We start from the raw sequence: 115343 nt of genomic DNA on the forward strand, positions 1-115343 counted from the left end.
AAGCTGATTTAAAAACCTACTTAGATGAACTGGTGCAACAATACCCAGGTGTAAGCCATTCATTAGAAGGTGAAGCCAAAGAGCAGCGCGAATCGTTTGGTTCGTTACTGTGGGGAATGGTATTTGTATTTTTTGTAATTTATGGGTTGCTCGCAATTCCCTTTAAATCGTACTTACAGCCACTGGTGGTGATGAGCATTATTCCTTTTGGCATGATTGGCGCAGTAATTGGCCATTGGATCATGGCTATGGAGCTTACCATTATGAGTTTGCTGGGAATGCTCGCGTTAATTGGGGTCGTGGTGAACGACTCGTTAGTATTGGTTGATTTTATTAATAAAAAGCGCAGTGAAGGGCTCGATTTAATGGAAGCTGTTAAAACCGCCGGCGTAGCGCGTTTTCGCCCGGTTATGCTAACTAGTTTAACCACCTTTATAGGCTTAATGCCGCTGCTGTTTGAAAAGGCGACTCAGGCGCAGTTTTTAATTCCTATGGCAGTAAGCCTAGGTTTTGGGATTATATTTGCGACCTTTATAACCTTATTACTCGTTCCGGTTAACTATATGCTGATGGAGCGCTTTCAAGGCTGGTTTAAGTAAGTGCAGGCTACATAGATAAGTAGAGGTTTCAGGCACTAAGTTTCAGGTACTAGTAAGTAAAGCATCGGACTGTAAAAAATTCAGTTCGGTGTTTTTTATAATAACTAGGTGATTAATAAAATAAGGATATAAAAGTAATTGCTGGGGAATTAAAGTTATTGGAGGTGTTCCCCGAGAATGCGGTGCCGGGTGTCAGTCCTGAAACCTTGAGGTTTCAGGGCGGAAATCTGCGGTTTACCGTAGGCTTCTCGGTACATGCCGAGCTTGCACAATAGTAGACGAACAAAAATCCTGGTATAAAATTTATCGGCTCAGGGACTTAACCAAGCTCCTGCACCCCAGGGAACAAATTCAGTATATAAGACATATTCCAATCCTTAAACCCCAATCGTAAAAAATTAAACTGTTCGCTCAGTTTTCCTGCAAATTTAGGGTCTGTTGACCTTTGCGGATTAAAATTTGTTCAAACTAGGGGCGGTTTAATCGCGGCGCGAGGTTTGTAACCTAGTGGGCTAAGTAAAAACCGAGCAACAAAGAGTTAATCGCCCCTAGGCAGAACCCTTCGGGCAGCGCCTGTTTGGGATTAATGCTACGTTATCGCCTATTTATGGGGAATAACCACACCACATAGGCTCTGCCTTGCCTAAATACCAAACAGACTGCTGCAAATTTAACCTTGAAGGGTCAACAGACCCTAATCTTGTATTTACTTTTAAGATTGCTTTTTGAACTTAATCAGCTTTTCAATCGCTTGCTTTTGACCTCAGTCATAGAATTCATTGGAGTTGCTTTTTATCGAGTGGTAGCATTGCTTTAATTAGCAAAGCGAAGACGTCATTATGAATAACTTACCAGATTACGAAAAAGCCCAACTTCTTTTAGAGAAAAACGAAATATTTGTATCACCTGCTGAAGCGCATGGCGTTATTAGCGGCTTACTTGCTTGTGGGCTAAGCATTGACGATAAAGAATACTTAGGCTTACTGAGCGACGTATTTAATGATGGCGAGTCGTTTAGCAACGATTTAAAACAGTTTTTTGGTAAAGTTTATCAACAAGTTGTTGAAAGCTTTAACAATGAAGAGTTTCAATTTGATTTGTTTTTACCGAGTGATGACGAAACACTCATCGATCAAGCCAATGGGCTCGTATCATGGGTAGCTGGGTTTATGCTGGGCTTTGGCTTAAAGCAAAAAGACTATGGCAAGCTGTCGGCAGATGTAAAAGAAGTGATTAGCGACTTTAGCGAAATTACGCGCCTTGATACAACCTTTGAAGAAACCGAAGAAGATAGCCAAGCACTGCATGAAGTGATTGAGTACGTACGCGTATCGGCGTTACTGTGTTTTGCTGAACTTGGCAAAGAGCAAAACCCACAAAGCAACAAAAAAACACTGCATTAATTTAGTAATACAACAAAAGTAATGGGTTAGTTATTAATGGTTGAAATACAAAAGTCAGAGTTTAAAGCGCGCCGCGAACGTTTATTGGCGGCAATGGATAGCAACAGTATTGCGATAATTCCTGCTGCAACCGAGCTCACACGTAGCCGAGATACTCATTATCCGTTTAGACAAGACAGTGACTTTTTTTACTTAACTGGTTTTAACGAACCCGATGCGGTATTGGTGTTATGCAAAGACAGTGATACGCCTTCTATATTGTTTTGTTTAGATAAAGATAAACTTGCAGAGATATGGCACGGCAGGCGCATTGGTTTTGAAAAAGCGCAAAGTGAATACTTATTCGACAAAACTTATGCATTAAGTGAACTAAACGAACAATTATTGAATTTGGTGAACGGCCAACAGATTTTATTTTATGCACAAGGGACGTATCCTGCCTTTGACGGCAAAGTATTTTCAATGCTCAATACTTTGCGCAGTGCCCCCAAAAAAGGCGATACAGCACCGAGTACAATTAAAGATATTCGCCCTTTATTGCATGAAATGCGCTTATTTAAATCGCCAAGCGAAATTAACATTATGCGTGAAGGCTGCGAAATAAGTGCCCGAGCACACATGCGTGCCATGCGCTTTTCCCACGTTGGCGCAACCGAGTTTCAATTAGAAGCAGAACTTCATCATCACTATGCGATGAATGGGGCGCCACATCCAGCTTATGGCACCATTGTCGGTAGTGGCGATAACGCTAATATTTTGCACTACACCCAAAACAGCGATGTATTAAACAATGGCGACCTAGTGCTGATTGATTCAGGTTGTGAGCTACAAGGTTACGCAGCCGACATTACCCGTACTTTCCCCGTTAATGGTAAATTTAGCACCGAGCAAGCTGCGCTTTATAATATTGTACTCAAAGCGCAAGAAGTCGCATTTAGCGAAGTAAAGCCCGGTGGCTACTTATCGCAGGCTAATAAACTCGCTATGCAAGTGCTAACCCAAGGGTTACTCGATTTAGGTATTTTAACCGGCGATTTTGATGAGCTAATGGCGCAAGGTGCCTGTAAAGAATATTACATGCATGGTCTTGGCCATTGGTTAGGACTCGATGTTCACGATGTGGGCGATTACAAGGTTAATAACCAAGATCGTGCTTTTGAACCTGGTATGGTACTGACCATTGAACCAGGGCTTTATATTAGTAAAGATTCAAACGCACCCAAAAAATACCAAGGCATAGGTATTCGTATTGAAGATAACTTATTAGTAACTGAGTCTGGTCACGAAAACTTAACAATTACCGTGCCTAAAAAAATTAGCGAAATAGAAGCGTTAATGCAAAGCGCTAAAAACGCATAAGCTTGGAGATAAAAGTGGCTAAGCAGTTTGATATTGTAGTAATTGGTGGTGGTTTAGTCGGCGCAAGTTGTGCTCTAAGTATAAGTAAAAAAAATCCCAGCTTAAATATTGCTGTAATTGAAGCAAATCAAGTAACCACTGATTATCATCCAAGCTTTGATGACAGAAGTATCGCACTTGCCCAGCAGTCGGTAGAGTATTTACAAAGCCTCAATTTATTTGAAATGAACGCTCCCTATGCTGCGGCCATAAAAAAAGTCAGTGTGTCAGACAAAGGGCACTTTGGTAAAACCCATATACACAGTGATGAGTTTACAAAACCCTCATTAGGTTATGTGGTAGAGGTAAACCCATTTGGCAGAGCGCTGCATCAGCGTTTAATGCAATCAAACATATCGCTTTTTTGCCCAGATAGCGTAACAGCGATAAAACAAAACGCCGATAGTAATGAACTTACACTACAAAGTGGTGAAAAACTGAGTGCCAAGCTGTTGGTGATTGCCGACGGTGCACAGTCGGCAACTCGTAATTTATTGGGGCTCGGCTTCAATACCCAGCCTTATGACCAAGGTGCGATTATTGCCAATATAGAAGTCGCTGGTGGGCACCATCATCAGGCGTTTGAGCGGTTTACCCAAAATGGGCCAATGGCTTTATTACCCATGAGTAATAACCGCTATTCGTTAGTATGGTGTATGCGCCAAGAGCATATTGAGCAGTATATGTCGCTAAGTGAACCAGACTTTATAAGTGCGCTGCAAACTGCCTTTGGTTATCGTGCAGGACAGTTTATAAAAGTCGGTATGCGCGCTAGTTACCCTCTAGTTTATGGGCAAATAGAATCGTTAACGACGCACCGCACAGTGGTGATAGGCAACGCGGCACATGCCATTCATCCTATTGCAGGACAAGGCTTTAATTTAGGGCTGCGCGACGTACAAGTGCTGAGTAACTTAATGGCAAACAGTGAACATGATTTAGGTAGTTATGCTTTTACTCGTCAATATTCAATTAAGCGCAGTGATGATATAAACACTGTGATGACATTGACCGATGCCTTGGTTCGACTTTTTTCAAACTCATCACGGGTGTTAGCGCTTGGTCGAAGTATTGGGCTATTTTCAATGGATTTATTCCCTGCATTAAAAGCCCCATTAGCAAAACAATTAATGGGTCAAGTTAAACAAGGTACACGTTTATGAAACAAGTACAGGTTTGTATAGTGGGTGGTGGCTGCGTTGGGTTAACGCTGGCGCTCGGGCTTGCTAAAGCGAATATCAGCGTGGCTGTGTTAGATGCTGCGCCAACTCAATCTCCACCTAGCGATGATTATGGTTTACGAGTTAGTGCACTAAGTATTGCCAGTCAAACCTTGCTGGAGCAATTAAATGTATGGCCACACATAATAGCTGAGCGTGCTTGTGCTTATACGCACATGGATGTACGCGATGCCGACAGCTTTGGAAAAATAGCTTTTAATAACGAGCAACTTGAGCTTGAGCATTTAGGCCACATTGTTGAAAACGATATTATTCGCTTTGCACTAATAAAAGAGCTTGAGCAGCAAAGTAATGCCACACTCATGTTTAATACCGAGTATCAGCAAATACACCAAAGCGAGTCTGATGTATTTATTAATTTAAAAACAGGTGAGCCTATTATTGCTAAGTTGCTGGTGGCAGCTGATGGTGCAAATTCAGCGATTCGTAAACAGTTTAATATGGCGCTGAGCTTTAAAGATTACGATCACCATGCGTTAGTAGCGACAGTTAAAACCAAAGAGTTACATGCAAATACCGCACGCCAAGTGTTTTTACCTACAGGGCCGCTAGCGTTCTTGCCATTGAGCGATGGGCATACTCATTCAATTGTGTGGTCTACCAGCCCGAATCATTGTGATGAATTGTTAGCAATGGACGACACCACTTTTAATAAAGCAGTTATGGCTGCCATAGATGGCCAATGCGGTTTATGTGAAGTGCAAAGTAAGCGCGTCGCGTTCCCACTTAAAATGCGTTATGCCCAGCAATGGGTAAATGGCAACGTGGTGCTAATGGGCGATGCAGCGCATACCATTCATCCATTGGCAGGGCTGGGTATGAACCTAGGTCTAAAAGACGCGGCTTATTTAATCGAGCTACTAAGTCAAGACACCAAAGAATTTGCAAGTACGCGCACACTGCGTGATTACGAGCGCACCCGTAAGCTCGACGCACAAAAACACATTGCCATGATGCAAGGGCTAAAAGAGTTATTTGAAGGCGCAAACCCAGTTAAAAAGCTGATTCGTGGGGTAGGGCTTTCGTTAGTTGATAACTTGGGCCCAATCAAACACCTATTCGCCAAAGAAGCGATAGGGAAGTGATAAAGACAAGCGGTCAGTTTCTAGCTGTCAGCTTTCAGTAAAATAAAAACCGATGTTTAGTTTAAGCATCGGTTTTTTTATAGGCTAATGCTTTCTTTAGTGTATGCGTACAGCTTGCTGACACGACAAGCGAAGCTCGTAATGCTTTAAATTAATGAGCTACAAATTCTCTTTTGCTTCATTCACCATATCTTGTAGTGCATCAACTAACAATGGGTCACGCGAGTTCTGTTTAGCAAGTTCTAGTGCGTGTTTCATACTAGTGAATGCCTCTTTGAACTGTTTATTAGCCGTGTAGCCTTGCGATAATCGCATGTGAGAGTAAGCAGCATTAGGGTAATCGTTAGTAAAGTGTTTTAGTGTTGAAATAGCTTTTTTAGTGTTACCAAACTCTTGTTGGCTGTGGGCAAATTCTACGTACACATCTTGTGGAATTTTAAGCTCAAATCCGTACTTATCACTAAGTGCTTGGTAGTAACCGGTAATCAATGATACATCCGCAAATTTTCCGTGCTCGTCAGTCACTTTAAATATTAGGTCGCTAAATAAGTGAATTAGGCTATCGCTAAGTGCTGGAAGTATGGTGCCCATATGAGTAAAAGTGGGATAATGCTTATATTTCCATTTTAGCTGCGTGGGCATTTGTTGCTCTAAATTTACTAAAGTATTTAATACGCCGGTATAAAAGCGTGCGCCTTCACTTGCAACACTAATAAATAACGCTTGAGCGCCTTTGGGGTTTTTAGTGTATTTAATAATATTACTTTTTAACTCTTCATCACTCCACCAACTATTTGGGCTTATAGCGATGTAGTTGTTAAATAGTGCCGGTTGATTAACTAAAGTATAAAGCGCTAATGTACCAGCATTAGAATGACCAATTAAGGTGTTGTAACCATTAGTTGGGTAGTTGCTATTTATATAGGGCATGAGCTCATCAGACACAAACTTTAAAAAATTATCGGTTTGCCCTGCGTCAGGCCATTTATTTTTAACAAAGGTTTGAAACTCCGTTTTAGGCTCACCTTGTACTTTAGGTAAGTAATCACGAACGCGGTTGGTTGTATCAATAGCAACAAGCATTGCATTAGGTATCTGCTCGTAATCAATGAGGGATTTTATAACGCCAGACGCCGTATGAAAGTGCTCAATACCATCAAGTAAATAAATAACATAGAGCGGCTGATCGTCTTTTACATTGTCAGGTATGAATATTCTGATAGGTCTGTCTTCGTTAAGTATTTTTGATTGTAGAATGACCTTTTTACCCACGGTTATGTCGGTTGTAGCGGTGTCTGCATAGCTTAAAATAGGTGTACTAAAAGTAAGTATTAACACAAGCGATAGTAAAAGCTTCATAAATATCCTTATTAAATAATGTGTTGCTCAATAATTGCACGGCTTTAGGTTTGAGTAAATGTTTATATTTTAGAAGCAAATGTAGAGCTTAAATAATTTAAAGCTATGCTTTTCAAGCTCGGCGTCTACCTCGTAAATATTAAACACTTATCTTGATTTTACTTATTGATATAAAGGGAGCATCCAATAATCTCTTCCCGAACCCCGAACCCCGAACCCCGAACCCCGAACCCCGAACCCCGAACCTGATACGACTCTATAAAAGTGGACACTTATTTAAGGAATAAGTGTTATGAAAATCAAAACTAGGCGTAGTCATTCAATTGAATTTAAAACAAAAGCAGTTGAACAATCGTTAGACTCTCCAGATACTGTTAATGTAATAGCTCATCGGCTGGGCATTAACCCTGTCTTATTATCTAAATGGAGACGAAAAATGACGTCAAAAAGTACATCTAACCCAATTAAAAACCAAGGCCCTGATAAGTCATATAAAGATTTGGAGCGCCAAGTGCGTAAGCTTGAAAAGCAATTGGAAGATGCGCAGTTGGAGAACGATGTGTTAAAAAAGGCGAAGGCCTACTTGGACAGCCGAAAAGAATAAGATTTGAGTATATTCACCAAGCTGCGACAGCTAAGAAAACGATAAAAAAATTATGCACATGGTTGTCAGTATCAAAAGCTGGATATTATAAATGGCTAAAGCAATCATTAAGTCAACGTGCGTCAGAAAACGACTCATTGCTTGAGTTTTTGAAAAAAGTAAGTAGTGATGAGCACTGTATTCCGGGCTACAGAAAGTTGTGGAAAGCCGCTATAGATAATGGGTATGAGTGTAGTAAAGGCCGTGTGCAGCGATTACTGCAGAGTATGGGTTACCGCTCAGCCGCGGGTAAACGCCGATATACCGGTAGCGGAAAAAAGCAGGGGCATATCACTGCAGAAAACTTATTGGGTCGTGAGTTTAGTGTTGATGAACCCAATACGGTATGGGTGTCAGACATAACGCAAGTTCGTTGCAGAGAGGGTTGGCAGTATTTATGTGTAATTTTAGATTTATACTCACGCAAAGTCGTTGGTTGGGCAACAAGTCGAGTTAACAGCGCAGACTTGGTGATTAGAGCGTTAAAAAAAACATGGGATGCACGTAAACCTGATGGAAGTCGCTTATTATTTCACTCAGACCAAGGCAGCCAGTATCGTGCAAAAGAAACAATATCGTGGTTGAACAACCGACAGGTAACAATTAGCATGTCGAGAAAAGGGAATTGCTGGGATAATGCCTGCTCAGAAAGCTTTTTTGCCCAGTATAAAAAAGAATGGATGAACAATTTAAATGAACTGAGTCGTAGTGAAATGACAGTACAAAGTCGCTTTTATATCGAAAACTACTACAACTCAGTAAGAATGCATGGCACGCTAGGAAATGTGAGTCCCATGCAATACGAGTTAATGAATTAAAAACCCGTGTCTACTTTATCGGGGTCGTATCAACCCCGAACCCCGAACCCCGAACCCCGAACCCCGAACCCCGAACCCCGAACCCCGAACCCCGAACCCTTTAACGCTTATCTATTAAAGCTTAAAAACCTGCTTGCTTAATTATCCTACTAAGCGTAAAATGCGCGCTCATTTCGGCTTTTAAACTATTAATTCCTTGCCTTAAACCGACCGGCCGAAACGGTAGAAGGCTCTATTAACCGTAAGGAATATCCATGCGTCATTACGAAATCGTATTCATGGTTCACCCTGATCAGAGTGAGCAAGTATCTGGTATGATCGAACGTTATACTGGTTCTATCACTGAAGCAGGTGGTACTATCCACCGTCTTGAAGACTGGGGCCGTCGTCAACTGGCTTACCCAATCAACAAGCTTCATAAAGCTCATTATGTTCTTATGAACGTTGAAGCACCAACTGAAGTAATCAGCGAGCTAGAAACTACTTTCCGCTACAACGATGCAGTGCTTCGTAACTTAGTTATGCGTACTAAAAACGCTGTAACTGAAGCGTCTCCTCTTGTAAGAGAAGAGAAGAAAGAAGCACCAGCTGCTTAATTGTTTTGAGTCCTAGCATGGCACGTAGTCAGCAGTTACTATAATGGTTAGCCCATATACGAATCAGCTGGTTATATCGGGGGTTGTTTGTAAAACACCCAAGTTTAGCCAAAGCCCCGCGGGCATACCGCATTGTATTTTTGTTGTAGAACATAAATCAATGCAAGTTGAAGCAGATCTTAACCGTAATAGTTATGTGAGGCTTCAGGTAGTTGCCAGTGGTAAGCAAATGCAACAACAGACTCAACATTTGCACGTTGGGCAGGCATTGCAAGTGAGTGGTTTTTTAAATCGCCACGAAGGTCGTAACGGCCTTAGCCAATTGGTTTTGCATGCTCAGCATATAGAAAGAATTATTTGAGGAATTAATCTCATGGCACGTTATTTCAGACGTCGTAAGTTCTGCCGCTTTAAAGCGGAAGGCGTACAACAAATCGATTACAAAGATCTAGCTACTCTTAGAAACTATGTTACAGAAAGTGGCAAAATCGTACCTAGCCGTATCACAGGTACTAGCGCTAAATACCAGCGCCAGCTAGCAACTGCTATTAAGCGTGCTCGCTACTTAGCCCTTCTTCCATACACTGACTTACATAAGTAAGCAGCGGATTAACACGTTTTTAAAAGGTGTAGAAACATGCAAGTTATTCTACTAGATAAGATCGCTAACCTAGGTGGCCTAGGTGACCAGGTTGTTGTTAAATCTGGCTTCGCACGTAACTTCCTTTTCCCACAAGGTAAGGCAGTTCCTGCAACTAAAGCAAACATTGAAACGTTTGACGCACGTCGCGCAGAACTAGAAGCAAAAATCGCTGAACAGTTAACTGCAGCACAAGCACGCGCTGACAAACTTGAAGCATTAGCAGAAGTTACATTAGTATCTAAAGCTGGTGACGAAGGTAAATTATTCGGTTCAATCGGTACTCGTGACATCGCTGACGCTATCTCAGCTGTTGGTGTTGAAGTTGCTAAATCAGAAGTTCGTTTACCTCTAGGTACTATCCGTGAGACTGGCGAATTTGACGTTGCAATCGCAGTACACTCAGACGTAACAGCTACTATTAAAGTAATCGTTATTGCTGAAGCTTAATTTTTAAAATTAAGTTAAAAAAAACCGTGCTTTGCACGGTTTTTTTGTATCTAAAATTTATAACCCAAAGTAATAAATTGTTTGTTGTGGATTAAATCAAACACTTTTCTAAGTTAAACCTTTATTTTCAAAAAAAATTTTATTTCATTTAAACCTTTCTATTTCTCCTCGCGTCTAATAAGTTAAATTGCAATTACATAATTATAAACAGGAAAAATTTGCGATGTTAATGGACGCTAATCAGCCAATAACTGATCAAGTGCAGCAAATGCTTATTGATCAAGTTAAAAACGGCGACCAGTTAGCCTATAAAGCGCTCTATGACATGCATAAAGCAAAAGTTTATGGCTTATGCCTGAGGCTAATAGCCGATGAGGGGCATGCGCAAGATGCAACCCAAGAAGTATTTGTACAGGTATGGCACAAAATAGCGCAATTTGATGGGCGTTCGCAATTTTCTACCTGGCTTTACAGTGTCACCAGTAATATTGCTATTAGCTATGTGCGTAAGCAAAAACATTGGCTTAATAAAGTTATTAGCTTTGAACAAAGCGGTATGGATGAGCAATCTGCAAATGACTGCAATGGCTTAAATGGCTTAGATAAATTAATCGTTAGGCTGCCTGAGCGCGCAAGAATGGTATTTGTACTGTATGCCGTTGAAGGTTATAGGCATGAAGAAATAGCAACCTTGCTAGGCATGGCTGTAGGCTCAAGTAAGGCGCAATATCATCGTGCAAGGCAATTATTAAAACAGTGGTACGAAAATGAGTAAAACAAATTTTGATGACTACTTAAATGAGTCGCTAACACAATTAAATAAAAATATAACACCCGATAAAGAGCTCTGGGATGGGATTGAGCGCGCCATAATGACTAATAAGCAGGCAAGTACAGTTAAGAGTGTCGTTTGGCCGAAGCTAACTGCTATTGCGGCATGTTGTGTGGCTGCTTTGGTTAGCACTATGGTGTTTTTTACATCTCCAGAGACAAATACCGCTGTGGCGATGAGTGATTTTTTTACTAAGCAAAAACAAAGTTTACTTGTTCAATACCAAAGCCAAGCTGCACTAACAGATAACTGGCAAGTGCAGCTACAAGAACTTGAAGATGCTGAGCAGGCTATAAAGCAAACACTTGAAAATGAACCACAAAATAAGGCGCTACTGTCTATGTTAGCGCAAGTATATCAACAACAACTCGACTTAATTAACAAGGTGCATGCACCGCGTTGGCAACAAATCTAGGAGAAATAAATGAAAGCAATAATACTTGGAATCGCTTTATTACCAATGGCTGTATTTGCCGGTGAAAAAATAGAACAACAAATTGAAGTACCAAACGGTGGCGTTATTCATATAGAAAATCAGCGCGGCAATGTAAATATTATGGGCTGGGAGAAAAATCAATTTAAAGTGAGCGGCGAGCTTGATGATAAAGCACAAGGCTACACTCTTAAAACACAAGGTAATAAAACTCAGTTTATTGTAAAAATGCCTGATCTTTCAAACTGGGATAATAACAATAATGGCTCAACGCTAACTATTTTCATGCCGCAAAGCAGTGCGCTGGAGTATGTTGGGGTTAACGCTTCAGTAACTGCAAAAGAGTTAAAAAGAGGCACTGAAATTGATGTAGTCAATGGCGCCATTACAGTAAATGATCTTAACGGCGATATTAAGCTTACTAGTGTTAACGGTGACATCAACGCAAAAAACCTCAGTGGTAAAGTGCAATTTGAAACTGTAAATGGCGCAATTGATGATCAGCAATCTAACGGAGAAGTTCGTTTTAATGCGGTTAATGGGAATATAAAATCAAACTCGACTGCCAATGATATTCGCTTAGAAAACGTAAACGGTGATATCAATCTTACCTTCGATGCAATCAAAGAGTTACAAATAAGCACTGTAAATGGCGAAGTTGAAGTGCGTATTAATCGCCTTTTAAGTGATGCTGATGTAAGTTTTGAATCTGTAAGTGGCAATGCTGAGTTTTACTTTCCAGCTGATTTATCGGCACAATTTGAAGTGCAAGCCCATGCCGGCGGTAAAATTGACAACCAGCTAACGAGCGACCAAGTGCAAAAAGCCAAATATGGCCCAGCAAGTGGAATTAAGTTTAATACTAATGGCACCGATGCCAGTGTAGAAATGAATACCATAAGTGGGACGATTGGACTTAAGCGTCAATAATCATCCATTTTATTTTAAGTTACAAAAAGCAGGAAAGATTTCCTGCTTTGCTATTTGCACAGCCCCGCCAAGTCGATAGAATAGAGCCATTCAATTTTAGTACTGTGAAGTTATGGCCAAACCAGATAAGCAAGTCGACACTCTTAAAGTTCCTCCCCATTCAATAGAAGCTGAACAATCTGTTTTAGGTGGTTTAATGCTTGATAATCAAGCATTTGATCGCGTAGCTGAACTTGTTGTGTCACAGGACTTTTATACCCGTACCCATAAGCTTATTTTTGAGGCAATGACAGCACTGGCTGAAATTGGCGATCCGATTGATTTAATTACTATTTCTGAAAGTTTAGAAAAAAATAATCAGCTTTCAGGGATTGGTGGCTTTGCGTATTTAGCCGAAATAGCTAAAAACACCCCAAGTGCTGCTAATATTGATGCTTACGCTAGCATTGTACGCGAACGTGCAGTTGTGCGTGAAATGATTGGTGTTGCCAATGAAATTGCTGAGGCAGGCTTTAACCCAGAAGGGCGCACAAGTCACGATTTACTCGACTTTGCTGAGAGCAAAGTATTTAAAATTGCTGAGCAACGTACAAAAAGTAGTGATGGCCCGCAAAGCATTCACAACATACTTGAAAAAACCGTTGATAAAATAGAAGAGCTTTATCAGTCACCACAAGATGGTGTTACCGGTGTAAGCACAGGTTACGCTGATTTAGATAAAATGACGACTGGTCTGCAGCCCTCAGATTTAATTATTGTGGCAGCACGTCCATCGATGGGTAAAACTACCTTTGCAATGAACCTTGCTGAGCATGCAGCAATGACCCAAGACAAGCCTGTACTTATCTACTCACTAGAGATGCCCTCTGAACAAATTATGATGAGGATGCTGGCGTCCCTTGGCCGAATTAACCAAACCAAAGTACGTACTGGTCAGCTAGATGACGATGACTGGGCGCGCCTTTCATCAACCATGGGGTTACTCATGGAAAAAGGCAAAATGTATGTTGATGACGCCTCAGGCTTAACACCCACTGATGTACGTTCACGTGCACGTCGTATTGCCCGCGATCATGGTGGTATTAGTATGATCATGGTCGATTACCTACAATTAATGCGCGTACCTAGCTTGTCAGATAATCGTACCTTAGAAATTGCCGAAATTTCACGTTCACTTAAAGCATTAGCAAAAGAATTACAGTGTCCGGTTGTTGCACTATCGCAGCTTAACCGTACCCTAGAGCAACGTGCTGATAAACGCCCAATTAACTCAGATTTGCGTGAGTCGGGCTCTATTGAGCAAGATGCCGATTTAATCATGTTTATTTATCGTGACGAAGTATACAACGAAGACAGTACTGATAAAGGTGTTGCAGAAATTATCATCGGTAAACAGCGTAACGGTCCGATTGGTAAAGTGCGCCTAACCTTCCAAGGTCAATTCTCTCGCTTTGATAATTACGCGGGGCCTGCTGTAGATGATGATTACTAATGCGCTTAGCTATTGCCGAAATTAACTTACAAGCACTTGCTCATAATTTAGCGCAAGTGCGACAGTTTGCGCCTAACAGTAAAGTTATGGCGGTATTAAAAGCCAATGCTTATGGCCATGGTTTAGTAAAAATAGCGCAGCACCTTAATGATGCCGACGCATTTGCAGTGGCACGAATAGATGAAGCGCTCGCACTGCGAGCAGGCGGGCTGACCAAGCCTATTGTGTTGTTGGAAGGTTTTTTCCATCAAGATGACTTGCCGATTTTATTAGCCAATAACTTTCAAACCATAATCCATGATGAAAACCAGCTCAGAGCACTTGAAAATGCAAAGCTCGATGCACCAATCAGTTGCTGGTTAAAAATCAATACGGGTATGCATCGTTTAGGGGTTGCACCGACGCAATTGAATGATTTTTATCAGCGCTTGCAAGCAACTAATAACGCTAAAGATACAATCAATTTAATGACGCACTTTTCTAGTGCCGATGATGTTAATGATCCCAAAACAGCTGAGCAAATTGCTTTGTTTGATTCATTAGTGCAAGGCAAACAACAAGCACATTGTTTAGCAAATTCGGCCGGTATTATTGCTTGGCCTGCCGGTCATGGCGAGTGGGTGCGTCCAGGCTTGATGATGTATGGTGTATCACCAATGCTTAACACTTCAGGCAAAGATCATCAGCTTAAGCCGGTGATGCGTTTAACCACTAAGGTCATTGCAATTCGCGATGTTGATGCTGCGCAAGGTGTTGGTTATGGTGGTAGTTGGCAAAGTGCTCAGCCAACTAAGCTTGCAGTGGTTGCTATGGGCTATGGTGATGGTTATCCGCGTCATGCTAAACATGGTACCCCAGTAGTGATTGCTGGCAAACGTTATGGTATTGCTGGCAACATCTCTATGGATATGATCAGTGTTGATATTGGTGAAAATGCTGATGGCATCAAAGTCGGCGATGAGGTAGTAATGTGGGGCCCTGAGTTGCCGGTAGAAGAAATTGCACAATGTGCTGATACTATATCTTACGAGTTATTGTGTAATATTACACCGCGCGTAAGTTATGAGTACCAGCGCTAATATTTATTTTAAAAATACCCATTAAGTTTGCATTGCTAGAATGATCGTGATGCTCACTTAATCGGTATCGTTACTCTTTTATAAAGTAAATATCGCTAAAGCCCATGCGAGCAAATTCTTGATCACGAAAGTTACGCACAGCCGATGACCCTTTAGAGGTCATTTCAATTTGGCGTACCATGTTTAAGTAGTTAGTTAAATCGATACCTTCGGCAGCCGCAATAGCCTGATACATATCGTGGTATTTATCTTTGGCGAAGTTAATTTCGCGCGGTTGATTTTTAAAAGTGTAGGTAATTCTGCGTGCCATAATGAGCTCATTTAAGTTGAGTGTTAGTGTAATTTTACACTGTATTTAAGTTGCGTTGAATGATTAGTTGAAATCAAATAATTAAAAAGGTGAGTTTGAAATGAAGTTATCAGTAGAGATCAGTAAATACCCGCTCCACCAAGATTACATTCCTTTTATTAAAGGCTTTATCGACAGAGTTAATGCCTACGAAGAACTCAAAGTGATCACTAATACGATGTCGACCCAAATATTTGGTGATTATGATCTAGTTATGCAAGTGATCAGCACAGAAATTAAACATTCATATGAGCAATTTGGTAAAGCTATATTTGTGTGTAAATTTATTTCGGGCGATTTATCTCCCGAATAACCTCTTAACAAACACGGTCGTTTTATAATGATGGATTTTGTAACGCAAATACTCAGTGGTTTTACTGCTATGTCGCATTGGGAATATATTGCGGTTGCTTTGTCGATGGCGTATTTATTACTGGCCATTAAAGAGAACTTATGGTGCTGGCCTGCGGCTTTTTTTAGTACGCTTATTTATACCATTATGTATTGGAATGGCGCGCTGCTAATGGAGTCGTTACTAAACTTTTATTATATGTATATGGCGGTGTTTGGTTGGGTCGTGTGGCGCAAAGGCAAGGCTAATCAAGCGCAGCGACTAATTACATCCTGGCCGGTAAACCGACATATTATTTTAATTGTACTGACTACATTAGTGTCATTAGCAATTGGCTATGTAATGCAAAACTATACGCATGCAGATTTTGCGTATCTTGATAGTTTCACAACTTGCTTTGCTGTGGTTACTACGTATCTGGTAGCTAAAAAAGTACTAGAAAATTGGCTCTATTGGATAGTCATTGATGCGGCCTCTATGTATTTGTACTATGAAAAAGGCTATTACCCAACCCTTGTTTTATTTGTATTTTATACCGTTATGGCAGCATGGGGATTTAAAACGTGGTACGAAGAATATGAGCAAAGCCAAGCCAAGCCCATGGCGCAACTTTAATCTATGAATCAGCATTCTCAGTTAGTTAATATTTGTAGCGCGTTTTTAGTACCGAGCACAATAACCTCAACAGAGTATTTGGTTAACGGTTTAAGCAACGATAACTTTTTGATCCGTACTGACAGCCAAGCTTATTTATTAAAGTGTTATAAATCGTATTGGCCACAAGTAGGGTTACATGCCCAGTATGAGCTCAGTAAACAACAAGTTTGCTCTGCTCCCATCTGGCTTGATAAGCAAAATAAGCGCGCAGCTTTTAACTATATTGATGGCGACGTCGCGCAGTCTTATTTGGCGATGCCGCTACTGACTAAACTTGTTAAGCTTCATGCGTATACAACTAATAATGAGGCAATGAATATAGCTTTGGAATTGCAAGCCTATCAGCATTTATTAGTGTTTAAACAGTATGAAAAGCTCATAAACAAGACATTAAAAAGCATAGCCAACATGCCCGTAGATAGCGGCTTTTGCCATAACGACTTAGTCAAAGAAAATATCGTGGTAAACCCGCAAGGCGTTTATTTAATCGATTTTGAGTATGCTCAAACAAATGATGTGTATTTTGATCTTGCTGCGTTAGCGGTTAGTTTTAAATTAGATGCTTCAGGCAAGCAGGCTCTGCTTAACAATTACAAAACGCACACCCTATCAGAACAATTTTATTTATCTATGCATAAACTCAATTGCTATCAGTTAGTTTACTTACTGTTATGTATAGGTTGGTATGAGCAACGCGCTATAAACAATCAGGTTGTTGTATTGCGCGCGCAACTGGATGAGCTTATTGCTTTAATGGAGGGTTAAAGTCCGCCAAAGCGTTCCGCAAGCTCTTTGTATTTTGCTACTTCATCAGCGTCAAATTGCATTTCGCCGTTATCATCTTCTGATTTAGCGATTAATAGGCTTTCTCGAGCAAGGCGTTTAACGCGCTCTGCTTTTACACCTAAAAATTCAGCAACTTGCTCTGTTGACATTAACTTCATAATTACTTCCTCGTGTTTAATCTTTCCGTTCAGTGACAATAATAGATAATATGTGTCTAAAGCGTTACTGTTTTTTTATAGAATATAAACAAATAGCGCTTTTTTTACCTTTTGTGAAGTGATTAGTTTAAATTATAGACATGTAAACGAATCATGCTGGCATTTATACAAAGATGCCTTTATTATTGCGCATGCTAAAGCATTGATATCGCGAGTTGATGTGGCGGCAACAAATGTGCTCTCGTGGTGAAATGGATATCACGTGGCCCTCCGGAGGCTAAGTTGCAGGTTCGATCCCTGCCGAGAGCGCCATTTGGTCCCTTTCCTTTATTGATAGTATCTACTAACATATCAAAAATGGTGACCTGAGTGTGACCAACTTAGAACTATTTTAATTTTTAGAGCTGTTAATTTCGTTACTTTTACATTATACAAGTTTATCTTTAGTTTAGGGTGTATTTACATTTACGCATATCTACAGCTTTGTCCTTTCTAGACATACTTCTCATCCTAAATATTTAATGACTTTGTTTTCTTGGTTGAAACATAGATTAACTTCAGACCTTATTTCTTTCGTCAAACCATCAACAGGATCTACTTGGATGTAAAGTTGATAAATAAACATTCAATTGTACTTACGTTGGAAAAGTGTCGATAAAGCTGACAACTTCAATATTGATGAGTGTATTGAAAGGTAATTAAATTAGGGCATAGGTGGCTGAGTATGAAGAGAAAGGAAGCAACTCAGTTAACGCTGGACTAAATAATGGTTATCTAAAGAGAAGATTAAAGCCACTTTCTTGCGAAAGTGGCGTTTGTCCTATTGTTAAGCTTAGGACAAAGTTAGCTCTTGAATAAGGCGAATAGGCTCACCATCAACATTTAAAATGGCCTTTACAGAAATCTGTTGTGGTTTGTCAGTTTTTGTTACTTTGAAGGTGTATGTTTTTTGTTCATAAGGTGCTAAATCAACACTTTTCTGTTGAGATTTTGAGGGAGTGGCTTGCTCGAATGATGTCGAGGTTAGAATAATGTCCCCAGTTGTTTCTCCAGAATAAGGACCAGATAAATTAAACGCTACTAACCAATGGTCTCCATGCTCTTTCGTTTTTACTACATTAAACTCAACGCCATTAAACGGGGTTACTCGCTTTGAGAGCGTAGTTTGGTGCGTTAACGACTTCCATTTGAGAGTTTGCGCAATAGTAATCTTATCAGCATTTATTTCTGTTGGCAGTGAGATATTATGTGTTCCTGAAGTCAAGTTGCGTTTTAGCTGATGAGTTTTGCTTGGCTTATCAGCGCTATCTATGAGTGATACTTGTGCAGTAATTTCTAAAGGGGAATCAGTTGGATTGACCACTCTTAAAAAAGGCTTCTGTTGGTGATAATAAATATCAGATTTAACCCCGGAAAGTGTACTAAAACCAGCATTATTTAATGTGGCTATATATTGACTTTCTAAGGCCTCTAGTTCAGAACTGGCTTCATCATGCAGCTCTATAGAGGGTAATTTTGCTAAAATATTACTCAACTCAAGATCGCATTGTGGTATAAACCCCTCGTGTTGCTGACAGGTTTTAAAAACTCGGTTTAGTAGATCATAATTTTTAAAAAGCCAAGGGTTTGTAAGCGCATTCTCTGCTGTGATAGGCAACAAGCGAGAAGGGGTAGGGTTAAATAAGTACGGGGTGATTTTATGATTGTTATTTTGACCTAACAAGCTGATCTTTTCGCTGTTAAGTGTTGCAATCATTTGCTTATTCAGGGGAATAGAAAACTGCTGGGTTACTTTCTTACTACCACGTTGAGCGTGTAAGTTAACGCGTAACTGTGCTTGCTCGAGCGTTAGGTTTATTGCAAGTTTCTTATCTGCAATTAATGCATCTTTTATCTCAGGTGTCAGGGCTATTTGCTTTGTTTTAAAGTTATCGTAGTTTTGTACATTTATAATTAAGTGACTGCTATCTTCAACAACCAGCATCAGCAATTGATCATCACTAGCCTGCTCTTCACCAACAAAAGTACGGCGATATTTTTGGTTTTTTTGGTTACGCTTTCCTTGTAATGCTATGCCAATTTTTCCTCGATGTAATTGAGCAGCTTCGAACTCGATTAGCGCGGCCACTTGGTTTTTATTTGCTACATCAATGAGTGAACTAGGTTTTGGCGCTGGAAAGTCCATGACTGGGTGGTTGGCAGCAGAGGGGGGATTAATATCTAATCGTGATAACGCCGTTGATTGAGTATTACGCAGCCAGTAAGCGTTGCCGTCTTGCTCCCAAGGCCCTGATACAATATGGAAACTAGGTTGGATATTTTCTACAAAATCAGCAAAACCTTGTTCTATTTCCGACCAATTTTTAAAAGTACTTTTAAGCAGTGAGTTAGCTGTTGAAAGTGTGGCTTCGCTGTGTGGGTTCGCCAGTCTTAGCTCTTCAATAAAGTGAGCAAAGTACTGTGCCCGTTCAGGAGAGCTTAAAAGGTAATGAATTATAAAAAAATTAAGTCCACGTTTTAGTGCTGGATCGTCATTTATTTCTTCAATTGTAGGTTTATTTGCGCTGTAATATTGTTTTAAACCGGTTTCAATGTAATTCATTGGGGCGCGATCAAATACCATGACGGTGAGTTGTTTTTGCTTAGGATCATAAACATGGTGAGCAATCGAATCAGCTAAACCTTCGGTGATCCAATTAGGTGCCCACGTTGAATGGCCGTTTAATGCCATATGAAAAGCATGCATGGTTTCGTGAATAACTATATAACGCTGATGGTGCTCACGGTGGCTGGGGAAATTATATCCGGCACGGTTATAAAACATAGTTTCACCACCGGCCGTTTTATGTACTCCACGTAAAAAACCATCATCAAGCATGGCTTCTCGTACACGGGAGCGACTACTACCATAAACAACTGCAATGCGTTGGCGCTCAATATTTGGGGGAGCCATGCCAAATAAAGCAACATAATGTGGATATGCCATTTCAAGTAGCTCTAAGTATAGCGTGACCTTCTCTTTGGGTAGATCACTTTTTAGCGCAAAGTGCTTACTTACCCACCAGTTGTAGCCCCGACTATTTCCTATTTTGCCATCGCTGTATGTATATGGAATTGTTTTTCCTAAAAACTCAATATCGATATTATTGAGTGTGCTGGTATAGCCCTGGACGGTAATGTTTGCTTGCATTTTACTTGGGCCGCTTTTTATGTTGCCGATATCAGGTTTATTATTCGCACTAGTATTAGGCGTGGGCTGACAGGCAGTGAGTAGTAAAGTTAATAATGTGAGAGATATAATTTTTGTCATTTTAGTTGCTTTGTTTGTATATTGTATGCAATATAAAATACTGCGTTTAATTGAAAAAGTAAACTATGAATAATAACCAGCAATTACAATCAGCAGCACAGCAGGAAACTGGTAAAAATAAACAAACTTGGCGTAGCTTTGGGTTAGGTTTCTACTTGGCTAATACCATGGAAATTTTTGAGCGTTTAGCTTGGTATGGCTTTTTTGCAGTATCGTCGGTGTATATGACCACACCCATTGAGCAAGGGGGGGTCGGATTTAGTGATGCAGAGCGAGGCGCCGTACAGGGGATAATTCCGTTTTTTTTATACTTATTACCTGTGATCACTGGGGCTTTTGCCGATCGCTATGGCTATAAAAAAATGTTTACATGCTCATTTGTTGTGATGGCGCCAAGCTATTACTTCTTAGGTCAAGTGACTGATTTTAATTCGTTCTTTATGATTTTAATGTTAGTCGCTTTTGGTGCATCCTGCTTTAAACCTGTGGTAGTAGGCACTATTAGTCAAAATACTAACGACAGTAACCGAGGATTAGGCTTTGGTATTTTTTACACTATGGTTAATTTGGGGGGCTTCATTGGCCCGTTAGTGGCTGGGTATTTAAGGACTATTAGTTGGGATGCGGTATTTATTATGTCGGCATCTTGGATTGTTATTAATTTTATTCCATTGCTTTTTTACCGTGAGTCAAGCAGTAAACTACGTAGCAGCATAGGTGCGGCAGCGGTTTTACAGCAAGCTCAACATGTTTTGGGTAACAGCCGTTTCGCATTATTACTGTTTACCAGTGTAATTATTTTAATGACGGGGGGAGTTAGCTGGTTAACATACACTCAAGCTTTTTCACTAATTACGATTTGGTTAGCTGCGAACTGGTTATGGGATAAGTGCGTAAGCGTGCAAAAAGCGTCTAAATGGTATCTACAACCGGTGAGGGTTAGCAATCGTAGTTTTGCACTATATTTAGCAATATTAACGGGGTTTTGGACGGTATATAACCAACTTTTTTATACTCTACCTCTGTTTATACGTGACTATATTGATACTCAAGATTTAGTTGCACTCTTGAGTTACTTTGGTCAATCAGCAGTGGATTTTTTTGCTTATGTTGATATTCAAGCTTTAAGTAACAAACTGCAAACACTGGCTGCTACTCAAAGTCTAACACCAGTCAAAGAGGTAAATTTAGAGGCAGTGCGTCTAGAGTTAGTCCACCTAAAAGTCAATGTTCCTGTTGCTGAAATAGCGTTATTTTTTAAACAAGCTAGTGCTTCTAACTTTTCAGCTGAGCAAAGTATGCAAGTGGCGCAGCAGTGGCTTAAATACCGACAGGTAAACCCTGAATACCTGATTAATTTAGATTTTGCAGCTATTGTTCTGTTACAAATAATAGTAAGTGTTAAATGCCAGCATTTTAAAGTTATATCTGTCCTAATAAGCGGTTTAATTGTCACTGCAGGTGCTTTTTTAGTGTTGTTATTAATGAGCGCGGGGGTATTACTAAGCCAATTGGGCGGTTTAGTAGTGGTAACGGTTATATTATTAATTGCTTTTGGTGAAATGCTCACCTCTCCAAAAAGCCAAGAGTATGTAGCGAGCATAGCTCCAACAGGCAGTGCTGCTATGTTTATGGGTTATTACTTTGTATCTATGGCATTAGGCTTTTTATTTGCTGGATTTTTGTCTGGGTGGAGTTATGGTTACCTAGTCAAAGAGATAAAATCCCCCGAAATCATGTGGCTATTATTTGCAGGCATTGCACTAGTTACCGGATTTGGTTTTTATTTATTAGCGCGATACAAAAGGGTTAAATAAATGATTTTTAAAAATCTGTTTATTTTAATCACCGTGCTTTTAATCAGTCATTGTGAGGCTGCTGCTAGTGAGGTGGTTGATTATAAAAACTTAATAGATAGAACCGGAAGCCCATATTATATGCAGGACTTTGAGCAAGGCGGCCACCAACGTTTTAGCCCTCTTTTTGATCTAGGCGCGTGGCATGGACATTTGCTACCAACAGATGAAAACGTCGGTGCGTTCACCGGGCCTGCTATTGTTACTGAGGAGTATTTAAATTTTATAGCGCCTTATCTAGAAAAGCTGACTGTTTATAAAGGCCAGAAAATTGACGAGGCCAATAAAGTGAAGCTAGCAATGCGGGCTTACAGTGAACCCGGCGCGTTAGTGCAAGAGCTAAGCGGTGATGGGGTAAACATAACGCTTACTTTGCGCTTTGTGACAAATCGCACTTCATTAGTTAAAACACAGATTAAAACCACAGAGCCTGTTACATTACATTTCACAGGAAAGCTTATAAACCATTTACGTGCTAACAATGGCACCGAAAAAGCGGGGCGTTCGCCATTTGTGGTTTATCCGAAATTAAACCCCCGATGGCAAGTCACCAGCAATAGTATTGCGATTAGTTTTGGCAAAGTAAGGGCGCATGGACACATACTCACTTCGGGGAGCTCACAGTTATTGCTTAAAAAAACGTTAGCGGTTAGAACACGTCATGACGACCTAAGTTACTCAAGCACAACGCACATAAAAAACAATCGTACATTCTACACAAGCTATTCATATTTATTAAATAATCAAGAAGCGGTACGTGAAAAAGAGGTTATTGATAAAATTTTAAAGCAACCCGAACATCATTTATCACTTAGTAAATTACGGTGGCAAGAGTATATAAATAAAGCCACACAGCCAATTAGTAACAAGCAACCAGCTCTACAAAAACTTGCAGTAAAAAGTGTTGAAACGTTAATTGGAAATTGGCGTAGTAAAGCTGGTGCAGTAGGTTTTGATACCGTTAGTCCAGCCGTGACCGGTCGCTGGTTTTCAGGTAATCAAACTTGGCCTTGGGATAGCTACAAGCAGGCATATGCACTGGTAACATTTAATCCAGAGCTTGCTAAACAAAATTTAAATGCTGTGTTTGAGCATCAAATAACGCCAAACGATGCTGTCAGGCCATGGGATGCTGGATTTATACCTGACTTAGTGGCCTATAATTTTAGTGCAAAACGCGGTGGGGACGGCACAAATTGGAATGAGCGTAATACTAAGCCAAGCTTGGCAGCTTGGGCTGTGTGGCAGGTGTTTGAAAATACAGGCGATACTCAGTGGCTCGCGCACATATACCCTAAACTAGTTGCTTATCGTGAATGGTGGCTACGCAATCGTGATCATAATAAAAACGGTGTGCCAGAGTATGGTGCCACTGTTGATAAAGCTCATAATACTCGTGACGGCAAGTTATTATTTAATGTAAAAACCTCGGCAGGTTGGCGAACAAGAAGTGGCTTAAAAAACTATAGGACTTACCTAAGCGATGAAGCAACCTTAGAAATTAAAGTTCCGGCACAAACAGCCGCATCTTGGGAATCTGGTCGTGATGATGCTGCTGTGTTTGGTTTTATAAATAATCAACAGTTAAATCGTTATATAAAAAACGGCGGGATTCGTGGTGACTGGCACGTTGGTTTTGCAGAAAATCGCAATGATACAGGTATATTAGTTGGGTATTCATTATTGCAAGAATCTGTGGATCAAGCCTCTTATATGGCTGCTGATAACCGTTATTTAAGTAAAATAGCGAAGCAGCTTAAGTTACCGCACCAAGCAAGTTACTTTTTAAGGCAAGCCGCTCGGTTAAGGGATTATATCAATCGGTGCATGTTTGATAAAAATACAGGCTTCTACTACGACATTGAAATAGCAGATACCCCCTTAGCGAATGATTGCGCTGGGAGGTCTTTAGTAAAAAGAGGCAAAGGTCCTGAAGGGTGGTCACCGTTGTTTAATCAAGTAGCGAGTATGGAACAGGCCAGTGATGTGGTAAAAACAATGCTTGATAACAATGAGTTTAATACTTACGTTCCGCTTGGCAGTGCTGCGCTGACTAATCCGGCTTTCGGTGCGGATATCTATTGGCGTGGACGAGTATGGATTGATCAAGCTTACTTTGGGTTAGTAGGTATGAGTCATTACGGTTATTGCAAACAAGCTCAACAATTAAGTGAAAAGCTATTAAATCATGCCAATGGTTTGCTTTCTAATGCGCCAATACGTGAGAATTATAATCCGCTTAATGGTGAGCAACAAGGAGCGCCTAACTTTTCATGGAGCGCAGCACATTTATTACTAATTGCTCAAAAGCAAGGTAAATGGTGCCAATAATTGGCACTATTTAATTCAGTTCACCAGACTAATCACACTAAGGGATAAATTAATCACCACTGCTTAAGCTTCACAAATTACAAGAGAACTAACACAAATAGAATATTGTATACAATATTCTATTTGTGTTAGTATTTATAGGAGTTACCTTTAAGCAACAGGAAATATGATGAAAACAACGAACACAGATTGGCGCTTTTCAGTTATGCCGGCCGTATTCACATGGCTAAAAGAGTCTGAATCAGGATCATTTGAAATAGACTTTGATACAACAAAGAAATACGCTGCAGAAATTTTAAAAGTGCAAGGGAAAGGCGGTAGTAGAATGGGGGGGCTTGTTGGCTCAGGCACATTAGGTGAAAATAGTTATCTAAGTGTTGATCAGCGTCTTTCTTTACTTGAAGCTCTTTCTGATGTTGCAAAAGAATATGGTGTCCCACTGATCAGTGGCGCAGCGGCAGAAACGAAAGAAGAAATCGCTGAAATTGTAAAGCAACTAGCATCTGTTGGCGTAGATACCGTTATGGTTATGCCGCCAAAAACCAAAGAAGCACCTAGTGATGAAGACATGTATGCGTATTATGCGCTTTGTGCAACAGCCGCAAAAGAGGCGGGGATCACTATTATGCCTTATAATAACCCTGATGCAGCGGGCTATCATGCACTGTCAACAGAGCTTCTTAAAAAACTTGCTGCGCTTCCAGAAGTTACTGCACTAAAAATATCAACGTCAGACGTTTCAATCATTGAGACGATAATGTTAGAAAACAAAGATGCTAAAATTTTGGCAGGTGTAGACACAGTCACTGTGCATGCCGGACTAGCAGGAGCATGTGGCGGGATCACAGGTGTAGGTTGTATCTTTCCAAAAGCGAGTGTGACGATGCAGGAGTATGTAAATAAAGGGGAATGGGCTGAGGCTAACAAAATTTCTCAGGCTATGAATTCCATCTCTTACTTGGATGCTCAACCGCTACTTATGGAGTACCTTAAGTGCGCATTTGGAATTCATCATGACGATAAGGATGGTGGACTTCGTACCTTCGGTAATAAATTAACTCAACAGCAAATTGATGACGTTTGTGCAAGATATCTTTTAGCTAAAGAGAGACTCAAAGCTTTGGACTTGTTAAACTAATTCGTTTTCTAGTTCTTTCAAGTACTAATTAGCTGCACGGTAAGCATTCGCCGTGCAGCAATGAGTATATTTATCTTATAACCCAAATGGGTTTTCGAGGCTATGAGCGGGTTCAGTGAACCACTTTGGACCATTTTCAGTAATATAAAAGTGATCCTCTAAACGCACACCAAATTCACCAGGTACAACGAGCATTGGCTCATTACTAAAGCACATACCAGCGGCTAGAGGTGTTTTGTCACCGCCGACCAAATAAGGCCATTCATGGATGTCTAAGCCTATGCCATGCCCGGTACGGTGTGGGCAGCCAGGAGTTTGATACTTAGGTCCAAGGCCTTGCTCAGCTAAGTAAGAGCGGGCAGCGTGGTCGACACTTTCACAGCTTTGACCTATTTGAGCTGCATCAAAAGCGGCCATTTGTGCGGCTTTTTCATAATTCCAAAACTGTCGTTGGCGGTCCGTAGCTTCACCAAATACGTAAGTGCGTGTAATATCTGATAAGTAGTCGTGTACTTTACAGCCAGTATCAATTAAAACCATATCTCCTTTTTTAAGAATCTGTGGTTCTTTGACACCATGAGGAAATGATGTCGCGAGGCCAAACAAAACTATGCAAAAGTAGTTACCTGGCGCGCCAACTTTTTGGTGGGCTTGTTTAATAAATTCTTCTACCTCAGTCGTGCTTATACCCTCATATAGCATACTGGCAGTGGCCTGATGAACTTTTAAGGTCATATCCATCGCGCGTTGTATTAGCTTTAGTTCGTTTGCTGATTTATGCATGCGACAATGAGCAGTAACAGGCTGTGCATTAACGAGGTTTAAGCCTGTTTGCGCTTTATTTATGCCATCGAAAATGAAAAACTGCGCGCTTTCGTCAATCCCGATAGTACCATTAAAGGAAATACCTAACTCGGTTAGTATTTTTAAAAATAATAGGTATGGATTTTCATGCTCAAGCCAGCCGTGAATAGGGCCATCTATTACTTTAAATCCATTTAGTGAGCCTATCTCAAAGTCGGGTGCTATGTAATGCACTTCGCCCTTAGCGGGTAAAATAGCACCGACCATGCGCTCACTTGCGTACCAGCGCATACCCGTAAAGTAAGTAAGGTTAGTCCCTGCATTTAAGTAAATGGCATCAATATTATTGGCTTGCATATACTCTTGAGCACGGGCAATACGGGCTAGATGCTCATCAGCTTGAATGGGAATTAAATCGCGAGTCATATTGGAAAGACTAGCAAGTGCTTGTTCTTTCGTTTGAGTACTAATACCTTTGGTCATCATTAGGTTCTCCTATGTATTTGTTTAATTATAATTTTTAAAGAATTAGCGCATAAACCGGTTTATAGAATATGGCTCTAAATTTATGGAGGGGGCTTTATTGAGACACAAATCTGTAATTAACTCGGCAGTTATGGCTCCTTGTGTCAACCCTAAATGCTGATGACCAAAGGCAAAGTACAGGTTATTGTGATTGGGGGCTTGGCCTATTATAGGTAATGAGTCAGGCAATGATGGCCTACAGCCCATCCATGTAGTCGTGGCACTAAGAGGCTGGCTAGCTAATAACGCTTGTGCATGGGGCAGTAAAGCTAATGCACGTTTATTGTTAGCCTTTCTATTTATACCCGCAAACTCCACTGTGCCTGCCACTCTTAACCCTTGACTCATCGGGGTCATGATAAGACTCCGTTCAGCAGAAGCTACGGGCCGTGTTAGGCCATGGTTAATATTAACCATACAGTGGTAACCACGCTCGGTATCTAAAGGTGCTGTGTATCCAAGCGGCTCGATGAGAGAGGCACTCCAAGCACCCGCTGCGATCACGACTTTATCGAAATTGAGACTATCTTGTTCATCACTCACCATAAAACCTTCACTTTTAGGCGTGATAGCAACTACTTTCTGTTGACGAAATTGCCCTTTTAATAAACTGAACTTTTGCGCTAATTGGATACAAAAAAAATGTGGTTCAATACTATGAGCGACGTCTTCAAATAATAAAGCGTGATTTATTTTGTCGGATAAACTGGGCTCTAGAGCATGTACTTGCTTTGTATCAAGTAGCTTTACTTTAATTCCTTGCGCTTGATACATAGCCAAGGTGCGCAGCACATCAACCAATGGGGTTTTTTCAAAGGTAAGTAAACTACCTTGTTTAGTAAGCAGGTGGCCCAGTTGATAGTTTGCTAATAATCTTTCATAAGCATGAATTGCATGTTCATTTAAGGCTTTGAGAGCGTGTGTATGTGCGATAAATCTGGCAGTAGGCATATTTTTAATAAACTGCCAAAACCAAGGGAGAGCTTTTATTGCATAGCGCCAATCAATGCGCAATGGTCCTAATGGGTTAAAAAGCATAGCAGGTAATTTTTTTAATAATGCTACCTGCGCTAGAGGAAATACCTGTTCGGTGGCAAAGTGCCCAGCATTACCTTTTGAACAGCCTTGCGCTAGGCCATTTTCATCGTATAGCGTCACTGCAAAGCCAGCTTGTTGTAACTGTAAAGCTGTGCAAATACCAATTACACCGGCACCGATCACGGCGACTCTTTGAGTTCTTGTATTGGTCAAAATTACCTTCCCCTGATGATAAAAGTAAAACGCTATACGTTTTTTAAAAAATAAATCGATATTGTATTTACTGACAAGTAGTAAGAAAAAACTCTACAAGCTCTTTCTAACTCATTTTTAGTTATAACTTTCAATTGGTTATGTGTAATTAGTTATTTGTAATCTTTTAAGGGTGTGTACCTATAAATTTAATATCAAAATAGGATATTGATTATTGTATACAATATACTTATCATATCAAGCATAAATTCAGTTCGGAATAGGCAAATGAAAACCAATTGGCATGGTATAAACCCAGCAATGGCCGCTCAGTTTAATAGTGATGAGTTAGTTAGCTCTACATGGCAACTAGTTGGCAGCGCTATAGTAAAAGCTATAGCAGATTTTAAACTACTGGTTGTAAATGAAAAAACTTCTTCATCAACGCTTAACGATACTGCGAAAGCGTATTGTGTTGATGTAAATAAACCTAAATTGGATTAAGTGATGCGCAAAGGAACATTTTTTTGTATAGATGGCCATACTTGCGGTAACCCTGTGCGGCTTATAACAAGTGGCCACCCTCTGTTACAGGGAAATACCATGAGCGAAAAGCGCCAGGACTTTTTAGCTAACCATGACTGGATCCGTCAAGCGCTCATGTTTGAGCCCAGAGGTCACGATATGATGTCGGGCGGTTTTTTATACCCACCTACTAGCGAAGATGGTGATGCAGCCATTTTATTTGTAGAAACTTCCGGCTGCTTACCTATGTGTGGTCATGGTACAATGGGTATTGTTACCTTCGCCTTAGAGCATGGTTTGCTACATGCTAAAACCCCCGGTACTTTAAAACTGGATACGCCAGCAGGACGAGTTCAGGTCAATTATGAAATGACTGGTGGTAAAGTGCAGTGGGTTAAAATTTACAATGTGCCTGCTTATTTAGCGCATCAGTCTATATGTATCAATATTCCAGAGTTGGGCGAATTAAAGGTTGATATCGCCTTTGGTGGTAACTTTTATATTATTGTTGAACCACAGGGCAACTTTAAAGGTATTGAACATTTTAGTGCAGGGCAATTACTCAAATACAGCCCATTAGTGCGTGATGCTATTAATACCAAAATACAATGTATCCATCCGCTCGACTCTACCGTTCAAGGTGCTAGCCATGTGTTATGGACTGGCTCACCCAAAAATTCCAACTCAGATGCGGCTAATGCGGTTTTTTATGGAGATAAAGCCATTGACCGCTCACCATGCGGAACAGGCACTAGCGCCCGCATGGCTCAGTTGTTTAGTAAAGGCTTATTGCAGCAAGGCGATGCATTTATTCATGAAAGTTATATTGGCAGCCAGTTTATTGGCTGTATAGAGCAGGTGTCTGAAGTGGCAGGTCAAACTGCTATTTTACCTAGCATTCGCGGCTGGTCTCGGGTAACCGGAACGAGCACCATTACAGTAGATGACGACGACCCATATGCCTATGGGTTTCAAGTAATTTAACGAGGAGAAAAGCATGACATTAACAGGACAAAGCCTAATTGCCGGACAATGGCAAGGTCGCGCTGAGCAAGGTGAATTTCAAGCCTTTTCACCGGCTAAAAATCAATCATTATCGACACGCTACTTTAATGTAACGAGTACTCAGTTAAATACGGCAGTTGATGCTGCTGATAATGCTTTTATCGAGTACAGAAAAACGAGTTTTAGTCAGCGTGCAGATTTTTTAGAGTGTATTGCAGAGCAAATTTTAGCACTTGGCGATGATTTACTAACGCAAACCGCGCAAGAAACCAATTTACCTATGGCACGCTTACAAGGTGAGCGAATGCGTACGGTTAATCAGTTAAAAGCATTTGCCAGTGCACTGCGTGAAAACCCAGATTCACCACTAGGTTTAAAGCTGCTTGATGAAGCTGATAGTAATCGCTCGCCACTACCTAAACCTCGTACAGAGCTTAATTACTTACCGCTTGGGCCTGTAGCTGTATTTGGTGCGTCTAATTTTCCGTATGCATTTTCAACACTCGGAGGGGATACCGCCGCCGCACTTGCAGCAGGCTGCCCAGTGGTTGTTAAAAATCATACTGCGCATCCAGGCACAGGGGAGCTAATGGCTCGTGCAGCGCTTGCTGCGATTAAAGAATGTGATATGCCGCTAGGTGTATTTTCAGTGCTGCAAAGTGATGTTTACGATATTTCGCATCAATTAGTCGCAGCTCCGGCCATTAAAGCAGTCGGTTTTACTGGGTCGTTTAATGTGGCTAACTTACTGCAAGCTACTATAGCGAAACGCCAAGAACCAATTCCATTTTATGGTGAGCTAGGTAGCATAAACCCACAAATAGTTTTACCCAATAAAGCGCAAAATGAAGGTAAAGCTATGGGTGAAGCTCTTTGCCAATCAATGCTAATGGGTAATGGCCAATTTTGTACCAGTCCTGGCTTATGGCTGGTACCAACGGGCTGTGATGAATTAGAAGCCGAGGTAGCCAACTGCATTAGTGCAGCCGCCTCAGATACTTTATTAACCCCAGGTATTGTGAAGACGTTTAAAAAGCAAGTTAGCCAGCGCAGTGAGCTCGAAAACGTAGAGCTTATTGCTAAAGGGGAACTCACAGAAGACTTTCATGGTAATGCCCACGTATTTGCATGTAATGTTGATACTTATTTAGCAACTCCAATGTTACGTGAAGAAGTATTTGGCCCAGCCGCTTTATTGGTTCGTTATGAAAGCATGGAGCAGTTAAGCTTACTAGTAGCAGCGCTTGAAGGGCAGCTTACGGCAAGTGTGCATGACAGCGCTGATGATTTAGCTAAAGCTGAACACGTTATAGAAGAGCTGAAATACAAAGTAGGGCGTTTAATACACAATCAAATGCCAACCGGCGTAGAAGTATGTGGCTCAATGAACCATGGTGGACCTTTTCCAAGCTCCACAGATGTTCGCAGCACTTCTGTTGGGTTAAATGCAATGTTGAGATTTTTGCGACCAATTTGCTATCAGTCTTAGTTAATTGTAGCGGGAGTGGAAATTGCATTTCCCGCTATCTCTTTATTATGAAGGATTCTAACTTGGCATGCGTGTTTTCATAGGTATAATGCATATTAAATGCAATTTATAGAAATTACTATGGCCATAGAACATAAAACTCGAACTCAGCTTGTTGCAGAAGCTATCCGCGAAAAAATTCTTTCAGGTGAAATCAAAGCGGGTGATCCGCTACGTCAAGCAGCATTAGCCACTGAGCTAAACGTAAGTCGGATTCCAGTACGTGAAGCTTTGCTTCAACTCGAAGCTGAAGGGTTAGTCAACTTTGAAGCTCATAAAGGTGCGACTGCTACACAGCTTTCGGCATCTCAAATTGATGAGATTTTTGATTTAAGAGCATTGCTCGAAGCGGAACTACTAAAACATTCGATAAATAATTTAACTGATCAGGATTTAATTGATGCAGAATTAATTTTAGCTGAGCTTGAAAGCGCTATGGACGCTGGCGATACTCATTTAGCTACTGGAGATTTAAACAGTCAGTTTCATGCTAAATTATACAGCCGCGCCGCGCGCCCACAAACCCGTGAGCTGGTTGATATGTATAGTAAAAACTCTGAGCGCTATGTACGTATGCATATTTTATTGGCAGGCGGTTTAACAAAAGCTCCTGAAGAGCACCGTACTTTACTCGAGTTATGCAGAAAAAAAGACTGTCAAAATGCCTGTGAATTTCTAAAAAATCATATTGTTAAAGCTAAAAACGATATAAAAAAATTACTTATAAAATTAGAAGGTGAAAAAAGTAATTAAAAATATATCTGGCAATTAGTACAGGCTACTAAACTCTAATTTATAACTTTAGGCATCGCTTTAGCTTTCCAGCAGCAATAAGACAGTAGCGATGTCTTCCTCCCTTTTTATTATTCCAATTAACACCATAAATAGCTCCTTTCTGTTGGGTCGAAAGTTCATAAATTTTTTTACTATTAAGATCAGTTGGTTATTTTTGAATGTGAATTTTATGTATATTTAATATTGTATACAATATGTAATAAGTGTATATTTTTTGTCGTCTAAGTTAAATAGGCAATAAAACCAACAGGAACAAGGGAACATTCACATGTTTACAAATAATAAAAAGCAAACTCGGGGAATAGGCATTAAATCGCTGTTAGCAACGGCGGTAACAGCTGCATTAATAATGACTCCTACAGCAAAAGCAGTTGATGGTAGTAGCATTGTTAAAGGTCATGTAGTGGCACAAGCTGGCAACGATTTAACCGGGGCTACAATAACTTTAAAACATAAAAGTAAAGGCTTAGTGTATACCATTACTAGTAATAATGATGGTGACTATTTACTGCGCAATGTGCCAGTTGGTACATATGATGTCACTATAAGTAAAGAAGGGTTTGAGCCGTTAGTTGAAGAAAATGTTGCAGTGACGATTGGTCAATCAATTATTCTCGATGCACAATTATATAAAGCCGGTAGTGATATTGAGCGAATTGCTGTTACTGGATCCGCTATTCGCCGTGTAGATATGGCTTCGTCTACTTCAGGTCTAACATTCAGTGATGCTGAATTAAAAGCTATGCCAGTAAACACCGGTTTTGAAAGTATTGCGTTATTAGCTCCAGGTACAGCTGCACCGGGTGGCGCAAGTTTTAATGGTGCTTCAAGCTTTGGTGGTTCATCAGCAGCTGAAAATGGTTATTACTTTAATGGCTTAAACGTAACCAGTATCCGTACAGGTTTAGGCTCAATTCGCTTGCCATGGGAAGCTATTTCACAAACGCAAGTGAAAACGGGTGGTGTTAGCCCTGAGTTTGGTGGAGCACTTGGCGGTATTGTTAATGCGGTGTCTAAGTCTGGTGATAATGACTTTAACTTCGGTGCAGAAGTACGTTGGGATCCTGATAGCTTACGTAGCCAGCACGACTCTATTTATCAAGAAAATGGGACTATTAGCACTAATACGAAGCAAAGTAGTTACGATTTTAAAGAGCTTCAGCTATGGGCTAGTGGTGCAATCATCGAAGATACCTTGTTTTTTTATGGTTTGTTTGCACCGCGCCGTGAAGAGTCAACTGGCGCAGGACAAACAACTTATTCTGATTTTGAGCGCGATGAAGACCGCTGGTTTACAAAAGTAGATTGGTTTATAAATGAAGATCACTCAGTGGGTTTTTCAGCGATGAACAATAAGCGCACCTGGACTGATAAAACCTTTGCTTACAGCTGGCAAGAGAATGTGATTGGAGAGCAACAAGGTGTGGATGCGCCTGGGGAAGATGGCGGTAAAGTATATAGCTTAAATTATAATGGCTACCTAACTGATGCTTTTTCAGTTTCAGCTGTCGTTGGCCGAGTGACAGAAAACGTTGAAAATGTGGTCGCATCACCAAACCCAGGTGTTTGGGATGAGCGTGATGGCTTTGTCACTTTGAGTCAACATACAAATTCATCGGTGACAGAACAAGAATTCACGCGCGACCAAGCAAGAATTGATTTCAACTGGGATTTAGATATGCACTCAATCCAGTTTGGTATTGATTATACTAATGTAAAAGTGGACTACTTTGAAGGCCAAAACGGCATTGGTGATGCAGAGGGCTGGTGGACGGTCAAGACTGCCGGTGAAAATGATGTATCAGGTGCACCTTTGGGAAGTGATTTTATAGAAAGACGAGTTCGAAGTCGCGAAGTCGATTCAGATACAACTTCACTCGCTTTTTACATCAATGACTCATGGCAAGCAACCGATAGTTTAGTGCTTAACATGGGGCTACGTTATAGCCAGTTTGAAAACACAGTATCAGATGGTCGTGCCTTCGTTGATATTGACAATCAAATAGCACCGCGTTTGCAAGCTATTTATGATATATCGGGTGATGGCAGCGCTAAGATTTTTGCTACATATGGACGTTATTTCCAACCCGTATCTGCGAACATGAATATCACCCAAGGATCTGCTTCGATTGAATGGTTTGAGTACTTTGAGTTAGATGAACTAGACGCAAACGGTGCACCAACTTTAATGGCTGATGGCTCGCCAAGCAGAGGAGATATGTTGCGAGATAGGCGTTGGCGCCAGCGTGGTATTACTGAACCAGGGTTGATTGCTTCATCTTCATTAAAACCAATGTACAGTGATGAATTTACTATCGGTTATCAGCAAGAAGTGTTCGATACTATGTCAGCGGGTGTACGCGCGATTTATCGTGATCTTGGACGCAGTGTTGAAGACACTGATGTCGGCCCGGTATTAGCTAAAAAACTGGCTGAAATGGGCATTACCGATAACGTGGGTCAAGGCTCTTATTATGTACTGAATAACCCAGGTGAAGCTATTCAAATGTCATATGATTTTGACGGTGATGGCCAGGTTGATGAGGTTAATTTAAGTGCTGATGAACTTGCTTTACCAGAGGCGCAGCGAAAGTATTTAGCGCTTGAGCTTACCTTGGATGGTAATGTGACGGATGATTTACGCATTAACACCTCATATACCTGGTCACATAGTTATGGTAATACCGAAGGGCTAGTGAAAACGGATAATGATCAAGCTGACCCAGGCTGGACAACCTCTTATGACTACGGTGACTTGATGGATCACGGCTATGGTAATTTACCTAACGACCACCGCCATGCTCTTAAATTTAGCGGCGCCTACAATATTACTGAAGCATTGACTGTTGGCCTTGTTGCCCGCACTACGTCAGGCCGTCCCAAAAGTTATTTCTCAGTTCATCCAGCGGGCGTAGATAGCTGTGCAGAGGGAAATCCTTGGGATGCGTGTATTAGCCAATATTATGATCAAGCATCACATTACGATGAAAATGGTAATCCAGCTCCTCGTGGTAGCAAAGGAAACCTACCTTGGTTAACGAATGTCGATATGTCATTGACCTACTACACGGACTTTTTTGGTACCGATATGACTTTAAAAGGCACCGTCTATAACTTATTCGATGGTGATAGTGCAATGTCAATCGATGAAGAACGTGCACAGTACGGTGATAATGGTTTAGAACTGAACCCAGACTATGGGCTAGTGACGGGGCGTCAAGGCGCGCGTTATGTGTCTTTAGTGGCGCGTATAGAGTTTTAACTCCCTGGTAAAACAGCTGTTTGAAAACAGCGGACTAAGCTATTTATCTTAGGGTAATTTAGTGTGTTGTTTTGATGTTTAAGCACATGCTCATTTGAGCCATACAGCCTTAATGCTAAGCAGGAAACTGCTTGGCATTTTTCGTATAAATTTTAAGGTTAACTATGACGAACAGTTTATATTTTCATTGGCAACAGCCTACAGGTGATTGGCTGCAAGTGCACACTCTTGATATGCACACGGGCGGTGAACCTTTACGCATAATCATTGATGGATTTGCTGAACTACAAGGGCAAACCATGATTGAAAAGCGCGCTGATTGCCTAACAAGATTTGATCACCTACGTAAAGCACTGATGTTTGAACCCCGAGGTCATGCTGATATGTATGGCGCGGTGATCACAAAACCTGAACGTAAAGATAGCCATTTTGGCGTACTGTTTTTACATAATGAAGGCTATAGCACAATGTGTGGTCACGCTATTATTGCGCTTGCCACAGCAGCCAAAGATAGCAGTATTAGCAACTTTATTGAGGGCATTAATGAGTTACGTATAGATACACCAGCAGGGCTTATCAAGGCATATATTACTCTTCGAGATAACCAACTAATAAGTGTTTGTTTTGATAATGTTGCTAGTTATGCAGAAAAGCTTGATATGCCAATTGAAATTCCTCTGTTTGGTGCCGTCAATTGTGATATTGCTTATGGCGGTGCTTATTATGCTTTTGTAGATGCTGATACTTTGGATGTGAGTTTAGCGCCCAACAATCATGAACAAATTATTAGCTTAGGAAAAATTATTAAGCAGCATGTTAATAGCCACTACCAACCAAAACACCCGACAGATGATGCGTTGAGCTTTTTATATGGGGTGATTTTCTATTCAAATTCACAAAAAAGTCATTCTGCATTTAGCCGCCATGTCTGCATTTTTGCTGAGGGCGAATTAGATCGCAGCCCAACTGGTACCGGTGTGAGTGCCAGAGCTGCATTAGAGTTTGCAAAAGGCAGGCTTAAATTAGGACAGCAAATAAGAATAGAGAGTATTTTAGGCTCTGTATTTTCAGTTGAGCTAAAATCGCAACGCATGTTAGCTGATACCCATGCAGTAATACCTAGAGTGAGTGGTGAAGCATTTGTTACTGGTAAACATACTTTTTTAATTGATCCAAATGATCCCCTAAAGCAAGGATTTATATTTCGATGAAAAATCAATTTATCTCTCGCCAACAATTACTAAAGCAGGCATTAAAAAAAAATGGGTTAACAGCGCTACTCGTATTAGGCCATGAAAATATTCGTTACTTAAGTGGCTTTAGCGGTAATGCTGCTTACGCGTTAATAACTGCGGAGGAAAGTGTACTGATAACCGATTATCGCTATTTTGGCCGAGCTCAAGCAGAGTCTATTGGCTTTGAGGTTGTCAGCCGTGATCGTGATAGTGAAACATTAGGTCAGTGCATAAATCGTTTTTTAACGACTAATAGTCAATTAGGTTTTGATGCCGCTTTTATTGATGTTGCGCTTTGGCAGCAAGTGGCAAGTGAGTTAACTAGTCATACAGTTACACAAGTTACCGGTATGGTTGAACGTTTACGCATGGTTAAAAATGATTGGGAAGTCGAGCAAATAAAAGCGGCTGCGGCCATTGCTGACGAAGCGCTTAGACAAACATTACCCTATTTTAAAGAAGGTGTAACAGAGCGAGACCTAGCGCTGGAACTTGAATTCAGAATGCAAAAACTAGGCTCTGAAGGAATGTCGTTTGCCACTATTTTAATGTTTGGAGAGCGTTGTGCACTGCCTCATGGCAGCCCGAGTGAGCGTACTCTATCTAAAGGTGATTTTATTACTCTTGACTTTGGCGCAGTGGTGAATGGTTACCGCTCTGATATGACTCGCAGTTATGTACTTGGTAAAGCTTCAAAGAAACAATCAGCAATCTATCAAAGCGTAAGCAATGCTCAGCAAGCAGCGATCAACCTACTCAAAGCAGGTGTTGACTGTCTAGACTTACAAAATATCTCACAGCAAGTACTCGATGACTCTGGTTTTGGTAAATGGGCAGGGCAAGGGTTGGGCCATGGAGTTGGCTTGTTTTTACATGAGTTGCCCTTTATTAATAAAAATTGCCGTCATGTATTAGAGGCAGGTAATGTGATCACGATTGAACCTGGTATTTACATTCCGAATTTTGGTGGTGTGCGAATAGAAGACGATATTTTAATAACTCAAAATGGTTATGAAGTATTAACCCACGCCCCTAAGCCGTTCGAATTGGAGGGTTAGGATGAAAGTAATAGATCAAACGCAAATTGATGACTCCCTAGATTTTGACTCGCTTCGTATTGCTCTACAGAAAGGGTTTGCTCAGCAGTTTACTATGCCCAAGCGTCATGTGTATGAGTTAGATAAAACAGACACAAACCATGACGCATTTGCCGTATTACCAGCATGGAATGAACAGGTTATTGGAGTAAAGGCATTTACCTACTTTCCAAGTAATACTGATAGTGAGTATGCGTCACTTTATTCAAAAATAATGCTGTTCTCTCGCGCTCATGGTGAACCTCTTGCTCTAGTTGATGGTACACGTGTAACACTTTGGCGCACAGCTGTAGTATCTGCTTTGGCAAGCTACTATTTATCGCGAAAAGATAGCCAGCATTTAGTGTTTTTTGGCAGCGGCAATTTAGCTGAGTATATGGTTCGAGCACACTTGAGTGTGCGCGATTTTAAATGTGTAACGTTAATTGGGCGTAATAAAGATAAAGTTGCTGTTTTACACAATAGCTTACAGCGTGCATTTACTGATATTGAGTTTGTTATCGGACAAAGTTGTGAAAAAGTTATTAAAAGTGCCGATGTGATCAGCTGCGCAACAGGTTCACCAACGCCATTATTTAAAGGTGGTTGGTTAAAGCCTGGTACGCATGTTGATTTGATTGGTAATCATCGCTGCGACTCGCGCGAATGTGACAGTGTTACTATCGCACAAAGTAAGGTATATGTAGATAGCAAGGAGAATGTTCTTGCTGAAGCTGGTGAATTGTTGATTCCTATTTCTGAGGGAGTTTTTGATGAAGCTAATATATCCGGCGAGCTTGCGGATCTAGCTAAAAAAAATAACTATGAGAGAAAATGTGAATCCGATATAACAGTATTTAAGTCTGTTGGCACAGCGTTAAGTGATCTTATAACTGCACATTATATTTATAAGTCATTAAAAAATGAGTAGCTTATTACTTTTATTACTAGGGCTTTGTTTTGTTATGTTGAGCTTACTAACCTTTATAAGATGGCTCAGGATTCGTTATGATAAGCACCATTGGCGAGTTTGTGAAATTGTAAACATTAACAATGTAATTGATAATAATGTGCGCAATTTAGAGCTTTTGCACTACAAGAGGATGTTAGTCAGCTATAAATTCAAAGGTAATTTTTATAGTGTTTTTGTTGCTTTTGATCAGCAGCTTATAGCCCAGTTTAAAAATGGGATTGATTGTACAATTTTAATTGACTCTAACAATCCTAATGTCACTTATCTTAATAGTAATTATTGGGTGAAGTACTGCGGAGTTTGGTTTTTTTCGGGCACTATTTTTATAGCTTTAAGTTTCTTAATCCACATCTGAATTGGGTATAATAAGAGAGCAGGTTAAGGTGTTTGCTTAAAGTGTGTAGTTTAGCTTTTTAAAAATGTATCTTATTTTGTAAAAGTTAAAATAGCTTACGACAACTGGAAAATCTTTTTCCCTTTTAAATATTAGTTGACTATAGTTTTTCTCAAAGTGGTGATGCAAATAAAAGGGACTCATAAGTATTAAATATTTAGGGTATACCTGTAATTAATAATTTAAAGGTTAGGCATATTTTATTCCTATAATCGATTGTCAGGGTATAGGTTTTTACTAAGGCTAAGTTGCAGGTTAGATCCCTGCCGAGAGCGCCATTTGCTCCCTTACCTTTTCTTGATAGTAAATACTAACATTCAAGTAAATGGTGACCTGAGTGTGACCAAGTTAAAAACGTTGACTTAAACTCACCATTAATTTTTAAAAGTGTTAATCTAATACTCTAACTAGCACATTTTACATCTAGCTAAGGAGTTGCATTATGATATACCTAGATTCAGCCGCATCTTACCCACTTCTTTCTGAAGTTAAAGAATAACTAATGCACGCATTTGAAAACTGTTATGCGAATTCTGCCTCTAGTCACCTATTAGGTGAATTAGCCTTAGCCAAGGTCAATGATGTAAGAGAGCTGCTAGCTGATGAAATAGGGGCTTTCCAAGTGAAATAGTTTTCACCAGTGGTGCAACAGAATCAAACAATATAGCTTTTAAAAGTTTATTGCTTGGAGATGAAAACCTAAAAACTAAAAAACACATTGTGATTTCATCAATAGAGCACAAATGTATTTTTGCAATCTGCGATTACTTCCAAAAACTAGGTTATGACATTTCACTTGTCAAACCAAATGCTAATGGGGTGATCACAGCTGAAAATGTTAAAGCAGTAATAAAAGAAGGTACAGCTCTTGTATCTATAATGCATGTATATAATAAAAATAAGCGCGACCGCGTTTTTCAAATTTTAGCAAACCTCGCTCGCGGCGGTGCATTAATTCGCAAGCACTTATTTTAAGGTGCTTCATCACTTCTTTGCTGCTAAGCCAAACACCTTTTTGAGAATTTAGCGCTATGTTACTTGAGAGATCCCCTTCAGCTTTTCGGTACTCAGGTATCAATCAATTTTCTCCAAAAGCTGGCCAACCTCACAATCGAAAAGATCACAGAGTTTATCAATAGCCTCTAAATCAATACGCTGTGCTGTTTCTTTATAAAGAAGGGTTATTGTATTTCTATGCAGCCCCGTTTCTCTGGCAACATCCATAACTTTCATTTTCCTTTCGCCCATTAGGCGAGCTAAGTTACATCTAATCACACCATTTAACCTCTAAAGTAACTTTTTGTCACCTAAAATGACAAAAAGTCATTGACAAATGCATCTCGGGGTGCATAATGTTATTCAGGATGACAAAAAGGTTTTCTGAATTAACCTTTGTCATTTATATTAGCATGACAATTAGGTGAATACTATGCAATCAACATCTACTTATTTAACCACATCAGAGTTATCAAAACTTATTAAATATGACTGTCGAACTATTCGAGAGCAATTGAAAGATTCGGTACTGCTGGAGGGGGTTCATTACATACGCCCATTTGGAGGGCGAAAGATCCTATACGACTGGGGAGCTATACAACGTGATATGTGTAAATTTTCTTTACAAGCTATGGCAATTCCAATGTCAAATGGAGGTATTTGTCATGGGTAGTATTAATTCACGTGGCTCAGGAAAATTGTACCTCGATTTCAGGTATAGAAATCAAAGATGTCGAGAGCAAACTGAGTTAAAAGACACACCTGCGAATAGGAAAAAGCTACAAAAGTTACTCGATAAAATTGAGGCTGAGATTTTATTAGGGTGCTTTGATTACGCGAAAACGTTTCCTAATAGTCCTCGATTAAAAAAGATCAAATATGCAGAAGAAGTTTTAAAAAACTCTGATGCTAGCTTTCCAATATTTAAGGACTTTGCTGAACTTTGGTTTACTGAAATGCAAGTTCAATGGCGGAAAAGTTATATCGCAACGATTCGAAATATATTGTTTAACAGGTTGATACCGTTTTTTGGAGAGATGCCAATAAATGAAATATCAAAATCACAGTTACTCAATTTTAGACTGCAGTTAACACAATTGAAAAAAAGTGGCGGTGGTTTGTTCTCTCCAAATCATATAAATCGGCATATGAAAGTTATGAGGTCGATTTTGCAAGAAGCAGCGGATCGATATGATTTTATAACTTCTTACAAGGGTATAAAGCCATTGAAAGGGCCTAAGCATCATATAAAGCCTTTATCTACCAATGAAATTGCGTTGATCCTCGATAATGTACGTGAAGACTTTAAAGAGTATTTTACAGTTAGAATTTTTACGGGTATGCGTACTGCAGAAATTGATGGCCTTAAGTGGAAATTTGTTGATTTTGAGCAGCGCGTTATTTTAATTCGAGAAACATTAGTTTCTGGTCGTGAAGAGTATACGAAAAATGACTTTAGTCAGCGTGAAATTCAAATGAGTGATGTAGTCCTTCGAGCAATGATGAGTATGAAGAAGCGAACAGGGCATCTTAAATATGTTTTTTGTGACAAGAATGGAAAACCTCTCGATCATAATTGGGTAACAAAAAGTGTGTGGTACCCATTGCTTAGGCGGTTAGGAATTGAAAGAAGGGTTCCCTATCAAATGAGGCACACAGCAGCAACTTTGTGGTTAGCTTCAGGTGAGAGCCCTGAGTGGATAGCTAATCAAATGGGGCATGCAAATACTGAGATGCTATTCCGCACATATAGCAGGTATGTCCCAAATCTAACTAGAAAAGACGGTTCTGCAGCTGATGGTTTCTTCAGCAAAATTTTAAAGCCAAGCCGATAAAGCTACACTTTTTATTACTTCAGGAATTTGATTATGAAAACTTTTGAAATCGACTCTATACAGCCATTACTATCTGATGTTATTGAATTTAAAAGGTTTATGGGTCGTTACTATTTAAGTAATATAACTATAAAGGAAGACTCCATTGGCCAAAAATGTTGGGTTCTGACTTTATCTGATGGCACCGGTGATTTTAATGTTTATTGTAATTCTCAAGAGTTGATGACTATTGAGCTTAAGGCCCATAGCATAGTGCATGTTGAAGCTGCTCTTTTACAGACTCATGGTAGTGCTTACTTTAAATGTAAGAATTTATTGGAATGTAACCATTCACATAAATTTGGAGAAGATCTGTCAAATCTTCCTAGATCGCAATGTCCTTTGCCAAAGTATTTTGACGCTCTCATCGTTCTCGTAAGCCGTGTACAAAACCCATATTTAAGATCCTTTATTAGGTCTGTATTGTTACAAAAGTCAGTGGGAGTAAGGTATCTGCAGTGCCCAGCGAGTCTTAATTATCATCATAATTATCCTGGTGGATTATTGAGACATTCTGTTGAAATAGCATGGGATATTTTGGGAGTAGGTGACTTAAATTCGCATGAAAAAGATATCGCTGTTGTTGCCGCGTTATTACATGATATTGGTAAAACGCTTACTTTAACGTCATCAATGCGAAGAACTGAAATCGGTAAGTTAGTGGATCACAGTCAGTTAACTCTTGAAGTTTGCTCTAATGAACTTAAGAAGCTGGAAAGCTTGGCTCCAAATGTTGCGAACCATCTGAGGCATGCATGGACTTGTTATTCTCCCAAAGCTAGGTATGGCTTCAAACCTAAAACTCAGGTTGCAAAGTATTTACAAAAAGTAGATAGAATGAATGCTGAAAATGACTATGGAGAGGGGTTCATTCCACAATTTTCGAACGTAACTGAAGTGCTGCGTGAAACGGTTGGAGGTTAGAATGAACTTGATTAATTGTGATTTTCAAAAAGTGGCAGGTTCTAAGTTGTTAAAAGCATTAAAAAAGGAGCTTTATTTGAATGTAGGTGAGCCATTTACCCAGTTAATGGTAAGACCGCAAAAGACTTTTGAAGGCTATCAGTTAGATCCTGCTACTCATGCAAAGGCACAGGCTGTACTACAGTACTTTAGCTCTTTTGGTTGTCCTATCAGTATGTTGAGGCTGGGGCGCTCTCTATCTCCTATGAATAAATTTGCAGGGTCTATACTTTCAGATGAGTTTGCTCAAACATATTTAATTTATGGTTTTCGAGTTATGCATATGTTTAAAAGTGACTTTACTGTGAGAGATAAACTAGTTGCTTACATAGCAAGCGTAGAGTTTAGGCAATCGTCGGAGTTACTTCTTCATTATATTCAAGATAAAAAGTTAGATGCTGAGGCTGAAGTCATAGGGCTCGCGTTAACTGGTATAGCAAGAGATGGACCAAGTATATTAAAGTTTTGATATGTAGTACAAATAATGCAAATTTTTGAGGAAAACCTGTACTGCACTATTTATTTTATCGCCAAAATAAAAAAGATTATTTTATAACTCCAATCAAATCATTATCCTGAGCAAATGAAATATATAAGTGAGTACATTGGTGCTGTACTGATTTACTTTATGTTTTTTCATGAGCTTATCTTCTGATGGGTGCGATAATGTTAAAATCAATTTCCCCTCCGGATACCTTGCTTTCCCTATTACTCTGTTGGTATCCAACATGATTGGGATTTGGTGGCTTTTTGCTTTCCATTTTTTTAGCAACTCAGAAGTTTTTTTACTTTTTACAGGTGATAATTTTAATCGCCAACGGTTTTTCGGGAAAATTTGAACTAAAATGTCAAGATAGCGCTCTAGCTCTTCAGGGGATGAAAAAATAATACCTGGTTTTGAGGTATTGGTATTGTTAATAAAATAATTGATACACCAATTGATCTTACTTTTATTCTGCTTAAAAATAGATCTGAGTTTTGCAATAGCTAAGTCTGCTTCTAACAGTTCCTCATTAGATTGAGGTGTTGATGGGGCTAAAGGTTCACCTATTGGTGTTTCGGCTTTGTACCTGGAAAATATCCGAGATTTATTCTTTGACGTTATTAGATTAGAGGTGTCTTTTGCTTTAATTATCCACCGACTAATGAGCTCTTCATCAAGGTTAAATCTAAACACCAACTCATTTATGGTTGCTTTTTTTTCTGCCGCTTGCAGCACAGCGAGACATATCTCGGCAGATGGTGCCTGTCGGTCTCGTAGATAAACATCCTTTTCGATTTGACTATTGTGTTTGTCGTTTAAACTCCTCTCAGGAAGGAGAATTTTTTGACTATATTTTTCTAGCCTCCTATGTAAGGTAGTTGCAAACAAATTGATTTCTATGTGTTTTTCCGGCACATCTTTATCACCTATTGTGCGACTGATAATGTTGCTCGAAAGACCTGAAATTTGTTTAAATAAATTAATAGATAAAAGGTGTTGGGTGTCTTTTAATTTATTGGACGCTATGCGATCTGTAAAGTGCAGGTAATTGTTGAATGTTGTTTCTGGTGTTAAGTGCCCAGCAAAACCAGCTAAAGCCCAGTAAATGTCTCGCTTAACTTCATGGTTGTCAAAACCACCTAGTGCTCTTTTTATTTCTCTAATTTGATCTTCAGGGTAGCTGATGACTTCTTTAATTAATTCTTTATCATTTTCCAAGATGATTTGGAGCCTGGAAAGGGTGGTATGGCGAAAATGATGAAAGATAAATGGGACATCAGTAATTTTTGACAATAGCATCTTTGCTAATGTGCTGACGTAGTTACCATCCAAAGGAATATGGACACTTTGCTCATGAGAAAACAGCAGGGTTTGACTGCTATTATCAAGCGATTTTTTATAAGCTAAATAGTCTTCAAAGAGTTTGGACTCCTCCATTTTCATAAGTACTGACAGCGGAACTTTTCGCAGAGCACTAGAGGATTTGTTATTACCATACCTGTTATTGCGAACAAATAACCAGCGATCAGATGAAGACTCAACATCTTGAAGTCTAAGTTTTAGTAACTCACCACGCCTCAGTCCGCAGCGAAATGCGATTACATACAAGCACTGGAGCATTTGCTTTCTTCTATAGGTTGCTGACATTTTTTCAATAGATTGCATAAAGACTTCAAATGCTTGCTCGGGTATAAAGGCAGCTTTGATAAATGAATGACTCTTTGAGGTTGCATCAGCTAAAGAGCTCGTTAATAGCGGCAGATCATGATTACGACTAAGATAAAAATGAAATTGATTAAACCTGCCAGCCATATAATGGCGGTTTTTTTCACTGAGTTGGATATCTAGAATATCGCGGTAAAGGGATTCAAAATCTTCGGAATCCAAATCGTCTATATCGATAGTTGCAGTTACTGCCAGCCATGGTTTACCAATTGCGGAGAAATAGCGTGAAACGGTTGAAACTTTTTTGTTTTCAGCAAGCAAACTGATAAACCACTCAATAAGCATGGACAGTGGTTTTGGGTGTTGATTTGACTCCAGTTTTTGAAGCTGAGCTATTGCAGCTTTAGGTGTATTTTTATTTGAGCCTTTTTGTATAGGTGATAGGCAAGATCTGATCATTGTAACAACGCGTTCATAATTGCTTACCAGAACTGTATGGTTACGGGATTGAGGCGTTTTGCTTGCGGCAGGAATACGAGTTAATTCATCTAGGACATTATTGATGACAGTAAAGGAAGGTCGTGCAACAAGTAAGTTATGGTTTAACTGAGGTAATGAGGCGGAGGGAACTTTACCAACCAGATATTGAACCATTGCTTGATTTAATCTTACACAGTTTAACTGCTCAGTAACGCCGACCGCAGACTCAGCAAACTGCCGCATGCTTTTTACAGTCTTTTTGATAGACGGGTCTATGTGTGTAAGTTGATCTTTGACTAACTGCCAAGCCGTAGGTACTTCATCAGCTTTAATGGAGTTTCTTAGGCTTAGAAAATGGTTTATCCAGGCAAGCGTTAAATTGTCAGGATACCAACGACGTAAAGTGATGGGTTGTTCATTTAGAAAAACATTATGCGCCTGAGCTTTGGCGTTAAATGTTAAGTCGAGCCAGATAGTTTCTGCCGTTTGAGTAAGCGGTTTATTATCTTCAAGCAGCTGTTTTCTTAGTGATACAAGCGCTTCAGCAATACACACGCCTCCAAAAATAGCGGCCGAGATTAAAGTATTAGCGAGTACCTGATCTGATGTAATTGCCTTTTCAGTGGCACTTCTTTTTTCTAACGTATCAAACCATTGTTCTACCCATTGGTTTAATGATTTGCTGCGTTTAAACCACTTTTCAGTCCTTAATGGTTTTTCTCTTTGAACCCTTTGTATATAGGGTGGGACATCCAATAACCATTTTTCATTTTTATTACCATCATTAATGAATTTGGCAAGGTAATTTCGGGCAATTCTAAGATCAGTTATCGATGTGTTATCTACTTCAATTTTTTGTAATAATTTGACTATCTGCTTTTTGTAGCGTTCTGAACTTATATTTACATGCGATTTAGTCAACTCTGGTAGCAAATCGGCAATAAGATAATGAGTATGTTTTTCTATCGCTTGTTGGTGTTTTTTTCTTTTGTGAGCTCGTTCTTTGGTGCCAAATAACGTTTTTTTCTCATTTGCTTCCGTCATTATTGAGAACTCCAGGGGGCTTGTGCTTTAATTTTGAGTTCATCAACCAAAAGTGTATTAATAACCGTTGCGATACCCTTCAAATCAGCCATGCAAATTCCGCTGTACCTGCCGAGCGCATCCCCACCGCTACTGATGTGCCCCATCCACCCATCCACTAAATGGCCATGGATACGGTTTTTTCGCAGCCAGGTACGCATGAAATGTCGGTGCCAATTTAGCTTTAAAGGCAAAATATCTCTACTGTAAACGTCTAAGTTTGCAGGGGTGACGGCTATAAAATTCAAGTCATTTAGAAAGAAAAATAATGGGCCTTCAGCTGTGAGAGCATTTTGAATTTGTTTACCGGTTTCGATTTTAATGTTCGTGATAAATGACAGAATATTGGTTAGGTGCGCCTTATAAAAGATTAACTGGTCAATGGCAGTTTTCGGTAAAGCGATAACCCTAGCAGACAGTGAGCTCCTGACTTCTTTATCGGATATGTACAAGGTACCGGCATTGAAATCAAAGCAATTTAGGGTTTCATAGGGGTGCCTGACGGGTCTATGTCCAGTGGATAGATTAAGCATATATAGGATGTATATGGTGTAAATATTATGAAACTCTTCTAGGGCGCTCCATTTCATATTTCTAAGTACCGATAAGCGGTCTTGAAGTAGCGCAAACATATTTGCTAATGTATCAGATTTAACTTGTAGTTGACTGCCAACGGTTATCTCTGTTGGTTGGTTTATTTCATTTGCAAATAGTTGATTTGTATTTCCCAAAACATTTTTTACAAATTTCTGGTGAAGTTGGAGCAACTGTCCCACGTTGACTTGGTAGTATGAGCACCCTGGCTCTTGCTGGATACTTTTCCCTAATAACAAAGCGATTTCTGTTGCATCAACACCTTTGCTGTTCATAAAATAGGAAAGATAGTTAATAATTCGCGGAAGTGTCAGCCTAGTATGCTTTTCTTTATTTATTGTATCGATAATACATTGCACAGAATCTTTAATTTGAATTAGATCTATTGTGGTTGTTAGTAATTTTGATAAGGCCGAGGTTAACTGTTTCGGCAAGCTCATAATCACTTTCCCGATAGAGCGATTTAGCAAGGTTTCAAGAGGTGTATCAACTTTATGTTCAGGTAAGCTCGGTTTATATAACCATACAGGTTGGTTTTTAAATGGACCATTATCTTTAATAACGAGTGAATGATTGTTATATTTAATCTCTTCAATATTCTTACCAATTAACAAACAAGTCAGAAGGTAAGCGCAATTATTATCAGCCTCTACATAGCTCATGCAGTGCTCTACCAAGCAGGTTATTTCAAATCGCGTGAGTTGCCTATACTCACAAGCAAGTTGTTTTTCTCGCCTGAAAATGTTGTTTGCTGCAGCTTTAGCCAGTTGGTTCTGAAGTGATAAAGAGTGCATTACTTCATCAGGTGCAATTAAGTTGATTGCAAAAAATCGCTTTGCCGACTGCTGATCTGCTATGTGCTCCAAGTCGTCGATATTGATATCATTCTCGTCATTTTCCAAAGGAGATATTGTAAATTCGGTTAGGTTATCTTCATCTTTATCACTCATATAAGCTGGTTCAGCGGGCGCATAATCAGGTCTTTTCGGGTTTGACCCTGTACCAGCTTTACGTTTTATGTTTCGCGGATAATAACGTGGCGCCTTATTGTGATAGTTTTTTAACAAAGCAATAATCGAAGTTAAGTGATGACTTCCATAGCGACCTTTATTTTTAAGGAGCATAAGTTCTTTTATGAGGCTACTATTATCAAGAGCAAAATCAGGCAACTCAGGTAATAAGCTTGCACAAAACTTATCTGTAAAAAGAAGCCGAATAGCATCTAGTGCTCTTTTAATAACACCATAGTAATTATCAAGTTTAATGAGGGTGGAGGCAGCCAATATTATTTTTGCCTGAATAATTAGCCCTTTTGTGAATTCATCACTTGTCAGCGCATAGGTCGATAGGATAAATGCATTGCAAGCTTGCTCTTTAAGTAGACCACTTCTTTTTATTTCTGAAAAAATTGCTCCTAATGTGCTCTTATCTTGCAAACTTACTGTTAGGTCAATAGGTAACCCAAGAGCTTGGATTTCGTCATCATACACATTTGGTGAAATCTGTTGGATTGTTTTGATTATCACCCCAACCTGTAGCATGAGTATTTTTTTTGTGTACTCAGGTTTATCAGTCTTTGGCTCTTCTAGTAGTAAATAAATTGACATTAATTACTCCTTAAGAGCTCACTTAATACAGATTTATGCTCTGTTTCAGTTTTAGTAATTTTTGTTTTTCTTAATTGGTTGCGGATCGCAGAACGAGATTCATTTGTTAGGTTGGAAACTGTTTTCAACGCAGAAGAAGAATAAGAGCCGTTTAGGAGTTGCTTCTTTATGTTCGAGGGTATCTTATCAAGCAGTTCCGTTAGTTGAGCAAGGTTGCTACTTCGATGTAGGTCGCTGGAATGTTTACATAACTGATAAGCCCAAGCTGTTTTCACTATTTCGCCGCTTGGAATATGTTTATGAATAATTATGCTTATGTCTTGCACTTGTCTGATTTTACATTCATCAAGCCACTGCCAACCGGCGAAAAACTCGAACGAATTGTTAGGAGCCTCAATAACGTGAACAGGTTCTAATGTTTGAGATAGTGTGATAAATTCTTGTGGTAATTGTCTGTTACTTATCTGGTGCCTCAGATCTTTACTTAATGCGTACGCTGGCCGAGCTAATTCATGACACGAAAGACTGCAGTGCCTTAAACTGATTGACCTAATTTTTTTAGTAACTGCCATTGCCTACCCCTTGCCCTAATCCATATTTTATTGTGCTTTTTATTTTAGCGATGGTCAAATTTGGTCGCATAATGACCAATAATTTGATTGGCATTGTGACTAGACTGTGACTATTGTTCTAAATTGGCGTTAAGCGACTCTTCAATGTACAATTAATATTTCAAATTGAATCAATGGATTACAAATAAAGCCACTTAACGCCTAATAGTAATATTTAGCGATGCTGCTCTCCGGAGGCTAAGTTGTAGGTTCGATCCCTACCGAGAGCGCCATTTGCGTTTAAAGTATCATTTCCTGTTTCTTCCTCAAAATACCTACAATTATTTAAATCAGTCCGCTGCCTTACCTTATTTAATTTTCGATAATAAAATATGTAGCAATCTATTTTATACCTTTAGGCGTATATTCATTGCTGAGCTTATGATTTATTCTTGGTGGTGCGTATAATTATTGATGTTAATCATTTATTATTACCCTGAACTCAAAAGCTAGACTTTTATAGCTAAATAATGCTATTTAAAGTATATATTCATTAATTATAGAAACCCTCATTTTTATGCTAATCACCTTACCTATATCAGAACTCGTTCCAGGCATGTACGTAAATAGCGTTACTAAGCAGCAGGAGAGTGTGGATGGCATAAAAATTAAAACCAGTGGTTTGGTTCGTGATAAATCAATCATTCAGCGTTTAATTACCGAAGGGGTGCTTGAGCTTCTCATCGACTTTACAAAAAGTGATGTCGCCGTACCAGCTAAATACAAAGAAAAACAAAAACCACAAGCTCCTGTAGCTAAGCAAGATAAGCCAGTTAAGGCAAAGGTTGCTATAAGCTTAGAGCAAGAGTTTGCAAAAGCCAGTGTGAGTTATGATGCGCACAACAGAAAACTACAAAGTATTTTTGGTGATTTAACATCAGGTTTGTCACTTAATATTGAAGCGCTCAATGAAATAAGTAATGAAATAGTGAGCTCTGTATTTCGTAATGAACACGCTATGACTATTTTAACTCGGATCAAAGATAAGCACAGTTACAACTGGCGTCATATGATCAACTGCACCATTTTTACAGCGGTGTTTGCTAAATACTTAGGTTATAAACGCGCTGTTGTGCAAGAGCTTGCAATGGGGGCTTTAATGCATGACTTAGGTCAGGCTAAGTTACCGCAAGGGATATTTTCCAAACCAGGAAAAGTCACAGGTAACGAAATGACGGCAATAAAAAAGCATGTCGCACAAAGCTTAGGATTGTTAAAAGGCGGAAAAGGTATTACGCCTTTAATGCTTGATATGATTGTAAATCATCATGAGCGTCTTGATGGTTCAGGCTATCCAAGAGGTGTAGATGGAAGCAAATTAAGCCGCCCAGCTCGGATCATTGCTATTGTAGACGTATACGATGCATTGACAGCAGATAGACCGCATCAAGAGGGTGATGAGCCAATTAATGCGCTTCGCTATTTGTTAGCTAACAAACAGCTGTTTGATGCAGAGTTAGTGCAGTTATTTATTAAGTGTTTAGGTGTACACCCAGTAGGGACTATTGTTAAGTTAACCAATGAGCGATTAGCGTTGGTGCTAGAGGGCAATCATTCAAACCCTATCAAACCTAAAGTGAAGCTTTTTTACAACGCTAAGCATAACCATCATGTTACCGCAAAAGATATAGATTTAAGCTTAAATAATAACGAGATAAAAATACAGGCAAGTGTTAAACCCGCTGATTATAAGATTAATTTGCCTCGGCTTTTAAAAGAGCATTTACTGCTTTAGCGTTGCATCTTCTTTTTTCGTTTGTTTTAACAGAAATATACCCACCCAAAAAGCAACTCCCCATCAGCGTTAACCACAATAGTGTGCCTAATTCTACATGTAATGCTAAGCAGCAAAAACCTAAAGCAATAAGCGCCATGGCAATGGCTGCGAGCCAATATTGATTGACTGGATTGTCACATTTTCCAGCACGCGTACACGCGCAATAATTTGCCTTATAAAAGAAATAGACACTAATGCCGCAAAAAATAAGCCCAGCAAGAATAAGCAAAATGATCACAGTTTTCTCCCTTTGTGATTTTATTTGCAGTGTAAATTGCAAACTATTTCAAGTCAATGCAAATAAGAATTAATATCATTAGAGTATATACTCTAATACCACACTTCTTGTCCGATGAGTTTTAAATAGTTGTTAAATTGTCGTTAAAAAACGTGTTTTTTGGCCTTTTTTAACGTTTTAGTAAGGTTTTTTATAAAAAATTAAGGTAGGGTACGCAGGTTTGAAACTCTAATAACAACACACATAGCTATCCAAACAGTAAGTTTGGCTAAGGACACAACAATGAAATTTACTAAAACTCTTATTGCGGCATCGCTGGCATTTGTTTCAGCTGATACTTTTGCAGCGGCTTTTCAGCTTGCTGAGCAAAACGTATCTGGTTTAGGTCGTGCATACGCAGGTGAAGCGTCTGTAGCAGACGATGCGTCTGTGGTTTCACGTAACCCAGCATTAATGACGTTGTTTAAAGAGAAGCAACTTAGTGTTGCAGCTATGGCTGTCATTCCTGATGTTAGCCTTAAAGGCACAGGTAATGCCTACGGTTTAGATAACAGCGCACTAGATGATGACAGCATTGCACCAAGTGCGATTATTCCAGCGGGTTATTTCACTATGCCAGTAAACGATAAGGTATCGGTTGGTTTTGGTGCTTTTTCTAACTTTGGCCTAGCGACTGAATTTAACGATGATTACGCAGCTGGCCAAATTGCCGGTGAAACTGAAATTGTTACTGTAAACATGAACGCAAGTGTTGCTTATAAAGTATCAGAGCAGTTTAGCTTTGGTATTGGTTTGAATGCAATTTATGCAGAAGCGAAGATTATCCGTAAGTTTGGTTTCGTACCTCCTGTAAACCCTGTTATTGCATCTATTCCTGCAAGTGCTGATGCGGTTAACCTTGAAGGTGATGATATGGGTTACGGCTTAAACGTTGGCTTAATGTATCAGCTAGATGAAAATAGCCGCTTTGGTTTTAATTACCGCACAGAAACAGACATCACTTTTGAAGGCGAGTACTTTACACAGCTTCCAGTATCACCACTTCAAAATCAAGTTTTACCAGGCTCTGTTGAAATCACATTGCCAGCAATTGCTGAGTTCTCTGGTTCTCACCAGTTAGATGAAAAGCTAGGCGTTCACTACAGCGTATTATGGACAGGTTGGAGCAGCTTTGATTCATTAGAAGCACAAGTTACTGCGCCTACAGGCGATAAGTTCAGTGCCTTCGAAAAAACAGAAGATTTCTCTGATGCAATGCGCTACTCAATTGGTACTGATTACCAGTACAGCGAAAACTTAATGCTTCGCGCTGGTTTTGCGTTTGATGAGTCGCCAGTGTCACAACAGCATTTATCAATTTCTATCCCTGATACAGACCGTTTCTGGTTCTCGTTCGGTGGTAACTACGCGATTGATCAAAACTCAAATGTTGATTTAGGTGTGAGTGTATTACGTGGTAAAACGCAAAAGTTCACTGAAAAAGTAGAAAGCGAAACGCTACCTCAGCAATGGTCTTTTGAATCAAAAGGTCATGCAGTACTTATTGGTGCTCAGTATAACTACACGTTCTAATGCTGCCTAGAGCCTAGAGCCTAGAGCCTAGAGCCTAGACACAAAAAAGCCGCTTACTTCAAATGAAGTAAGCGGCTTTTTTTATACTTATAAATTAACTGTTTACGAATAGCATAAGCCATCCGTAACGGTTTAATTATAAGCTTTCAATCTTCGTTTTTTGCTCAAGTAGCTTAGTTTTAGCATCTGTAAATTCAGCTAGCTTAGCGTTTTCTTTAGCCAGTACGGCTTCAGGTGCGTTGTTAACAAACTTTTCGTTAGCGAGTTTATTTTGCACTTGGGCTAGCCCTTTTTCTGCTTTTTCAAGTTGCTTGTTAATTCGTGCAAGCTCGGCTTCAACGTCAATTAAGCCCGCCATTGGGATCATAATCTCAAGATTGCCAACATAAGAGGTCGCACACGCTGGAGCATCGTCTTTGTTTTCAAGCAGGGTAAACGCTTCAAGCTTAGCTAATGACGCTAGGAATGATTCATTCTCGTTTATACGGCGCACATCATCGCTTGATGCGTTAGCCAGTAAAACGCTAAGTGGTTTACTTGGGCTGATATCCATTTCACCACGGATATTACGAATTGCTAAAATGAATTGCTTAACCCACTCTAAATCGTCCATTGCTTGTGCATCAACATTGGCTTGATTATAAACAGGGAAGCCCTGAACCATAATACTGGTACCCGCTGTTTCAAGGCCAGCAAGTGGAGCAACACGTTGCCAAATCGTTTCAGTGATGTAAGGCATCATTGGGTGCATTAAGCGTAATAAGCTTTCAAGTACGGTAATAAGGGTATGACGTGTACCGCGTTGCTGTGCTTCATTGCCTTTAAATAATACCGGCTTCGTCAGCTCTAAGTACCAATCACAGAACTGGTTCCAGGTGAATTCATAAAGCGTGTTCGCCGCTAAATCAAAACGGTAGTTATCAAGATGCTCGGTGTAGGTTTTAACCGTTGCTTCATATTGGCCTAAAATCCAACGATCAGCTAACGAGTACTGTTTTTCACTGTCGTTAAAGCCACAGTCTTGCTCTTCTGTGTTCATTAATACGTAACGGCTTGCGTTCCATAATTTATTACAGAAGTTACGGTAACCTTCAAGACGGTTCATATCCCAGTTGATATCACGACCGGTTGATGCCATGGCAGCTAAAGTAAAGCGTAGTGCGTCGGTACCGTGTGCTTCAATACCGTTTGCAAATACTTTGCGGGTATCTTTTTCAATTTTAGCGGCAAGTTTAGGCTGCATCATATTGCCAGTACGCTTTTGTACTAAGTCTTCAAGGCCAATGCCATCAATCATGTCTAGTGGGTCAAGTACGTTACCTTTTGACTTCGACATTTTATCGCCGTTATCGTCACGTATTAGGCCAGTTACATAAACTGTTTTAAAGGGAACTTGTGATTTACCATTTTCATCTTTTATAAAATGCAGCGTCATCATGATCATACGCGCGACCCAGAAGAAAATAATATCAAAACCGGTTACCAACACGTCAGACGGGTGGAAGGTTTTTAAGTCATCAGTATTCTCTGGCCAACCTTGAGTTGAGAATGTCCAAAGTGCAGATGAAAACCACGTATCAAGAACGTCTTCGTCTTGGCTAAGTGCTACGCTATCTGCAATGTTGTTATCGCGGCGAACTTCTGCTTCATCACGACCAACGTATACGTTGCCTTCGCTGTCGTACCAAGCTGGAATACGGTGACCCCACCAAAGTTGGCGTGAAATACACCAATCTTGTACGTCGTTCATCCATGAGAAGTACATGTTTTCATATTGCTTAGGTACAAATTGAATGTCGCCATTTTTAACAGCCTCTTTTGCAGGCTCTGCAAGAGGTGCAACACGCACATACCATTGGTCAGTAAGCAGTGGTTCAATAACCACACCAGAGCGGTCACCGTAAGGAACGGTTAAGTCGTGGTCTTCAATTTTTTCAAGTAGGCCTAGCTCTTCAAATTCAGTAACAATAGCTTTTCGTGCGTCAAAACGGTCAAGGCCATGCAGGCGCTCAGGAATAGGCGCGTCAAATTCAAGTTCTTTACCGTCAAAGGTGTATGTTTCACCTTTTGTTAAAATAGCCGCGTCTTTATCAAAGATATTAATCATCGGCATTTGATGACGTTTACCTACTTCGTTATCGTTAAAGTCGTGCGCAGGGGTTATTTTTACACAACCCGTGCCTTTGTCTTTATCGGCATGCTCATCGGCAACAATTTTAATACGACGATTAACAATCGGTAGTAAAATCTCTTTACCGATTAGGTCTTGATAGCGCTCGTCATCGGGGTTTACTGCCACACCTGAGTCACCTAACATGGTTTCTGGGCGCGTGGTTGCAACAACAATGTAGTCTTTACCGTCTTGTGTAGTTACGCCATCAGCAAGTGGGTAACGTAGGTTCCACATGTGGCCTTGTTTGTCTTTGTTTTCAACTTCAAGATCAGAAATCGCAGTGTGTAATTTTGGATCCCAGTTTACTAGGCGTTTACCACGGTAAATTAGGTTTTCTTTATGAAGGCGTACAAATACTTCTTTAACAGCTTCTGATAGGCCATCGTCCATAGTAAAACGTTCACGGTCCCAATCAACAGAAGCACCAAGGCGACGTAATTGTTTGGTTATCGTGCCACCAGACTCGTTTTTCCATTCCCAAATTTTATCGATGAATGCATCACGGCCTAAATCGTGGCGTGTTTTACCTTCTTCTGCCGCAAGTTTACGCTCTACTAGCATTTGTGTGGCAATACCTGCGTGGTCAGTACCTACTTGCCACAACGTATTGTTACCTTGCATACGTTTAAAGCGCGTTAAGGTATCCATGATAGTATCTTGGAAAGCGTGGCCCATGTGTAAGCTACCCGTGACATTTGGCGGCGGGATCATAATTGAATATGGGGTGCCTTGGCCAGATGGCTTAAAGTAGCCTTTTTGTTCCCAGTCTTGATAGAGAGACTGTTCAATATCTTGCGGATTGTAGGTTTTATCCATTACACAGAACCTTAAATAAGTACTTAAATGAGTTAGTTAGCTTTGTACGCAGTGAGCGTTAGCGATTAATATCTTGCGTGGTGATATTGGCACCGAGTTGGCGTAGTTTTTTAAAGCGCTCACGAGCGGCTTGTTTGGCTACGGGCTCTACGGGTACAAAATCAAAAACTTGGTTAAACCGACGAATAAAATCCGGTAAGTGATTGGCCAAGTTAATTAATACTTTACGATTACCAACGGGTGGTGTTGTGCCTATTTCTACAGGTGCGCCGCCTTTTGGGCCTTCGCCTTGTAAATTGTGAGGTACAAAACTGTCGGCATCAAATGTCCAAATAGTTTCGTCAATGCTGTTGGCGGTTTCTTCGCTATCTACAAAAATAAATACGCGTTGACCAAGCCGATACTGTTGCCCAGCTATTTGAGCTGCTAAAGCAAAGTGATCATCGGCTTTAGCTAATGACTCATCTTGTTGCTTTAAAATGAAAAACTGGGCATTCATGTTCATTGTATCGGGATTTCCCATGACATTGATTGTGCTGTTATTAAATACACACAAATTAAGAAGGGGATTTTGCCATATAACGGGGTTTGCTTCAATTAATACCCAATAAATAAGGCGCTTTAAAAGCGCCTTATTTTATACTCTACATTGAGCTGTGAAGCCCTGTGTTAGTTTGTTAGTCGTGAGTTGCTTCGCTAATACCAGCTCGGTTTAATAAATACTGAGTCAGCATAGGAACAGGACGACCTGTTGCGCCTTTTTTAGCGCCGCTGCGCCATGCAGTACCGGCAATATCTAAATGAGCCCAATTATACTTTTTAGTAAATTTAGATAAGAAACAGGCCGCGGTAATAGTACCTGCTGCGCGCCCACCTAAATTAGTAAAGTCGGCAAACGGGCTTTCAAGTTGATCTTGATAATCATCCCATAATGGCAGTTGCCATGCACGATCGCCACTTTGCTCAGACGCTTTTAATAAATCATGCGCCAGTGGATTATGATTAGCTAATAAACCCGTAGCATGGGCACCTAAAGCAACAATACATGCACCGGTTAAGGTTGCAACATCAATCACGGTTTCTGGTTCAAAACGTTCAACATAGGTCAGCGCATCACATAATACTAAACGGCCTTCGGCATCGGTGTTAAGTACTTCAACCGTTTGCCCAGACATAGTTGTTAGTATGTCTCCTGGGCGATAGGCGTTTGAGCTTGGCATGTTTTCACAGCCGGCTAAAACTCCAATTACGTTTATAGGTAGCTGCATTTGTGCAAGCGAGCGCATAGCGCCAATAACACCAGCTGCGCCCCCCATGTCGTATTTCATTTCATCCATGCCTTCGCCTGGTTTTAATGAAATACCGCCTGAGTCAAAGGTTAAGCCTTTACCAACGAGAACGATAGGCGCTTGGTCATCGCTTGCGCCTTTGTAGTTAATTACCGACATAACTGATTCGTTATCACTGCCACGACCTACTGCTAGGTATGAGTTCATTCCTAGTTCGGCCATTTTATCTTCGCCAATTAGCTCAACAGTGATGTTATCAAAATTAGCTTCCAGTTCTTTGGCTTGCTCGCCAAGGTACGCTGGATTACAAATATTAGGCGGCATATTAGCAACGTCTTTACACAGCTTACTACCTGCTGCAATCGCTAAACCATGCTCAATAGCACTTTCGCCTATAGTAAGTTCACGGCGCGTAGGCACATTAAACACCATTTTACGTAGTGGGCGGCGAGGGTCTACTTTTTTACTTTTCAGCTGATTAAAGGTGTAAAGGCAATCTTGTGTTGTTTCAACAGCTTGACGTACTTTCCAATAGGTATCACGCCCTTTAACATGTTGTTCAGTTAAAAAGCACACGGCCTCCATTGAACCCGTTTCGTTTAGCGTGTTGATAGTTTTAGAAATAATTTGCTTATATTGTTTATCGTCAAGTTCGCGTTCTTTACCGCAGCCAACAAGTAAAATACGTTCGCTTAAAATATTGGGCACATGATGCAATAGTAGTACTTGTCCTGGCTTACCTTCTAAGTCGCCACGGCGTAATAAATTAGAGATATAACCATCGCTAATTTTATCAAGTTGTTCACCAATGGGGGATAACCTGCGTGGTTCATACACACCCACAACAATACACGCACTGCGTTGTTTTTCTGGGCTACCACTTTTTACGTTGAATTCCATTGTCACTCCTGATTTTGAGTCATCTATAGAAGCTAAATTGGGACTAAAAATGTGTTTTCTAGTCTTTTTACCTAAATTTTTAGGTCTAGCGCTAATATTAGTAGATTTTACTCGACTCTTACTGTGTATTTGAACTTTATATGCTTAAGGGTAACTAATGCAACATTATATCGTGATGTTAGGTAGGATAATTAATATTGATGGCTTATAATATGTGCTTAATACTCATTTAAAATGAGTGAATTAACTAGTTCACTCATCGTTTTTTATTATTATATTGAAATTCCATGTTTAACAGGGGCGAATGTTGCTAATTTTCCGTTATTTGACCACTGAGGTTTTAAAATCGCAGGTCGCCGTATTTTTAACTTTAATGACCATATTTTTGTCGCAAAAGTTTGTTGTTATTCTTGGTGATGCCTCAGAGGGGAGCATCCCAGCAAAACTCGTGTTCGCAATGATTGCGCTTAAGTTGCCACAGTTAGCATCATTAATTTTACCTCTGAGTTTATTTTTAGGAATTATTTTAGCTTATAGCCGTATTTACGCTGACAGTGAAATGACGGTACTTAAAGCTTGTGGCGTGAGTGAGTGGTATGTGGTGCGCATTACGCTTATTTCTAGTGTCATCTTAGCGTTACTCGCCGCGGTACTTACCTTGTATGTTGCACCTTGGGCTAGCGAGCAAGAATATCAATTAAAAGAGCAAGCAAAGGCGGATGCTGGATTATCGGCGCTTAGAGCTGGGCGTTTTCAACAAACCGGTAACGAAAAAGCCGTGGTATTTATTCATAATATTGAAAATGGCGGCAAAGAACTTAATAAAGTATTTGTTGCGCAGTTGCCAGATAGTGAAAAAGGCGATTTAGCGCGTTTAGTATACGCTGAGCAAGGCGTTGTAATTGAAGCACAAAGTGGTGAGCAGCAGTTAGTACTTACTGATGGTAAACGCTATGAAACTGATGGCGAAGCGCCTTCGCTTAACTTAACTGAGTTTGATGGTTACAGCGTACAAATTCGCGAACAAGAAATAGAGCATCAACGTCGTAAATTAGAAGCTGTGCCGACCCGTGAACTTATGTCAATTAATACTCCCGAAGCAATTGCACAGTGGCAGTGGCGTTTAGCGATCCCACTTTCCATTCCGTTATTAACTTTGCTGGCCGTGCCTTTGAGTGTAGTAAACCCTCGCCAAGGTAAATTTGCAAAATTGGTACCCGCTATCAGCTTGTATTTAGGTTATTTTATTTTACTTAATGCGGCCAAATTTGCAGTAGAGGATGGCAAAATTCCGCCATCAATTGGACTGTGGTGGATTCATTTAAGTGCATTATTTATTGGTAGCTTATTAATTATTAGAGGTCGTCCATTGGGTGCTTGGCTTAAAGCTGTCGTCACTAAGCGGGAGCAAAACCTATGATGAAAACACTTGATTGGTACTTAGGTCGTAGCATTTTGCAAACCACAGGGTTTGCGTTAATGGTGCTAGTGGGTATTAGTACATTAATAAAGTTTATTGAGCAGCTTAAATCTGTAGGGCGCGGGAGCTACGATATAATGACTGCCATGCTGTACACTATTTACAGTATTCCAGATGATTTAGTGGTGTTTTTTCCTATGGCTGCACTTATTGGTGGCTTAACTGGATTAGGAGCGCTTGCCTCAAATAGTGAGTTGGTAGTAATGCAAGCGGCGGGGATGTCGCGTTTACAAATTATTGGCTCAGTAATGAAAACAGCTATTTTTATGGCATTGTGCGTAATGGCTTTAGGCGAGTGGGGCGCTCCTGCTGCACAGCTTCACGCTAAGGAAATGCGTAATCAGGCGATTCATGGTGGGGATGTGTTTAATGCGCAAAAAGGAGTGTGGGCTAAAGACGCTAATAACTTCATTAACATTGAAGATGTTGACCAAAATGGCATGCTGCGCGGCGTTAACATGTATCATTTTGATAAATCGTTATCACTAACACAAATCACCAAAGCAAAAGAAGCCGTAGGGCGAGATAGTGGTTGGCTATTGCGCGATGTAAATAAAGTGATGATCAGCGAAGAGTTAATTACCACTGAACAAGTTTCTGAAGAGTTTTACCCGTCGCAGCTTACCGCCGAAAAGCTAGGCGTGGTATCGGTAAAACCAGAATCACTGTCGTTTTCAGGGCTATGGTCATATTTAGCTTACTTACAACAAAATGAGCAAGACACCAGCACCTATGATTTAGCGCTCTGGCGTAAATTAATGCAGCCCGTCTCTATTGCCGTAATGTTGTTGGTTGCTTTATCGTTTATATTTGGTCCGCTGCGAACTGTAACTATGGGGGCACGAATTATTATGGGGGTGGTAACCGGTATTGTGTTCCACCTAACCAACGAGATATTTGGCCCTGTGGTAATGGTATATCAAATTCCAGCGATTATAGGCGCTGTTCTACCGAGCATTTTATTTACTGGGTTTGCAGCTTATTTAATGAATAAGCGGGTGTAGCTAGACTTAAAGCTTAAATAAAAAACGCGGCCTTTGTAAAAAGCGCCGCGTTTTTTTATGCTTTAACTTGAGGTTATACCAATTCGCTTAATTAAGTATTATTGCGGATTGATATCAATCTAGTTCGCGATAAACGCGTTTATTTTCTTCTTTGGTGAGCGTAACCACTTCGGTTTTTGATAAGTAATCTTGCAGTGCTTTTTTATTTTTAAAGTCGACTAATACCACTAAATTTCCTAAACCAAGTAATGCGCTGATACTGCGGATAATAGCTTGTGGCCAGCTAATTAAACTTCCTTGGTTGGTTTGTACTTTTAAGCGCCATGCGCGCATACCAATTGTTTGCCCGCTTTTAGTCCAAAAATAACCAAAAAACACCAAACCAACCAGAACTAACAGTGAGCTGCGAACCCCTGAAAGTAACAGTGAGTCCTGAATACGTGCTGAGACATCTTCAGCGCCATTAAGAGCAATAACATCAAGGGAAATAAGCCCTTGAATAGCAAATAAATACAGTACCACCGTTAGCATCGCAAAAGCGATAATAGCTAATGTATCGTACACCAATGACGCAAAACGGCGCCAAAACCCTGCCCGTGGAAACTCAGCCAACATAAATATACTCTCACTGTTAATGTGCGCGATAGTTTAGCAAATAAGCCGTCAAATACTACCTATTACGCTACGTGCTTAACTCGATATTGGCTCAAATGTTAATGGGTGCCTAAATGTTAAGCGGTTGATCATGCTTAATACATAAAACGCTTGCCGCTTTGCTTATTGTTTGTATAATGCTTAACAATGAGATGGAAGAGGATACATAATCTTTCACTCTAAAGTGGTTTTTCTTTATCTTCTCATGTTTAGAAGGTTAAAGAAAAATGATGCCAGCGTGATGAAATTGGTATACATGGGGGATTCAAAATCCCCTGCCGCAAGGCGTGCCGGTTCAAGTCCGGCCGCTGGTACCACTTTTTATAGCCCCTGCTAGATTTAGCAGGGGTTTTTTTATGCCTTAAATTTGAGTGGCTGAACTTGAGCGGCACGTGAGGTGCCGCTGTTATAAGTAAAAGTCCGGCCGCTGGTACCACTTTTATAGCCCCGACCAAATTGGTTGGGGTTTTTTTATGCCTTAAATTTTAATAGCCTAAAGCCGCCAGAAATGAGAACACTTATTCCTTATGCTGTTCTTTGCTTCCATTAAGAATGTAATTAACCTAAGCTCAACTATAAAGTTTATTAAGAAGTGCCATTGTTAATGTTTGCAAGTTACCGTAGTCCAAACAGTTTATCTAAAAAAATGATGCGCGTTATTTTCTCTATCTACTTGTTTGTAACCTGCCTCATAACAAGCATGCAGTTTTTAACTGAATACTTAAAAACACAAGACTCAATCTCCTATGAATTAAAACAGTTGCAAGAAACTGTTCAGGGTCCTGTTTCGACGAGTTTGTGGCAATATGACCAAACTCAGTTAGGTGTACTCGTTGATGGGCTTGTTAAAATGCCGGTTATTGAGGGGGTTGATGTTTTTGACAAACATGGCAACAGCATGATTTCTAAACGTTCTTACACTCAAGCCTCACTTCCTCTCTCAATTTTTGAAACTAAATCTGAGTTGTATTGGACGCTTAATGGTACACGGGTTTTTCTTGGCACATTGGTGCTCTATTCATCGTCTGAGGTGGTTTTAGATCGTGTTTTATTTGGTTTTTTCTTAATTGCTATTACGGCAATGATAAAATTATCAATTTTGTTTGGGTTATTTATTTGGGCTTTCGATCGTTACCTAGCCAGGCCTTTAAAAGAATTGATGCAACAAGTTAATGAGGTCCAATCAAGTAAAAATACACGTAAACGGATCAATCTTTCACATATTGAAAACAACGAGCTCAGCCAGCTCCAAGATCATATGAATACGATGCTCTTTAGTATGGAAAGGGATCGGGAGCGATTACTCGAGGATGAAAAATCTAAACGAGATTGGCTGGAAGAGGCCGTTACAAAACGTACAAAAGATCTACAAGTATTAAATGAAAAACTTAAAACGCTTGCAACAAGAGACTCTCTAACGGGTACTTTAAATCGGGGGAGCTTTTTTGATACAGCAAATCATTTGCTAGAACTTTCTCAGCGACAGAAATTACCCGCATCTTTTATTTTAATTGACTTAGACTACTTTAAAAACATTAACGATACGTATGGACATTTTGTTGGTGATAAGGTGCTTATTCATTTTACCGACACAGTTCAGAGCATGATAAGAGAGTCTGACCTTATTGGTAGAGTGGGTGGAGAGGAGTTTGCACTATTTCTTCCAAATACAGGGCTTGATAACTCGTTCAAACTCGCTAATAAAATAAGAAAGGCTGTGGTTGATTCAACCTTAGAAGTTGATGGTGAAACTGTAATCTATACTGTAAGCATAGGCGTTGCCTCATCCGAGCTAAAAGACTGCTCAGTTACTGAGTTATTCAAAGTCGCTGACTTGAAGCTTTACTGCGCTAAAGACAAAGGACGTGATCGTGTTGAAAAATAAAATGTTTAAAGGTAAAAAAAAGATCTCTCAAGTGCTGCTTATATCCTTATTGTTAGCATTGAGTATAGGTAATTTTAGTCATGCCAATACATTAAAAGTTTGCTACGACCAATGGCCTCCTATGACCATATTTCCGTCAGAGGGTTTTCCTGCCCGCGGCTTTGTGATTGATATGCTAGAGCAAATATATACATCAAAAGGCTATCAATTAGAATATTACGAAGTGCCTTTGGCAAGGGGGCTCGATATGGTTGCGGATGGTCTTTGCGATATGTTGCCAGAATATTTATTTTCGCAAGACATCGAAGTGGGTTTCGAGTACGCCTCAGAGGCAACATTTGCATATCCAACTGCTTTTGTTGTTAGGCAGGATGAATCCTGGCGCTATGATGGGATTCAATCCATACAAGGAAAGCGTGTTGCAACAGGGCCTGGGTGGGATTACAGCTCGGTAAGTGTTGATTATCAAAATTATATTGATGATCCAAATAATTCTGATTTAGTGGAAGTAATCGCGGGCTCTAGCGATGTGGTAGAACGGATTTTTCAGATGATTAAAGCGGGAAGAATCGATCTATATGCAGATAATATGCTGGTTTTACAGTACATGTTGAATCGATTTGATTGGAACAATGGATTAAAAATAGTGCGTCCAGGCTTAGAAAATAAATTGGTTGAAATACCTATTTTTTCAAATAAAATGCCCGCAGAAAGAAGGCAAACGCTAATAAATATATGGAACAGTGGTCGTTTATCTATCAAAGGAGATAAACAAAAAATGCTTCTTAAAAAGTATAATGTGGCTTTATAAGTGCTTTAAAATGCCCCAATAGCACGCGCTAAGAAAGTGAGATATTTAATTTGATTATGATCTTATACTTTTTTTCCCCGTAAATTAATTAGTATTAAATTACTTTGTACTGAGTTTTTTACTCGGATATTATATACCTCAACCTCTTGTTGCGAATAAAACATCATGACTCAATTGACCGCAAAACAGAATATTCAAGCCATTGTTAAAGCGATTAAGGCGGAAGAAGCGCTGCTTCGTCAAAAACATCCATTGTTAATGCATCAAAACACCTTGGGAATGGCTATCTTATTGCTCTCGCTAAGTGCGTTAATTGGGGTTGGTACTTTGTATTACTTTGCCATTATCCCTGCTTGGCTTTGTATTGTATTGGCCGCTATAGCCACCTCTATTTCGCACGAGCTTGAGCACGATCTTATTCATAAGCAGTACTTTAGCAACCAGCCTTTTTTACACAATTTTATGATGTTTACTGTGTGGTTGATGCGCCCTAATACGATTAGCCCGTGGTATCGTCGCAAGATGCATTTGCATCACCACAAAACGTCGGGCACTGAGCAAGACCTAGAAGAACGTTTGGTAGGTAATGGTATTAAAAACCCGTTTTTACGTGCATTGGTGATTGTTGATGGATTGCTTGGTTTATTAATTAACGCAAAACGTTTTAGTAAAGAAATTAAAGGGTTTAGCTTTTTTAAAGTGTTTAACGCAGGTTTTCCAATTACTACTGCTTATTTTGCTATTTTATACAGTGTGATAGGGTTTCATTTAATTAATTTATTTACCCCAATTGCGGCTAACTCACCGGCATTATTGCTCGATGTAATGAATGTGTTCGAGTTTTTAATGGTGGTGCTGATAGTGCCTAACATTGTACGTTCGAGCTCACTTAATTTTGTTACCTCCAGTATGCATTATTACGGCGGTGTTAATAATATGCTTGAGCAAACTCACGTAATTACTAGCCGTTTGTTTATGCCGTTTAATTTGTTTTGCTTTAACTTTGGCCACACCCACACAATTCATCATTTTGTGCCGAATCAGCCGTTTTATTTACGTCAAATGATTAGCAAAAAAATTCTTGAAGTGATGCGCCAGCACGGTGTGCGTTTTAACGATTTTGCTAGTATAAAAAAAGCTAATTTGTATCAATCATAAAGCTTGTTTTTACTCAATCTTCGAGGTTGCTGCTTTATTAACCTTGCCTAGCCTAAGGCTAGGCAATACCCCTAGTAAAGTCAGATAAAGCTTATAAAACTTCCCTTTAGTACCTACTTAATCTATTACTCAGAGCTTTTTAAATTTAGTCCTTAATTGATGCCACTTAGCGCTTTGTTATGTAATTGAATACTAAGTTTAATTTTTTGATTTTAATTGATTTTTTTTAGAGTTATGGCTTGCCTTATACTCAATTTTTCACCCTTATGTTTTTATGTTATGAATAAAAAAGCACGTTAATCGAATTGAAATATTTCTGTAATATTTAGGTGTTCTAATGCGCTCTGAAACAAAAACGTCATCAAAATGCCATAATCGGTAAGACAAAACTGAGATTTAAACATGAGTGAATCAAAGCGCAATACGCTATTAATAAAAACGCTTAACTGGGCTGCTATCGCCTTTTTAGTTTATTTAGTCCTTGTAGCCGTTGGCACTGTCAGTGGTGGTTTTAAATTAGCGTCGGGCGGTACTGAGGGAGCGAAAGAGATTTTTGCATTCGCAACCAACCCGTTTATCGCATTATTATTAGGTGCTTTAGCAACCGCTTTAGTGCAATCATCATCAACGGTTACCTCAGTTATAGTGGGACTAGTTGCTGGCGGTTTACCGTTAAGTATTGCTATTCCAATGGTGATGGGTGCAAATATTGGTACCACTATTACTAACACCTTAGTGTCTATTGGCCATATTCGCTCTAAAGAAGAGTTCCAACGTGCATTTGCGGCATCAACTGTTCATGATTTCTTTAATTTATTTGCCGTTATTATATTTTTACCGCTAGAAATAATGTTTGGTTTGCTGCAAAAAATGTCTGCTGCTTTATCGCACTTATTTATTGGTGATGCCGACTTATCATTAAAGAGCTACAACTTTATTAAACCACTCGTAAAACCAGCTGTGGGCGTAATAAAAGATGCATTTAGTTTTTTAGATACAAAAATGCTAGGTGCAGCGATGGTTATTGCAGGTATTTGTTTGATTTTATTTGCCGTAACTACATTAGGTAAATTACTTAAAAAAGCGCTGGTTGGCACTGCAAAAGATATACTGCATGGAGCCATTGGGCGCGGGCCTATCGCGGGTATCACATCAGGTGCGGCAGTAACAATTATGGTTCAGTCATCATCAACGACAACCAGTTTGATGATCCCACTTGCTGGAAGTGGTGTGTTTACTACGCGTCAAATTTACCCATTCACACTGGGAGCTAACATCGGTACAACCATTACTGCTTTATTAGCGGCCACATCAATTACAGGGCCTATGGCTGAGGTTGCGCTAACAATTGCATTGGTACACGTTATGTTTAATGTATTTGCAGTTGCACTTATTTACGGCGTTCCTGTGCTGCGTGAAATACCGCTAAAACTTGCTGAAAAGCTAGCCGAAATTGGTACAAATAATAAATCAGCAGCATTAGGCTATATACTAGGATCGTTCTTTGTGGTGCCTGGTTTAATTGTACTGGCCGTTCGATAAGTAGAAATAAACGTATAAAAGGAATGCGCTATATAATTTATATAGCGCATTTTTTGTTTTACCACTGGTAACTTACAGACAACATGGCATTACGTGGTTTACCTGGGAAGTAACGATCCCCAGTAAAGCTGGTGTAATCGGCGCGCTCAGCGTAGGCTGTGTTAGTTAAGTTTATAATTCGGGCACTCAGTAATAGCTGTGGACTAATTTGCCACTGGCCGCGCAAGCTTAAAATATCGTGGCCTTGATATTCATGTAAGTTTTCAGGGTCGGAAAAGTAGCGGCTCACATAGTGCCATTGCAGCGCAAGGCTAATACTCTCGTTGGCTTGCCAGTTAAAATCGATATTAGCAACCTTTCGAGGTGCGGTATCAATATCGTTACCTTTAATATTAATGCTGCCAATAACTTGCTCATTCGAGTACGTATGCTTGGCATAGGTGCCTGCAAAATTAACAGATAAGTGCTGATTAAAGCTATGCGCTAATTCAAGCTCAATACCGCGATGCCGAGTTTGGCCGTCATTAACAGTAAAAAAGTCACTGTCGCGGTAGATGGTATTGTGCTTGCTCATCGCATACATCGATAAGCCATAGCGAGTATTGTTGTACACCCCTTTAATACCCATCTCAGCATTATTAGCTATTTCTGCGTCTAAGTCGGCAGTACTTTGCTCGCGTTGTAATTGATAGAGCTCAGCCGCTTGGGGGGCTCGATAGCCTCTTGAAAAATTAGCGTATAATGTATTGTTAGTATTAAGCTGATAGCTCACCCCGAGTTTTGGCGAAAGATTACTAAAGCTGTTTTTAGTGCTTTCGGGGCGGCTATAACGACAGCCACCAAAACCACATTCGTTGCCATCCTCTTTTGTACGCCCTGCAAGCATATTATTTTGATAGTCATATTGCATGTGCTCATAACGCAGTCCTGCGGTTATAAGCCAATTATTTAGTTGCCAATCAATAGCGGCAAATGGAGCATATAAGGTGGCGTCAACTTGGTAATCGTAATGTTTACCTTGCGGCACTGTGGCTACTAAAAACGCAGAACCTTGAGTCGGTTTATCTTGGGTTTGTAAAAAATCGGCTTGAGTAAACTCACCATCAAAACCAAGTTTTAGGTTGGTATTGTCGTTCACATAATGTTGATAAAGCGATTGTAGGCCAAACCCTGTTTGACTGTTTTTTTCGAGCGGAGTACCGGGTAAAAAGTGTTTGAAAAAGTCCATGCTTTGGTCACGAAGATAAGGAGTAACAACAAGCGTGTTCTCACCTAATTGCCAGCTTACTTTACTCCAAGCCCTAAGCGAGCGAGCTTTTCTAAAGGCGTCAGGATCAAAATTTTGCTGTGCAATATCTTCATCTTTATAGCTTTGAAAGCCACTAATATATCCTGCGGTTTGTTGGTCTAAGTCGGTATAGGTCAACCCCGATATTAAACTTAAGTTGTTGTTAGCGTATCGATGTCGCACATTTATTTTTTGTTGTTTAACGCTTTCATCATCTCGGTAACCGCCATCATCGGTAAAGCTGGCATTAATACCGAACCCTGAATTATCCATAGCATGGCCTGCACGCAATTTATAGCGAGCATAACCGTAAGAGCCATAATCAACACCCAGTAAACCACCACCTTGGGTCGTGTCTGGTGTAATGACGTTAATTACGCCATGCACTGCATTTGAGCCATACAGTGCAGAGCCTGGGCCTTTTAATACTTCAATACGCTGTGCCATCTCACTATGTGCTTCAAATAGCTCATTAATATTACAAAACCCAGCTGCACGAAGTGCAATACCATCTTCAGCAGTTAAAATCCCTCCACAAGCCCCCGTACCAGAAAGCACCTGCGAGCGCAGGGCGGGTAAATACTCTTGACCATTACCACGTTGTACATTGGCACCTGCAACGCGTTGCAGTGCTTCTTCTACATGGGTAGGGGCAATAAGCTCAAGCTGTGATTCGCTTAATACACTGATCACCAAAGGTAATGGGGTGGAAAGCGCTTCACTACGTGATGCTGTGGTTGTGATACGTTCAATTGATTGCGCGGTATCTTCAGCACACGCACTATTAATTAAACTTAACTGACTGCATAACAATAAAGGGGGTAAATAGTAGTATTTCATAAATTCCAGCACATCGGCAATTTGATAAGTTTAGGGTAGGGGATTTTGTGAATTGGTTAAAGCACACTCAACCTATAAACCCGATAAGTAATCGATAAAACAATACAAAAAATGCCGGGCACAACTAAAGTCAGCACTGAGTAATGTTTAAATAGCAATACGCCTACCACTCCGCCGGTTAAAAAACCGGCAATAATTAATACAAAAACAATGCACTTTCTAGTATCGAATGTTTGTCCTTTTAGGGCTTTTCCAAACATTAACCCTAGGTCGGTAAATATACCGGTTAAATGAGTGGTACGCACTACAGCGCCGCTGTAGTTAGTGGCCAAAGCATTTTGTAAGCCGCAGGCAGCAGAGGCAAGTGTAAGTGCGTAAGGGTAAGAATATTGAAGTAGCTGTGCGCTTAACAGCAGTAAAATACCCTCAATAAATAAGAGCGTATCGTAATGGCGGCCTAGCTTAAGTGAACCGCCTGAAAGCATTAAGCCTGTTAATGCCGAGCCAAATATAAAACTCAGTACAATCGCAACTAAAAATAACGCCGCCTTGATGTTGGTAGTAAGTTCAATAGCTAATGAAGTCACCGACCCTGAAACGTGAGAAATTGCTTGCTGTTCAAACCCTAATAAACCTACTGCGTTTACCATACCGGCAATAAAAGCGAGGGTAAACGCACCATATTCGACCCACTTAGGTAGTTTTGTAAACATCCTTTTAGCTCCGGTTTCAGTGTGTAGATTAATCATACACTTAATTAAAGTTAATAAATGAAAAGAGATTATATTTTTAACATCACAACCAAGTGATGATCGCTAAATTTAACTTTTGCGTATTAACCAAATTTGGAATTAATATGTTTAACCAAGAACAGCAATCACGCATTATAGAAATGGCATGGGAAGACAGAACGCCATTTGAAGCCATTGAAAATCTGTATGGGCTAAATTACTCTCAGTTAGTTAATTTTATGCGTGACCACATATCTAGCGGCTCATTTAAAGTATGGCGTAAGCGCCATGCTGGGCGTAAAACTAAACACCTAAAGTTACGCGACCCCGCGATTATGCGCAGTCATTGTAAAACACAGTACAAGCAGCGTTAATTTTTCTCATTTCATGTAATGTTCAGGCTTAACCGTTAATACTCTTCAGTAATGATCACACTGGAGAATCGCCATGAAATCACTAATCAGTATTTTAGTAATGGTTTTTGCGCTAATGGCAACAAACGCATTTGCTGTACCACACAAAGACAAACATGCGAATAAACACGCAAACAAGCATCACTGGAAAAAGCATAAATATAACCAATACCATGACAAAAAACGAATCTCTAAAAAACAAGCAAGGCATTTAATTCGCCAAGGGTGGACTCCACCAGGATGGCACACCCGTTATCATCAAGGCGATATCCTCGAGCATGATATTTATAAGCGTGCTAGAGTAATAGACCGAGAAAGAGACACAGTGCGAATAGAAGTTGATCGCACTATTATTCATCTAGTGCACGACACTCGTGAAATTCTCTCTATTTTACAGCGCCATTAGGCACCATATAAGGACTTATAAATGCTCATAGTGTTGGCGGTAATTACTGGCTTTTTGTTGTTAATAACCTTATTGCCGCTGTCATACAGTCAGCACTATTTAGTCCGTAGCTGCGATTTTGTGCGCTTGCAGGTGTGTTACCTAGCAAGCGCTGTAATTATCGTTGCACTAATAGGTATGTGGCAAATCGACTTTATTGCATACTCATTAATAGCGGCTGTTGCTTTAATTATTTGTGCGCTTCAAGCTAAGTGGATTTATCCTTATACATGGCTTGCTAAAAAAGAGGTGCAAAGCGCACCGGAAAATATCAACCACAGCATTCGTATTATGTCGGCTAATGTACTTATGTCGAACCACAATAGTGAGCAGCTCATTAGCCTTGTTAATACCTATGAACCCGACCTACTCATCACTCTAGAAAGCGATAGCTGGTGGCAAGATAAGTTATCTGTGCTTAAAAAAAACTACCCTTATCAAGTACAGTGCCCAAAAGATAACCGCTACGGCATGCATGTCTTTAGTAAATTTAACATACTCGATGCACAAATTTGTGAACTCATAGAAGATAATATTCCCTCTATTCATATTTTGTTTGAAAATCATCAAGGGCTAAAAATGCAAGGCCACTTTATTCATCCTGCCCCACCGAGCCCAACCGAAGAAGATTCATCGCGTCCGCGCGATAGCGAACTAATAATGGTGGCTAAAGCGCTTAAAAATCCAAGCCGCCCGACGATAGTCGCCGGCGATTTAAATGATGTAGCTTGGTCACGCAGCACCCGTTTATTTATGCAAATCAGTGGCTTTTTAGACCCACGTAAAGGACGGGGCTTTTATAACACTTTTCATGCTGGTTACTTTTTTATGCGCTGGCCGCTCGATCACTTATTTCACTCTACAGGTTTTACTGTAAAGCGTATCAAACGTCTTGCTAAATATGGCTCCGATCACTTTGCTCTGCTTACCGAACTTGTTTATGAAGATGCTAATCAGCAATCACTCGAAACAAAGCCCAGCGAGCTTAAACAGCAGGACATACAAGAGCTTGCTATGAGCAAAGCCGATAAACGTAAAGTGCCTAGGTTTGAAAAAGGCTAGATGAAGTACAGGTATTAGGTTAAAGGCTTTAGGCGAAAGGCAAAATTAATACATTAGGGGCGTGCTTTTAAATTTGCGGGATTTTATATAGCGAGCTATTTAGTTGAGTGTTAATTAGCAAAGAGATTCATTATGTTTAATAAAATTATCTACTTTTGGTTTACAGAGCTTGAGCCTAAGCAGTGGTGGCAAAAAGATGAGGCGTTTGATTTGATGATTCAGGCTCGTTTTGGCCAATTACACCAGCAAGCGAGTGCGAGTGAGTTATTTCAATGGCGTGAGAGTGCATTAGGCAGCCTAGCTGAAATTATCGTGCTTGATCAGTTCTCGCGCAATATTTATCGTGACAAGCCAGCATCATTCGCCTGTGATTCAATGGCTTTAGCGTTAGCACAATCGGCCATTACAAAAGGGTTTGATAAGAAGTTGACGGATGAGCAGCGAGTATTTTTGTATATGCCTTTTATGCACAGCGAATCGAAGTTAATTCATAAGGAAGCGGTTAAGTTATATAAGGGATTAGGTATTCAAAATAACTTAGACTTTGAGTATCAACATAAAGCGATTATCGATAAATTTAATCGTTACCCGCATCGTAATAAAATACTGGGGCGGGAGTCTACAGAAGAAGAACGCGAGTTTTTAAAACAGCCCAATTCAGGTTTTTAGATTCATCAGACAAAAAAACACCGCGCTTATTACAAGCGCGGTGTTTAGTTTTATTAACCAGATACCTGATATTAGCTATTAATCATGATGCTTTTAACATTCACAAACTCGCGAATACCAAAGCCGCCATGTTCTCTGCCATAGCCACTGTCTTTAACACCGCCAAATGGTAAGTTCGGTTGTGCCAGTCCGTAACCGTTTATGTTGATCATACCGGTATCAAAATGCTTTTTAGCCAGCTCAATGGCTTTTTTCTCATCTTTTGAAAAGATACCACCGCCTAGTCCATAACGGGAGTCGTTGGCAATACGCATAGCGTCATCATTATCTTTGGCTTTAATCAAAGATGCCACAGGGCCAAATAATTCGTCATCGTATGCAGGCATCCCTGGTGATAAATTTTCTAGTACTGTAGGCGGGTAGTAATAGCCTGTTTGCTGCGGAATTTCGCCGCCTACAATTACTTTTGCGCCTGCATTTACCGAGTCTTGCACTTGCTGATGAATTTTGTCGCGTAAATCTTCGCGTGCCATAGGACCCAGTTCCGTATCTTTATCCATAGGGTCGCCCATTTTAATTGCTTTAAATTGCTGGCTCAGCGCTTCTTTAAAGTCATTGTATAATGAGTCAACTACCACAAAGCGCTTGGCAGCCACACAGGTTTGCCCATTGTTAATAATGCGGCCCTGCAAACAGGTTTTAACTGCTAGTGCGAGGTCGGCATCATCAAGTACAACATAAGCATCGTTACTGCCAAGCTCCAATACCGTTTTTTTAACGTGCTTACCGGCTTGCTCAGCTACTTTTTTACCTGTGCCATCACTTCCTGTGAAGGTAACGCCACTAATGTGTTCATGAGAAATAAGTGCGCTGGCTGTTTTTCCGTCAATTAGTAAGTTACTAAAGCAATGCTCAGGGAACCCAGCTTGTTTAAATAAGGTATCTATTTTTTCAGCCATACCAAATACATTGCCCGCGTGTTTTAATACCGTGGTATTACCCGCCATAATATTTGCGGCACTGTATCTAATAACTTGATAAAGTGGGAAGTTCCATGGCTGAATACCTAGCAACACGCCAGTAGGGCGATAACTTATAATTGCACGACCGCCTTGCATATCGCGTTCTTCGTCGCTCAGCATATCGGCGCCATGTTCTGCGGTATAACGGCAAATGTCAGCACAAAGCTGCACTTCTTGAAAGCCTTGTTCGTACACTTTACCCATTTCTTCGGTCATCAGTTTAGCAAGCGCTTCTTTTTGCTCTTCAAATAAAGAGGCTAGCTTATTCAAGTATTTAGCGCGCTCAGTAAACGAGGTTAATCGCCATGTTAAGTATGTTTCATGAGACTTTTCGATCACTTGTTCTGCTTGAGCTTGAGAAAGCAGCGTATAGCTATTGATGACTTGCTCGGTTGCTGGATTGATCGTATCTACTGTGTTACTCATTTTACCTCCTAACAAATTATGTAATAGGGTAGGTGCAAAACCAAAGCCAGTTGGGCGATAGTTTATAAAAATTCATAACTTTTTGTTAATAATGGTTTTTATATTACTTTATACAAAAATCTAGATTTTGTTTGTTCGTTGTTTTTGCTATGGTTCTGTAAATACTGCAAGTTGTTGAAAAAGTTACAGGGAGTAGTTAGATGGTACAGTCATTGTTTAATATCGATTTACCTCTTATTCAAGCGCCTATGGCGGGCGTACAAAACGTTGAATTGGCTGCAAGCGTTTGTGAAGCTGGCGGGCTAGGGTCGTTGCCTTGTGCTATGTTATCGCCAGCACAGTTAGTTGAACAGCTCGACTTACTTACTCAAAAAACAGATAAACCATTTAATCTAAACTTTTTTTGTCACTCGGTTACTGATTACACCAGCCAACAAAAGCAGCAATGGCATAATATGCTGAGCCCTTATTTTGCAGAGTATGAAATTGACCCGCAAAGTTTAACCGCAGGGGCATCCCGTCAGCCTATAAACCAAGCCGTTGTTGATATTATTGCACCCTATAAACCGGCAGTTGTGAGTTTTCATTTTGGTTTACCTAAGCACGCTATTGTGGCGCAAATAAAAAGCTGGGGCACTAAAGTAATTTCAACGGCGACCACTTTAGATGAAGCTATTTGGCTCAGTGAAAATGGCGCTGATGCTGTTATTGCTCAGGGTTTAGAAGCTGGAGGGCATCGAGGGCATTTTTTATCAATGGATTTAAGCTTGCAACAAACCACTGAGCAGTTAGTTAAGCGTTGTGTTGAGTATTTATCATTACCGATTATTGCTGCAGGAGGTATTGCAACGGCAGATGATGTAAAGCATATGAAAGCGCTGGGAGCCAGTGGAGTTCAAGTTGGTAGCGCTTATTTATTATGTAAAGAGGCAAAAACATCTGCTTTACATCAGCAAGCTATTTTAGAGCAGGCTCAAGATAGCACCGCACTAACTACTTTGTTTTCAGGTCGGGCTGCGCGGGGGATTCAAAACCGCGTCATGCTCGAGTTAGGTACTATGCCTGAGGGCGTGCCTTCGTTTCCTCACGCTAGTAGCGCAATAACTGCATTAAGAACATGCGCTGAAAAAGCAGGCCAAAGTGATTTTTCGCCTTTATGGTGTGGTCAAAAGTATGTGCCTCGGGTGGGGGTATCAGCTGCGGATATTACGCATATTTTAATGGAAAAATGGTAATGTTTAATGTCTGATAACCCACTTTTATCGCTTGGCGATAGTTATGAAGTGCTTATAAATAAGCTTAAAACACAATTGGCAGGTATTTACCCTCAACAGCTTGTCGCGCGCAATACCGTGTTATTGCCCCAAGGCGATGTACAGCGTTATGGCTATTTAATTGTGGAGGGGGTTTTAGGTGCTATTCATGATGATATTGATGGCGGGCAAAAATGCAAAGAGTTTTATTTTAAAAATGAGTTTGCATTGCTGTTTGCCAATTGGATGACCTCAAGCCCCGCTTTTTACCAATTAAAAGTAATTAATGAGGCAAGTGTAATTAAAGTACCGCTAACACTATTTGAGCAAGCACAGTACCAACTCATTAAGCAGCAACTCATTGCGCAGCAACTAATATTTAAAGAAGCCAAAGAAGCATTTTTATTACTCAACAGCCCCGAGCAGCGATACTGTTACTTGCTTAAACATAAACCGCATTGGTTGGCGCAGTTAAGCTTAAGCCAAGTGGCTATGTATATAGGTATTTCGGCCATTTCGTTATCACGAATTCGTAAGCGACTTAACTTAAGTTAAGTGCTGTTTATATAAAGCACTATACACTCCTCATTTTTATGCCTTAAGTGCCTTGGAGTGTTATGTTTTTAATTGCCCAATCATTGGTTGCCGTCGCGACTTTACTCGACTTAGCTTCATTTCAGTTTAAGTCCCGACGCATTATCTTATGTTGTTTATTTACCTCTGTGTTATTAACCTCAGTCCACTTTTTTATTTTGGGTTATAACAGTGCCGGCTGCTTAATGCTTATTGCCGCGTTACGTTATTTTTACTGCATATACTTTAAGCATACTTGGGCCATGTTTGGATTTATGGCAGTGAGTTGTTTAGCCGTTTATTTAACATGGCAAGATTGGTTTAGTGGCTTTGCGCTGGTGGCGACATTAATACAAACCATTGCTTCATTTCAAAATAGAGACTTGCACTTGAGGTTATGTATGGTGGTGGGAACCTCTTTTTGGATAACGCATAATATTTTTGCTGGCTCCCCTGTGGCAATAATTATGGAAAGCCTATTTTTAAGTAGTAACTTATTTGGTTTATATCGATTTTATATTAGTAAAAAAGTCTTGCTGAACCTCAAGTAGGAACGTAAAATGCAGCAATGTAAACTTATTAAAAGAACTGTTTGGCAATTTCTTTTAATAAAAAGGTTTCTCGAATAATCGACAATCCTTGTTTATCGCTATTAGCTAATGTGCGTTCGTTGTGAGCTATCGCCTCAAAAATATTTACCCATTTAGCTTGCATACCATTTTGTTGCTCATAGTGCTCAAGCTGTGCTTGGCCGAGTTGTTCGTTAATTTCGCATACATAACAGTATGACTTTATATGAATAATATCAAAGTCATCTTTGTACCAAGGACGATATTCTTCATAGAGGCCAAACTCACTGCAGATTTTTATATTTTGCGCGCCAGTTTCTTCATTAAGCTCTCTGATAAGTCCTTGTTCAATGCTTTCGTGTAAGTCTACGCCACCACCGGGTAAACTAAAATCGTCATAGCGCTGAGTGTACATTAATAAAATGTACTGCTGTTTAAATACAATTGCGCGAGCAGTAGGGCGAGTAAACTGATGACCTTGAGTAATATTAATAGTGGGGTGAATAGTGGTTTTTAATAGGCGCATAACGACTCCAGCAATAAAGGTAAATTATATCAGTTGGTTGTATTAATTACTTCATTGTTAAAAAGTAATTAACTGAAAAGATTGTTAATTTAAGCGTTTATACATATATCTGTAGTTATAATGGCGAACTATTAAAAAATAAAATGTCATTGTTTTAGTCCTGCTCTGAATACCTTTCATTTGTTTAAAGGGGTGAGTAGAATAATAAAAAAGCATAGGGATTAATCATGTTAAATATACTTTTAGTTGATGACGACATCGAATTTAGTGATGTTATTTGTCATATTGTTGAGTTTCTTGGGCATAATATTCAAACTGCAACCAGTTTAGAAGAAGCGCATCAGTGGTTTGAGAATAATTCCTTTGATCATGTATTACTGGATTTCATGTTACCCGATGGTAGCGGCTTGCATTTATTAGATCATTTAAAAATGATTGGTCAATCTCCTAAAGTCACTCTTATTTCAGGGCACCCATCGGTTAAGGGGATTTTAGCCGATATGTGTGAGCCCAATGTAACGCATTTATTAAAGCCGCTGCAGCGAGAAGATTTAGAACTGGTTTTAAATGGTCCTAAAAAAACTGTTAAAAAAGCTAAGAAAAACGCTATCACCCATCATTTTGATACCTTAATTGGTGAATCTGAGGCAATGCAAAAGCTCTATACTATGATAGAGCGCGTAGCTAAAACCAATGCTAACGTTATGCTTATGGGTGAAAGCGGAGCAGGTAAAGAGGTAGTAGCGCAAGCTATTCATAATGCCAGTCAATGCGAAGGACCTTTAGTTGCTAGCAACTGTGGCGCCCTTTCAAAAGAGCTTATTGGCAGTGAATTATTTGGTCACGAAAAAGGCGCATTTACCGGTGCCATTGCCCGTAAAGAGGGCGTGTTTGAACAAGCCGATGGCGGAACGTTATTTCTTGATGAAGTCACTGAAATGCCGATTGATATGCAGCCTAATTTACTGCGTGTACTTGAAACTAAAAAAGTAACACGGGTTGGCGGTAATCGTGAGTTACCAGTAAATTGCCGTGTTATTTCAGCGACTAATCGCTCCCTTACCGATTTAGCGCAGAATAATATTTTACGTGAAGATATTTACTTTAGGCTCGCTGTTTTTCCAATTGATATACCGCCACTACGAGAGCGAAAAGAAGATATTCCATTACTCTCAAAAGCATTTTTAGAGCAGTTGAACGATGAAAATGGTACAGCGTTTGCTTGGGCTAACGAGCAACTTAAAGAGCTGCAAACGTACGACTGGCCAGGTAATGTACGTGAACTTCGTCATGCAATTCATCGCGCTTTTATTATGAGCGATCCACAAACAAGCGATGTGGCACTGCCTGATAACCTAGAGTCACCTTTTTCACGAGTAAATAATCAAGCTCAGGAAAATCAGGTTTCTGCAGGACAAACCATTGAAGAAGTTGAAAAAGAGCTTATTCATGCAACACTCGATAAAGTACAAGGTAATAAAACATTGGCTGCACAAATGTTAGGTATAAGTACTAAAACGCTTTATAACCGCCTTAACGCATATGGTGGCATTGGCGAATATAAATAAAATAACATGAGGATAGTATGGCATTAACTAAACAAATAAAGCCTTTAAACGAATTAGTACATGATGCGCGGGCACCGTTAAATCGTATTTCAATGAATGCTGAGCTTATCAAGCTAGTACTTGAAAACGATATGCCCGTCGAAAAAGCACTCGCCGCACTCGATAAAATAATTGTTAATTGCCAAGCATGTAGTGACAGTTTACAGCTTATTTCAGACTCAAAATAATAAAAACCAGGACGATAAATGATTAAACGCAAACAGCAAGGCAAAGCAAATGTAGTATGGGCGTTATTTATCTCCATAATACTATGCATTATTGTAGGTAATGCATTTTTAGCGGTTAATACCATACAAGGCTTAACGCGTACTCAGCAAAGTTTAGATAACACTAATATGTTAAGCACGGCGATAGAGCAATTGCACCTTTCGGTAGTGCAAGCTGAGTCGGGGCAGCGTGGGTATTTATTAACTCAAACGGATGATTATTTAGTGCCTTACTACGATGCTATCGCACAAATAAAGTCTCAAACGAACCATGTGAGCGCCTTACATTCTGAAATTGACGGGCAGGCTGAGCGTATTGCACAGCTGTTACTCTTGGTTGAAGCTAAAATAGCTGAGCTTAAAAAAACGGTTAAATTAGCATTACATGATAAAGAGCAGCGCGCCTTACTAATACTTAATTCACATGAAGGACGCGACTTATATAGAGAAATTCGTGAGCGAGTTAATGATATTCAAGAGCGCGAACTACTGTTTAAAGTCAGTCACTTTTCGAAATTAGCGCAAATTAAAAAAGAAGCAAAGATCACTTTTGGTATTACTGCAGTTACCAGCGCATTATTGATTTTGGGTATGTTTTTATTGGCGAGGCTGAATTTAAAAAATGCGGCCGTGTATCGCGCCGAGCTGGAAATGCAAAATGAAACCTTAGCGAGTAAAGTAACTGAACGTACCCAAGAGCTTACCTTGTATTCTGATGAATTAAGTCGCAGTAACCGAGAGTTAGAAGAGTTTGCCTTTGTTGCCAGCCATGACTTGCAAGAGCCGCTAAGAAAAATCCAAGCATTTAGTGATCGGCTTGAAAGCATGTTTAAAGACGAGTTGGGCGAAAAAGGCGCAGATTACATTGCCCGCATGAAAAATGCCGCACAAAGGATGTCTAATTTAATTAATGATTTATTAGAGTTCTCTCGAGTAACAACTCGAGGTAAAGATTTTACCGACACCAATCTAAATAGCATACTTAATGATATTTTAAGCGATTTAGAAATAGCCATTAATGAGTCTAATGCGCAAGTGATAACGGTTGATATGCCAATCATTCAGGCTGATCCGAGTCAAATGCATCAGCTGTTTTTAAACTTAATTTCAAATGCAGTGAAGTTTAGAGCGCCTAACGTAAACCCTGTTATTGATATTAGCTTTGAACGAATTAGCGAGTTTAGTGAAGACCATAATAGTAAAGTAAGTTGGCATGTCATTACCGTAAAAGATAATGGTATCGGCTTCTCTGATGAGTACGCGGATAAAATATTTGTGCCATTTCAGCGTTTACATGGCCGTTCAGAATATAAAGGAACCGGCATTGGATTATCTGTGTGTCGCAGAATTGTAGAGCGACATGGCGGAACTATTACAGCAATAAGCACCCCTAACGAAGGCGCAACCTTCATTATTAAACTACCTGTGGATGCAGAGTTATTCACATTACAAGGAGAGGCATAATATGCCATTAACAAACGTAAAACCCATTACCATTTTAATGGCAGACGATGATGAAGATGATCGTTTATTAACCCAAGATGCGCTTGCTGAAAGCCGCGTTTTAAATGAATTACATTTTGTTGAAGACGGTGTTGAACTTTTAGAGTACCTAGAGCGCAAAGGCAAGTTTGTAGATAAAAGCATCTCGCCAAGACCAGGCTTAATTTTACTTGATTTAAACATGCCGAGAATGGATGGTCGTGAAGCGCTTGAAGCTATTAAGGCAAATCCAAACCTAAAGGGCATCCCAGTGGTTATTTTAACTACTTCTAAGCAAGAAGAAGACATGGTTAAAGGTTATAACCTAGGCGCTGCGTCTTACATAACTAAGCCGGTTACGTTTGACGGGTTAGTTGAGTTGATGAAAACGCTGGGTAAATACTGGGTTGAGTTTGTAGAGCTACCAAGCACGTTTAACGATTAAGCATATTATTAAAACAGGAGACGCTATGTTAGCAAAGGCAACGAAACTGCTATTAGTTGAAGACGATGAAGATGATTATATTTTAACTCGTGACTATTTAGAGCAGCTCAGTTCCCATGTGTTTGACATAGACTGGATAAGCTCTCCTGAGCAGGCAATACATGTACTAAGTAAAAATGAGCATGATATTTGCCTGCTTGACTATCGCTTAGGTGCCTCAGATGGCTTAAGTGTTTTAAAGCAAGCGATTAAGAATGGCTTTTGTGGGCCTATTATCATGTTAACGGGGCAATCTAACGATGCGCTAGATTCGGCTGCGCTTGATGCTGGTGCGGTTGATTACTTAGTTAAAAGTGAAATGAGTGGTAGCCGGTTTGCCCGTTCTATTCGTTATGCTCTAGCACGCCGCGATGTAGAAGATGAGCGGGTGGAGCGTTTAAAAGCGGAGGCTGAAAACCGTTCAAAAGACCGCTTTTTAGCGCATTTAAGCCACGAACTGCGAACTCCCTTGTCGTCTATTTTAGGCTATACCGAACTACTTATGCTCAGTGATTTTAGCAAGCAAGCTGAAAATGAGTTGGGCGTTATTTATCGTAATGGCAAACACTTATTGAGCTTACTGAATGATGTTTTAGATTTATCTAAAATTGCAGTCGATAAGCTTGAGCTAAGCTTGGGGGATGTTAATCTTGATAGCCTAATGGCCGACGTGTTTACGTTAATGCGTGTATCAGCCCTTGATAAAGGCTTATCATTAAAATTTGAATCACTGGAGCCTTTGCCATTAGTTATTCGTGTAGACGCTACTCGGGTACGACAAATTCTCATTAACCTGATAAATAATGCGATAAAATTTACCGAGCAAGGCGAAATTATCGTTAACGCATGGACAGAGACGGTGGCTGAACGTGAAATGCTCTTTTTTAGCATTAAAGATTCAGGCTTGGGTATTGCTCCAGAAAAACAAGCACTCATCTTTAAGCCTTTTGAGCAAATTGCCGATGTAGAGTCGCGCTCAGTAGGTGGTGCGGGCTTGGGATTAGCTATTTGTTCTGAGCTACTTAGTCGAATGCAGGGTACTATTTCATTAGATTCTTATGTAGGTGAGGGCTCAACGTTTACCATTTCCTTATACCCTGGTGATATCAGACAGGTAGAGCGCAATTTATTAAAACTTGATTTAACCCCCAACATGCAGCAAAAAGTAGCGCCATGCGAAGTAAGTGGCAAAGTGTTGGTGGTGGATGACTTACGCGATTTACGCGTGTTAGTTGGCCATTTAATTGGCTCAGCGGGTGCAGATGTAGATTATGCTGATAATGGCAAACAAGCGCTTGATAAGGTTAAAAAGCAACTCGTAGAGGGGCGCGCCGCTTACGATATTATATTTTTAGATATTCATATGCCGGTGATGGGCGGAAAAGAAGCAGCCATTGAACTTAGAAAGTTAGGATTTAAAGGGGCGATTATTGCTTTAACCGCGGCCACCATGAAAGGTATTCATAACGAACTAACCGCGCTAGGGTTTGACGATATGATTGCCAAACCTGTGGATTCAAACTTACTGTACCAATGCTTAGAGTCAGTGCTGGGGAAAAAAACACAACGTGTTTCATCGATACAGCCAACGCCAAAACATAATACTAATATAAAGCGTTTTTTATTAGTGGAAGACGATGCTGATGCTGGACAAATTACTCAGTTATTATTAGAAAGTTTGGATGTAGACACGGATATAGCAACAAGTGTCAAAGACTGTAAGGCGACGCTTGAGCATAACAGTAATTACGACAAAGTATTACTCGATATGCATTTACCCGATGGTTCAGGTTTAGAGCTTGCTGGCTTTATTAAAGAACACTATCCTGATATTCAACGAGTTATTATTAGTGGAATGGAGCCTGATGCCGTACACATTAGGCAGCTAGAAATAGAGCAAGTTTTGCTTAAACCAATAAACTTGGCGTTATTAAGTAAACTTGTTTAACGCCACTATTTGCCAATTTATATAATAATTAGCTAGGTAATATTAACGACTGATTGGCGTATGACTAATTCGGGCTGAAATAAAGTTTGAATAGGCTGTACGCTTTTTTGATATACATGGCTCAGTACCCACTGTGCAGCTACTTTTCCCATTTCATCTATTGGGTAATTAATAGTGCTTAAAGGGGGGTATACATGGCGGGTAAAGAACACGTTATCGTAGCCTATTATTGAAAGTTGTGCGGGTAGTTCAATGCCATGCTCTCTGGCACTGACCATTGCACCCGTTGCCATTTCGTCATTGGCGCACACTAAGGCGGTAATGGCGGGATTTTTTTTATAAAGAGCAGTAAATCCTTCGTAGCCGCTGTCCTCTATAAAGTCACCTTCATACAAACTGTTTTCATCAAACTCAATGTCGTGTTCAGCAAGTGCTTGTTTATGTCCGTTTAAACGCTCTTGAGCGTCTTTTTTCCATAAAGGACCGCTAATGTAAGCAATGTTTTTGTGACCAGACTCAAGAATGTATTTAGTCGCTAAATAGCCCCCTTTAATATTATCAAGAATAATACAGCGATCGGCGAGCTCAGGAATATGGCGATTGAGTAAAACAAATGGTGTTTTACCTTTGCTCAGCTTTATTAAATATTCATCGCTAACCGCTTCAACATGCAAAATAAGTGCATCGCAATTACGGCTAATTAAAAACTCTATGCCTTGTTGTTCTCGCTCTGCGTCACTGTGCCCTGCGGTAATAATAACGTGTTTACCTTGTTTTCTGAGGGTGTTTTCTATGCCGCTCATCATAGGGCCATAAAAAGGACCTTTTAACTCAGAAACCAATAAGCCAGCACTATTAGAGCAATTAGAGGCCAGTGATTGCGCAATAGAATTTGGGCGGTAGCCTAATTCTTCCATCGCTAAAGTCACTTTTTTTCTGGTTGCATCACTTACGTTTGCATTGTTGTTCATTACTCTTGAAACAGTGGCAAGTGATACCCCTGCAAGCTTTGACACCTCATAAATGGTGGCCATACTATTCCTTGTTACAAATTACTTTTTTGTGTTAAATCGGCGGTGATTTTTTTTATGGTTTTGTTATCTAAGTTGTATTTAGTCATTATTAAAGCCACAAGTATACTGCCAATAGCAGGGTAGAGTGTAAATGAGGTTAAAATACCGCTTTTAGTTGCTTCGCTTAATTCTACATTGGCTTGATACTGATAATACGCAAGTAACCAACCCGCTATAGCGCCGCCTAATGCGAGCCCCAATTTGATAAAAAATACCACGCTTGCATAAACCATACCTGTGAGTCGTTGACCATTTTGCCAAACTCCGTAGTCAATAGCATCTGCCATTTTTGCCCACAATAAAGGTGTCGCCATTTGAGTGAAAAAGCACCATAAAAAATACATTAAAAAGGCGAGTAAAACTTGCTCATTAGGGACAAAAAAAGCAAAACAGCTCAATATGGCAGAAATATATTGCAGATAAATATAAGCCGTTTTTTTATCTAAGCGTTTACTTAAAGGTTGCGCACACGCACAGCCTATAATATTACCGACCATACCTAAAGTCACAAATTCGGTGATTAAATCTTCTTTTCCAAGAACATACTTTACATAGTAAATAGCTAATGTCGTGCGCAGCACCATACTGGTCAATAATATCAGTGCTGCCATACACAATATTTTAAACGGCTGATTTTGCCATAAAACGTGAAGTTGTGTTTTTAAAGATAATTTATGTGGTGGATTGATCACCCGCTCTTTGGTGTAACGAAAACAAATTAGAAATAACACTACACCAAGGCAACTCATAACCAGCATGGTGAGTTGATAGCCCAACTCGTTATTACCCTCCCCAAACCACTTTACTAAAGGTAAAGTGCAGCTCGTAACCAATAACCCCCCCAGCATGCCAAACACAAATCGATATGATTGAATAGAAACCCGTTCGTTAGGATTGCTACTGAGTACGCCGCCAAGTGCCGAATAAGGAATGTTAATTGCGGTATAAACCAACATTAGCAAGGTGTAGGTAACGAACGCGTAAATAATTTTGTTGCCGTCATCCATCGCGGGGGTAGTAAAGGTAATCACGCTTATAACAGCAAAGGGGATGGCAAGCCAAAGTAGGTAAGGTCGGTAGCTACCGTATTTTGTATGAGTGGCATCGGTCAGGGCGCCCATTATTGGGTCTGTAACTGCATCAATGACTCTGACGACTAAAAAAAGGGTACCAACAACAGCAGGCGAAATACCAAAAATGTCGGTGTAAAAAAAGGTTAAAAATAGCATTACGGTTTGAAAAATAATATTACTGGCCGTGTCACCTAGGCCATAAGCTATTTTTTCTTTTTTACTCAGCATAAAAGCCACTCATTATTATTTTTGGCGCTGTTTAAGAAAATCACGATACGCAATTGCGCTTTGTTTTAAGGTGCGTTGTTGAGTTTGGTAATCAACATAGACTAGCCCAAAGCGTTTTTCATAGCCATAGGCCCATTCAAAATTATCCATTAAACTCCATGCAAAGTAGCCTTGCACATTAACGCCTTGCTCAACGGCATTATGAACGGCATTAAGGTGTGTATGGTAGTAATTGATACGATGTATGTCATCTACTTTTCCATCTATTAATACATCGGCCATCGCTGCACCGTTCTCAGTTATATATACTTTGGGTAGCGTGTAACGATCATTTAATGAAAGTAGGAGTTCACACAATCCCTGTGGGTATATTTCCCAGCCCATATCAGTGGTGGCAATATTCTCTAAAGGAGCTTCGCTAAACCAATGATCTGGCGTATTTTTGTAATGGATACGAGTATAGTAATTAACCCCTAAAAAATCGATTTTTTGGCTAATTATTGCCATGTCGCCATTTGCAACATCAGGTTTTGCATCATTTGCAAGCTCCTTAATCACTTCAGGGTAGCGGCCTTCCAGCACTGCCTGAATATACCATTGGTTATGATAGTCATCAGCTAATTTAGCAGCGCGTTCATCGTCAGGAGTAAATGGGTAGGCAGGGCTAAAATTAAGCACAATACCGGCCTCTATCTTAGGGCAGTTTTTGCGTATCACTTGCATCGCAAGTCCATGGGCGAGTAATAAGTGGTGCGCTGCTTGGCGTCCTGCTTTTTGACTTTTTATGCCTGGTGCATGTACCCCTATTTCATAGCCTAGGTAGGCACTACAAAACGGTTCGTTTAAGGTCGCATAAGAATCCACTAAGCCCTCTAGTTGCTGAGTTACTATATGAGCGTAATAAGCAAATTGATACGCGGTATCGCGATTTAGCCAACCACCGTTGTCTTCTAAATGTTGTGGCAAATCCCAGTGATATAAAGTGACATAAGTTTTAATATTGCGTGCTTTAAGGGCCTGTAGTAATGACTTATAGAACGCCATGCCCTGAATGTTTAAACTTCCATCTTGGTGTAAAACGCGTGGCCAAGAAATAGAAAGTCGATAGGCATCAACGGCTAAATCGGCAATCATTTGAACGTCTTGTTGCCAATATTTTACATGCTCACAGGCGTGATTACCGTTACTGTTATCTGCAATGGTGTTTGGTTTGCTACAAAAAGTATCCCAAATACATGGCAATCGCGTGTTGTGGCTTCCCTCTATTTGAAAAGAGGCCGTGGCAACACCAAAAATAAACGGCGATTTTAAAAGGGCTGACGTGCCTGGCAACGAAATTGTTTTAAACACAATGAGATACGTCCTTAAGCTTGCAATAATAATGCGCTTTACCGTAATTAGCTAAGCAATAGAAATTGTATAATACAGCAATGTAAGCGCTTACAATATTATTTGTAAATAAATTGATAAATTTTCTCTGTATGCTATAAATGTAAGCGCTTACATTTGGTGTTGCAACTATTATCTGCATTTTAAGTTTTACTAAACGCAATTAAATAGAGGTAACAATCTGATAATTATAAATAATTAGAGATTATACTATGGCACATATCACACAGCCACTACCGGCAGCAGAAAACAGCCAAAAACCAGGGTCTACACACACCTTTGCGTTAACATCGCTTACGACCTTGTTTTTTATGTGGGGTTTTCTTACCTGCCTGAACGATATTTTAATTCCGTATTTAAAGGGAATGTTCTCCCTTAATTACACCCAAGCAATGTTGGTACAATTTTGTTTTTTTGGTGCCTACTTTGTTATGTCAATTCCTGCAGGAAAACTCGTTAGTAAAATAGGTTACCAATTTGGTATTGTTGTTGGTTTGGTTGTCGCTTCGATAGGGTGTGCATTATTCTACCCCGCTGCAGAGGCACATGTTTACGAACTATTTTTACTTGCTTTATTTGTGCTTGCTTCAGGGATCACTATTTTACAAGTCTCTGCTAACCCTTATGTAAGCGTATTAGGGCCTGCAAAAACAGCGTCTTCGCGTTTAACCATGACCCAAGCTTTTAACTCTTTAGGAACAACGGTTGCGCCATTATTTGGTAGTTGGTTGATTTTGTCTGAAATTAGTCAAGCTACAGCCGAACAAGTTAAATTCCCTTACTTAATGCTCAGTGCAAGTTTACTGACACTGGCTGTTATTTTTGCTTTTTTGAAGTTACCTAAACTCGGTAAAGCGATTGATAGTGAAGCTGAAAATCAAGGTGACACAGAGTTTGTTGACTTAGGCAGTGTTTGGAAATATCGCCATCTTATTTTGGGCGCTATTGGTATTTTTGTTTATGTTGGTGCTGAAGTTGCGATTGGTAGCTTTTTAGTCGGCTTTTTAACCCTTGACCATATTGCAGGTTTACCAGAGCAACAAGCTGCACATTATATTAGCTATTATTTTGCAGGTGCAATGATAGGGCGATTTGCTGGCGCTGCTATTATGCAAAAATTAAATGCAGCCAAGGTGTTAGCTTGTCATGGTATTTTGGCCGGTGTGTTAGTGTTAATTGCAATGACAGGTCAAGGTTCACTTGCTATGTGGGCTATTTTATTGGTTGGTCTGTGTAACTCTATTATGTTCCCTACTATTTTTAGTTTAGCGCTTCAAGGCTTGGGTAAATACACCTCACAGGGGTCGGGTATTTTATGCTTAGCGATTGTAGGTGGAGCTATTATTCCATTACTACAAGGTATGCTGGCTGACAATATCGGTGTGCAGTTAGCGCTTATACTGCCTATTGGCTGCTATTTATATATTACTTACTTCGCGCTGTTTGGTGCAAAAAAAACAACGTCAACTCGTCTTTAAGTTTTAGGTGAATGCTATGATTATTAAACGAACTTTTTCAGTCACTGCACTGATGCTAGCAGCAATAACCAGCAGCGGTTGTTCGCAACCCTCTAACAGTGCTAGCGATGCGACAAATCAAAAAGAAATTTGGCCAACAATAGAAACCGGTATTAAAAGCGATGCTCAAATGGAGCAAAAAATCGCAGATATGTTAAAGAGCATGACGCTAGAGCAAAAAATAGCGCAAATGATCCAACCTGAAATTCGTCACATTACGGTTGAAGATATGCGTAAATATGGCTTTGGCTCCTATTTAAATGGCGGTGGCTCGTTTCCAAATAACAATAAACATGCAACCCCCGAAGACTGGGTTGATTTAGCTGAAAAGATGTATCAAGCGTCTATTGATGATTCCCTCGATGGCAGCACGATCCCTACAATGTGGGGCACTGATGCGGTACATGGACACAACAATGTGATTGGTGCGACTTTATTTCCGCATAATATTGGTTTAGGGGCGGCGAACAACCCTGAACTTATTGAAAAAATTGCCGCAGCAACGGCGCGTGAAGTTATGGTTACCGGTATTGACTGGGTATTTGCACCTACGGTTGCCGTAGTGCGAGATGATCGTTGGGGTCGCACTTACGAGGGGTATTCTGAAGACCCTGAAATAGTAAAAGCATATTCAGCCTCAATTGTTAAAGGCTTACAAGGCGCTGTTGATGAAGACTTTTTGTCAGATACGCGGGTAGTAAGTACGGTTAAGCATTTTTTAGGTGATGGCGGTACTGTGAATGGCGATGATCAAGGTAATAATATCGCCTCTGAAGAAGGATTATTTGCGCTTCATGCTCAAGGTTATGTTGGTGGTTTGGGTGCAGGTGCACAAACGGTAATGGCCTCGTTTAATAGCTGGCATGGTGAAAAAATTCACGGCAGTAAATATTTACTGACCGATGTGCTTAAAGATAAAATGGGTTTTGATGGCTTTGTTGTCGGTGACTGGAATGGCCACGGGCAGGTTAAAGGTTGTTCTAATAGTAACTGTGCTCAAGCGGCTAATGCGGGCTTAGACGTATACATGGCACCGGATGAGTGGAAACCATTATTTAGCAACTTGGTTAACCAAGCTAATAGCGGTGAAATCCCACTCAGTAGAATTAATGATGCAGTAACGCGTATTTTACGCGTTAAAATGCGTGCAGGGTTATTTGATAAACCAAGCCCTGCGAAGCGTCCCCTGTCTGGAAAAACTGAAATTATTGGTAGTAGCGATCACCGTGCAGTGGCTAAACAGGCTGTACGCGAGTCTTTAGTATTACTTAAAAATAAGCAGCAGTTACTGCCATTATCACCTAAAACCAACGTATTAGTCGCAGGCATAGGGGCTGATAACATAGGTATGCAGTCGGGTGGTTGGAGTGTTACGTGGCAAGGTACAGGTAATAAAAACAGCGACTTCCCTGGTGGCAGCTCTATTTATGCAGGTATTAAAGACACTGTAGAGCAAGCTGGTGGCAGTGCAGCGCTGAGCGTTGAAGGGGAATATACAGCACGCCCTGATGTCGCCATTGTGGTGTTTGGTGAGCAACCATACGCAGAGGGTAATGGTGATGTTGATAACCTCGAATACCAGCGCGGTAATAAAAGCGACTTAGCGCTACTGCGTAAGTTTAAAGATGCGGGAATTCCTGTTGTTTCATTATTCATAAGCGGTCGCCCTATGTGGGTTAATGCTGAGCTTAACGCCAGTGATGCGTTCGTTGCTATTTGGCTTCCAGGTAGTGAAGGCGATGCAATTAGCGATGTCTTGTTTAAAAATACAGACGGTTCAATTAATCATGACTTTAAAGGCAAGCTATCTTTTTCATGGCCGAATAACCCAATCGATAATGAAAACCGTAACGACGAAGCTTACAGCCCATTACTTCCTTATGGTTTTGGTTTAACTTACAACGATAGTAATGTTTTAAAAGATGACTTGGTGGAGCAAACTCAACAGACTGAAAAACTGGATGATTTAGTATTGTTTGAGCGTGCAATTAAAGCACCGTGGTCACTGGTTTTAAAAAGTGGTGAGCAACAAAAAACGGTGGCGAGCAGTCGCGAGTCATTAGGTGCGGTGAGCATCCAAACATTTGATAAAGAGGTGCAAGAAGATGCACGCGCTATTCGTTTTAATGGCCAAGCACTGGCTGGCGTTAATTTAGCCGCTGCGTTTCCATCTGACTTACGTTCATACGTTGAAAACAATGGTCAGCTGCAAATACAAATTAAAGTAGATAAAGCCGCGGCTAGTCCGTTATGGGTTGGTATGGGGTGTGGTGAGAGTTGTCAGGGTAAGTTTGATATTACTGATAACCTTGAGCAATCAGGTCAATGGCAAACATTAAACATCAACTTAAGTTGTTTTGCAGAGCAAGGTGTTGATTTAGCACAAGTGTTCACCCCTTGGCAGTTAAGCACGCAAGGTGATTGGCATGTATCTATTGCTAAGCTGGCTATTACAGCAAATGCTGCCGAGCAAGGTAGTGTTACTTGTAAGTAGTCAATAATCTATTAATAAGCAGGTACTGAGAGTACCTGCTTTTTATTTTAAAAGCGTAGTACAAAAACCTGCCAAATTAGTCCCTTCTTACTTTCATTCCATTCTATGTGATTGATTATATTCAGCTCAATAGTTATCATAAAAACATAATAAAACTGCATTCGCTTTTGCGTTAATTATTTGAGAGTATGCCGAAATATTAAAAGCGTTATGTAATTAACAGGTGAGAAAATGAATCAAATAAAGCTGGCTTCGCAGAGCATACAGCCTTCAAAAATAGTCTGTGTGGGGCGCAATTACAGTGCGCATATTGCTGAATTAAACAACGAACACCCTGAGCAAATGGTAATTTTTAATAAGCCTAATAGCGCGATCACTAATACCTTACTCTCTTCCCATAACGGTGATACGTTGCATTATGAAACTGAATTATGCTTTGTGGTTAAAAATAAGCAGCTTGCAGGGGTAGGGATTGGACTCGATTTGACTAAGCGAGCTTTGCAAAGCAGTTTAAAAGAAAAGGGCTTGCCGTGGGAACGTGCTAAAGCATTCGATGGCTCAGCATTATTTAGTGATTTTATTGAGTTAACGCCAGAAATGACATCGTTTATATTTGAATTACATATTGATGGCAAGCCGGTTCAACATGGTGATAGCCAACTTATGTTGCACCAACCTGCACAAATATTGGCTGAGGTTAGTCAGTTTATGAGCCTCGAAGAAGGCGACATTATTATGACTGGCACGCCTGCTGGCGTAGGGATGGTTAGTACTGGACGAGAGTTCAACGTTGCTCTTTATTCTGGTCAGCAGTGTTTATTGGAGCATCATTGGTCTGTGAGTCAAAGTTAATTATGTGTTGATAATATTGTTTATCAAAATTATCGATATGTTCACTTAGCCAGTGTCGCTGGCTTAGTTGATGAGCCGCTGATTCTAGTATGGTACTTTCTAATGCCGCATTAATTTTCTTAATTGCCTGATTAGCAAAATCATTAGGCGCATTAGTCGCACAGCCTACAGCTCCTTTGATTAATGAGCGCGTATTTTGAGCTATGGGTATACTAACGATTTTTATAGGGTGTTGTTGCTGGTTAAAGTAACTGGCCATAAAAGGATAATCGACCGAGTAGTCTAAAAAGCCATGCCTCAACCTATCGATCACAACGCCACTCTCATTATCACTACTTAAGCTCAAGGACACGTTATGATGGCTCAAAGAGTTTTCAATAATCATATTTATGTGTGGTGAAAAACGTCGTGCTGCGGCTTGTCCATAGGTAAAGCGTTCATCGCTAAGTAAACTAATTAAATTTATAGGATTACCATGTGCTTTAGTAAGTGTTTCTGCTTTTTGATTAGTTGTAATAATACTAAACTCAGGGTAGATAGAGGTAGGACGTGAGTATGTATAGACTTCGTTGGTGCTCTTTTTATGGATTACGCATGGAAAGCAGACATTTTTGCCTTCTTTGATATATTTATTAATTCGTTTTTGTGGAACAAATAATCGAGTATGTTTTACATCCTTTATACTACTGATTAGTTGCTTAGTTAAATTATCACACAAGCCCATTTGAGTATTCCCTGAGTCTAAGTGAAAAGGTGGTGTGTTGCTTTGTAGCCATAAAATTTCAGTAAGCTGATTTTTAGATTGGCTAATACTGTTACTCGAGAATATTAAAAATAGCAGGCAGAAATAACGAGCTGTATCCATAAAAAGCTGATAATTCTTTATTAAATGACTGTATTTAATTATACCTTAGCGCTTAAAAAATAAACATAAAGAATAGCAAAGAATCAACATTATTGAATAACATTTACCCTTTGCTTGATTTCATTAGTAAGGCATTGGGTTTTTTCTGAATATGATATCAATCGCTGATAACACGTCATCGCTCAGTGTTAGGTCAAACGCATCAATGTCTTCCTTTAATTGCGCCATAGTAGTGGCACCAATAATAGATGATGTCACTCCATCGACTTGATTACACCAAGCCAGCGCTAATTGAGCTGGGGTGATAGCGTGTGCATGGGCAAGTTCAACATACTCTTTGGTCGCCTGTTGTGATTGTGGCGTATCACGAAAAATACCGTTACGCTGCATAAATGTCCAGCGGGAGCCTTCAGGGCGTGCTCCATTTAGGTATTTACCGGTTAATAGCCCTGCGGCCAATGGTGACCAAGGTAAATAAGCAATATCTTCATGTACACATTGTTCTATTAAATAAGGCCAATCTTTGGCATGTACTAGGCTAAACTCGTTTTGGATAGACACCATTTTTGGCAAGTTATGCTCTTTTGATAAATTTAAAAATTGGCTAATTCCCCAAGGCGTATCATCAGAAAGCCCACAATGCTTAATTTTTCCTGCTTTAACACACGCATCTAACCCCTCTAAAATATCAAGCATATCAGCGGTGTGTTGTTTTGCATCTACCTCGGTAAATTTAAGCATACCAGGCCATTGCCTAGCAAAGTGAGGGGTACGGCGATTTGGCCAGTGTAGCTGGTATAAATCAATATAGTCGGTTTGTAGGCGTTTTAGAGAATGATCAACCGCATCAATAACAGCTTGGCGGGTAATATTGCCGCCATCACGTACCCAAGAAAGTCCATTCCCTGCAATTTTAGTTGCAATAACAATGTCTTTTCGTTTTTGTGAATTACGTGCTATCCAATTGCCTATAATTTCTTCTGTTTTACCGTAGGTATCGGGAGAGGGAGGAACAGCATACATTTCTGCTGTATCAATAAAGTTCACACCCTGCTCAAGCGCATAGGCTATCTGTTGGTCGGCATCATGTTGGGTGTTTTGTACTCCCCAGGTCATGCTACCTAAACACACTCTTGAAACGCTAACACCACTACTGCCTAATTGACTATATTGCATTGCTAATCCTAATTATTCGGTTTGAGAGTTTGCTTTTAAAGCCGATAACAATGGCTCAGTGATCGTGGCTTTTTGGCCTGTTTTAAAGTCAAACATCACCACTTTTGACATGCCGGTGGTTGTTATCGCGTTTTGCGCATGACTAAACACACTGTAGTTCATTACAAATCGGTCAGATTTAATATCACTAATGGTAATACCTACGCTCAATGTGTCGGGAAAGGTAACGGGACGCTTATAGCGAATATTATTTTCACTGATCACAGGCCCCGTGGCTTTTGAGTTGATGGTATCAAATAAATTTAATTTATTTAAAAAATCGATTCTGGCTATTTCAAAATAACGCAGGTAAACACAGTTATTAACATGCTGTAGGGCATCCATATCGCCCCATGCCACAGTGATATCGGTATGAATAGGGTGTTGTTGTTTAAACGTTTCCATGTATTTATTGCTCTTAGTTTTAAAGCATTTAGATTAGCAATATGGTCGGATGAGCTCAAGGGAATTATAACTAGGGGTAGAGCTACTCTGTATTGCCCTCATGGATGTAAATAAGGGACGTAAGCAAGACATGGAAGCTTTGCGCCTTTTTTATTTAAACAATTAGGCTATAAACCTCGCGCCGCGAGTAAACTGCCTCAGATTGAACAAACCTTAACCTTAAAAAAACAACAATGCTAAATAAAAACCCTTGAGTAAAAATTGTACCTCTTTAAATTCATGGCTATAGTAACTATTAACACACAAGGAGATAACTATGCAGAATATAATTAATTGGTTATTGGCATGCACCGTTTTTATAGCGTCGTTTACTTGTTACGCTATGGGTAATGAGGCTGGGGCAATTGTTTTGATTTTATTAGGCTTTTCTTTAGAAATTTTATTTTGGATGTATTGTTTTAATAAGCCAAAGAAAAGTAAACGCTCTTTTTAAGCAATAACATGCTTGCTAATTAAAAGTGATTCCACAATAATGGCTGTATAAATAAACAGTTGTTATTGTGTGATGAAAAAGTTTATTCATATAGATATGGACTGCTTTTAAACTCAGGGGTGTATTCTTGCGGTTTTAAATGTAAGTTAAATTATCTCTGCTACTCTTAAGTTATAGAGAGTAACTTAGGGTTGTTTTTAAATGCAGAGGTTTCATGATAAGAAATATAATAAGCATTGGATCTACTTAGATGATAATAATACACCTTTAATTTTACCTTGTCTTTACGCTCGATATATAACTCAGCGAGGGGTATATATTGAGCTCAAAGTAAAAAAAGATAGAATTACTAATCAAATCATCCACTTTTTTGAGGAAGTAGAAACTTCTTTCGACGGGCAGTATGTTCGTTGTAATCAGCTTGGCCTTTTCTTAGATTGGGTTTGTATGCAATCTCTATCAGGCTCTCAAATGTCCTTAACTAACCATACTGCTTTGCCTAGTGATGTTATTAATGGATATATAAATAACTACCTTATTAAAACTCAAGGTAAGAGTGAAGCTGCTGTTTCTAAAGCTGTTTACTCCTTGAAAAGTTACTTCAATTGGTTAAGTTATTTCTTTGATAATAAATATAAAAATATTTTTGTGTTTTCATCTCACCGAACACTATCAAGAGCCAATAACAAACAATGCTTGCTTGTTAAATACCTTCTACCTGCAACTAGAGAGCTATTATACCGCAGAGCAGGGACACTACTCGAAGAAATTATACTGCGAACTGGCGGTGACTTAGGTTGTCGGACTAAAGAAAATCAAGGCTTTTTACTAAAAGATTTTACTGCAAACCAGAAAAAACACAGTGGTCTATTGAGCTTATTCTCTGAATTAGAAAAAAAAGCCGATAAACATGAATTTGAATACCATCTCTCTTCTCTATATACCAAATATGGACGTTCAAGGACTCTTTATATACCAAGGTTTTTACTAGAGAAAATGCAACGCTACTATTCTACTGAAAGACCAATTACCAACTCCAATAATCTATTTGTATCTAACGCCAATAATTACTCAAAGGGATGCGTTTTATCCTCTGAATATGGTTCTAGGACATTTCATAAAGTTTTACTTAAAGTTATCAACAGTATAGATGAAAATCCAGAATTATATACAGGTTGCCAGATCCTCGAAAGAGGGGCTGTTTACCATCACTTGCGACACTCGTTTGGGACGGATGTATTTTACGAGCTGTGCAGGAATAGTGGCAAAAATTTTGAGTCAATCACCACTGAGTCTGCAACTTACATTGAGACAGCTAGGCGTATGGGCCATAAGGTAGATGGCTATAGTTCGAATCAAACAACCAAATTATATATACATTCTTGCGGTTATAAAGAGCGTTTACTAAAACTGGTTGTTAATGGAGAACAATAAGATGGAAGATTCAGAGAAAAAAGTTCGGAAACCAAAAAGCTCTGATTATTATGAGCAACTTCTTCAATCGGAGTTTAATCATAAAGAGTTTGTAGGTGAATTTAAATACCCACTTGAGGCACGAGAAATTATAGTCCGTAAAACCTCAAAATTGATCAAACTAAAAATTAGAATGACCGACACCAACAACCCAGATAAAGAGGTTTTATATAAATTTATTGTTGCAGCATATAACTACGCTTATTTTGATAAATCAGCGGCACTTTCAGCCAAGCAATTCTTTTTAAGTATTGCTCCTCGTTTTGTGGAATGGTTAAACATCGCAGTGGTAACAAACCGTTTTGAGATCCTGAAAGAGTATGAAGAATATCAATTTGATAAAATGAGTAATCATGGTGGGGTAAGTCGGCTTACCTCACTGAAGACATTATTTTGTCATGCATTAGATAAATCAATTGAGCTACATGAAGCGCTAACTTCATCAGAGCTCAGCTACTTATACGAGCTTAGGAAAACAAAAGCTAGTCCTAACTTGAATAAAACACAAATATCTTTAGCAAGTTACTTTGGTTCAATCAGTTGGTTAAGACGTGATGATGTGGGAATAGGACATGAGTTGTATAATGTATTAGCTTCACCGAACCTAACTGTTAAATCATTAAGCTTAACTGCATCTACGGTTATTAATGTACTGGCCAAATATAAGCAGGAGTTACATAGCTTTTTCAAGTCAGAGGGAGTTGATTTTTCTTTATTTTTAATTCCTAAAAACCTCTCTCATACAAAAAAAAGAAAGTTTGTTGGGAGTACAATATATCGACTGCTTTCTGCTTACCATAGAATGAAAACCCCTAGCTGCGTGCTAAAAGGGGCTTTAGAAGTAGTATTATTATCAAATTCGAATAACTTCAAATCTTTCCAATTTTTACTATCAGCTTTAGCTTCTAAAACGCAATGTGATGACCTCTTTACTAGTCAATCGCAATTTAAGGGAGAGGTCAGTTCTGTATTTTGCGCAGGTACTTGTTCTCAGGTTATGCCAGGTAACTTATTTAGCTTTGAAGTGTTGCAACAAATTACTCTTGATAAATTCTCCCCCCCTGCAACCGTAATAGAAGAATTAATGTTTTCATGGTTGATGGCATCTCAATGTGTTCAACCTTTTGACATACCAAAGCTTACGGTAGGATCATTTCGCCTGTTGAAGGTTGGAGGCAAAGTTAGAAATATTGAATGTGAATACTTTAAAGGCCGGGCAAAGGTATTTCATACAACCCGCTCTCTTTCTGTTAGTACTCTTGAAGGTGAAGCACTAGTATCATATTTGTCTTTAAGAAAAGAAAGTGAGTATCTTGTTGAAAAAAGGGCCCTTGTAATTAGTAATGGGGTTAACTCACTAGTTGGTACTCTTTATTGCCTATTAACGACAAGAGTATTGTCAAACTATTTGATTGAACACCATCGTAAGCTAGATAATATACCATTGTCTATGCCTAGAGCATTAATTTCATTGATTAAAAATACTGGTGGTTACGCTGGTATTGAGGGGGGCCCATATAATGGTCTTTTAGTTGAAGATGCATCAAAACCTGTGGCAACAACAAATTTAACTTGCCCAGTTACACTCTTTGGTTTTCAGGCTATAAAAAATAGCGCTGTACATGCTTTTAGTGACCCTTACACGCTTAATTACCTCATTAATAAAAACTCACACTCTAATCAAACTGAAAAGCGGCATTATTTGAATAGTGAGAATGAAAACTGGATTAATTCAGCAGGACGTATAACTAGAGAAGTCATGTTGGACTTAATTAATAATGTGTATGATCTAGATTTTGAAGATTTAAATACCAAGGGTAAGAAAGAAGCTGTTGAGCGGTTTAATAGTGAATTCATGTCAGTAACACAAAGTGTGTCTTATAAAGCGGGTGAGATGTTATCTAGACTTAGAATTATAACCGGACAAAATAAAGGTGAAATTAATGAAGTGGGAGTATCAGCTCTCGATAGTGTTGAGGATACACCAAAATTATCCTTTTTGTATGTCATGGATAGTGCTGTTGTTGCATGGAAAATGTTCAATTATTTACACGAATTTAAGAAGCATTATAAAAAGTTATTATCCCGAAACTCTGAATACCTTTATAAGACAGTTTTGCCTACTGTAGAGTGGGCAGAACATACTCTGAGTCAGTTGAGTAAAGAAAGTCAAGAGGCTGGACAGGCCATATTCGAGAATGCAATTAAAAACCGCGTTGTAGTTAGTGTTTTTCATTCTATTTAATGAGGTTTAATATGAAATTAAATTTTTCTACAACTGCATATGAAATGTTTTGGGAAGATCAAAATCAAAAGCTGCTCTCACACCCTTGTTTTATAAAGGAAAAAGGAATAATTTTCGATGATGTATTCTATTTTAAACACCACAATATAAATAACGTTACAGAAATTAATTTTTCATTGTTTGACATGCCTCACATTAATTCAAGTGGATCTGCAACTTTAAAAATAGGGGGAGATGTATACCCACTGTCAGCTAAAGAATATGCCAAATTATTTTTTATCGCTACTATCCCCAAAAATAATGTATACGGTATTACTTCTATTTTACAAATAGTAATACATATTTTTGCTTTCCTAAACTTCCATAAAGCTCTATATCTAAGTTCAAATAAATTAGAAGATTTTTGGATTTCATATTTAAGTGAGTCAGTTAACGAAAATGGATTTTATAATCGTTTATCTCCTCCGAGCTTTAGTGCAGCTATCAAGTTTATACCTCTTGCCATTACAAGAAACAAACTTAAAGCGCTAGGTGTTATTGGTGTCATAGATAATAATATTACGCAAAAAAAGGTTGAAATCATACTAGATAATGTATGCCAATCACAGTTAGGTATAACACTGAGTGAATATAGATTAGGGGGGAGTTTTAACTTTTTAGGTTTAGAGCTTGGGCAGTACTATATTGATTATTTAAGGTTGGTTTACCAAAAAGATTACTTATATATGGCCATATGTAAGAAGACCATTAAAAAAGTAGCTGAGACCTACAATAGAGTTTTGGATTCAAAGTTACACGTCAGGATAAACGATGTGGTGGTAGCTTCGTTAACTCATCACAAATTAGACCCCCATAAGAAACACACAAAAGGTATTAATCACAAAGACTTATTTAATGAGGTGCAAGAAATTGCATTCAGCGAGTATCAAAAGCTGTTTGAGAGTGCCATGTCGCTCAATGAAAAGTGTATCAAAGAGCTAGTAATCAAGCTCGGTCTTGGTATGCGGTTCGATGGCGTTGAAATAATTCGTATTTTAATGCTCGCAAAGTTTTATGATTTGGATGTGCAAAAATCACCAACAGAGATATGGGATAGTTATTTAGCTTCACTCGATAAGACTTTTATTGAAAGTCATAAATTAGCTGAAGTGACTATTGAATGCGTCTATGAACAAATGCAAGGCATAATTTTACCAAAAAAACTGAAAAAAGCGGAGTTTTTGCGAACCCTTGAATGTTTCGGTGATAAGATTCTAAAAAAAGGTTTAAGGCCTGATTATAGATCTTTTAAGGCTACATTGAATAATATTGTTCATGCTATGACTACCCTTGTTGCTGCTTGGCTAGGTTATCGAAAAAGTGAGTTTGGTTTTCCGTTAAATGCAATTCACATAGAACCAAACATAGATATTCTTGATAGTTCACATATACCATTTCGTTTTAAGTTAAATTGGCTTGTTCCAAAAACTCATGGGAAAACTAAAATTAAGAGAGAGATTACTTCGCAGTGCTATCAAATCGCAGTACAGCTAAATAACTTATTCAGTGCTTCATTCGATGATCCATGCTTGTATGAATGCGGTGAAGGGAAGAAAGTGACGACTCAATCTGAGATGTTTATTGAAAGAAGGGTGAAGGCAAACTGGCAAGATTTTGTGTATAGTTATCAGCCTTTTAATGATGTTCTTAAATTAGCGCTATTGAATTCTAAAGATGTGGAATTTATGAACAGTGATGAGTTAAAAGACTTTGATCGATTACGTCACATGTATGATCCCCAAAGCGCTCGGTATAAGCATCTATTATCTACAGCAAAAGAGGTAAAACGGGATTGGAAAAGATTGTCTTGTACTTCTTTTTCTAGCTCTCGAGCCCAAAGAGCGTTTAAAGCTTCATTAAAGTCTTTTATATCCGTTGGTTTCACCCACAATGAGTTACATCAAAAGTTAATAGAAACTTACTTTTCTGAAAAAACAAAAAAATTGCTTCGCTCCGGAACTGTGGTTTTAGACAACAAAGCTATGAATGATATTGTTAATGAATTGCTAGTGGGAGTTCGTTATCCATCTTCACATGCATTGAGACATATTTGGGCTGAAGCCGTATTAACTCGATATCATGGTGATATAGGTGCCGTGATTCAGCATCAATTTTGTCATTTAGATAGCTCGTTCTTTATGGCGTATCTTCGAAATAAAGACGTTCGAGGCTTAATGAAAGGTGCAAGTCAACGTTATCTTAATTCTATTGTGGATTCGTTGCTCATTGATTCAGATAAAGTAGGGCAAGAGTATATTGGTGGTTTTGCTCATTATGTCAAAAAAGCTGTTGCTCTTACTAAGCCAGTAAGTGTAGATGAGTTTAATACATTAAGGTCGAGTATCAACGAGCGTATCATTAGTATTCAGCCAAGCATTTTTGCTATATGTATTCCTAGAGATAGCGGTGAAATAAGGGCTAAATGCGCCAAATTTGGCAGTATTAATCCACAAGATGCCAAACCAGAGTTCTGTTTGAATTGCACTAATGCTGTTATTACATCTGGAAACTTAAGAGGTATTTGGACAACAATTCAACCGATGGTGAAAGAAGCTCTTAACGAAAATACGTTAGGTTTCATGCTGGAATCACATTTACCTACTTTACGCTCAGGCTATAAGCGAATAAAGCAACTACAATCATCAAACTCGGAAGCAGTGGCGAAAATTTTAGGGGTTATCGAAACTGCAATCAAGACAATTGAATTAAAGCTTCAGCAAGAGAATACAATATATGGCAAATGATCATATTGACTTGGATGAGTTAATTGGAGAAAAATTCCTAGAAACTCTAGATGATAAATATATTCAGTCTCATACACCCGAAAGACCATCGTGGGTAATTGATGATGAGAATCATACTACATATAAGTCTTGGCAAATTATTTTGGTAATTAAAGAAGAAAAAGAAGAAAACATCAAAAAGTTTGGAAAAGTTGCTAATAATAAAACACAAAGATCTTTGTATAAGATATTAAAGTCTGAAGTTGCAGAAAAAATGGAGATTAGTTCTCAAAGTATCTTCAGAACTTCAAAGTTTAGCCCTTCAATTCTTAAGTTTTTTGATGAAATAAATATCGCCTTGTTAGAGTTGTATGAAAAAGAACAAATTAAGCAAAGAAATAGACAAAAAAATACGGGGATTCGGTCTCGAAAGAAACAAGCTATTGTGAGGAGTCACCAAGATATCGAAAACGAATTAAATCAACTTAAAGCACGAACAACTAAAGAAGTGCTCGATTTAGCTATAGATAAAATGCCATTAGATTACAGGCTAAAACTAGGCCTATAAAATAAATGTATAGAAATATGCGCTTTTAGTAATTAGAGCAAGTTTATATAAATTGTCATATTCCACACTGAGTAAGGTGGCTCACTGGACTTCCCCGCTTTCACTAAACACCTGCTTATAATCTTAAAATACAAAGCAGAAGTAAGCTTCCGGTTTGTAAGCCTATATTGCTATATTTCGGAAGAAAACTTCCGTTTATAGGGCTTCAAGGGTAATTACCGGAAATATACTTTTGTTTTTTGATAGCGTTAACCTAGATAGATATATGAGCAACTTTTCGGGGTCTTATTTGAGCGAAAACCAGTCATTTAAGTAAGTTGTTATTAGCTTAGTAAGAATAAGAGGAAACTTTCCTCTTTTTTACATGTTTATATAGGCTACAGAAAGCATAATATTTGTAGCTGGCAATAGTTTACGCTATTTGCTATTAATAGGGATTCATAAAATAAGGACGTTTTCGCGCTAAAATAGGAAAGTGTCCACTGATAAAGCTGTTAGCTGCTAAGGAATACTTTGGAGTCTCCAATCGAAATTTTAATAGGAATTATTCTTGGTGCTATAGCTGGATATGTGGCTGCATACCTTAAAAAGAAAGCACAGAACCGCGCATTATTAGAAGATGTTAGGCGATTAGAAGAAGAAAAAAGATCTGTAGAAAAGAAGTTCGTTGTAGAGGTAGAGCAAGTAAAAAAAGAGCATAACTTAGAGATTGAACACCGAAAATATCAGTATGAAGATAAAAGGAAAGTGTACTCTGACTTTTGTAACGACTTAGATAAGTACCAGAGCCAAGGGCAAGTCATCTTTAAAGAAAGAATGATGCCTATGATGACTCGGTTGCTTGAATCAATTGAGGATAGTGACGGCTCAACGAAAAGTGTAGAGGTTTCATTTTCAGATTACTTTTCTGAAATGCTCTTACTATGTAACGACTTAAACTTGGCTTTTGTCGAAGTAAAAAATCAAACAAACAAATTGCGACTGAGCACTTCTGATGAAGCTGAAAGTTTATTGAATGATTTACTTATCAACTTGGAGCAAACAAAGGATTTATCTACTGATTTTATGCAGTATCTTGCGACTCCCAATGGTATGAATGATAAAGATAAACAAACTGAGTTAACAAATATTCTTACTGAGCTAGGTCTACAAAATGAAATTATTCGAACTAGTTTAATAAAACAAATGAAAAATGAACTTCAGAATATATAGCAGCTAACTAGGCACTTAAATGAGAGTAAAACAATAGGTTACGTTTTGCTTCGCACACATTCAACCCACCATTTTAGTCCGCTTAGTGCGGCGTTACAGGGCTAGATGATTAATCTACCCTCGGTTAATAATTAAAAGGATGAGTTATGGATAACCTTAAAGTACGTTTTGAAAACTGTTACGGTATTTCTTCATTAAATGAAACTTTTGATTTATCTAACACCCGAGGAAAAACTAAAGCTTACTCAATCTATGCCCCAAACGGACTGATGAAAACATCGTTTTCTAGAACTTTTGATGCCTTATCAAAAGGCGAACAGCCAAAAGAAGAACGCTTTAATCGCCTACCAACTTGTACTATTGAAGTTGATAATGTTGAAATTAAAAAGGAACAAATATACGTTCTTAAATCTGAAATAGAAATAAGCTCTGATAATGAAGCCGTAACAAATATTCTAATTAATCAAGAGAGTAAGATTAGATATGACACATTAATTTCTAACATTCACAAATTGAAATCAAAGCTTGAAACATCACTCCAAAAAAAGTCCAAACTAAAAAAAGGTGAAGTCGAAAATAGGCTGATAAATGACTTTCAAACAGATAATTTTGTTAGAGCAATAGAATTAGCAAAAGAAATTGTTATTGGTGATGATTTAAAAAGTTTTATCTATAACGAAATATTCGACCCCAAAGCCATTTCGATACTAGAAAGTCCTGAGTTTCTATCAAAATCCGATGAGTTTAATCAGCGTTATCAAGAGCTCTTTAATCAAGAAGGAACAATATACAGTAGAGGGGTTTTTAACCCTACAAAAGCAGATATATCTTTCAGCACCTTAAATAAGCAAGGTTACTTTGCCGGTGGGCATAAAGTTCATCTTCAAGGTGAGGCTTCTTCAATTAATTACGAAGAACTGCAAGAAAAAATGAGGGTTGTACATGAGTCAATTGACAGTGATGATGAACTTAAAAAGTTAAGAGTTAATTTAGCTAAAAATGCACAGACTCAAGCATTAATTTCATTGTTGGAAAATATTTCTGCAACTGAGGTTGAGCTACTTTTGCATAATGTAAAACCTGATAACCAAGCAGAATTTAAAAGGAGCTTATGGGCTTTTTATATTCAAAATTGTCCTGATACTGATGTATTCCTAGAAGCTTTCTCCGACAATCAAGCTGAGTTGCAACAAATCGAATTAGACGCTGCAACAGAAGCTCCAAATTGGTCTGTAGCTATAGAGCTTTTTAATAATCGTTTTGTCGACATGCCTTTTACTCTTTCATTATTTAATCAGGTTGAAGCAGCATTAGGTAAAGATAAAGCACAATTAAAGTTCACGTTTAAAGATGGTGATGATCGTATAGATTGTACTAGAAGTGAAATTAAGTCTTTAAGCCAAGGAGAGAAACGCGCACTTTATCTTCTTAATTTTATCTTTGAAGTAGAAGATAGAAAAAGAAAATCAGCGGAGACTCTTTTTATTATTGACGATGTAGCAGACTCTTTCGATTACAAAAATAAGCATGCTATTGTTCAATACCTTGAGGATATCTCTGAGATTGAACATTTCTCACAATTAATTCTGACTCATAATTTTGATTTCTTTAGAACTTTGGCAAATAACTTTGTTCATCGTGAAAGATGTTTAATGGCTAACAGAACTGAAAATGGTATAGAGCTCTCTCAAGCTGAAGGTATAAAAAACTACTTTATTGGAAAGTGGAAAAGAAACATAACTAATAGTGAGTTCATCCTTTGTGCGACAGTACCTTTTACAAGAAATCTGCTCGAGTATATTAAAGGCGAAACTGATCCTGATTACTTGAAGCTTACTAGTCTATTGCACTGGAAAGAAGACACAGCCCAAATTACTATAGGTGAGTATTATAAGATCTATAATCGGTTATTTGGTACGAATTACCCGACGAACGATGCAAATTCTTTCAAAGAATTATTATTTAATAAAGCAAATGAGATCAAAGATAGGGCTAACCATGAGGGACTTAATTTAGAAGATAAAGTCCTTTTATCAATAGCTATCAGAATGAGATCTGAAATTTTTCTTATCGAAGAAATGCGCAAAATAAAATCTGATGATACTTATTGGTGTCAATCAATGAATCAGTTTGGTGCTCTAATAAAGTCATACATAAAAGAATTACCTGATAGTCAAGCTATCAGCACTCTTGAAAAGGTTAGCATTACTGTTAGCTCGAACATTCACCTTAATTCGTTCATGTATGAACCGATATTAGATTTGACGATCGAACACTTAATCACATTGTATTCAGAAATTTTGGAGTTAGAGTCGGCAGTTCCAGTTACTCAAGAAAGCGAGCCAGCCCTTTAACAAGCACATTAAGCACGGAACTGCTAATAGTTTGCTCGGTTCCGCTACTTTGCACATTTTAGTAAACTATTATCAGCCCCTTTTGGGGGCGTTAGCTATATCGGAGGCGAGATTTGAATAGGGATGTTTTTCAAAAACAATATGATTTTGAGCTTGAGCAGAGGAACGGTATAGCTTCGGCGACAAATACACCTATTGTTGCATTAACGATACTCGGTGGAGCGCTTGCTGCTGTAATTACTGGATTTAGGTACTCAAATGAACCAGCTACATATTTGTTTTTGTTGTTTGTACTTCTTGCTATCGGAAGCATGTTAATTTCTGTTTATAAGCTGGTTCGGACATTCTTAGGATATTCGTATCAAAAAATACCGCTAGCGAAACAGTTGAGAAAACACCTAGAAGATCTTAAAAATTGGCATAATACAAATGGCTCATGCGTCGATAAAGCAATTATTGATTTTGATGAATACTTTGACGAAAAGTTGTCGGAAGCCGCTGAGCACAATAGTGCAAACAATATAAAAAGAGGTAACTACTTACACGATGCAACCTTATTCGTGGTTGTTGCCTTTGTCTTTCTATTCTGTGCTTCGCCTTTTTATATTTACGAACGAGTTACTACAGTAGATAAGGTTTACCAAGTAAATTTAATTGATAATATATCCCAAAAAAAGGAAGAAAATATGGCCGATAATGATTCGGGTAACAGCAACCAAGGACAGCAAGCGGCTCCCAGTGCAGCCCCTTTGCCAACGCCTTCAGCAGCTCCTAAGCCAATTGGTCCACAAAATGTGATCTTTAAGGGCAACACTGATGGAGGTAAGACAAGCGCTTCCGACAGCGGATCAAAAGGCGAAAAGTAGCTAACAATCAAGCAGGGACGCAACAAAGCTGCGCCCCTGCTTGACGCGTTACGAACGTCCGGAAATGGCACATACCGGAAATAGCCTGTTGATAAATTCCGTATCTATAGACTAAAGTTTTTAAAGACTTAATGTAATAAATTTTCGACCATTAAAATATTTACCTAAACCTAAACCTAAACCTTAACTAACCTTACTTTAATTTAAAGCAGGCTCTAACTAATAAACTCCAACACTACACCGTGCTTGAAATTCAAACTATTCTCAAGCTGCCGTGAAATCTCAATTTAAGTGGCGCTTACCAATAGACTGTCCCTTAAATCGTACTACCACTCAAATGAAATTTGCTCTGTTTCACTTTTATTAGGTGTAAGCCCTATGTGGATACCAAGTAGACGTACTTTTTTTCCATTTCCTCGTGCAAAGGCTTCAACTAATAATTCAGATAAAATGGCCAAGTCAATTTTATCTGTTGAAAACTCTTTAGTTGTTTGATGAAAATCAGAGAACTTAACTTTAACGCCAATCTTGCTGATACCTCTATCTAACAATTGTTTTTCGGCTCTTTTTTGAAGCTCTGGGAGTAATTTATTTTTGAGAATATCATCAAGAATAGATAGATCTAATATATCTTCAGGGAACGTTCTTTCAACACCTACCGACTTTCTTTCTCTACTGACCATAATTGGTCTATCGTCACTTCCACTGCATCGGTCCCATAACAATCGACCAAGCTTTCCATATTTAGAAGTTAAATACTCTAAGCTAGATGCTTTCACGTCTCTACCAAACTTAAGGTTATTAAGAAGTAGCTTTTCATTAGTTACTTTACCAACACCAGGGATTTTTTTTAACTCCATATTATCGATAAAAGAATCTACATCTTTAGGGGGAATGACATAAACACCATTTGGTTTATTTAAGTCAGAGGCAACTTTAGCTAAAAACTTTATTGGTGCAACGCCAGCAGAAGCTGTGAGATTTAATTCTTTATGGATAGAGCGACATATATCTTGTGCGATTAGCGTGGCTGAACCGCTAAAGAGCTTACAATCAGTAACGTCCAAGTATGCTTCATCTAAGCTTAGGGGCTCAATAATGTCTGTATATCGTTCGAAAATCTCTCTAATTTGAGAGCTTACCGATTTATATACTTCCATTCTGCCCGGAACCAAAATTAAGTCAGGGCATTTTCGCAGTGCTACACTTGTCGGCATTGCACTTCTTACACCATATCGCCTCGCTATATAATTACTAGTAGAGAGCACGCCTCTAGAGCTCCTGCTACCACCAACTGCAACGGGCTTATTCGCTAGCTTTGGGTTGTCTCTAATTTCTACAGACACATAAAATGCGTCCATATCTACATGAATTATTTTTCGCATATTTATTAATAAAAAATGAAGCCTGTATAAAAATACAGTGTTTTTTTGCAGAGATCAATTAACAGTCTATCTCAATTCACTTAACCCCAAAGCAATAGCCTCTTGCTGAAAGCGGCCTGATATATTAATTATTCGCTCATAGGCACCGGTTAAAAAATGCTCCTCAGTCGCTTCAGGCCTATTGCTCATAACTGGCTGATCAAAAAAGTCAGCAAAGTTATCTAAATCAAACTGAGCTTTGGAAGGTTTTTTATTTTTCTTATTAAAAGTCATTTTACTTAAATCTTTACCTTCTGTAGGCTCTTTAGCAGTAGCTTTCATCTTTTCAAACTTAACTACATCAGCTTCAAAAGGAACATCTTGATTAACTCTATACGCATACTCTAAAAGCTTAGGTTCGGCGGGCATGTACATAATAGCTTCTTGGTTTTTAGAGTTTGTTACCCTCAGTATACGGCCCAATATTTGCCTAAAATGCATTTCTGTTTTTATGTTTGTAAGGTGGCAGCAAACCTGCAAACGAGGGATGTTTGTACCTTCGCTAATCATACCAACAGAAATAATCCACTTAGTTTGTGCATACCTAAACTGCTGAATAATACTTGTAGGTTCATTTTCTCGATAGGTTACAACAGTGCTACCCTCGTCAAACTGAGTTCGCATTAACATAGAGATTTGATGGGCATGCTCAACAGACGATGCAACAATTAACCCCGCTGCATCGGGGGTTTTCACTCTGATTGAAGTCAGCTTCTTTTGAGCTGAAGAAATCATGTATTTTATTACCGCTTCATTTTCAATAATTTCTTGATAAGAAACGCCAGAGTCGTTTAATAACGCTTTAAAGCAGTTAAATGTTTTGGTGTCAGCGTCATCTACAACTGTAATGCGGCTATTATCAACAGCTACTATTTGTGGAACCCGACAAACATTATCTCCAATAGCCTCAGAAAGCCCGTAAACGTAGTCACACGTTATTTTATTGTTAGGCTGTTGATACGATGAAAGAACAATAGGAGCAGCGTCAGAGCGCCAGGGAGTGCCTGTTAAGGCTAATGTGTACTGTGCTTTATTTTGAATGTTAAGTATTATCTGCTCACCCCATGCATTGGCATTGTCAATATTAGAGCCTGCACAATGATGAATTTCATCAAATATTACAAAAACACGATATCGTTCAAATAGTTGCCAAAAGTGCACATCTAAATACTGTAAGCTTTGATAGGTTAAAGCTCTACCTTTAGCGCCAATAAACCCATCAAATCGTTCATTCGTTTTTAGCTGTAAGCTTTCCTTAAAGTCTTGGGAAACAATAGACGACGGTGAAAAACAAATGATTAAATCGACCATATTGCTTTTTAATAACTGGTTAGCTAATTCTGAAGCCATCAAAGTTTTACCCGCCCCAGGAGTTGCCAAGGCTAAAAAGTGGCTATTGCCGTTCTGATATTGTGTAAGCGCAAAATTAATACATTCGGCTTGCCATAGTCTTAGTTTCATATTTTTTCTAATGCTTCGTTTTGCTTCAGTAAGCCTTCAATCGCTCTAATCTTGCCAAGTATTCTGGTATTGTTGTCTCTTGCTTTGTTGTATTGTGGCTGTAGTTCATCTACCAGTTCGGGTGACTCCAAATAGAGCTCTTTATACGCCTCTGATTCCCCCATATTCAATAATAACTCGGCTTTGTAATGGTTTAACTTACTAAGTAACAGCGCATGTTTATCATTTTCTTTTTCTGTGATTGAAATAGGTATTGAACTAGCTAAGTGAGTAATTACCTCAACATCAAAGCTCTCTGTTTTATTGAATCGCGTAAATCCTTTTTTATTTGATACCACCTTTTTCAGCCAGCCTTTTTTAACAAGCTTGAGCAGTTCTGCGTATATACTTCGCCTAACTGCGGTAGGTACTAAAGAAGAATCACTTTTTAATGCTAAGTACGCCGAGCGCACATCACTTGTTGTAAAGTTATCAAAATTTGGTGCAACAATAATTTGAGCTACGAGAGGGTCAAATTTCAAAGTAAATCCTAATAAACTTCTTATAATAATGGGTATTATAGGGCGTGGTAGTTAAGCCCTCAACATGAAAATCTAATCATTTTGCCTTGAGGGGAATCTGGTGAGTGATTTAGTTAAAAATTTTGGTGAAAAACTACGAGAAAAACGAAAAGAAGCAGGTTATTCGCAAGAAGGCTTTGCCGCCTATGTCGGTATAGAGCGCGGTAATTACGGAAAAATGGAAAGAGGTAATGTTAATATTAAACTCGAAACCTTATATAAATTAGTAAACGCATTAAATTGCGAGTTTGAAGAGATACTACCGGCAAGGAAAAAGTATAAAATTGACCTAGATTAACCAAAAACTACTTGATACTAATATATTATTAATTTTTTAATTAATTAGGGTATATTAATCACTATTACCTCAGAAATATAAATAAGCGAGTGAGTTGCTTTAAGCAAAAAAATCATCTCAAACTCATTGGCTAACAAGGACTTAATTTACATGTTCGATCAAACCTTTAAAATATCGACGACATTTTCCATAAAAATGCTGGCTGTTCTAGCGAACTAGACTACACCGAGCAATCGTCGTGGATGCTATTTTTAAAATACCTTGATGACTTAGAGTTTACAAAGTCGCAAGAAGCCGAATTGATCGCAGAAGACTACCAATACATTATCGATGAGAAATACCGCTGGAGTTCTTGGGCTGCGCCTAAAACTGCTAATGGTGAGTTTGATCACGATAACGCCTTAACCGGCAGCGACTTAATGGATTTTGTTGATGGTGAGTTATTTCCATACCTTAAAGGCTTTAAGCTTCGTGCGGAGCGCCCAGATACCATTGAATACAAAATCGGTGAGATTTTTAGCGAGATCAAAAACAAAATTCAAAGCGGTTATTCACTGCGTGATGCGCTCGAAAAAGTAGACGAACTGCGCTTTCGTTCGCAAGAAGAAAAGCATGAGCTTTCCCACCTGTACGAAGTAAAAATTCAAAGCATGGGTAACGCTGGCCGTAACGAGAGTGAATAATAAATAATGTTATCTTCAAGTTTTCTATACGAATGCCACCTAAATTTAGCAACCAAAGTGTTATCTACTTTTTAAATCCAACGAAAGATTAATACAGAGTTTAACGTGCACTATAGTTGCCATATTATTAGTAAGATCCAAATGCAAAGTGTTGAATCATACTCATCAAAGTGATTTTTTATATCACCATGATAATGATACTAAATCTACTTATGACATATCAGATAAATCGGGGCGATTTGAGTTTACACATACCAGCGATAATTACGTGCTTCTATGAGGGTTGTCTTTGGGTAAGCTAAATATAAGCATAGTGAAGCTGCTCTTTGACATCAATCATGGGATCAAAGTTAATAACAATCATAATTTGAAGTAGCTTAATAAGTATAGAAGCCACCTGATATGCAGCTATGAGCAGACGGCCACTCTAGCGCGTTTTTGGACATAAATGAGTTAGAGCCGAAGGACGGCTCTGTGCCATTTGCGGACTGTCGTAACCTTAGACTCTTGTTAGCCATTTACTCTGGTAGTGAAAATGTGAACTCTTGATAGTCGTGTTCTTTAGTCAGTGCTGAGGCTGTATTTTCAAAGTGCTGTAAAAAAAATTCAGACTCTACTGAATCAGGTGTCACATGCTCTTTCACAAATGGGTGCAATGCAATTCCTGCATTCAGAGACAAAGGCACAAAGTTGAAAAATATTTGAGATTTACTGAAACCTAAAGATTTTGCCTCTTCTTCAAATTTATCTGCATTTAAATAGTTACGAATTAGATCTCTAGCATTAGCTCTCAATCTTGATTCATTTCGTGGCAAAGTTAACAAATCGTCTAAATCAGACCAAGATAGAGGTATATCAAAGTACCCTCCACCTTCTTCCTCTTCAGGTACAACAGAATTTACGTATAGATACTTCTTTTTGTTTGTAGGCTTTTCACAAACTTGATTATGGTAGTTCCATAAACTTCTAATTCTGTTTGCTTTGTTATGGTGGCGAGCATTGCGAATTGCCAGAATTATGCAAAGTTCAGGGACTGAATACCAATCTACTGGCTTTCCTAATTCTTGCGCCATCAAATCATATAAATTATGGAATGCATTTAATTTTGCGTTAATTGCAGTTTCCACAGTACCCACGGCTTCTGCTCTATCAATATCAATTAATTGTTTTAATCTTTGATTCGATTCAAGCAGAACTCTAAACGTTTGAGTCAGGTCTTCGAAGGAATGGGTAAGCATATAAACTCCGTACGTATGAATTAATGGCTAACAGCTTATTGAACACCGTTTTGGTGGTTTATAACACACCAAAACGGCGTATATTACATACCCCGATAATTTCACCAATAATTTCCTTTGTAAACAAGTAATTAAAATAGCGAGATATTAAGCATGTTATTTTTCCCCAAAGCGGCGTTTAATAATGTTATCGAACAGAATTAGGCTCTTACTCAAAGAAGTAATAATAAATTTAACTTTTCAGTGTCCGCTCCTCGCTCATAGCAGTCTGCCTGATGAAGTCTAAACTTATTCACTTAAACTGTGAGATCTGATATGAGCTAGTACAGCTGATATGCTATTTACGACAAAGTCGCTCGGTAATTAGAGCGACATAATCCCTTGGTAATCACACTAGTACATCATCATGTTTTTAAATTAAAGCTGTTGTTTACTTAACAAACATCCAAATACCGGCAGCGATCATAAACAGGTTTTCTGTTAGGGAGATAAACCCTAGTGGTACGTTACTGTCACCGCCTACACACGCACATTTTAACTCTCGTTTATCTATATAGACTGCTTTTATCACTGAAACAGCACCAACCCCACCTATGAACAATGAAATAGGGGCAATAATATAGGCTGGTAATCCGGCTATCATTCCAATGCCAACAAATGCTTCTAAAAATGGGTAAACATAGGCGTACCTGACTACTTTCATAGCGACTAAGTCATAGGTTATAAATGAATTAGTAAAGCTAAATAAGTCTTGAAGCTTTTGTATTGCTAACACTGCCATTGTTAGGGCTACAAACAGTTCAGCGGTTTGCATTGATAATAAGCTATTATTCGCTGCAAAACTAAATGCCACACTAAGCAAAAAACTAACCGAAAAAATCGCAATCACGGGCGTGTAAGTTGTACCTTCTTGCCCAGCTTTTGGCTTATCAAAGTAATCGAGTAAGTCGTCATAGCCACCTATACGTTTATTATCAATAAATGTTTGAGGTGTAGTTTCTACACTGTGTTGTTTTTTAAATTCATCTGTTTGCTCTCGAGAAGTTAATAGCTGATCATCAACTGTATATCCCTCTCGCTCTAGTAGGTCTTTTGATTTTAAACCAAACGGACAAATATGCTCATCTGTGGCCATTCTAAAAAGTTGGGCTGATTTACTCATGTTTAGCTCCCTTTTATGTATTGGTATAAAATTTTACTTAGCATTAAAATCCGGTACGGTCCTAGATTGTGCTTGCTCCTGAGTTTCTGCTAGGCCATTTTTCTCTATATCCTTTAGTAACCACTGCATTTCTTTAATCTCACGACGCTGTGCCTCAATAATATTTGTTGCAAGCTCTTGGACTCGCTTATCTTTGATTTTTGCCCTTTCACTGGTGAGTATTGCAATTGAATGATGTGGGATCATCGCCGACATCCATGAGCTATCATCAACAGTCGCTTGTGATCGAACTAAAAATAAACTTCCCGCAAATACGGTAACACTAGCAATGAGTACTGTTATATTTTTCTTTTTATCTTTATACATATTGAGCATGAAAAGTAGCATTATCACTGCCATCATGGCTCCCATATAAAGCGCCATATAAGTGCGAGTTTCACTAAAAAAAACATGACTTAGCTGATAAGTATTCAAATACATCAGTACAAACATGACTAATGTTGATGTGGCTATCATTAAGAAAAACTTTAAATACTGCGACATTAGATGGCTCCTTTCTATCATTTACTTTGTATATCATTTATACCAATGGGTAATTCTTACAGGTTATTAGGCGTAAACCCACTATATATTTAATCATTGAATCAATGTTTAATATTACATCAAGAGTTGTGCCATAAGTGTTAAAACTGCTCAGCGTATTTGCTAATATGCTTATAAGTATTTTGCTGTAAATCGTGCGTAAGCATTTCAATATTATATTTATAAAAGCGATCGCCCATTTCCATACCTGGCGTACCAGCAGGCATAGCGGGAACAGAGAGCCCTATCGTCTTTTCAGGATGTTGTTCAGCTAAAAACTGTTTTATATGTTTGGCGGGAACATGACCTTCAAATACAAATCCATCGGCTGAAACGGCTGTATGGCATGACCGCATATTTGATTTTATTTGATACTGAGATTTAATCGTCCCCATGTCATTGACGTTAATTGCTTTTGTTTGAATATTGTTTTCGCTCAAATGAGCAATCCACTTATTACAACATCCACAATTTTTACTTTTATAAACGGTAAGCTCAATTTTAGGTTTTTCTGAATTCTCATAAGTTATTAATGCTTTATGTTGTTTTTCGATACTTATCGCCGAAAATGACATAGTTAATGATAAAAATAACGCTGAGGTAATGTAGATTACTCGCATTGTTAACTCCTTAATTTGACCAATGAATATGAGTGATTTTCCAACCTGTATCGGTGTTTTTTAATGTGATTGATTCCATTCCCATAGACTTAATATCTTTTCCTTTGTACTTTCCTTGAGTTTTACTTCTTGAAATTGAGTAAGCTATGTCTCCATTTGTGTAAACTTGATGCTCTAGTAGTTCACTATTAACAGCACTTAAGAATTTCATATCCGCTATCATATGATGTTTCGCGTATTCATCTGCAGAACGCTCAACACTTCCGCCTTCAAAAATGATGACATCGTCGGCCAGTAATTTACGTGCAGCTTCGCGATTGCCTTGTTTTAGAGATGCATGAAATAGGCTGACTGTTTTTGCAGCCTCGCTATCAACATTGACAAAGGCCTTGCCTTTTTTTGAATATTTTTCATCGTCATGTGCACTAACAGTAAAAGAACTAACAGTGCTAAAAATTAGTAGCAATAAAATTTTTAAATTAAAGGATTTAATTAACATACATTTTCCTTTTTTATTAATCGTTAAATAGGCGGACCAACAAGTGTTGTAAATACACTTGTTGTAATAAGTACAAATAGGGCAATTAATATTTCAACAGTGATCGAGCGTTTTAATATACTTATATGGTGTTGTTGAGTGATTTGCGGGACTAAAAAAAGCTTATGCCATGCACCTAGTAACAGCATCGCGCTGACGAGTAACAGCTTTAATAAAATTAGTTGCCCATAATTTGATGTAAACAACGCAGAAAATGACTCTAGGTACTGCAGGAGCAGAGTTAAGCCCGAAATAAGTAGTACAAATACAATAACAATAGCGAGTTGACCAAAGTAATGCATTAACCGCTTTACTTCACTGGTAGGTAGTAAAGTGCAGCTTTTGTAAAGCGGCCACAATGACCCTAACCAGCTCGCAATGGCAATAAGGTGAAAGGTTAAAATACTTTTCACTAACCCATTTTCATTTGCACTGTGCCCAGTAAAAGTGAAGCTATAAGCGATAAACCCAAGCATGATTAGTATAACGGCACCGTTTTTATAACCTGCTACGTTATCATCTGATTCCACACTCCACATACATGCGCTAATTAGAGCAATAATAAGCGCTGGTATTCTAAACGTTGCTTGGTCACCTATGACTGATTGCCAAACAATTTCAAGCATAAAGGGGTCAAACATTCCCATAAAGCCTGATTCAGCCATTGCTCCAGCTTCTATTGGTACTTGTAAAAGTGCAGCAATACTACCTGTAACTACACACGTAATTTGCCAACGTTTTAAGAACTGATAAAAGCTAATTACCTGATGCCCTGCAACATTGCTGTTGCCACACATAAAGCGCATTAATAAAGTGCCCGCAAGCCCTGCAATTGCTATATAGCTTGCTAGTTTTAATAATAATAAGAGTACTGACCATTCACTTAATTGCATTATGTTGCTACTTAATGATTATGTTTGCTGTGGGTATTAGATTGTTCTTGCATCATCTTATGCGATTCACTTTTGTGTACCATAAATCTAAACGTGTCGGTCATTTTATGTCCATCACCACCCAGTGCTGTCCATTTAACCGTGTAAGTGCCTTGGGCTAGGCTCGGTAATGACCAATTAAAGTCTGTGCTTGGGGTGGCGCTGGGTTTGAAATCAAAGTTTATTGATTTATTTTTTTCATCTTTGATGATGACTTTTGCTAGCCTTACTTCACCACCAAAAGTTAACGAAA

Annotated in this window: 103 protein-coding genes, 2 tRNA genes and 1 other RNA gene (2 of these 106 running past the window's edge); 70 read left to right on the forward strand and 36 right to left on the reverse strand. The window is 39.2% G+C overall.

All coding sequences use genetic code 11. The features are described from left to right. Positions 1–599 carry the 3' end of an efflux RND transporter permease subunit gene (locus ABZP26_RS03250; protein ID WP_033102606.1) on the forward strand. 2485 nt of this gene lie to the left of the window's left edge, so 599 of the gene's 3084 nt are visible here — the last part of the coding sequence; its start codon lies beyond the left edge, outside the window; it ends in the stop codon at positions 597–599. A 164-nt stretch (positions 600–763) separates the two neighbouring features. Here ABZP26_RS03250 and ssrS read toward each other — a convergent pair. Then, positions 764–947, reverse strand: a non-coding RNA gene (gene ssrS, locus ABZP26_RS03255) — 6S RNA. A 491-nt stretch (positions 948–1438) separates the two neighbouring features. Here ssrS and ABZP26_RS03260 point away from each other — a divergent pair. Genes ABZP26_RS03260 through ABZP26_RS03275 form a run of 4 tightly spaced genes read left to right on the forward strand, consistent with a single transcriptional unit; the run spans position 1439 to position 5726 of the window. Beyond that, positions 1439–2002 carry a UPF0149 family protein gene (locus ABZP26_RS03260; RefSeq protein WP_024600851.1) on the forward strand — a complete coding sequence of 188 codons (564 nt, stop codon included), beginning with the start codon at positions 1439–1441 and terminating at the stop codon, positions 2000–2002. 36 nt (positions 2003–2038) lie between these two features. Beyond that, the gene (pepP, locus tag ABZP26_RS03265; protein WP_368485363.1) at positions 2039–3361 is read left to right on the forward strand and encodes a Xaa-Pro aminopeptidase; all 1323 of its coding nucleotides are present in this window, start codon (positions 2039–2041) and stop codon (positions 3359–3361) included. Between the two features lie 14 nt (positions 3362–3375). Beyond that, positions 3376–4563, forward strand: coding sequence for a 2-octaprenyl-6-methoxyphenyl hydroxylase (ubiH, locus tag ABZP26_RS03270; RefSeq protein WP_368485364.1), 1188 nt, complete (start codon positions 3376–3378; stop codon positions 4561–4563). Further along, positions 4560–5726 carry an FAD-dependent monooxygenase gene (locus ABZP26_RS03275; protein ID WP_368485365.1) on the forward strand — a complete coding sequence of 389 codons (1167 nt, stop codon included), beginning with the start codon at positions 4560–4562 and terminating at the stop codon, positions 5724–5726. The genes ubiH and ABZP26_RS03275 overlap by 4 nt, the downstream gene beginning before the upstream one ends. 159 nt (positions 5727–5885) lie before the next feature. On the opposite strand, the gene ABZP26_RS03280 is transcribed toward ABZP26_RS03275, so the two are convergent. Next, a complete protein-coding gene (locus ABZP26_RS03280; RefSeq protein WP_128583171.1) occupies positions 5886–7085 on the reverse strand; it encodes an alpha/beta hydrolase-fold protein in 1200 nt (399 codons plus the stop codon). Positions 7086–7377: 292 nt separating this feature from the next. On the opposite strand from ABZP26_RS03280, the gene ABZP26_RS03285 reads away from it, so the two are divergent. The 10 genes from ABZP26_RS03285 to alr all read left to right on the forward strand — a co-directional run bounded on the left by ABZP26_RS03285 (position 7378) and on the right by alr (position 14998). Beyond that, positions 7378–8546 (forward strand): IS3 family transposase gene (locus ABZP26_RS03285; protein WP_128860809.1). Its coding sequence is split into 2 segments (ribosomal slippage): positions 7378–7648 and positions 7648–8546, totalling 1170 coding nucleotides; the frame shifts between segments, so codons are not numbered across the junction. A gap of 254 nt (positions 8547–8800) precedes the next feature. Then, entirely contained in the window at positions 8801–9142 is a 342-nt protein-coding gene (gene rpsF / locus ABZP26_RS03290) for a 30S ribosomal protein S6 (RefSeq protein ID WP_008110420.1), read from the forward strand. Positions 9143–9185: 43 nt separating this feature from the next. Then, positions 9186–9503 carry a primosomal replication protein N gene (priB, locus tag ABZP26_RS03295; protein WP_008466122.1) on the forward strand — a complete coding sequence of 106 codons (318 nt, stop codon included), beginning with the start codon at positions 9186–9188 and terminating at the stop codon, positions 9501–9503. Positions 9504–9515: 12 nt separating this feature from the next. Then, the gene (rpsR, locus tag ABZP26_RS03300) at positions 9516–9743 is read left to right on the forward strand and encodes a 30S ribosomal protein S18 (RefSeq protein ID WP_002962753.1); all 228 of its coding nucleotides are present in this window, start codon (positions 9516–9518) and stop codon (positions 9741–9743) included. A 36-nt stretch (positions 9744–9779) separates the two neighbouring features. Then, positions 9780–10232 carry a 50S ribosomal protein L9 gene (gene rplI, locus ABZP26_RS03305; protein WP_008110407.1) on the forward strand — a complete coding sequence of 151 codons (453 nt, stop codon included), beginning with the start codon at positions 9780–9782 and terminating at the stop codon, positions 10230–10232. 223 nt (positions 10233–10455) lie between these two features. Beyond that, positions 10456–11007, forward strand: a complete 552-nt coding sequence (locus ABZP26_RS03310; protein WP_016900127.1) for an RNA polymerase sigma factor — start codon at positions 10456–10458, stop codon at positions 11005–11007. After that, entirely contained in the window at positions 11000–11479 is a 480-nt protein-coding gene (locus ABZP26_RS03315) for a hypothetical protein (RefSeq protein WP_016900128.1), read from the forward strand. Before ABZP26_RS03310 ends, ABZP26_RS03315 begins: the two co-directional genes overlap by 8 nt. A gap of 9 nt (positions 11480–11488) precedes the next feature. Beyond that, positions 11489–12427 (forward strand): DUF4097 family beta strand repeat-containing protein, encoded by a 939-nt coding sequence (locus tag ABZP26_RS03320; RefSeq protein WP_024601519.1) that lies wholly within the window; start codon positions 11489–11491, stop codon positions 12425–12427. A gap of 112 nt (positions 12428–12539) precedes the next feature. After that, entirely contained in the window at positions 12540–13919 is a 1380-nt protein-coding gene (dnaB, locus tag ABZP26_RS03325; RefSeq protein WP_016900130.1) for a replicative DNA helicase, read from the forward strand. Next, complete coding sequence (alr, locus tag ABZP26_RS03330) at positions 13919–14998, forward strand: alanine racemase (protein WP_016900131.1); 1080 nt, start codon at positions 13919–13921, stop codon at positions 14996–14998. The genes dnaB and alr overlap by 1 nt, the downstream gene beginning before the upstream one ends. A 70-nt stretch (positions 14999–15068) precedes the next feature. On the opposite strand, the gene ABZP26_RS03335 is transcribed toward alr, so the two are convergent. Beyond that, positions 15069–15308 carry a DUF2960 domain-containing protein gene (locus ABZP26_RS03335; RefSeq protein WP_004588463.1) on the reverse strand — a complete coding sequence of 80 codons (240 nt, stop codon included), beginning with the start codon at positions 15306–15308 and terminating at the stop codon, positions 15069–15071. Between the two features lie 100 nt (positions 15309–15408). On the opposite strand from ABZP26_RS03335, the gene ABZP26_RS03340 reads away from it, so the two are divergent. Genes ABZP26_RS03340 through ABZP26_RS03350 form a run of 3 tightly spaced genes read left to right on the forward strand, consistent with a single transcriptional unit; the run spans position 15409 to position 17121 of the window. Beyond that, the gene (locus tag ABZP26_RS03340) at positions 15409–15660 is read left to right on the forward strand and encodes a hypothetical protein (RefSeq protein WP_008110382.1); all 252 of its coding nucleotides are present in this window, start codon (positions 15409–15411) and stop codon (positions 15658–15660) included. A 30-nt stretch (positions 15661–15690) separates the two neighbouring features. Next, positions 15691–16314 (forward strand): nicotinamide riboside transporter PnuC, encoded by a 624-nt coding sequence (gene pnuC, locus ABZP26_RS03345; protein WP_013464158.1) that lies wholly within the window; start codon positions 15691–15693, stop codon positions 16312–16314. A 3-nt stretch (positions 16315–16317) separates the two neighbouring features. Continuing rightward, entirely contained in the window at positions 16318–17121 is an 804-nt protein-coding gene (locus ABZP26_RS03350) for a phosphotransferase family protein (RefSeq protein ID WP_028834365.1), read from the forward strand. On the opposite strand, the gene ABZP26_RS03355 is transcribed toward ABZP26_RS03350, so the two are convergent. After that, on the reverse strand, positions 17118–17300 hold the full coding sequence (locus ABZP26_RS03355) for a hypothetical protein (protein WP_008110377.1): 183 nt from the start codon (positions 17298–17300) through the stop codon (positions 17118–17120). The genes ABZP26_RS03350 and ABZP26_RS03355 overlap by 4 nt on opposite strands. A gap of 237 nt (positions 17301–17537) precedes the next feature. Between ABZP26_RS03355 and ABZP26_RS03360 the strand changes: the two genes are divergently transcribed. Beyond that, a tRNA-Arg gene (locus tag ABZP26_RS03360) sits at positions 17538–17612 on the forward strand. Between the two features lie 520 nt (positions 17613–18132). On the opposite strand, the gene ABZP26_RS03365 is transcribed toward ABZP26_RS03360, so the two are convergent. After that, a complete protein-coding gene (locus ABZP26_RS03365) occupies positions 18133–20610 on the reverse strand; it encodes a hypothetical protein (protein ID WP_368485366.1) in 2478 nt (825 codons plus the stop codon). A 65-nt stretch (positions 20611–20675) separates the two neighbouring features. Between ABZP26_RS03365 and ABZP26_RS03370 the strand changes: the two genes are divergently transcribed. The 3 genes from ABZP26_RS03370 to ABZP26_RS03380 all read left to right on the forward strand — a co-directional run bounded on the left by ABZP26_RS03370 (position 20676) and on the right by ABZP26_RS03380 (position 25935). After that, positions 20676–22427 carry an MFS transporter gene (locus ABZP26_RS03370; protein ID WP_368485367.1) on the forward strand — a complete coding sequence of 584 codons (1752 nt, stop codon included), beginning with the start codon at positions 20676–20678 and terminating at the stop codon, positions 22425–22427. Continuing rightward, positions 22428–24797 carry an alpha-glucosidase gene (ygjK, locus tag ABZP26_RS03375; protein ID WP_368485368.1) on the forward strand — a complete coding sequence of 790 codons (2370 nt, stop codon included), beginning with the start codon at positions 22428–22430 and terminating at the stop codon, positions 24795–24797. Positions 24798–24966: 169 nt separating this feature from the next. Continuing rightward, positions 24967–25935: a dihydrodipicolinate synthase family protein gene (locus ABZP26_RS03380; RefSeq protein WP_368485609.1), complete on the forward strand. Its 969-nt coding sequence runs from the start codon at positions 24967–24969 to the stop codon at positions 25933–25935. Between the two features lie 75 nt (positions 25936–26010). Here ABZP26_RS03380 and ABZP26_RS03385 read toward each other — a convergent pair whose 3' ends face one another. Continuing rightward, a complete protein-coding gene (locus ABZP26_RS03385) occupies positions 26011–27225 on the reverse strand; it encodes a M24 family metallopeptidase (RefSeq protein ID WP_368485369.1) in 1215 nt (404 codons plus the stop codon). A 42-nt stretch (positions 27226–27267) separates the two neighbouring features. Beyond that, positions 27268–28515, reverse strand: a complete 1248-nt coding sequence (locus tag ABZP26_RS03390) for an NAD(P)/FAD-dependent oxidoreductase (protein ID WP_368485370.1) — start codon at positions 28513–28515, stop codon at positions 27268–27270. Positions 28516–28782: 267 nt separating this feature from the next. Between ABZP26_RS03390 and ABZP26_RS03395 the strand changes: the two genes are divergently transcribed. The 10 genes from ABZP26_RS03395 (at position 28783) to ABZP26_RS03440 (ending at position 40262) form a co-directional block, all read left to right on the forward strand. Further along, complete coding sequence (locus ABZP26_RS03395; protein ID WP_010557845.1) at positions 28783–28998, forward strand: hypothetical protein; 216 nt, start codon at positions 28783–28785, stop codon at positions 28996–28998. Between the two features lie 3 nt (positions 28999–29001). Further along, a complete protein-coding gene (locus ABZP26_RS03400; RefSeq protein WP_010557844.1) occupies positions 29002–30003 on the forward strand; it encodes a 4-hydroxyproline epimerase in 1002 nt (333 codons plus the stop codon). A 13-nt stretch (positions 30004–30016) separates the two neighbouring features. Further along, positions 30017–31513 carry an aldehyde dehydrogenase (NADP(+)) gene (locus ABZP26_RS03405; RefSeq protein ID WP_368485371.1) on the forward strand — a complete coding sequence of 499 codons (1497 nt, stop codon included), beginning with the start codon at positions 30017–30019 and terminating at the stop codon, positions 31511–31513. A gap of 120 nt (positions 31514–31633) precedes the next feature. Then, complete coding sequence (locus ABZP26_RS03410; RefSeq protein WP_069439272.1) at positions 31634–32305, forward strand: GntR family transcriptional regulator; 672 nt, start codon at positions 31634–31636, stop codon at positions 32303–32305. Positions 32306–32615: 310 nt separating this feature from the next. Next, complete coding sequence (locus ABZP26_RS03415) at positions 32616–35609, forward strand: TonB-dependent receptor (RefSeq protein WP_368485372.1); 2994 nt, start codon at positions 32616–32618, stop codon at positions 35607–35609. A 164-nt stretch (positions 35610–35773) separates the two neighbouring features. Continuing rightward, on the forward strand, positions 35774–36820 hold the full coding sequence (locus ABZP26_RS03420) for a proline racemase family protein (RefSeq protein ID WP_350608122.1): 1047 nt from the start codon (positions 35774–35776) through the stop codon (positions 36818–36820). After that, the gene (locus ABZP26_RS03425; RefSeq protein ID WP_286890653.1) at positions 36817–37902 is read left to right on the forward strand and encodes a Xaa-Pro peptidase family protein; all 1086 of its coding nucleotides are present in this window, start codon (positions 36817–36819) and stop codon (positions 37900–37902) included. Before ABZP26_RS03420 ends, ABZP26_RS03425 begins: the two co-directional genes overlap by 4 nt. A 1-nt stretch (position 37903) precedes the next feature. Next, entirely contained in the window at positions 37904–38851 is a 948-nt protein-coding gene (locus ABZP26_RS03430; protein WP_368485373.1) for an ornithine cyclodeaminase family protein, read from the forward strand. A 938-nt stretch (positions 38852–39789) separates the two neighbouring features. After that, positions 39790–39918, forward strand: coding sequence for a hypothetical protein (locus ABZP26_RS03435; RefSeq protein ID WP_280530088.1), 129 nt, complete (start codon positions 39790–39792; stop codon positions 39916–39918). Positions 39919–39968: 50 nt separating this feature from the next. Continuing rightward, positions 39969–40262, forward strand: a complete 294-nt coding sequence (locus tag ABZP26_RS03440) for an aminotransferase class V-fold PLP-dependent enzyme (protein ID WP_244926792.1) — start codon at positions 39969–39971, stop codon at positions 40260–40262. A 99-nt stretch (positions 40263–40361) separates the two neighbouring features. On the opposite strand, the gene ABZP26_RS03445 is transcribed toward ABZP26_RS03440, so the two are convergent. Beyond that, positions 40362–40562: a helix-turn-helix transcriptional regulator gene (locus tag ABZP26_RS03445; RefSeq protein ID WP_350608513.1), complete on the reverse strand. Its 201-nt coding sequence runs from the start codon at positions 40560–40562 to the stop codon at positions 40362–40364. A 154-nt stretch (positions 40563–40716) separates the two neighbouring features. On the opposite strand from ABZP26_RS03445, the gene ABZP26_RS03450 reads away from it, so the two are divergent. The 4 genes from ABZP26_RS03450 to ABZP26_RS03465 are packed head-to-tail and all read left to right on the forward strand — an operon-like array spanning position 40717 to position 43589. Next, complete coding sequence (locus tag ABZP26_RS03450; protein WP_119853811.1) at positions 40717–40956, forward strand: hypothetical protein; 240 nt, start codon at positions 40717–40719, stop codon at positions 40954–40956. After that, entirely contained in the window at positions 40949–42118 is a 1170-nt protein-coding gene (locus ABZP26_RS03455; RefSeq protein WP_368485374.1) for a DUF3596 domain-containing protein, read from the forward strand. Before ABZP26_RS03450 ends, ABZP26_RS03455 begins: the two co-directional genes overlap by 8 nt. Before the next feature lie 33 nt (positions 42119–42151). Further along, the gene (locus ABZP26_RS03460) at positions 42152–43081 is read left to right on the forward strand and encodes an HD domain-containing protein (RefSeq protein WP_368485375.1); all 930 of its coding nucleotides are present in this window, start codon (positions 42152–42154) and stop codon (positions 43079–43081) included. 1 nt (position 43082) lies between these two features. Further along, positions 43083–43589 carry a hypothetical protein gene (locus ABZP26_RS03465; protein ID WP_368485376.1) on the forward strand — a complete coding sequence of 169 codons (507 nt, stop codon included), beginning with the start codon at positions 43083–43085 and terminating at the stop codon, positions 43587–43589. Between the two features lie 93 nt (positions 43590–43682). Here the strand turns inward: ABZP26_RS03465 and ABZP26_RS03470 are convergent, their stop codons facing one another. The 3 genes from ABZP26_RS03470 to ABZP26_RS03480 are packed head-to-tail and all read right to left on the reverse strand — an operon-like array spanning position 43683 to position 49605. Further along, on the reverse strand, positions 43683–46793 hold the full coding sequence (locus ABZP26_RS03470) for a tyrosine-type recombinase/integrase (RefSeq protein ID WP_368485377.1): 3111 nt from the start codon (positions 46791–46793) through the stop codon (positions 43683–43685). Then, positions 46793–49033, reverse strand: a complete 2241-nt coding sequence (locus tag ABZP26_RS03475) for a hypothetical protein (protein ID WP_368485378.1) — start codon at positions 49031–49033, stop codon at positions 46793–46795. The genes ABZP26_RS03470 and ABZP26_RS03475 overlap by 1 nt, the downstream gene beginning before the upstream one ends. Beyond that, entirely contained in the window at positions 49033–49605 is a 573-nt protein-coding gene (locus ABZP26_RS03480) for a hypothetical protein (protein ID WP_368485379.1), read from the reverse strand. Before ABZP26_RS03480 ends, ABZP26_RS03475 begins: the two co-directional genes overlap by 1 nt. A 556-nt stretch (positions 49606–50161) precedes the next feature. On the opposite strand from ABZP26_RS03480, the gene ABZP26_RS03485 reads away from it, so the two are divergent. Then, the gene (locus ABZP26_RS03485; protein WP_013464161.1) at positions 50162–51379 is read left to right on the forward strand and encodes an HD domain-containing phosphohydrolase; all 1218 of its coding nucleotides are present in this window, start codon (positions 50162–50164) and stop codon (positions 51377–51379) included. Here ABZP26_RS03485 and ABZP26_RS03490 read toward each other — a convergent pair. Next, positions 51339–51659, reverse strand: coding sequence for a hypothetical protein (locus tag ABZP26_RS03490; protein ID WP_076916059.1), 321 nt, complete (start codon positions 51657–51659; stop codon positions 51339–51341). The two genes, ABZP26_RS03485 and ABZP26_RS03490, sit on opposite strands and share 41 nt — an antisense overlap. Positions 51660–51941: 282 nt before the next feature. Between ABZP26_RS03490 and ABZP26_RS03495 the strand changes: the two genes are divergently transcribed. Then, positions 51942–53231 carry an outer membrane protein transport protein gene (locus ABZP26_RS03495; protein ID WP_013464163.1) on the forward strand — a complete coding sequence of 430 codons (1290 nt, stop codon included), beginning with the start codon at positions 51942–51944 and terminating at the stop codon, positions 53229–53231. A gap of 136 nt (positions 53232–53367) precedes the next feature. On the opposite strand, the gene ABZP26_RS03500 is transcribed toward ABZP26_RS03495, so the two are convergent. The 3 genes from ABZP26_RS03500 to pepA all read right to left on the reverse strand — a co-directional run bounded on the left by ABZP26_RS03500 (position 53368) and on the right by pepA (position 58409). Beyond that, positions 53368–56220 carry a valine--tRNA ligase gene (locus ABZP26_RS03500; RefSeq protein ID WP_013464164.1) on the reverse strand — a complete coding sequence of 951 codons (2853 nt, stop codon included), beginning with the start codon at positions 56218–56220 and terminating at the stop codon, positions 53368–53370. Positions 56221–56278: 58 nt separating this feature from the next. After that, a complete protein-coding gene (locus tag ABZP26_RS03505) occupies positions 56279–56725 on the reverse strand; it encodes a DNA polymerase III subunit chi (protein ID WP_013464165.1) in 447 nt (148 codons plus the stop codon). Positions 56726–56897: 172 nt separating this feature from the next. Beyond that, a complete protein-coding gene (gene pepA, locus ABZP26_RS03510) occupies positions 56898–58409 on the reverse strand; it encodes a leucyl aminopeptidase (RefSeq protein WP_013464166.1) in 1512 nt (503 codons plus the stop codon). A gap of 307 nt (positions 58410–58716) precedes the next feature. Between pepA and lptF the strand changes: the two genes are divergently transcribed. After that, positions 58717–59829, forward strand: a complete 1113-nt coding sequence (gene lptF, locus ABZP26_RS03515) for an LPS export ABC transporter permease LptF (protein WP_041695840.1) — start codon at positions 58717–58719, stop codon at positions 59827–59829. After that, a complete protein-coding gene (lptG, locus tag ABZP26_RS03520) occupies positions 59826–60893 on the forward strand; it encodes an LPS export ABC transporter permease LptG (RefSeq protein WP_013464168.1) in 1068 nt (355 codons plus the stop codon). Before lptF ends, lptG begins: the two co-directional genes overlap by 4 nt. 114 nt (positions 60894–61007) lie before the next feature. On the opposite strand, the gene ABZP26_RS03525 is transcribed toward lptG, so the two are convergent. Beyond that, positions 61008–61508: an RDD family protein gene (locus ABZP26_RS03525; RefSeq protein ID WP_013464169.1), complete on the reverse strand. Its 501-nt coding sequence runs from the start codon at positions 61506–61508 to the stop codon at positions 61008–61010. Positions 61509–61779: 271 nt separating this feature from the next. Here ABZP26_RS03525 and ABZP26_RS03530 point away from each other — a divergent pair. The 5 genes from ABZP26_RS03530 (at position 61780) to ABZP26_RS03550 (ending at position 66943) form a co-directional block, all read left to right on the forward strand. After that, positions 61780–61864, forward strand: a tRNA-Leu gene (locus tag ABZP26_RS03530). 287 nt (positions 61865–62151) lie between these two features. Further along, the gene (locus ABZP26_RS03535) at positions 62152–63432 is read left to right on the forward strand and encodes a diguanylate cyclase (protein WP_013464170.1); all 1281 of its coding nucleotides are present in this window, start codon (positions 62152–62154) and stop codon (positions 63430–63432) included. Further along, entirely contained in the window at positions 63419–64243 is an 825-nt protein-coding gene (locus tag ABZP26_RS03540; protein WP_236613526.1) for an ABC transporter substrate-binding protein, read from the forward strand. The genes ABZP26_RS03535 and ABZP26_RS03540 overlap by 14 nt, the downstream gene beginning before the upstream one ends. A 165-nt stretch (positions 64244–64408) precedes the next feature. After that, positions 64409–65401 carry a fatty acid desaturase gene (locus tag ABZP26_RS03545; protein WP_013464172.1) on the forward strand — a complete coding sequence of 331 codons (993 nt, stop codon included), beginning with the start codon at positions 64409–64411 and terminating at the stop codon, positions 65399–65401. Between the two features lie 402 nt (positions 65402–65803). Continuing rightward, positions 65804–66943: a Na/Pi symporter gene (locus ABZP26_RS03550; RefSeq protein ID WP_013464173.1), complete on the forward strand. Its 1140-nt coding sequence runs from the start codon at positions 65804–65806 to the stop codon at positions 66941–66943. Between the two features lie 58 nt (positions 66944–67001). Here ABZP26_RS03550 and ABZP26_RS03555 read toward each other — a convergent pair whose 3' ends face one another. Together ABZP26_RS03555 and ABZP26_RS03560 are read right to left on the reverse strand one after the other, a co-directional pair. Then, entirely contained in the window at positions 67002–69071 is a 2070-nt protein-coding gene (locus ABZP26_RS03555) for a TonB-dependent receptor (protein ID WP_096038181.1), read from the reverse strand. 56 nt (positions 69072–69127) lie between these two features. Continuing rightward, positions 69128–69784, reverse strand: coding sequence for a YoaK family protein (locus ABZP26_RS03560; protein ID WP_036956080.1), 657 nt, complete (start codon positions 69782–69784; stop codon positions 69128–69130). Between the two features lie 143 nt (positions 69785–69927). Here ABZP26_RS03560 and ABZP26_RS03565 point away from each other — a divergent pair, with 143 nt between their 5' ends. The 4 genes from ABZP26_RS03565 (at position 69928) to ABZP26_RS03580 (ending at position 72391) form a co-directional block, all read left to right on the forward strand. Then, complete coding sequence (locus ABZP26_RS03565) at positions 69928–70176, forward strand: TIGR03643 family protein (protein WP_013464176.1); 249 nt, start codon at positions 69928–69930, stop codon at positions 70174–70176. 73 nt (positions 70177–70249) lie between these two features. Next, entirely contained in the window at positions 70250–70621 is a 372-nt protein-coding gene (locus ABZP26_RS03570) for a hypothetical protein (RefSeq protein WP_013464177.1), read from the forward strand. A gap of 21 nt (positions 70622–70642) precedes the next feature. Further along, entirely contained in the window at positions 70643–71722 is a 1080-nt protein-coding gene (locus ABZP26_RS03575) for an endonuclease/exonuclease/phosphatase family protein (RefSeq protein WP_024601531.1), read from the forward strand. A gap of 132 nt (positions 71723–71854) precedes the next feature. Beyond that, a complete protein-coding gene (locus tag ABZP26_RS03580; RefSeq protein WP_013464179.1) occupies positions 71855–72391 on the forward strand; it encodes a DUF924 family protein in 537 nt (178 codons plus the stop codon). A gap of 71 nt (positions 72392–72462) precedes the next feature. Here the strand turns inward: ABZP26_RS03580 and ABZP26_RS03585 are convergent, their stop codons facing one another. After that, complete coding sequence (locus ABZP26_RS03585) at positions 72463–73839, reverse strand: NAD-dependent succinate-semialdehyde dehydrogenase (protein WP_013464180.1); 1377 nt, start codon at positions 73837–73839, stop codon at positions 72463–72465. 200 nt (positions 73840–74039) lie between these two features. On the opposite strand from ABZP26_RS03585, the gene ABZP26_RS03590 reads away from it, so the two are divergent. The 3 genes from ABZP26_RS03590 to ABZP26_RS03600 all read left to right on the forward strand — a co-directional run bounded on the left by ABZP26_RS03590 (position 74040) and on the right by ABZP26_RS03600 (position 76216). After that, positions 74040–75074 (forward strand): nitronate monooxygenase family protein, encoded by a 1035-nt coding sequence (locus ABZP26_RS03590; RefSeq protein WP_096038182.1) that lies wholly within the window; start codon positions 74040–74042, stop codon positions 75072–75074. A 6-nt stretch (positions 75075–75080) separates the two neighbouring features. After that, positions 75081–75647 carry a Crp/Fnr family transcriptional regulator gene (locus ABZP26_RS03595; RefSeq protein WP_028834352.1) on the forward strand — a complete coding sequence of 189 codons (567 nt, stop codon included), beginning with the start codon at positions 75081–75083 and terminating at the stop codon, positions 75645–75647. Between the two features lie 62 nt (positions 75648–75709). Continuing rightward, positions 75710–76216, forward strand: a complete 507-nt coding sequence (locus ABZP26_RS03600; RefSeq protein ID WP_024601536.1) for a YgjV family protein — start codon at positions 75710–75712, stop codon at positions 76214–76216. A 28-nt stretch (positions 76217–76244) separates the two neighbouring features. On the opposite strand, the gene ABZP26_RS03605 is transcribed toward ABZP26_RS03600, so the two are convergent. Further along, entirely contained in the window at positions 76245–76760 is a 516-nt protein-coding gene (locus ABZP26_RS03605; RefSeq protein WP_368485380.1) for an NUDIX hydrolase, read from the reverse strand. Positions 76761–76987: 227 nt separating this feature from the next. Between ABZP26_RS03605 and ABZP26_RS03610 the strand changes: the two genes are divergently transcribed. Genes ABZP26_RS03610 through ABZP26_RS03630 form a run of 5 tightly spaced genes read left to right on the forward strand, consistent with a single transcriptional unit; the run spans position 76988 to position 82508 of the window. Beyond that, positions 76988–78328: a sigma-54 dependent transcriptional regulator gene (locus ABZP26_RS03610; RefSeq protein WP_016900152.1), complete on the forward strand. Its 1341-nt coding sequence runs from the start codon at positions 76988–76990 to the stop codon at positions 78326–78328. Positions 78329–78345: 17 nt separating this feature from the next. Beyond that, positions 78346–78555 carry a hypothetical protein gene (locus tag ABZP26_RS03615; RefSeq protein WP_024601538.1) on the forward strand — a complete coding sequence of 70 codons (210 nt, stop codon included), beginning with the start codon at positions 78346–78348 and terminating at the stop codon, positions 78553–78555. Between the two features lie 18 nt (positions 78556–78573). Beyond that, positions 78574–80058 (forward strand): ATP-binding protein, encoded by a 1485-nt coding sequence (locus ABZP26_RS03620; protein ID WP_013464186.1) that lies wholly within the window; start codon positions 78574–78576, stop codon positions 80056–80058. A 1-nt stretch (position 80059) separates the two neighbouring features. Further along, the gene (locus ABZP26_RS03625; protein WP_010390893.1) at positions 80060–80521 is read left to right on the forward strand and encodes a response regulator; all 462 of its coding nucleotides are present in this window, start codon (positions 80060–80062) and stop codon (positions 80519–80521) included. 25 nt (positions 80522–80546) lie between these two features. Further along, a complete protein-coding gene (locus ABZP26_RS03630) occupies positions 80547–82508 on the forward strand; it encodes a response regulator (RefSeq protein ID WP_013464187.1) in 1962 nt (653 codons plus the stop codon). A 32-nt stretch (positions 82509–82540) separates the two neighbouring features. Here ABZP26_RS03630 and ABZP26_RS03635 read toward each other — a convergent pair whose 3' ends face one another. From ABZP26_RS03635 to ABZP26_RS03645, 3 genes are read right to left on the reverse strand one after another with little or no spacing between them, the layout of a single operon-like run. Further along, positions 82541–83542 (reverse strand): LacI family DNA-binding transcriptional regulator, encoded by a 1002-nt coding sequence (locus tag ABZP26_RS03635; RefSeq protein ID WP_028834345.1) that lies wholly within the window; start codon positions 83540–83542, stop codon positions 82541–82543. 11 nt (positions 83543–83553) lie between these two features. Next, the gene (locus tag ABZP26_RS03640) at positions 83554–84882 is read right to left on the reverse strand and encodes a glycoside-pentoside-hexuronide (GPH):cation symporter (RefSeq protein WP_058154239.1); all 1329 of its coding nucleotides are present in this window, start codon (positions 84880–84882) and stop codon (positions 83554–83556) included. A gap of 15 nt (positions 84883–84897) precedes the next feature. Further along, positions 84898–86232, reverse strand: a complete 1335-nt coding sequence (locus ABZP26_RS03645; protein WP_368485381.1) for a GH1 family beta-glucosidase — start codon at positions 86230–86232, stop codon at positions 84898–84900. A 251-nt stretch (positions 86233–86483) separates the two neighbouring features. Here ABZP26_RS03645 and ABZP26_RS03650 point away from each other — a divergent pair, with 251 nt between their 5' ends. The 3 genes from ABZP26_RS03650 to ABZP26_RS03660 all read left to right on the forward strand — a co-directional run bounded on the left by ABZP26_RS03650 (position 86484) and on the right by ABZP26_RS03660 (position 91134). Beyond that, positions 86484–87749: a sugar MFS transporter gene (locus ABZP26_RS03650; RefSeq protein ID WP_138560905.1), complete on the forward strand. Its 1266-nt coding sequence runs from the start codon at positions 86484–86486 to the stop codon at positions 87747–87749. A gap of 16 nt (positions 87750–87765) precedes the next feature. Continuing rightward, a complete protein-coding gene (locus ABZP26_RS03655) occupies positions 87766–90282 on the forward strand; it encodes an exo 1,3/1,4-beta-D-glucan glucohydrolase (RefSeq protein ID WP_368485382.1) in 2517 nt (838 codons plus the stop codon). Positions 90283–90513: 231 nt separating this feature from the next. Then, a complete protein-coding gene (locus tag ABZP26_RS03660; RefSeq protein ID WP_064662481.1) occupies positions 90514–91134 on the forward strand; it encodes a fumarylacetoacetate hydrolase family protein in 621 nt (206 codons plus the stop codon). Here the strand turns inward: ABZP26_RS03660 and ABZP26_RS03665 are convergent. From ABZP26_RS03665 to ABZP26_RS03675, 3 genes are all read right to left on the reverse strand, one after another. Continuing rightward, positions 91067–91999 carry a hypothetical protein gene (locus tag ABZP26_RS03665; RefSeq protein WP_058154244.1) on the reverse strand — a complete coding sequence of 311 codons (933 nt, stop codon included), beginning with the start codon at positions 91997–91999 and terminating at the stop codon, positions 91067–91069. The genes ABZP26_RS03660 and ABZP26_RS03665 overlap by 68 nt on opposite strands. Before the next feature lie 123 nt (positions 92000–92122). Beyond that, complete coding sequence (locus tag ABZP26_RS03670) at positions 92123–93175, reverse strand: aldo/keto reductase (protein WP_290172805.1); 1053 nt, start codon at positions 93173–93175, stop codon at positions 92123–92125. A gap of 12 nt (positions 93176–93187) precedes the next feature. After that, positions 93188–93619, reverse strand: coding sequence for a thioesterase family protein (locus ABZP26_RS03675; protein ID WP_028834338.1), 432 nt, complete (start codon positions 93617–93619; stop codon positions 93188–93190). Positions 93620–93935: 316 nt separating this feature from the next. On the opposite strand from ABZP26_RS03675, the gene ABZP26_RS03680 reads away from it, so the two are divergent. The 8 genes from ABZP26_RS03680 (at position 93936) to ABZP26_RS03715 (ending at position 105592) form a co-directional block, all read left to right on the forward strand. Beyond that, positions 93936–94112, forward strand: a complete 177-nt coding sequence (locus tag ABZP26_RS03680; protein ID WP_013464196.1) for a hypothetical protein — start codon at positions 93936–93938, stop codon at positions 94110–94112. 201 nt (positions 94113–94313) lie between these two features. Next, positions 94314–95546 carry a site-specific integrase gene (locus ABZP26_RS03685; RefSeq protein ID WP_028834337.1) on the forward strand — a complete coding sequence of 411 codons (1233 nt, stop codon included), beginning with the start codon at positions 94314–94316 and terminating at the stop codon, positions 95544–95546. Between the two features lies 1 nt (position 95547). Continuing rightward, complete coding sequence (locus tag ABZP26_RS03690) at positions 95548–97830, forward strand: hypothetical protein (RefSeq protein ID WP_036949848.1); 2283 nt, start codon at positions 95548–95550, stop codon at positions 97828–97830. Positions 97831–97841: 11 nt separating this feature from the next. Next, positions 97842–100613 (forward strand): hypothetical protein, encoded by a 2772-nt coding sequence (locus ABZP26_RS03695; RefSeq protein ID WP_249365142.1) that lies wholly within the window; start codon positions 97842–97844, stop codon positions 100611–100613. Beyond that, on the forward strand, positions 100603–101160 hold the full coding sequence (locus ABZP26_RS03700; RefSeq protein ID WP_028834334.1) for a hypothetical protein: 558 nt from the start codon (positions 100603–100605) through the stop codon (positions 101158–101160). The genes ABZP26_RS03695 and ABZP26_RS03700 overlap by 11 nt, the downstream gene beginning before the upstream one ends. Positions 101161–101673: 513 nt before the next feature. Beyond that, positions 101674–102372, forward strand: a complete 699-nt coding sequence (locus ABZP26_RS03705) for a hypothetical protein (protein ID WP_028834333.1) — start codon at positions 101674–101676, stop codon at positions 102370–102372. A 146-nt stretch (positions 102373–102518) separates the two neighbouring features. Beyond that, positions 102519–104726, forward strand: a complete 2208-nt coding sequence (locus tag ABZP26_RS03710; RefSeq protein ID WP_051440306.1) for a hypothetical protein — start codon at positions 102519–102521, stop codon at positions 104724–104726. Positions 104727–104839: 113 nt separating this feature from the next. Then, complete coding sequence (locus ABZP26_RS03715; protein WP_028834332.1) at positions 104840–105592, forward strand: hypothetical protein; 753 nt, start codon at positions 104840–104842, stop codon at positions 105590–105592. A gap of 326 nt (positions 105593–105918) precedes the next feature. On the opposite strand, the gene dinB is transcribed toward ABZP26_RS03715, so the two are convergent. The 3 genes from dinB to ABZP26_RS03730 form a co-directional block, all read right to left on the reverse strand. After that, on the reverse strand, positions 105919–106977 hold the full coding sequence (gene dinB / locus ABZP26_RS03720) for a DNA polymerase IV (RefSeq protein WP_028834331.1): 1059 nt from the start codon (positions 106975–106977) through the stop codon (positions 105919–105921). A gap of 66 nt (positions 106978–107043) precedes the next feature. Beyond that, positions 107044–108477: a DEAD/DEAH box helicase gene (locus tag ABZP26_RS03725; protein WP_028834330.1), complete on the reverse strand. Its 1434-nt coding sequence runs from the start codon at positions 108475–108477 to the stop codon at positions 107044–107046. After that, positions 108474–108998 (reverse strand): hypothetical protein, encoded by a 525-nt coding sequence (locus ABZP26_RS03730; RefSeq protein WP_028834329.1) that lies wholly within the window; start codon positions 108996–108998, stop codon positions 108474–108476. The genes ABZP26_RS03725 and ABZP26_RS03730 overlap by 4 nt, the downstream gene beginning before the upstream one ends. 100 nt (positions 108999–109098) lie before the next feature. On the opposite strand from ABZP26_RS03730, the gene ABZP26_RS03735 reads away from it, so the two are divergent. Together ABZP26_RS03735 and ABZP26_RS03740 are read left to right on the forward strand one after the other, a co-directional pair. After that, the gene (locus ABZP26_RS03735) at positions 109099–109335 is read left to right on the forward strand and encodes a helix-turn-helix domain-containing protein (RefSeq protein ID WP_028834328.1); all 237 of its coding nucleotides are present in this window, start codon (positions 109099–109101) and stop codon (positions 109333–109335) included. Between the two features lie 182 nt (positions 109336–109517). Next, complete coding sequence (locus ABZP26_RS03740) at positions 109518–110018, forward strand: type I restriction-modification system subunit M N-terminal domain-containing protein (protein ID WP_231485777.1); 501 nt, start codon at positions 109518–109520, stop codon at positions 110016–110018. Positions 110019–110536: 518 nt separating this feature from the next. Here ABZP26_RS03740 and ABZP26_RS03745 read toward each other — a convergent pair. The 7 genes from ABZP26_RS03745 to ABZP26_RS03775 all read right to left on the reverse strand — a co-directional run. Continuing rightward, positions 110537–111256, reverse strand: a complete 720-nt coding sequence (locus tag ABZP26_RS03745) for a hypothetical protein (RefSeq protein ID WP_058155173.1) — start codon at positions 111254–111256, stop codon at positions 110537–110539. 430 nt (positions 111257–111686) lie between these two features. Beyond that, positions 111687–112418, reverse strand: a complete 732-nt coding sequence (locus tag ABZP26_RS03750) for a MauE/DoxX family redox-associated membrane protein (protein WP_024032682.1) — start codon at positions 112416–112418, stop codon at positions 111687–111689. A gap of 33 nt (positions 112419–112451) precedes the next feature. Continuing rightward, positions 112452–112961, reverse strand: coding sequence for a DUF305 domain-containing protein (locus ABZP26_RS03755; protein ID WP_024032683.1), 510 nt, complete (start codon positions 112959–112961; stop codon positions 112452–112454). A gap of 140 nt (positions 112962–113101) precedes the next feature. After that, positions 113102–113620, reverse strand: a complete 519-nt coding sequence (locus ABZP26_RS03760) for a DUF411 domain-containing protein (RefSeq protein ID WP_024032684.1) — start codon at positions 113618–113620, stop codon at positions 113102–113104. A 10-nt stretch (positions 113621–113630) separates the two neighbouring features. Further along, complete coding sequence (locus ABZP26_RS03765; protein WP_008109928.1) at positions 113631–114119, reverse strand: nuclear transport factor 2 family protein; 489 nt, start codon at positions 114117–114119, stop codon at positions 113631–113633. Between the two features lie 23 nt (positions 114120–114142). Then, on the reverse strand, positions 114143–115051 hold the full coding sequence (locus ABZP26_RS03770) for a copper resistance D family protein (RefSeq protein ID WP_008109926.1): 909 nt from the start codon (positions 115049–115051) through the stop codon (positions 114143–114145). Positions 115052–115062: 11 nt separating this feature from the next. Continuing rightward, positions 115063–115343, reverse strand: partial view of a copper resistance CopC family protein gene (locus tag ABZP26_RS03775; protein WP_008109924.1) — the 3' portion only. 127 nt of this gene lie beyond the right edge of the window; 281 of the gene's 408 nt are visible here — the last part of the coding sequence; its start codon lies off the right edge, out of view — the gene reads right to left on this strand; it ends in the stop codon at positions 115063–115065.

This window comes from Pseudoalteromonas sp. SD03, assembly GCF_040937955.1.
GTDB classification, from domain to species: Bacteria; Pseudomonadota; Gammaproteobacteria; order Enterobacterales; family Alteromonadaceae; genus Pseudoalteromonas; species Pseudoalteromonas tetraodonis.

Coding starts and splice junctions, on each gene's coding strand:
- ABZP26_RS03260 (WP_024600851.1), top strand. CDS start 1,439: ATGAATAACTTACCAGATTACGAAAAAGCCCAACTTCTTTTAGAGAAA.
- pepP (WP_368485363.1), top strand. CDS start 2,039: ATGGTTGAAATACAAAAGTCAGAGTTTAAAGCGCGCCGCGAACGTTTA.
- ABZP26_RS03275 (WP_368485365.1), top strand. CDS start 4,560: ATGAAACAAGTACAGGTTTGTATAGTGGGTGGTGGCTGCGTTGGGTTA.
- ABZP26_RS03280 (WP_128583171.1), bottom strand. CDS start 7,085: ATGAAGCTTTTACTATCGCTTGTGTTAATACTTACTTTTAGTACACCT.
- rpsF (WP_008110420.1), top strand. CDS start 8,801: ATGCGTCATTACGAAATCGTATTCATGGTTCACCCTGATCAGAGTGAG.
- priB (WP_008466122.1), top strand. CDS start 9,186: ATGGTTAGCCCATATACGAATCAGCTGGTTATATCGGGGGTTGTTTGT.
- rpsR (WP_002962753.1), top strand. CDS start 9,516: ATGGCACGTTATTTCAGACGTCGTAAGTTCTGCCGCTTTAAAGCGGAA.
- rplI (WP_008110407.1), top strand. CDS start 9,780: ATGCAAGTTATTCTACTAGATAAGATCGCTAACCTAGGTGGCCTAGGT.
- ABZP26_RS03310 (WP_016900127.1), top strand. CDS start 10,456: ATGTTAATGGACGCTAATCAGCCAATAACTGATCAAGTGCAGCAAATG.
- ABZP26_RS03315 (WP_016900128.1), top strand. CDS start 11,000: ATGAGTAAAACAAATTTTGATGACTACTTAAATGAGTCGCTAACACAA.
- ABZP26_RS03320 (WP_024601519.1), top strand. CDS start 11,489: ATGAAAGCAATAATACTTGGAATCGCTTTATTACCAATGGCTGTATTT.
- dnaB (WP_016900130.1), top strand. CDS start 12,540: ATGGCCAAACCAGATAAGCAAGTCGACACTCTTAAAGTTCCTCCCCAT.
- alr (WP_016900131.1), top strand. CDS start 13,919: ATGCGCTTAGCTATTGCCGAAATTAACTTACAAGCACTTGCTCATAAT.
- ABZP26_RS03335 (WP_004588463.1), bottom strand. CDS start 15,308: ATGGCACGCAGAATTACCTACACTTTTAAAAATCAACCGCGCGAAATT.
- ABZP26_RS03340 (WP_008110382.1), top strand. CDS start 15,409: ATGAAGTTATCAGTAGAGATCAGTAAATACCCGCTCCACCAAGATTAC.
- pnuC (WP_013464158.1), top strand. CDS start 15,691: ATGGATTTTGTAACGCAAATACTCAGTGGTTTTACTGCTATGTCGCAT.
- ABZP26_RS03350 (WP_028834365.1), top strand. CDS start 16,318: ATGAATCAGCATTCTCAGTTAGTTAATATTTGTAGCGCGTTTTTAGTA.
- ABZP26_RS03355 (WP_008110377.1), bottom strand. CDS start 17,300: ATGAAGTTAATGTCAACAGAGCAAGTTGCTGAATTTTTAGGTGTAAAA.
- ABZP26_RS03365 (WP_368485366.1), bottom strand. CDS start 20,610: ATGACAAAAATTATATCTCTCACATTATTAACTTTACTACTCACTGCC.
- ABZP26_RS03370 (WP_368485367.1), top strand. CDS start 20,676: ATGAATAATAACCAGCAATTACAATCAGCAGCACAGCAGGAAACTGGT.
- ygjK (WP_368485368.1), top strand. CDS start 22,428: ATGATTTTTAAAAATCTGTTTATTTTAATCACCGTGCTTTTAATCAGT.
- ABZP26_RS03380 (WP_368485609.1), top strand. CDS start 24,967: ATGAAAACAACGAACACAGATTGGCGCTTTTCAGTTATGCCGGCCGTA.
- ABZP26_RS03385 (WP_368485369.1), bottom strand. CDS start 27,225: ATGATGACCAAAGGTATTAGTACTCAAACGAAAGAACAAGCACTTGCT.
- ABZP26_RS03395 (WP_010557845.1), top strand. CDS start 28,783: ATGAAAACCAATTGGCATGGTATAAACCCAGCAATGGCCGCTCAGTTT.
- ABZP26_RS03400 (WP_010557844.1), top strand. CDS start 29,002: ATGCGCAAAGGAACATTTTTTTGTATAGATGGCCATACTTGCGGTAAC.
- ABZP26_RS03405 (WP_368485371.1), top strand. CDS start 30,017: ATGACATTAACAGGACAAAGCCTAATTGCCGGACAATGGCAAGGTCGC.
- ABZP26_RS03410 (WP_069439272.1), top strand. CDS start 31,634: ATGGCCATAGAACATAAAACTCGAACTCAGCTTGTTGCAGAAGCTATC.
- ABZP26_RS03415 (WP_368485372.1), top strand. CDS start 32,616: ATGTTTACAAATAATAAAAAGCAAACTCGGGGAATAGGCATTAAATCG.
- ABZP26_RS03420 (WP_350608122.1), top strand. CDS start 35,774: ATGACGAACAGTTTATATTTTCATTGGCAACAGCCTACAGGTGATTGG.
- ABZP26_RS03425 (WP_286890653.1), top strand. CDS start 36,817: ATGAAAAATCAATTTATCTCTCGCCAACAATTACTAAAGCAGGCATTA.
- ABZP26_RS03430 (WP_368485373.1), top strand. CDS start 37,904: ATGAAAGTAATAGATCAAACGCAAATTGATGACTCCCTAGATTTTGAC.
- ABZP26_RS03435 (WP_280530088.1), top strand. CDS start 39,790: ATGCACGCATTTGAAAACTGTTATGCGAATTCTGCCTCTAGTCACCTA.
- ABZP26_RS03450 (WP_119853811.1), top strand. CDS start 40,717: ATGCAATCAACATCTACTTATTTAACCACATCAGAGTTATCAAAACTT.
- ABZP26_RS03455 (WP_368485374.1), top strand. CDS start 40,949: ATGGGTAGTATTAATTCACGTGGCTCAGGAAAATTGTACCTCGATTTC.
- ABZP26_RS03460 (WP_368485375.1), top strand. CDS start 42,152: ATGAAAACTTTTGAAATCGACTCTATACAGCCATTACTATCTGATGTT.
- ABZP26_RS03465 (WP_368485376.1), top strand. CDS start 43,083: ATGAACTTGATTAATTGTGATTTTCAAAAAGTGGCAGGTTCTAAGTTG.
- ABZP26_RS03470 (WP_368485377.1), bottom strand. CDS start 46,793: ATGACGGAAGCAAATGAGAAAAAAACGTTATTTGGCACCAAAGAACGA.
- ABZP26_RS03475 (WP_368485378.1), bottom strand. CDS start 49,033: ATGTCAATTTATTTACTACTAGAAGAGCCAAAGACTGATAAACCTGAG.
- ABZP26_RS03480 (WP_368485379.1), bottom strand. CDS start 49,605: ATGGCAGTTACTAAAAAAATTAGGTCAATCAGTTTAAGGCACTGCAGT.
- ABZP26_RS03485 (WP_013464161.1), top strand. CDS start 50,162: ATGCTAATCACCTTACCTATATCAGAACTCGTTCCAGGCATGTACGTA.
- ABZP26_RS03495 (WP_013464163.1), top strand. CDS start 51,942: ATGAAATTTACTAAAACTCTTATTGCGGCATCGCTGGCATTTGTTTCA.
- ABZP26_RS03500 (WP_013464164.1), bottom strand. CDS start 56,220: ATGGATAAAACCTACAATCCGCAAGATATTGAACAGTCTCTCTATCAA.
- ABZP26_RS03505 (WP_013464165.1), bottom strand. CDS start 56,725: ATGAACATGAATGCCCAGTTTTTCATTTTAAAGCAACAAGATGAGTCA.
- pepA (WP_013464166.1), bottom strand. CDS start 58,409: ATGGAATTCAACGTAAAAAGTGGTAGCCCAGAAAAACAACGCAGTGCG.
- lptG (WP_013464168.1), top strand. CDS start 59,826: ATGATGAAAACACTTGATTGGTACTTAGGTCGTAGCATTTTGCAAACC.
- ABZP26_RS03525 (WP_013464169.1), bottom strand. CDS start 61,508: ATGTTGGCTGAGTTTCCACGGGCAGGGTTTTGGCGCCGTTTTGCGTCA.
- ABZP26_RS03535 (WP_013464170.1), top strand. CDS start 62,152: ATGTTTGCAAGTTACCGTAGTCCAAACAGTTTATCTAAAAAAATGATG.
- ABZP26_RS03545 (WP_013464172.1), top strand. CDS start 64,409: ATGACTCAATTGACCGCAAAACAGAATATTCAAGCCATTGTTAAAGCG.
- ABZP26_RS03550 (WP_013464173.1), top strand. CDS start 65,804: ATGAGTGAATCAAAGCGCAATACGCTATTAATAAAAACGCTTAACTGG.
- ABZP26_RS03555 (WP_096038181.1), bottom strand. CDS start 69,071: ATGAAATACTACTATTTACCCCCTTTATTGTTATGCAGTCAGTTAAGT.
- ABZP26_RS03560 (WP_036956080.1), bottom strand. CDS start 69,784: ATGTTTACAAAACTACCTAAGTGGGTCGAATATGGTGCGTTTACCCTC.
- ABZP26_RS03565 (WP_013464176.1), top strand. CDS start 69,928: ATGTTTAACCAAGAACAGCAATCACGCATTATAGAAATGGCATGGGAA.
- ABZP26_RS03570 (WP_013464177.1), top strand. CDS start 70,250: ATGAAATCACTAATCAGTATTTTAGTAATGGTTTTTGCGCTAATGGCA.
- ABZP26_RS03575 (WP_024601531.1), top strand. CDS start 70,643: ATGCTCATAGTGTTGGCGGTAATTACTGGCTTTTTGTTGTTAATAACC.
- ABZP26_RS03580 (WP_013464179.1), top strand. CDS start 71,855: ATGTTTAATAAAATTATCTACTTTTGGTTTACAGAGCTTGAGCCTAAG.
- ABZP26_RS03585 (WP_013464180.1), bottom strand. CDS start 73,839: ATGAGTAACACAGTAGATACGATCAATCCAGCAACCGAGCAAGTCATC.
- ABZP26_RS03590 (WP_096038182.1), top strand. CDS start 74,040: ATGGTACAGTCATTGTTTAATATCGATTTACCTCTTATTCAAGCGCCT.
- ABZP26_RS03595 (WP_028834352.1), top strand. CDS start 75,081: ATGTCTGATAACCCACTTTTATCGCTTGGCGATAGTTATGAAGTGCTT.
- ABZP26_RS03600 (WP_024601536.1), top strand. CDS start 75,710: ATGTTTTTAATTGCCCAATCATTGGTTGCCGTCGCGACTTTACTCGAC.
- ABZP26_RS03605 (WP_368485380.1), bottom strand. CDS start 76,760: ATGCGCCTATTAAAAACCACTATTCACCCCACTATTAATATTACTCAA.
- ABZP26_RS03610 (WP_016900152.1), top strand. CDS start 76,988: ATGTTAAATATACTTTTAGTTGATGACGACATCGAATTTAGTGATGTT.
- ABZP26_RS03615 (WP_024601538.1), top strand. CDS start 78,346: ATGGCATTAACTAAACAAATAAAGCCTTTAAACGAATTAGTACATGAT.
- ABZP26_RS03620 (WP_013464186.1), top strand. CDS start 78,574: ATGATTAAACGCAAACAGCAAGGCAAAGCAAATGTAGTATGGGCGTTA.
- ABZP26_RS03625 (WP_010390893.1), top strand. CDS start 80,060: ATGCCATTAACAAACGTAAAACCCATTACCATTTTAATGGCAGACGAT.
- ABZP26_RS03630 (WP_013464187.1), top strand. CDS start 80,547: ATGTTAGCAAAGGCAACGAAACTGCTATTAGTTGAAGACGATGAAGAT.
- ABZP26_RS03635 (WP_028834345.1), bottom strand. CDS start 83,542: ATGGCCACCATTTATGAGGTGTCAAAGCTTGCAGGGGTATCACTTGCC.
- ABZP26_RS03640 (WP_058154239.1), bottom strand. CDS start 84,882: ATGCTGAGTAAAAAAGAAAAAATAGCTTATGGCCTAGGTGACACGGCC.
- ABZP26_RS03650 (WP_138560905.1), top strand. CDS start 86,484: ATGGCACATATCACACAGCCACTACCGGCAGCAGAAAACAGCCAAAAA.
- ABZP26_RS03655 (WP_368485382.1), top strand. CDS start 87,766: ATGATTATTAAACGAACTTTTTCAGTCACTGCACTGATGCTAGCAGCA.
- ABZP26_RS03660 (WP_064662481.1), top strand. CDS start 90,514: ATGAATCAAATAAAGCTGGCTTCGCAGAGCATACAGCCTTCAAAAATA.
- ABZP26_RS03665 (WP_058154244.1), bottom strand. CDS start 91,999: ATGGATACAGCTCGTTATTTCTGCCTGCTATTTTTAATATTCTCGAGT.
- ABZP26_RS03670 (WP_290172805.1), bottom strand. CDS start 93,175: ATGCAATATAGTCAATTAGGCAGTAGTGGTGTTAGCGTTTCAAGAGTG.
- ABZP26_RS03675 (WP_028834338.1), bottom strand. CDS start 93,619: ATGGAAACGTTTAAACAACAACACCCTATTCATACCGATATCACTGTG.
- ABZP26_RS03680 (WP_013464196.1), top strand. CDS start 93,936: ATGCAGAATATAATTAATTGGTTATTGGCATGCACCGTTTTTATAGCG.
- ABZP26_RS03685 (WP_028834337.1), top strand. CDS start 94,314: ATGCAGAGGTTTCATGATAAGAAATATAATAAGCATTGGATCTACTTA.
- ABZP26_RS03690 (WP_036949848.1), top strand. CDS start 95,548: ATGGAAGATTCAGAGAAAAAAGTTCGGAAACCAAAAAGCTCTGATTAT.
- ABZP26_RS03695 (WP_249365142.1), top strand. CDS start 97,842: ATGAAATTAAATTTTTCTACAACTGCATATGAAATGTTTTGGGAAGAT.
- ABZP26_RS03700 (WP_028834334.1), top strand. CDS start 100,603: ATGGCAAATGATCATATTGACTTGGATGAGTTAATTGGAGAAAAATTC.
- ABZP26_RS03710 (WP_051440306.1), top strand. CDS start 102,519: ATGGATAACCTTAAAGTACGTTTTGAAAACTGTTACGGTATTTCTTCA.
- dinB (WP_028834331.1), bottom strand. CDS start 106,977: ATGCGAAAAATAATTCATGTAGATATGGACGCATTTTATGTGTCTGTA.
- ABZP26_RS03725 (WP_028834330.1), bottom strand. CDS start 108,477: ATGAAACTAAGACTATGGCAAGCCGAATGTATTAATTTTGCGCTTACA.
- ABZP26_RS03745 (WP_058155173.1), bottom strand. CDS start 111,256: ATGCTTACCCATTCCTTCGAAGACCTGACTCAAACGTTTAGAGTTCTG.
- ABZP26_RS03750 (WP_024032682.1), bottom strand. CDS start 112,418: ATGAGTAAATCAGCCCAACTTTTTAGAATGGCCACAGATGAGCATATT.
- ABZP26_RS03755 (WP_024032683.1), bottom strand. CDS start 112,961: ATGTCGCAGTATTTAAAGTTTTTCTTAATGATAGCCACATCAACATTA.
- ABZP26_RS03760 (WP_024032684.1), bottom strand. CDS start 113,620: ATGCGAGTAATCTACATTACCTCAGCGTTATTTTTATCATTAACTATG.
- ABZP26_RS03765 (WP_008109928.1), bottom strand. CDS start 114,119: ATGTTAATTAAATCCTTTAATTTAAAAATTTTATTGCTACTAATTTTT.
- ABZP26_RS03770 (WP_008109926.1), bottom strand. CDS start 115,051: ATGCAATTAAGTGAATGGTCAGTACTCTTATTATTATTAAAACTAGCA.